The sequence below is a fragment of the Tessaracoccus sp. OS52 genome (assembly GCF_020687685.1).
Classification (GTDB): Bacteria; Actinomycetota; Actinomycetes; order Propionibacteriales; family Propionibacteriaceae; genus Arachnia.
In genome coordinates this window covers 172,054-286,729 of sequence record NZ_JAJEWM010000001.1, presented here as the reverse complement: position 1 = coordinate 286,729, position 114,676 = coordinate 172,054, and the positions used below count along the sequence as shown (strand labels likewise).

At 68.6% G+C, this 114,676-nt stretch carries 98 protein-coding genes, 2 tRNA genes, 1 pseudogene and 1 riboswitch (1 of these 102 cut by a window edge); of the genes and pseudogenes, 51 read left to right on the top strand and 50 right to left on the bottom strand.

What is annotated here, in order from left to right:
• Window positions 1–23, top strand: partial view of a 5-formyltetrahydrofolate cyclo-ligase gene (locus LKO27_RS01230; RefSeq protein ID WP_227735087.1) — the final stretch only. It extends 550 nt beyond the left edge of the window; the window shows 23 of its 573 coding nt (coding positions 551–573); the start codon falls outside the window, past its left edge; the stop codon is at window positions 21–23.
• Window positions 24–35: 12 nt separating this feature from the next.
• Here LKO27_RS01230 and LKO27_RS01225 read toward each other — a convergent pair whose 3' ends face one another.
• Entirely contained in the window at window positions 36–566 is a 531-nt protein-coding gene (locus LKO27_RS01225) for a hypothetical protein (protein WP_227735086.1), read from the bottom strand.
• 395 nt (window positions 567–961) lie between these two features.
• Complete coding sequence (locus tag LKO27_RS01220) at window positions 962–1,351, bottom strand: hypothetical protein (protein ID WP_227735085.1); 390 nt, start codon at window positions 1,349–1,351, stop codon at window positions 962–964.
• 462 nt (window positions 1,352–1,813) lie between these two features.
• Here LKO27_RS01220 and LKO27_RS01215 point away from each other — a divergent pair, with 462 nt between their 5' ends.
• The 3 genes from LKO27_RS01215 to mscL all read left to right on the top strand — a co-directional run bounded on the left by LKO27_RS01215 (window position 1,814) and on the right by mscL (window position 3,253).
• Entirely contained in the window at window positions 1,814–2,122 is a 309-nt protein-coding gene (locus tag LKO27_RS01215) for an FmdB family zinc ribbon protein (RefSeq protein ID WP_227735084.1), read from the top strand.
• Window positions 2,123–2,180: 58 nt separating this feature from the next.
• Window positions 2,181–2,792, top strand: a complete 612-nt coding sequence (locus tag LKO27_RS01210) for an SAF domain-containing protein (protein WP_227735083.1) — start codon at window positions 2,181–2,183, stop codon at window positions 2,790–2,792.
• 89 nt (window positions 2,793–2,881) lie between these two features.
• A complete protein-coding gene (gene mscL / locus LKO27_RS01205) occupies window positions 2,882–3,253 on the top strand; it encodes a large conductance mechanosensitive channel protein MscL (protein WP_227735082.1) in 372 nt (123 codons plus the stop codon).
• On the opposite strand, the gene LKO27_RS01200 is transcribed toward mscL, so the two are convergent.
• Window positions 3,250–3,594, bottom strand: coding sequence for a hypothetical protein (locus LKO27_RS01200; protein ID WP_227735081.1), 345 nt, complete (start codon window positions 3,592–3,594; stop codon window positions 3,250–3,252). The two genes, mscL and LKO27_RS01200, sit on opposite strands and share 4 nt — an antisense overlap.
• Window positions 3,587–4,966 (bottom strand): UTP--glucose-1-phosphate uridylyltransferase, encoded by a 1,380-nt coding sequence (locus LKO27_RS01195; RefSeq protein WP_227735080.1) that lies wholly within the window; start codon window positions 4,964–4,966, stop codon window positions 3,587–3,589. Before LKO27_RS01195 ends, LKO27_RS01200 begins: the two co-directional genes overlap by 8 nt.
• A gap of 163 nt (window positions 4,967–5,129) precedes the next feature.
• Between LKO27_RS01195 and LKO27_RS01190 the strand changes: the two genes are divergently transcribed.
• A complete protein-coding gene (locus LKO27_RS01190) occupies window positions 5,130–5,879 on the top strand; it encodes a CPBP family intramembrane glutamic endopeptidase (protein WP_227735079.1) in 750 nt (249 codons plus the stop codon).
• On the opposite strand, the gene LKO27_RS01185 is transcribed toward LKO27_RS01190, so the two are convergent.
• From LKO27_RS01185 to LKO27_RS01175, 3 genes are read right to left on the bottom strand one after another with little or no spacing between them, the layout of a single operon-like run.
• Window positions 5,869–8,460 (bottom strand): multicopper oxidase domain-containing protein, encoded by a 2,592-nt coding sequence (locus tag LKO27_RS01185; protein WP_227735078.1) that lies wholly within the window; start codon window positions 8,458–8,460, stop codon window positions 5,869–5,871. The two genes, LKO27_RS01190 and LKO27_RS01185, sit on opposite strands and share 11 nt — an antisense overlap.
• Window positions 8,461–8,468: 8 nt before the next feature.
• Window positions 8,469–9,599: a hypothetical protein gene (locus LKO27_RS01180; protein WP_227735077.1), complete on the bottom strand. Its 1,131-nt coding sequence runs from the start codon at window positions 9,597–9,599 to the stop codon at window positions 8,469–8,471.
• Window positions 9,572–9,856 carry a DUF2249 domain-containing protein gene (locus LKO27_RS01175; protein WP_227735076.1) on the bottom strand — a complete coding sequence of 95 codons (285 nt, stop codon included), beginning with the start codon at window positions 9,854–9,856 and terminating at the stop codon, window positions 9,572–9,574. The genes LKO27_RS01180 and LKO27_RS01175 overlap by 28 nt, the downstream gene beginning before the upstream one ends.
• 50 nt (window positions 9,857–9,906) lie before the next feature.
• Here LKO27_RS01175 and LKO27_RS01170 point away from each other — a divergent pair, with 50 nt between their 5' ends.
• The 4 genes from LKO27_RS01170 (at window position 9,907) to LKO27_RS01155 (ending at window position 12,573) form a co-directional block, all read left to right on the top strand.
• Window positions 9,907–10,593 (top strand): metalloregulator ArsR/SmtB family transcription factor, encoded by a 687-nt coding sequence (locus LKO27_RS01170; RefSeq protein WP_227735075.1) that lies wholly within the window; start codon window positions 9,907–9,909, stop codon window positions 10,591–10,593.
• A gap of 10 nt (window positions 10,594–10,603) precedes the next feature.
• Window positions 10,604–12,013 (top strand): class II fumarate hydratase, encoded by a 1,410-nt coding sequence (gene fumC, locus LKO27_RS01165; protein WP_227735074.1) that lies wholly within the window; start codon window positions 10,604–10,606, stop codon window positions 12,011–12,013.
• 36 nt (window positions 12,014–12,049) lie between these two features.
• Entirely contained in the window at window positions 12,050–12,325 is a 276-nt protein-coding gene (locus tag LKO27_RS01160; protein ID WP_227735073.1) for a Rho termination factor N-terminal domain-containing protein, read from the top strand.
• Window positions 12,326–12,497: 172 nt separating this feature from the next.
• Window positions 12,498–12,573 (top strand) — tRNA-Arg (locus LKO27_RS01155).
• Window positions 12,574–12,579: 6 nt separating this feature from the next.
• On the opposite strand, the gene LKO27_RS01150 is transcribed toward LKO27_RS01155, so the two are convergent.
• The 12 genes from LKO27_RS01150 to LKO27_RS01095 form a co-directional block, all read right to left on the bottom strand.
• Window positions 12,580–13,218, bottom strand: a complete 639-nt coding sequence (locus LKO27_RS01150; protein WP_227735072.1) for a DUF2461 domain-containing protein — start codon at window positions 13,216–13,218, stop codon at window positions 12,580–12,582.
• Window positions 13,219–13,288: 70 nt separating this feature from the next.
• Window positions 13,289–14,299, bottom strand: a complete 1,011-nt coding sequence (locus tag LKO27_RS01145; RefSeq protein ID WP_255621987.1) for a dihydroorotate dehydrogenase-like protein — start codon at window positions 14,297–14,299, stop codon at window positions 13,289–13,291.
• Window positions 14,292–17,861 (bottom strand): pyruvate:ferredoxin (flavodoxin) oxidoreductase, encoded by a 3,570-nt coding sequence (nifJ, locus tag LKO27_RS01140; RefSeq protein WP_227735070.1) that lies wholly within the window; start codon window positions 17,859–17,861, stop codon window positions 14,292–14,294. Before nifJ ends, LKO27_RS01145 begins: the two co-directional genes overlap by 8 nt.
• A complete protein-coding gene (locus LKO27_RS01135) occupies window positions 17,858–19,495 on the bottom strand; it encodes an NAD(P)-binding protein (protein ID WP_227735069.1) in 1,638 nt (545 codons plus the stop codon). The genes nifJ and LKO27_RS01135 overlap by 4 nt, the downstream gene beginning before the upstream one ends.
• 224 nt (window positions 19,496–19,719) lie before the next feature.
• Window positions 19,720–20,076 (bottom strand): thioredoxin, encoded by a 357-nt coding sequence (gene trxA / locus LKO27_RS01130; RefSeq protein WP_227735068.1) that lies wholly within the window; start codon window positions 20,074–20,076, stop codon window positions 19,720–19,722.
• Window positions 20,077–20,150: 74 nt separating this feature from the next.
• Window positions 20,151–20,903 carry a class I SAM-dependent methyltransferase gene (locus LKO27_RS01125; protein WP_227735067.1) on the bottom strand — a complete coding sequence of 251 codons (753 nt, stop codon included), beginning with the start codon at window positions 20,901–20,903 and terminating at the stop codon, window positions 20,151–20,153.
• The gene (locus tag LKO27_RS01120) at window positions 20,900–21,598 is read right to left on the bottom strand and encodes a metal-dependent transcriptional regulator (protein WP_227735066.1); all 699 of its coding nucleotides are present in this window, start codon (window positions 21,596–21,598) and stop codon (window positions 20,900–20,902) included. Before LKO27_RS01120 ends, LKO27_RS01125 begins: the two co-directional genes overlap by 4 nt.
• A gap of 103 nt (window positions 21,599–21,701) precedes the next feature.
• Entirely contained in the window at window positions 21,702–22,838 is a 1,137-nt protein-coding gene (locus LKO27_RS01115) for an N-acetylglucosamine-6-phosphate deacetylase (protein ID WP_227735065.1), read from the bottom strand.
• Between the two features lie 12 nt (window positions 22,839–22,850).
• A complete protein-coding gene (locus LKO27_RS01110) occupies window positions 22,851–23,615 on the bottom strand; it encodes an energy-coupling factor transporter transmembrane protein EcfT (protein ID WP_227735064.1) in 765 nt (254 codons plus the stop codon).
• Window positions 23,612–25,234, bottom strand: a complete 1,623-nt coding sequence (locus LKO27_RS01105) for an ABC transporter ATP-binding protein (protein ID WP_227735063.1) — start codon at window positions 25,232–25,234, stop codon at window positions 23,612–23,614. Before LKO27_RS01105 ends, LKO27_RS01110 begins: the two co-directional genes overlap by 4 nt.
• A complete protein-coding gene (locus LKO27_RS01100) occupies window positions 25,224–25,847 on the bottom strand; it encodes an ECF transporter S component (RefSeq protein ID WP_227735062.1) in 624 nt (207 codons plus the stop codon). The genes LKO27_RS01105 and LKO27_RS01100 overlap by 11 nt, the downstream gene beginning before the upstream one ends.
• Window positions 25,834–26,490, bottom strand: coding sequence for a Ykof family thiamine-binding protein (locus LKO27_RS01095; RefSeq protein ID WP_227735061.1), 657 nt, complete (start codon window positions 26,488–26,490; stop codon window positions 25,834–25,836). The genes LKO27_RS01100 and LKO27_RS01095 overlap by 14 nt, the downstream gene beginning before the upstream one ends.
• A 51-nt stretch (window positions 26,491–26,541) precedes the next feature.
• A riboswitch (TPP riboswitch) is annotated at window positions 26,542–26,650 on the bottom strand.
• Window positions 26,651–26,686: 36 nt separating this feature from the next.
• Between LKO27_RS01095 and LKO27_RS01090 the strand changes: the two genes are divergently transcribed.
• Window positions 26,687–27,670 carry an MDR family oxidoreductase gene (locus LKO27_RS01090; protein ID WP_227735060.1) on the top strand — a complete coding sequence of 328 codons (984 nt, stop codon included), beginning with the start codon at window positions 26,687–26,689 and terminating at the stop codon, window positions 27,668–27,670.
• Between the two features lie 60 nt (window positions 27,671–27,730).
• Window positions 27,731–28,834 carry a phosphoserine transaminase gene (gene serC / locus LKO27_RS01085; RefSeq protein ID WP_227735059.1) on the top strand — a complete coding sequence of 368 codons (1,104 nt, stop codon included), beginning with the start codon at window positions 27,731–27,733 and terminating at the stop codon, window positions 28,832–28,834.
• Here the strand turns inward: serC and LKO27_RS01080 are convergent.
• On the bottom strand, window positions 28,821–29,798 hold the full coding sequence (locus tag LKO27_RS01080) for a hypothetical protein (protein WP_227735058.1): 978 nt from the start codon (window positions 29,796–29,798) through the stop codon (window positions 28,821–28,823). The two genes, serC and LKO27_RS01080, sit on opposite strands and share 14 nt — an antisense overlap.
• Before the next feature lie 188 nt (window positions 29,799–29,986).
• Between LKO27_RS01080 and LKO27_RS01075 the strand changes: the two genes are divergently transcribed.
• Window positions 29,987–30,610, top strand: a complete 624-nt coding sequence (locus tag LKO27_RS01075) for a hypothetical protein (protein ID WP_227735057.1) — start codon at window positions 29,987–29,989, stop codon at window positions 30,608–30,610.
• A gap of 42 nt (window positions 30,611–30,652) precedes the next feature.
• On the opposite strand, the gene LKO27_RS01070 is transcribed toward LKO27_RS01075, so the two are convergent.
• Window positions 30,653–34,057, bottom strand: coding sequence for a pyruvate carboxylase (locus tag LKO27_RS01070; protein ID WP_227735056.1), 3,405 nt, complete (start codon window positions 34,055–34,057; stop codon window positions 30,653–30,655).
• Window positions 34,058–34,100: 43 nt separating this feature from the next.
• Entirely contained in the window at window positions 34,101–35,645 is a 1,545-nt protein-coding gene (locus tag LKO27_RS01065; RefSeq protein ID WP_227735055.1) for an NCS2 family permease, read from the bottom strand.
• A 105-nt stretch (window positions 35,646–35,750) separates the two neighbouring features.
• On the opposite strand from LKO27_RS01065, the gene LKO27_RS01060 reads away from it, so the two are divergent.
• Window positions 35,751–36,281 (top strand): lipoprotein LpqH, encoded by a 531-nt coding sequence (locus LKO27_RS01060; RefSeq protein ID WP_227735054.1) that lies wholly within the window; start codon window positions 35,751–35,753, stop codon window positions 36,279–36,281.
• A gap of 149 nt (window positions 36,282–36,430) precedes the next feature.
• Here the strand turns inward: LKO27_RS01060 and LKO27_RS01055 are convergent, their stop codons facing one another.
• The 4 genes from LKO27_RS01055 to LKO27_RS01040 are packed head-to-tail and all read right to left on the bottom strand — an operon-like array spanning window position 36,431 to window position 40,905.
• On the bottom strand, window positions 36,431–37,813 hold the full coding sequence (locus tag LKO27_RS01055) for an arylsulfatase (RefSeq protein WP_227735053.1): 1,383 nt from the start codon (window positions 37,811–37,813) through the stop codon (window positions 36,431–36,433).
• Window positions 37,810–38,661, bottom strand: a complete 852-nt coding sequence (locus tag LKO27_RS01050) for a carbohydrate ABC transporter permease (RefSeq protein WP_227735052.1) — start codon at window positions 38,659–38,661, stop codon at window positions 37,810–37,812. Before LKO27_RS01050 ends, LKO27_RS01055 begins: the two co-directional genes overlap by 4 nt.
• Entirely contained in the window at window positions 38,651–39,604 is a 954-nt protein-coding gene (locus tag LKO27_RS01045; protein ID WP_227735051.1) for a carbohydrate ABC transporter permease, read from the bottom strand. The genes LKO27_RS01050 and LKO27_RS01045 overlap by 11 nt, the downstream gene beginning before the upstream one ends.
• 2 nt (window positions 39,605–39,606) lie before the next feature.
• On the bottom strand, window positions 39,607–40,905 hold the full coding sequence (locus tag LKO27_RS01040; protein ID WP_227735050.1) for an ABC transporter substrate-binding protein: 1,299 nt from the start codon (window positions 40,903–40,905) through the stop codon (window positions 39,607–39,609).
• 137 nt (window positions 40,906–41,042) lie between these two features.
• Between LKO27_RS01040 and LKO27_RS01035 the strand changes: the two genes are divergently transcribed.
• From LKO27_RS01035 to LKO27_RS01020, 4 genes are all read left to right on the top strand, one after another.
• Window positions 41,043–42,191 (top strand): ROK family transcriptional regulator, encoded by a 1,149-nt coding sequence (locus LKO27_RS01035; RefSeq protein ID WP_227735049.1) that lies wholly within the window; start codon window positions 41,043–41,045, stop codon window positions 42,189–42,191.
• Between the two features lie 120 nt (window positions 42,192–42,311).
• On the top strand, window positions 42,312–43,235 hold the full coding sequence (locus LKO27_RS01030) for an ROK family protein (RefSeq protein ID WP_227735048.1): 924 nt from the start codon (window positions 42,312–42,314) through the stop codon (window positions 43,233–43,235).
• Window positions 43,232–44,791 carry a M81 family metallopeptidase gene (locus tag LKO27_RS01025; RefSeq protein WP_227735047.1) on the top strand — a complete coding sequence of 520 codons (1,560 nt, stop codon included), beginning with the start codon at window positions 43,232–43,234 and terminating at the stop codon, window positions 44,789–44,791. Before LKO27_RS01030 ends, LKO27_RS01025 begins: the two co-directional genes overlap by 4 nt.
• The gene (locus tag LKO27_RS01020) at window positions 44,785–46,110 is read left to right on the top strand and encodes an alpha-L-fucosidase (RefSeq protein WP_227735046.1); all 1,326 of its coding nucleotides are present in this window, start codon (window positions 44,785–44,787) and stop codon (window positions 46,108–46,110) included. The genes LKO27_RS01025 and LKO27_RS01020 overlap by 7 nt, the downstream gene beginning before the upstream one ends.
• 22 nt (window positions 46,111–46,132) lie before the next feature.
• On the opposite strand, the gene LKO27_RS01015 is transcribed toward LKO27_RS01020, so the two are convergent.
• The 3 genes from LKO27_RS01015 to nagB all read right to left on the bottom strand — a co-directional run bounded on the left by LKO27_RS01015 (window position 46,133) and on the right by nagB (window position 48,163).
• Window positions 46,133–46,903, bottom strand: coding sequence for a DUF3027 domain-containing protein (locus tag LKO27_RS01015; protein ID WP_227735045.1), 771 nt, complete (start codon window positions 46,901–46,903; stop codon window positions 46,133–46,135).
• Window positions 46,903–47,286 carry a cold-shock protein gene (locus LKO27_RS01010; protein WP_227737178.1) on the bottom strand — a complete coding sequence of 128 codons (384 nt, stop codon included), beginning with the start codon at window positions 47,284–47,286 and terminating at the stop codon, window positions 46,903–46,905. The genes LKO27_RS01015 and LKO27_RS01010 overlap by 1 nt, the downstream gene beginning before the upstream one ends.
• A 61-nt stretch (window positions 47,287–47,347) precedes the next feature.
• Window positions 47,348–48,163 (bottom strand): glucosamine-6-phosphate deaminase, encoded by an 816-nt coding sequence (gene nagB / locus LKO27_RS01005; RefSeq protein WP_227735044.1) that lies wholly within the window; start codon window positions 48,161–48,163, stop codon window positions 47,348–47,350.
• Between the two features lie 140 nt (window positions 48,164–48,303).
• On the opposite strand from nagB, the gene LKO27_RS01000 reads away from it, so the two are divergent.
• Window positions 48,304–49,068, top strand: a complete 765-nt coding sequence (locus tag LKO27_RS01000) for a hypothetical protein (protein ID WP_227735043.1) — start codon at window positions 48,304–48,306, stop codon at window positions 49,066–49,068.
• Here the strand turns inward: LKO27_RS01000 and LKO27_RS00995 are convergent.
• The gene (locus tag LKO27_RS00995; protein ID WP_227735042.1) at window positions 49,032–49,583 is read right to left on the bottom strand and encodes an NUDIX domain-containing protein; all 552 of its coding nucleotides are present in this window, start codon (window positions 49,581–49,583) and stop codon (window positions 49,032–49,034) included. The two genes, LKO27_RS01000 and LKO27_RS00995, sit on opposite strands and share 37 nt — an antisense overlap.
• The gene (locus tag LKO27_RS00990; protein WP_227735041.1) at window positions 49,580–50,290 is read right to left on the bottom strand and encodes a copper homeostasis protein CutC; all 711 of its coding nucleotides are present in this window, start codon (window positions 50,288–50,290) and stop codon (window positions 49,580–49,582) included. Before LKO27_RS00990 ends, LKO27_RS00995 begins: the two co-directional genes overlap by 4 nt.
• 334 nt (window positions 50,291–50,624) lie before the next feature.
• Between LKO27_RS00990 and LKO27_RS00985 the strand changes: the two genes are divergently transcribed.
• Window positions 50,625–55,712, top strand: coding sequence for a family 78 glycoside hydrolase catalytic domain (locus LKO27_RS00985; RefSeq protein WP_227735040.1), 5,088 nt, complete (start codon window positions 50,625–50,627; stop codon window positions 55,710–55,712).
• Between the two features lie 108 nt (window positions 55,713–55,820).
• Here the strand turns inward: LKO27_RS00985 and LKO27_RS00980 are convergent, their stop codons facing one another.
• Window positions 55,821–59,135: a DUF499 domain-containing protein gene (locus LKO27_RS00980; protein ID WP_227735039.1), complete on the bottom strand. Its 3,315-nt coding sequence runs from the start codon at window positions 59,133–59,135 to the stop codon at window positions 55,821–55,823.
• A gap of 115 nt (window positions 59,136–59,250) precedes the next feature.
• Here LKO27_RS00980 and LKO27_RS00975 point away from each other — a divergent pair, with 115 nt between their 5' ends.
• Window positions 59,251–60,459 (top strand): Fic family protein, encoded by a 1,209-nt coding sequence (locus tag LKO27_RS00975; RefSeq protein WP_227735038.1) that lies wholly within the window; start codon window positions 59,251–59,253, stop codon window positions 60,457–60,459.
• Between the two features lie 89 nt (window positions 60,460–60,548).
• On the opposite strand, the gene LKO27_RS00970 is transcribed toward LKO27_RS00975, so the two are convergent.
• Window positions 60,549–63,350, bottom strand: a complete 2,802-nt coding sequence (locus tag LKO27_RS00970) for a DUF1156 domain-containing protein (RefSeq protein WP_227735037.1) — start codon at window positions 63,348–63,350, stop codon at window positions 60,549–60,551.
• A 168-nt stretch (window positions 63,351–63,518) separates the two neighbouring features.
• Here LKO27_RS00970 and LKO27_RS00965 point away from each other — a divergent pair, with 168 nt between their 5' ends.
• Window positions 63,519–64,214 carry a hypothetical protein gene (locus LKO27_RS00965; protein ID WP_227735036.1) on the top strand — a complete coding sequence of 232 codons (696 nt, stop codon included), beginning with the start codon at window positions 63,519–63,521 and terminating at the stop codon, window positions 64,212–64,214.
• Window positions 64,168–64,647 (top strand): hypothetical protein, encoded by a 480-nt coding sequence (locus LKO27_RS15455; RefSeq protein ID WP_370629973.1) that lies wholly within the window; start codon window positions 64,168–64,170, stop codon window positions 64,645–64,647. Before LKO27_RS00965 ends, LKO27_RS15455 begins: the two co-directional genes overlap by 47 nt.
• A gap of 1 nt (window position 64,648) precedes the next feature.
• On the opposite strand, the gene LKO27_RS00955 is transcribed toward LKO27_RS15455, so the two are convergent.
• The 5 genes from LKO27_RS00955 to LKO27_RS00935 form a co-directional block, all read right to left on the bottom strand.
• A complete protein-coding gene (locus LKO27_RS00955) occupies window positions 64,649–68,056 on the bottom strand; it encodes a helicase-related protein (protein ID WP_227735034.1) in 3,408 nt (1,135 codons plus the stop codon).
• 74 nt (window positions 68,057–68,130) lie between these two features.
• Window positions 68,131–69,762 carry a chaperonin GroEL gene (groL, locus tag LKO27_RS00950; RefSeq protein ID WP_227735033.1) on the bottom strand — a complete coding sequence of 544 codons (1,632 nt, stop codon included), beginning with the start codon at window positions 69,760–69,762 and terminating at the stop codon, window positions 68,131–68,133.
• Window positions 69,763–70,006: 244 nt separating this feature from the next.
• Window positions 70,007–70,810, bottom strand: coding sequence for a hypothetical protein (locus tag LKO27_RS00945; protein ID WP_227735032.1), 804 nt, complete (start codon window positions 70,808–70,810; stop codon window positions 70,007–70,009).
• Between the two features lie 15 nt (window positions 70,811–70,825).
• Window positions 70,826–72,493: a hypothetical protein gene (locus tag LKO27_RS00940; RefSeq protein ID WP_227735031.1), complete on the bottom strand. Its 1,668-nt coding sequence runs from the start codon at window positions 72,491–72,493 to the stop codon at window positions 70,826–70,828.
• Window positions 72,490–73,197 carry a hypothetical protein gene (locus tag LKO27_RS00935; RefSeq protein ID WP_227735030.1) on the bottom strand — a complete coding sequence of 236 codons (708 nt, stop codon included), beginning with the start codon at window positions 73,195–73,197 and terminating at the stop codon, window positions 72,490–72,492. The genes LKO27_RS00940 and LKO27_RS00935 overlap by 4 nt, the downstream gene beginning before the upstream one ends.
• Before the next feature lie 86 nt (window positions 73,198–73,283).
• Here LKO27_RS00935 and LKO27_RS00930 point away from each other — a divergent pair, with 86 nt between their 5' ends.
• Window positions 73,284–73,769 (top strand): hypothetical protein, encoded by a 486-nt coding sequence (locus tag LKO27_RS00930; RefSeq protein ID WP_227735029.1) that lies wholly within the window; start codon window positions 73,284–73,286, stop codon window positions 73,767–73,769.
• Here LKO27_RS00930 and LKO27_RS00925 read toward each other — a convergent pair.
• A complete protein-coding gene (locus LKO27_RS00925; protein WP_370629919.1) occupies window positions 73,759–74,031 on the bottom strand; it encodes a DUF3263 domain-containing protein in 273 nt (90 codons plus the stop codon). The two genes, LKO27_RS00930 and LKO27_RS00925, sit on opposite strands and share 11 nt — an antisense overlap.
• Before the next feature lie 99 nt (window positions 74,032–74,130).
• Between LKO27_RS00925 and manA the strand changes: the two genes are divergently transcribed.
• The 4 genes from manA (at window position 74,131) to LKO27_RS00905 (ending at window position 77,188) form a co-directional block, all read left to right on the top strand.
• Window positions 74,131–75,306: a mannose-6-phosphate isomerase, class I gene (gene manA / locus LKO27_RS00920; protein ID WP_227735027.1), complete on the top strand. Its 1,176-nt coding sequence runs from the start codon at window positions 74,131–74,133 to the stop codon at window positions 75,304–75,306.
• Window positions 75,307–75,362: 56 nt separating this feature from the next.
• Window positions 75,363–75,438: transfer RNA gene (locus LKO27_RS00915), tRNA-Thr, on the top strand.
• A 209-nt stretch (window positions 75,439–75,647) separates the two neighbouring features.
• On the top strand, window positions 75,648–76,793 hold the full coding sequence (locus LKO27_RS00910; RefSeq protein ID WP_227735026.1) for a S1 family peptidase: 1,146 nt from the start codon (window positions 75,648–75,650) through the stop codon (window positions 76,791–76,793).
• A complete protein-coding gene (locus tag LKO27_RS00905) occupies window positions 76,793–77,188 on the top strand; it encodes a hypothetical protein (protein WP_227735025.1) in 396 nt (131 codons plus the stop codon). The genes LKO27_RS00910 and LKO27_RS00905 overlap by 1 nt, the downstream gene beginning before the upstream one ends.
• Window positions 77,189–77,417: 229 nt before the next feature.
• Here the strand turns inward: LKO27_RS00905 and LKO27_RS00900 are convergent, their stop codons facing one another.
• Complete coding sequence (locus tag LKO27_RS00900) at window positions 77,418–79,073, bottom strand: AarF/UbiB family protein (RefSeq protein WP_227735024.1); 1,656 nt, start codon at window positions 79,071–79,073, stop codon at window positions 77,418–77,420.
• Between the two features lie 51 nt (window positions 79,074–79,124).
• On the opposite strand from LKO27_RS00900, the gene LKO27_RS00895 reads away from it, so the two are divergent.
• Window positions 79,125–79,733, top strand: coding sequence for a bifunctional 2-polyprenyl-6-hydroxyphenol methylase/3-demethylubiquinol 3-O-methyltransferase UbiG (locus LKO27_RS00895; protein ID WP_227735023.1), 609 nt, complete (start codon window positions 79,125–79,127; stop codon window positions 79,731–79,733).
• A 3-nt stretch (window positions 79,734–79,736) separates the two neighbouring features.
• Here the strand turns inward: LKO27_RS00895 and LKO27_RS00890 are convergent, their stop codons facing one another.
• Window positions 79,737–80,537: a DedA family protein gene (locus LKO27_RS00890; protein WP_227735022.1), complete on the bottom strand. Its 801-nt coding sequence runs from the start codon at window positions 80,535–80,537 to the stop codon at window positions 79,737–79,739.
• 155 nt (window positions 80,538–80,692) lie between these two features.
• Between LKO27_RS00890 and LKO27_RS00885 the strand changes: the two genes are divergently transcribed.
• From LKO27_RS00885 to rlmB, 5 genes are all read left to right on the top strand, one after another.
• Window positions 80,693–81,790, top strand: a complete 1,098-nt coding sequence (locus tag LKO27_RS00885) for an ABC transporter ATP-binding protein (RefSeq protein ID WP_227735021.1) — start codon at window positions 80,693–80,695, stop codon at window positions 81,788–81,790.
• A gap of 149 nt (window positions 81,791–81,939) precedes the next feature.
• Window positions 81,940–83,097 (top strand): PLP-dependent aspartate aminotransferase family protein, encoded by a 1,158-nt coding sequence (locus tag LKO27_RS00880; protein WP_227735020.1) that lies wholly within the window; start codon window positions 81,940–81,942, stop codon window positions 83,095–83,097.
• Window positions 83,098–83,119: 22 nt separating this feature from the next.
• Window positions 83,120–84,508, top strand: a complete 1,389-nt coding sequence (locus tag LKO27_RS00875; RefSeq protein ID WP_227735019.1) for a DUF4032 domain-containing protein — start codon at window positions 83,120–83,122, stop codon at window positions 84,506–84,508.
• Window positions 84,509–84,517: 9 nt separating this feature from the next.
• The gene (gene cysS, locus LKO27_RS00870) at window positions 84,518–85,963 is read left to right on the top strand and encodes a cysteine--tRNA ligase (protein ID WP_227735018.1); all 1,446 of its coding nucleotides are present in this window, start codon (window positions 84,518–84,520) and stop codon (window positions 85,961–85,963) included.
• The gene (rlmB, locus tag LKO27_RS00865) at window positions 85,963–86,913 is read left to right on the top strand and encodes a 23S rRNA (guanosine(2251)-2'-O)-methyltransferase RlmB (protein WP_227735017.1); all 951 of its coding nucleotides are present in this window, start codon (window positions 85,963–85,965) and stop codon (window positions 86,911–86,913) included. Before cysS ends, rlmB begins: the two co-directional genes overlap by 1 nt.
• Before the next feature lie 381 nt (window positions 86,914–87,294).
• On the opposite strand, the gene LKO27_RS00860 is transcribed toward rlmB, so the two are convergent.
• Window positions 87,295–88,437 carry a hypothetical protein gene (locus LKO27_RS00860; RefSeq protein ID WP_227735016.1) on the bottom strand — a complete coding sequence of 381 codons (1,143 nt, stop codon included), beginning with the start codon at window positions 88,435–88,437 and terminating at the stop codon, window positions 87,295–87,297.
• A 128-nt stretch (window positions 88,438–88,565) separates the two neighbouring features.
• Here LKO27_RS00860 and LKO27_RS00855 point away from each other — a divergent pair, with 128 nt between their 5' ends.
• Window positions 88,566–89,990, top strand: coding sequence for a glycine hydroxymethyltransferase (locus LKO27_RS00855; RefSeq protein WP_227737177.1), 1,425 nt, complete (start codon window positions 88,566–88,568; stop codon window positions 89,988–89,990).
• Window positions 89,991–90,046: 56 nt separating this feature from the next.
• Here LKO27_RS00855 and LKO27_RS00850 read toward each other — a convergent pair whose 3' ends face one another.
• Complete coding sequence (locus tag LKO27_RS00850; protein WP_227735015.1) at window positions 90,047–91,753, bottom strand: DUF2207 domain-containing protein; 1,707 nt, start codon at window positions 91,751–91,753, stop codon at window positions 90,047–90,049.
• 117 nt (window positions 91,754–91,870) lie between these two features.
• On the opposite strand from LKO27_RS00850, the gene LKO27_RS15450 reads away from it, so the two are divergent.
• Window positions 91,871–93,052 carry a neutral zinc metallopeptidase gene (locus LKO27_RS15450; RefSeq protein WP_227735014.1) on the top strand — a complete coding sequence of 394 codons (1,182 nt, stop codon included), beginning with the start codon at window positions 91,871–91,873 and terminating at the stop codon, window positions 93,050–93,052.
• On the opposite strand, the gene ispF is transcribed toward LKO27_RS15450, so the two are convergent.
• Genes ispF through LKO27_RS00830 form a run of 3 tightly spaced genes read right to left on the bottom strand, consistent with a single transcriptional unit; the run spans window position 93,038 to window position 94,732 of the window.
• Window positions 93,038–93,535 carry a 2-C-methyl-D-erythritol 2,4-cyclodiphosphate synthase gene (ispF, locus tag LKO27_RS00840; protein ID WP_227735013.1) on the bottom strand — a complete coding sequence of 166 codons (498 nt, stop codon included), beginning with the start codon at window positions 93,533–93,535 and terminating at the stop codon, window positions 93,038–93,040. The two genes, LKO27_RS15450 and ispF, sit on opposite strands and share 15 nt — an antisense overlap.
• Window positions 93,532–94,227: a 2-C-methyl-D-erythritol 4-phosphate cytidylyltransferase gene (gene ispD, locus LKO27_RS00835; RefSeq protein WP_227735012.1), complete on the bottom strand. Its 696-nt coding sequence runs from the start codon at window positions 94,225–94,227 to the stop codon at window positions 93,532–93,534. Before ispD ends, ispF begins: the two co-directional genes overlap by 4 nt.
• Before the next feature lie 19 nt (window positions 94,228–94,246).
• Window positions 94,247–94,732, bottom strand: a complete 486-nt coding sequence (locus LKO27_RS00830; RefSeq protein ID WP_227735011.1) for a CarD family transcriptional regulator — start codon at window positions 94,730–94,732, stop codon at window positions 94,247–94,249.
• Window positions 94,733–94,846: 114 nt separating this feature from the next.
• Between LKO27_RS00830 and LKO27_RS00825 the strand changes: the two genes are divergently transcribed.
• Complete coding sequence (locus LKO27_RS00825) at window positions 94,847–95,341, top strand: hypothetical protein (RefSeq protein WP_227735010.1); 495 nt, start codon at window positions 94,847–94,849, stop codon at window positions 95,339–95,341.
• Between the two features lie 12 nt (window positions 95,342–95,353).
• Here LKO27_RS00825 and LKO27_RS00820 read toward each other — a convergent pair whose 3' ends face one another.
• Together LKO27_RS00820 and LKO27_RS00815 are read right to left on the bottom strand one after the other, a co-directional pair.
• Entirely contained in the window at window positions 95,354–96,031 is a 678-nt protein-coding gene (locus tag LKO27_RS00820; protein ID WP_227735009.1) for a response regulator transcription factor, read from the bottom strand.
• Window positions 96,032–96,033: 2 nt separating this feature from the next.
• Entirely contained in the window at window positions 96,034–97,206 is a 1,173-nt protein-coding gene (locus tag LKO27_RS00815) for a cell wall metabolism sensor histidine kinase WalK (RefSeq protein WP_227735008.1), read from the bottom strand.
• Window positions 97,207–97,414: 208 nt separating this feature from the next.
• Between LKO27_RS00815 and phoU the strand changes: the two genes are divergently transcribed.
• The 13 genes and pseudogenes from phoU to LKO27_RS00755 all read left to right on the top strand — a co-directional run bounded on the left by phoU (window position 97,415) and on the right by LKO27_RS00755 (window position 111,232).
• The gene (phoU, locus tag LKO27_RS00810) at window positions 97,415–98,080 is read left to right on the top strand and encodes a phosphate signaling complex protein PhoU (RefSeq protein ID WP_227735007.1); all 666 of its coding nucleotides are present in this window, start codon (window positions 97,415–97,417) and stop codon (window positions 98,078–98,080) included.
• Window positions 98,081–98,107: 27 nt separating this feature from the next.
• Window positions 98,108–98,857 carry a phosphoglyceromutase gene (locus LKO27_RS00805; protein WP_227735006.1) on the top strand — a complete coding sequence of 250 codons (750 nt, stop codon included), beginning with the start codon at window positions 98,108–98,110 and terminating at the stop codon, window positions 98,855–98,857.
• An 80-nt stretch (window positions 98,858–98,937) separates the two neighbouring features.
• The gene (locus LKO27_RS00800; protein ID WP_227735005.1) at window positions 98,938–99,678 is read left to right on the top strand and encodes an SDR family oxidoreductase; all 741 of its coding nucleotides are present in this window, start codon (window positions 98,938–98,940) and stop codon (window positions 99,676–99,678) included.
• Window positions 99,679–99,986: 308 nt separating this feature from the next.
• Window positions 99,987–101,126, top strand: a complete 1,140-nt coding sequence (locus LKO27_RS00795) for an iron-containing alcohol dehydrogenase (RefSeq protein ID WP_227735004.1) — start codon at window positions 99,987–99,989, stop codon at window positions 101,124–101,126.
• Window positions 101,127–101,841: 715 nt separating this feature from the next.
• The gene (locus tag LKO27_RS15445) at window positions 101,842–101,928 is read left to right on the top strand and encodes a putative leader peptide (protein ID WP_370629972.1); all 87 of its coding nucleotides are present in this window, start codon (window positions 101,842–101,844) and stop codon (window positions 101,926–101,928) included.
• A gap of 98 nt (window positions 101,929–102,026) precedes the next feature.
• Window positions 102,027–103,724, top strand: coding sequence for a nitrite/sulfite reductase (locus LKO27_RS00790; protein ID WP_227735003.1), 1,698 nt, complete (start codon window positions 102,027–102,029; stop codon window positions 103,722–103,724).
• Window positions 103,721–104,449, top strand: a pseudogene (locus LKO27_RS00785) (phosphoadenylyl-sulfate reductase); the annotation flags it as partial. The gene LKO27_RS00790 and the pseudogene LKO27_RS00785, both read left to right, overlap by 4 nt.
• Window positions 104,450–104,476: 27 nt before the next feature.
• A complete protein-coding gene (gene cysD, locus LKO27_RS00780; protein WP_227737176.1) occupies window positions 104,477–105,397 on the top strand; it encodes a sulfate adenylyltransferase subunit CysD in 921 nt (306 codons plus the stop codon).
• Entirely contained in the window at window positions 105,397–106,743 is a 1,347-nt protein-coding gene (locus LKO27_RS00775) for a sulfate adenylyltransferase subunit 1 (RefSeq protein WP_227735002.1), read from the top strand. Before cysD ends, LKO27_RS00775 begins: the two co-directional genes overlap by 1 nt.
• Window positions 106,743–107,645, top strand: coding sequence for a sulfite exporter TauE/SafE family protein (locus tag LKO27_RS00770; protein WP_227735001.1), 903 nt, complete (start codon window positions 106,743–106,745; stop codon window positions 107,643–107,645). The genes LKO27_RS00775 and LKO27_RS00770 overlap by 1 nt, the downstream gene beginning before the upstream one ends.
• Window positions 107,642–108,316, top strand: coding sequence for a CbiX/SirB N-terminal domain-containing protein (locus LKO27_RS00765; protein ID WP_227735000.1), 675 nt, complete (start codon window positions 107,642–107,644; stop codon window positions 108,314–108,316). Before LKO27_RS00770 ends, LKO27_RS00765 begins: the two co-directional genes overlap by 4 nt.
• Window positions 108,291–110,186: a 2-oxoacid:acceptor oxidoreductase subunit alpha gene (locus LKO27_RS00760; protein ID WP_255621964.1), complete on the top strand. Its 1,896-nt coding sequence runs from the start codon at window positions 108,291–108,293 to the stop codon at window positions 110,184–110,186. The genes LKO27_RS00765 and LKO27_RS00760 overlap by 26 nt, the downstream gene beginning before the upstream one ends.
• Complete coding sequence (locus tag LKO27_RS00755) at window positions 110,183–111,232, top strand: 2-oxoacid:ferredoxin oxidoreductase subunit beta (RefSeq protein ID WP_227734998.1); 1,050 nt, start codon at window positions 110,183–110,185, stop codon at window positions 111,230–111,232. The genes LKO27_RS00760 and LKO27_RS00755 overlap by 4 nt, the downstream gene beginning before the upstream one ends.
• Before the next feature lie 125 nt (window positions 111,233–111,357).
• Here LKO27_RS00755 and cobA read toward each other — a convergent pair whose 3' ends face one another.
• The gene (gene cobA / locus LKO27_RS00750) at window positions 111,358–112,101 is read right to left on the bottom strand and encodes a uroporphyrinogen-III C-methyltransferase (RefSeq protein ID WP_227734997.1); all 744 of its coding nucleotides are present in this window, start codon (window positions 112,099–112,101) and stop codon (window positions 111,358–111,360) included.
• Window positions 112,098–112,604, bottom strand: a complete 507-nt coding sequence (locus tag LKO27_RS00745; RefSeq protein ID WP_227734996.1) for a bifunctional precorrin-2 dehydrogenase/sirohydrochlorin ferrochelatase — start codon at window positions 112,602–112,604, stop codon at window positions 112,098–112,100. Before LKO27_RS00745 ends, cobA begins: the two co-directional genes overlap by 4 nt.
• 154 nt (window positions 112,605–112,758) lie before the next feature.
• On the opposite strand from LKO27_RS00745, the gene LKO27_RS00740 reads away from it, so the two are divergent.
• Window positions 112,759–113,565: a WD40 repeat domain-containing protein gene (locus LKO27_RS00740; protein WP_227734995.1), complete on the top strand. Its 807-nt coding sequence runs from the start codon at window positions 112,759–112,761 to the stop codon at window positions 113,563–113,565.
• A 54-nt stretch (window positions 113,566–113,619) separates the two neighbouring features.
• Window positions 113,620–114,588, top strand: coding sequence for an aldo/keto reductase (locus tag LKO27_RS00735; RefSeq protein ID WP_227734994.1), 969 nt, complete (start codon window positions 113,620–113,622; stop codon window positions 114,586–114,588).
• Window positions 114,589–114,676: the final 88 nt, after the last annotated feature.

Genomic DNA, 114,676 nt, shown 5'->3' with positions numbered 1-114,676 from the left:
GGTTCAGTCCGTTGGGCAGTTGACCGGTCTCAACGTCAGCCGCCGGAGGTGACGACCACCTGAACCTCTGCCACCTGGAGGTGTTCGGTCCTGCTGAGTTGCAGCGGGATGGTCCCGGACTCCCCGATCCCTTGCCAGGCGACGGTCCAGTTGGTGGTGGCGGTGACCTGGTAGTCGCCGTCCTTTGAGTAGACATAGCCGCAGTCGGGGGATGGCTCGCTGCGGATATAGGCCGGGTTCCACTTGGTGCCCAGTCCGCAGGTGACCGTGTCACCGTTGCCCATGTCCCAGACCACCTCGGCGACCTCCGCGGTCAACGTGACGGTGTGCCCGGACACGGTGTCCGACGTGGTCACCGGACCCCAAGTGGATTCGGAGGGGGCGTCGGCCCAGAGCCACATGTTCCAGCCGACCACGCTCATCGAGCCGGGCATGTGGTCCGTGGTGTGCGGGTAGACACCGAGTTCGATGGCCTCCAGGTCCAGTTCGGCCAGAAGTCGCTGCGCTATCGAGAGCGGATCAGGGGTGGCCGGTTCCGCCGTGGGTAGCCAGCGGTGGAACGCCATCTCGGGATCCGGCACACCCGACCCACCCGGACGCGTGCAGACGTGGATCACCCCATCGGTCCGACCCCGCCAGACCGCGTCGGTGAGGGGCGGCTGCGTCGCGGTCGGCCGACACCAACCCTGCGCGGAGTCGCTCCAGGTGCCGAGAGCGGTTGAACATGGGATAGCGCCCCCCACGAAACGACATGCGCGATCAACGGCGGTGGCTCCGCCAGATCCTTGTGGGACACCTACCTCAGCACCGCTGCCTTCGGTCGCAGGCAAGTTCTCTAAGCCAGCACAGCTGGCATACGATTCGCTGACGGTTCGACAGCCGGCGTCCGCTCGGGACAATGGGCTAGCGCCAACCAGCATGATCATCAACAAGGCAAAGAACTGGGCCCACCCAACTCGTCTCAGCACGATTCCACCACGTCCGTCCGCAACATCGACATCCGCCAGACGTCGTCTAGACCTTTCTCCAGCGTCGCAGATGCGTTAATGAACGGATATGGACGATGGCCTGTGTCGGCTCGGCTGACGGCGTCCAGGACACGGACCGCGGAACGGTCGTTGCAGTAAACCACCTCCGCCGTGGTGACATCCCCAACAGTCCTTGGTTCTCCTACCCTCAGGTCATGGAAAGAGCGTTCACCTTCCGTGAGGTGCCCGTTCTCACGGAGTACTTGGAGTTCATCCAGAATGAGGTTAGACATCTCGCCGGTGGTCACCAGTTGCGTCTCAGTGAAATCAGTGAGTGATGGATCCGCAGCGAACTTCTCGAATACCCGGTAGTACTCGATCAACCCTTGCCGAATCGCCAGATGCTCCTCGGTGGCCGTTGGTGGGGGCGCTGGGAACGACTGGAACGCCGTCGGCGAAGGGGTTGGGCTCGGCGAGGGGGTCGGACTCGGCGTGGGACTGGGACTTGGTGTCGGGGGCGCGCTCGCCACCGTGGGAGTCGGTGAAGGTGCTGACGTCGGTGGCTGTGGCGGGTCCTGGGTGCACCCCGCCAGCAGCAAGGCCACAGCAACGAACGCTGTCCTGAAAGCACTTCGCATGATTGCCCCTGGGATCTCGGGAACTTGGTCCGGGAGCATCCTGCCAAGCCCGGGGTGCACTCCAGCGGCGAGTCGTGGGGCTGTGGAGAAGTATCTTCATGTCCGCGGTGCAGGCGTTCGCGTACAGCGGAGGGGCTCTCTTTGGGCGATCCGGCCCGGCCGCTTATCATTGCCGTTGTCCCCAACGCTTTGTGAAAGAGACGCCCCATGCCCACCTACCAGTACCGTTGCACCTCTTGCGCCGAGGACCTCGAGGTCTTCCAGAAGTTCACCGACCCCTCGCTGACGGACTGCCCGTCGTGCGACGGTGAGCTCCGCAAGGTGTTCAACGCGGTGGGTGTGGTCTTCAAGGGCTCCGGCTTCTACGCAACCGACTCGCGCAAGTCCAAGACCGCCGCCACGCCGGCCGGGGCATCGTCGTCGGAGAAGTCCGGCAGTTCGAGCGTCGACTCGTCCGCGAGCAAGAGTTCAGCGACGAGCACCCCCGCTCCCGCCGCGGCGGCCGCCAGCGCCTGACCCGTCCGGCGCCTGTGGACAAAGGCGCGCCGAGCGAACCCGCAACCAAAGTGTGGGCATGGACATCCCACGCGTCTTCAAGCAGTTCGTCGCCTGGCACCGCCGCGCCATCGCGGCGGCGCTGGCCGGGCTGAGCGTCCTGCTGCTTGCCTCCCAACTCATGCCGACGCCGCCCGAAGGGCGGGAGACGGTGGTCACCTCCCGTGCGCTCAGCTCCGGGCATGTCGTCGAGTCGGCCGATGTGCGCATCGTGAAGCTTCCGCCGGACGCCGTCCCGGAGGGAACACCCATGGAGCTCGACGACGTCGTCGGCAGCACGGTGGGTGTGCGCATCGCAGCCAACTCCGTGGTGCAGGCAGGAATGCTGGCCACCACTACGCAACTGGAAGAGGGCCGAGCCCTGGTCCCCATCGCGATCCCCGACGAGCAGCTCACTCACCTGCTCATCCCTGGGAACCCGGTGAGCCTCGTCTATGCCGGGGAAGGGTTCGAGGTGGTGACCGGGGACGCGCGGGTGGCGGCGCTTCCCGCGGAGGCGGAGTCGCAGCCCTTGTCCCCCGGGGCGGGGCGCGCCCCGCTCATCCTCGTGGACGTGCCGAGCGCCGTGGCACCCACCGTCTCAGCCCTGGGACAGAGGGGTGAACTCACCGTCATCCTGGGAACCGGGTGACACGGCTGCAGGACCGGACCGGAGGCACTGGCTAGTATCGCTCAGGCCCGGGCACCTCAGGTCCGGGCCTTACCGAAAGAGAGCGCCACATGAAAGGCTTCAAGGAATTCCTCCTGCGAGGGAACCTCATCGAACTGGCCGTCGCCTTCATCATGGCATCGGCCTTCGCGGCCGTGGTGACGGCCTTCACCCAGGTCATCATCGACCTCATCGGCCTGCTCGGAGGGGTGCCGGATTTCAGCAACACCGCCGTCGGGGGCGTTAACGTCGGGGTGTTCCTCACCGCCCTGGTGGCCTTCCTCATCATGGCGACCATCGTCTACTTCGGGATTGTCCTGCCCTACAACCGGCTGCGTGAGCGCTTCGACAAGAAGGGCGACTCGGAGGCCGACGCCACCCCCACCTCCGAGGAACTGCTCGTGGAGATCAGGGACCTGCTTCGGGAACGCGACCTGCGCTAACCCCAGTGGGGCGGCCGATCAGCCAGCAGCCGCTGTTCGTCCCGGTCGGGGTCCCTCCTGGCCGGGGTGCCCACGTCCACCCTCCCGGTGAGGCCAAGCGCTTCGCGCAGCGCCACCAGCCTCGACTGGAACCGCGCGAAGCCCAGCTCACGGACCACCTCCACCTGCACGGGGAACGGCCAGGGCTGGTGGGTCTCCATGCGACGTCGCCTGGCGTCGGCCAACCGGGCGCGGTCCCAGCCCAAGGCGGCCAGTTGCGCCACCAACTGGGCCACGTCGTCGCCCTCCAGGGGGAGTTCCTCCCCCGTCAGCGCCCGGCCCAACTCGACGCTCTCACTCACCTAGCGTCGCGCCATCCTCGACGGTGCGAGGCTCGCCCTCATCGGTGAGTTCGGCCGAGCCAACCACCCGGACGTCGCGACCGAAGGTCCAGTCCCCGCGCACCTTCAAAGACGACGCCTCGCGCAGCGAGAGCGGGTGCGGGATGCGCTCGGAGAACTTGTCAACGAGCTTGTAGAACTTGGAATCCAGGTCGATCGCGGGTGTTGATTCGGTGGTGGCTGTCAGCCGGCCGTCGTCGCCGAGGTCGTAGACGTCGGAGCGCAGCAGCAGCAGTTCGTTCGTGGTCTTGACGGGCTGGAACCGGTCGCGACCGACGCAGATCGCCGTCGCGCCCTCGAACACCTCGATCGCAGCACCCATGGCGGACTCGATCTGGATCACCGGGGTGGAGCTTGAATCGCCCGGGTCGACGGTCTTGTCGTTGCGGATCATGGGCAGCCCGAGCACCGATTCGCGCTCGAGGAGGGTGTCGCGCAGCCGGCGGAGGTCGAACCACAGGTTGTTGGTGTGGAAGAACGGGTGCCGGTGCTCGTCGGTGAAGAAGTCCATCTCCTCCGGCGCGGTCTGCGCGGTGTCGCGCAGGATGAGTTGCCCGTCGGACTTCCGAACCGCCAGGTGCCCGCCCTTCCTGTCGTTGACGGTGCGACGGCACACCTCAGCCGCGTACGGCGCGCCGGAAGCGGCGAACCAGGCGGCGATCCTCGCGTCCGGGGCGGCGCCCAGGTTGTCCCCGTTGGAGACGCAGGCGTAGCGGAACCCTGCCTCGATGAGCTGGTCCAGGACGCCGGAGCCCTCCAGCGCCGTGTAGAGATCGCCGTGGCCGGGAGGGCACCACTCAAGGGTGGGGTCGGGCTCCCAGGTAACTGGTGTGAGGTCGTCGGCGCGGAGCTTGGGCTCCTGGTTCTGCACGAAGGTCAGGGGCAGCCCCTCGACCCCGAGGTCCTCATACTTGGCGAGGTGACCCAAGGTGTCGTCGTCGGTGCGGAACGAGGTCATGAACAGCAACGGCAGGCGGGCGTCGTAGGTTTCCCTGGCGGAGCGGACCTGCGCCACGATCAGGTCAAGGAAGTTCAGGCCGTCGCGCACCTCCAGCAGCGTCTTCGCCCGGTCGAGCCCCATCGAGGTCCCGAGGCCCCCGTTGAGCTTGACGATGACCGTCTGCCCCAGCGCCTCGCGGGCCGCATCGTCGGAGATCTCGACGTCGCCCAGCATGGGCGGGTCCAGCAACGGCTCGATGGTGTCCTCACGGATCAGGCCGGTCTCACCGGACTCCAGGAGCTTGTAGTAGTGGGAGAAGACCTCGATGGCGGGCTTGGCCACACCGGCGGCCTGCATCTTCTCCCGTGCTGCTGCGAGACCTGCTTCGGACACGTTGAATCCCTTCGTCGGCTGTCGACCTCGATCTTACGGGGCGCCAGTCACCGCGTATCCGACCCCGGCCGTCGAGGGCCAACAGCGCAGGCTTATATTCATGCTGCGACGACGTTGTCCACCGGGCCCGACGCCCCACTCGCGTCGCAGGGAGAAGAACCCCATGAAGCGGCTCCACAACGCGTCGCCCATCTGGCACGCCATGGTCTGGATCGTGATCTACATCGGCACCTCCGCAATCGGGGACGCCGGCTCCGCCCAACTCGGCAGGCCCAACCTGCTCACCGCCCCGTTCATGCTGCTCCTGACGGCGGCCTCGATCATCTACCTCACCCGCAACGGTTGGCTGCGGGACTACGGCGTCACCGGGGTCGAGAAGACCGACCTCAGACCCGCCCTCTGGTTCCTGCCGCTGCTGCTCATGTCGGTCCTGCTCTACACCTTGGGACTGGCGACCGACCGCGACGCCCTCGACGTCATCCTTGTCGTCGGCCTGATGGTCGGCGTCGGATTCCTTGAGGAACTCGTCTTCCGTGGCTTCCTGTACAAGGCCATCCGCGCCAAGGGTGGCGTTGCCCGCGCGGCGCTGATCGCGGGCACCACGTTCGGCCTCGGGCACATCGTGAACCTGCTCAACGGCTACACCGGCATCGAGCAACTCATCCAGGTGGTGCTGGGCATCGGGATCGGCGTCGCACTGTGCCTGCTGTTCGAGCTGACCGGCAGCATCATGGCCGGCGCGATCTTCCACACCCTCCTCAACATCAGCGGCAGTGTGACAGCCGACAACATGGGCCGCGAGATCCTGGCGGCGAGCGCCATCATGGCGATCGCCGTGGCCTACGCGATCCACCTGTGGCTACAAGTCCGTGCCCGCACACCTCACGCCGAAGCGGTCCCAGTCACCCGGTGACCTCGACGATCCCGTGGGCGCCGCGTTCGGCGTCGATCATGGTGTGGCTGACCACTGGGTAGTGCCCTGCCTCCGGGAAGGTGAGCTCCACAAAACCACCCTGCGCGGCCTGGAGGTCGAGCGCCTGGGCACCGCCGCCGGTGTTGCCGAAGGCGTCCACGCCGTCGCGCAGGAGGTAGGCGCCCTCCTTGTACACGGTGTCGAACTGCCCGCCGACGATGTGGAACGACGACGCCCGGTTGGGGCCGACGTCGAGGACCCAGAAGCGGACCCGCTCCCCCACCGTCGCCGTGAACGGGGCCTGGTCGTACTGGTTGGCGACGCCGTTGAAGACCACCTTGGAGATGTCCTCGGCCGCGACGGCATCCGAGTCCACCTCGGTGGCCGCGTCGGCCGACGTCGCCACGGAGTCCAGGTACACCTCGGACTGGACGACGACGTACTCGCGGTCCACCTCGGGCAGGCCCTCCTCGGGCTCGATGATCACCGCGCCGTGCATGCCCGCGGCGATGTGGGAACTCATCGGCATCGTCGAGCAGTGGTACATCCACACACCCGACCGTTCGGCCGTGAACCGGTACACCAGCGACTCGCCGGGCGCGATGGTGCGCATGGGCCCGTCCGGCGCGAGGTTGCTGGCATGGAAGTCGATGGAGTGCCCCATGGAGCCCTCGTTGACGAGGGTGATCTCGAACACGTCACCCACCCGCCCGTGCAACGTGGGGCCAACGCCCTGGCCGTTGTAGGTCCAGCGGGTCTGCCAGATGCCGGGGGCCACTTCGAGCGGCGCCTCCGTGACGGTGAACGTCAGGCGGTGGACCGTCTCGTCGGTGAGCGGGGCGAGCGTCGGGTCGACGATGTGGGCGAGCTCGGCGTCGGGATTCACCTGGGAGTAGTCGACTCCCGCCGTCGGCTCCGAGCCCGGCTTGGCGGGGGCCGCGGCGTCGCCGTCGACGATGACGCTGAAGGTCATGCCCATCTGTCGGTGGCCGACGACGGTGCACCAGCCCTCGAGGCTGCCCCCGACGACACCCAGGTCGAGTTCGGCGGTCTCGCCCTCGCGGAGGCGCTCGGTGCGCTTGTCACCGACTGCGAGGTCGTGCAGGTTCGTGGGATCGGTGTTGACCAGTTCTATGATGACGTGGTCACCGGCGTTGACCGTGACGGAGTTCGGTTCGAAGGCCATGTCCCTGGCCTCGACCCGCACCCGCACCGTCTGCCCAGTGGCGGCGACGTCGTCGGAGGAGACCGCTGCCGCCTGGCCCAGCCCCACGGCCCCGGGGTCAGCGCCGATCCCCAGCGTGATGGCCAGCACCAGCGCCGCCACCCCCGCGACGAACCCGGTGCCGGTGAAGGCGCTGGGCCGCTCGGCGTCGTCGGCGGGCTCGCCGGCCTCGGCGCGGCGCTTCTCGCGGGCCGACGCCAGGATGCCGCCGAACATCAGCGGCAGGAACGCCACGAGCGCGGCCAGCACCAGGACCGATAGCGTGACCCGGATCCAGGAGGCGAGCGGGAACAGCCACAGCACGAGCCCGACGTTGATGACCACGACGCGGGCGGCCGCGAACCGGTCGAAGGATGCGGCAGCCTTGCGGACCACCCTGGGGCCGCCGCCGATCACCGACGGAATGAGGTAGCTGAGCGCACCGGTGACGAGCTGCAACAGGAAGCCGACCACCCAGATGGACGCCACCAGGGGGTAGCCCTCGGCGAGTCCTGCGTCGTCGGTGCGCAGCACGTGAAGGGCGGTGGCGACGATGGCCACGCACGCCCACACGCACGCGAGTCCGATGGAGGCGGGCGCGAACTCACGCGGGAGCTTGCGGCGCAGCGGCCCGACCAGGCAACGTCCCCAGAAGACCAGGGCGCCGACGTAGACCAGCAGCCCCAACACCGAGACCAGCCGCAGCCCGGTCAACGAACCCAGCACGACGACGCCGATGGCGGCGAGGAAGATCGGCAGGGCCTGCTTGGCCAGCCGCTCGGCCCGATCATCCATGCGCGTTCGCAGGACCGTCGGCCAGAAGGTGACCAGGGTGCCCACGACGGTGAGGCCGAACCAGCCCAGCAGGTTGGTCATGGTGTGGGCGACGAGCAGGCGCGCGTGCCAATCGTCGTCGAGACCCAAAGCCAGCGCCGCTCCGAAGCCTGCGCCCACGGGCAGGCAGAGCGCGGCGGCGACGTAGTAGCGGATGCAGATCCGGAAGCGGCCGGGCAGGGCGCGTCGCAGGTCACGCACGAGCTCGACCCCGTGCCACACCACCGCTGCGGAAACCCCGACGGCCCCGAGGAGCACCAGCCACCACACCGTCGTGGGGACGCCAACCAGGACCAGGAGCGCCGAGACCCCCAGCAGCCCGAGCCGCACCGAGGAGCGGGTGGCGGCGCCGTCGTCGGGACGGGTCTTGAGCAGCGCCGCAGTGAAGTGGGCGCTCCAGACCATGACCGCGTGCGTCATCGCGCCCAGTGCCACGAGGTGGATCATCAGCCAGGTGGCCTCGGGCACCCACCGGTGGATCACGGCGACGACGGCAGCCGCCACCAGCCACACGACGACGGGGAGGTCGCGCATGACGCGCATGCCACGCCTCATCCCCGCACCACCGAGTACACGACCGTTGCAGCGAACAGCAGGACCGAGGTGACGGTCACTATGCCTCCAGTCTTGAACAGCAACTCGATGCCGGTGAGGTCGCCCAGCGCGCGGACCACCATCCCGGCGTGCAGCACGCTGAGCGGAACCCACATCACCGGCCGGTACGGCAGGGGGCGGCCCAGGACGGCCGGGAAGATGATCGGGGCGTGGGCGATGATCATGGACATCCCGAACCCGAGGAACACCCCGTGGATGGTGATGTCGTAGGCACCGCGGCCGGCCGGTTGGCCGACGACGACCCACACGATACCGGCCACCGCGAGCCAGAAGTTGCCGGCCAGCAGCGAAGCGGCGTTGAAGCGCCTCAGCCCCTTGCCACGGATCATCCGGCGGCCGACGTCGTCGCGGAACAGCCACAGCGCCGTTGCCAGGCAGACCGCTCCGAAGGCCCGGGCGCCCGGGTCCGGGGCGACGACGGCGACGCTCGCGGTGAGCGCCAGCAGGCAGGCCGAGAGCAGCAGCGTCGGCACCGCCCGCCGGCCCATCGTGAGTTGGGCGAGCTCAGCCCGTTCGGAGGCGATGGTGATCACCAGGAAACTGGCCAGCAGGGGGATCAGGGACGCCACGTCGACGACGAGCCAGAGCCCGGCGGCGAGCGCCGCCATCAAGGTCCCGAGCGCCTGGGCCGCGACCATTCCCAGCGGCGCCCGAACCCACAGCGCGACGGCGACGCCCACGAAGGCGAGGGTGCCGTCGAGGAGCAGGAGCTTGCCCAGGTACTGCGGGGCGCCGGCGACGAGCAGGATGGAACCGAGCCCCAGCAGGGCCGGAGCCAGGTAGGCGAGCGAGTTGCGCAACGCCTGCGCCCGCTCCAGCGAGATGAGGGTGCCCATGAAGCCGAGCACCATGACGGGGCCGTGAAGGTCGCCGACGCGCTCAGACGCCACCGGCGCCCAGACACCCAGGCGCACGAGGGCGGCATTGAGTCCAGCGAGAAGAGACAACCCGCCGAGCACCACGAGGGCCGTGCGCCAAGCGCGGGTGGCCCGGCCACGATCGGGGGAAATCGTCGTGGTGCCGGCGGGAAGAGTGGTGGTCAGGCCCGTTCCAGCTTCAGCTTCCACGCCTGGGGGCCTTGCGCGACGTAGCTCACCGCGATGCCCTCGCCATGACGCTGCGCGATCTGCGCGAGCAGGGGCTTGGGGTCGTGCGGCGCCACGAGGACGAAGGCAGCCCCGGGGGCGAGGGAGTCCACGACGCCATGGATCGCGGCGTGGCGGATGGCGTGCGGGATGACGCGGGCGTCAAGTTCGGGCAGCGCCTCGTCATGGCCGCCGCAGCCGCAGGAGGAGGACTTTTCGGTGATTCTCAGTTCGGTCACGGACAGGACATTACTACAACCAAATTGTAGAAAAGTGTAGGGTGGGCCTTATGCACAGGTCGCAGCAGCCACGGACCCTCTCCAACCCCCGGCTCCGGGTGCTCCATGCCATCCGCGACCTCGGGGGCGAGCACGTCACCATCAACCAATTGGCCGAGCACCTCGGAGGTCATCCCAACGCCTCCCGTGTGCACCTCGCCGGCCTGGAGCACGACGGTTACATCACCATCTCCGACGTCCCGGGAGCCGGTCCGGGCAGGCGTCCGCGCGGACACAGCCTGACCGAAGAGGGGCGCCGCTTCCTCGACCCTGCGGAGGCCACCAATGCCAGCCTCACGGGCGCCTTCGCTTCCTACCTCGTTCGGACGGGCCACGGAAAGGAGCAGGCGCGCGAGATCGGCCGGCTCTGGGGCGAGACCCAGACCGCAGCCCTGGCGGGGCTACCCCCCGAGGACTCCGTGGACGCCGTCGTCGAGGTCCTGGACATGCTCGGGTTCGACCCTGGCCGGCTGAGCACCGACGAGGGCGAGGCACTCGTGCTGCGCTCCTGCCCGCTGCTGACCGGGGAGCACAGTGACCCGACCTTCATGTGCGAGGTGCACCACGGCATGATCGACGGCGTCCTGCGCCGCGTCGGCGCCTCCGAGGGACTCACGCTGCTGCCCTTCGCCGAGCCGAACGGTTGCAGGGTGGAGTTCACCGAACCCGCGACCCCGCCGGAGCGACCCCTGTCCTAGGATCGGGGGCATGGTTGAGATCCGCTCCGAAACAGACAGCATGGGCGCCGTCGAGGTTGCCTCCGACAGATACTGGGGCGCTCAGACGCAGCGCAGCATCGGCAACTTCCCGATCGGCAGGGACACGTTCGTGTGGGGCCGCTCGATGGTCCGTGCGCTGGGAATCCTGAAGAAGTCCGCCGCCCGCGCAAACGCGGAGCTGGGCGAACTCGCCCTTGAGCCGGCGCAGCTCGACGCCCTGATCCAGGCTGCCGACGAGGTGATCCGCGGTGACCTCGACGACCACTTCCCGCTGGTGGTGTTCCAGACCGGCAGTGGCACGCAGTCCAACATGAACTCCAACGAAGTCATCTCGAACCGGGCCATCGAGATCCTGGGCGGCGAGATGGGCAGCAAGTCCCCCATCCACCCCAACGACCACGTCAACCGGGGCCAGTCCAGCAACGACACCTTCCCCACCGCCATGCACATCGCGATCGTGCTGGACCTGCACGAGCTGCTGTACGACCAGGTTTCGCGCCTTCAGGACACGCTGGCGCAGAAGGCGGAGGAGTTCTCCGGGATCGTCAAGGTTGGCCGCACGCACCTGCAGGACGCCACCCCGATCACCCTCGGACAGGAGATCTCCGGCTGGGTTGCGCAGATCGACTTCGCGCTTGACCAGGTCCGCCATTCCGAGCAGGGGCTCGCCGACCTCGCCATCGGCGGCACCGCCGTCGGGACCGGCCTCAACGCGCACGCGCGCTTCGGGGCCAAGACCGCGGAGTTCATCTCCGAGGAGACCGGGTTCACCTTCCGGCAGGCCGACAACACCTTCGCCGCGCTCTCCGCGCACGACGCCCTCGTGGCCGTCTCCGGATCCCTGCGCGTGCTGGCCATGGCCCTGATGAAGATTGCCAACGACGTCCGCTGGCTGGCCTCCGGGCCCCGCAACGGCATCGGCGAGATCACCATCCCCGAGAACGAGCCCGGTAGCTCGATCATGCCGGGCAAGGTGAACCCGACGCAGTGCGAGGCGCTCACCATGGTGGCCACCCGCGTCTTCGGGAACGACGCCACGGTCGGCTTCGCCGGCAGCCAGGGCAACTTCCAGCTCAACGTCTACAAGCCGGTCATGGCGCACGCGGTCCTTGAGAGCATCCGCCTGATCGGTGACTCCTGCACCGCGTTCAACGACAACTGCGCCGTCGGCATCGAGCCCAACACCGCCCGCATCGAGGAGAACCTCAGCAAGAACCTGATGCAGGTCACGGCCCTCAACCCGCACATCGGCTACGACAAGGCCGCCAAGATCGCGAAGAAGGCCCACGCCGACGGCACCTCTCTGCGCGAGGCCGCCCTTGAGCTGGGCTACCTGACCGACGAGCAGTTCGACGAGTGGGTCATCCCGATGGACATGACGCACCCCCGCGGAGAGTAGGCTCGATGGCCCCAACTGGTTCGAGAGGAGTCAGTCATGGCCAAGAAGAAGACGAATCCAGGACCCAGCGTCAAGGATCCGGAACTGTACGAGGAACTCCGCGACGACGGCGCCAGCAAGGAGAAGGCGGCCCGCATCGCCAACGCGGCCGCAAACACCTCTCGTGAAGAGGTCGGACGCAAGGGTGGCGAGTCAGGCTCCTACGAGGACTGGAAGGTGGACGACCTGCGCAAGCGGGCCGCGGAGATCGGCATCGAGGGGCGCTCCAGCATGAACAAGGGCGACCTGATTGAGGCTCTGCGGAACCACTGACGGAGTTCCTCTCAAGCGGGCGTGGAAAGCCGGACAGAGAAGCCGCTTTCTGTGCACGGCCAGTGCAAAGAAAGCGCCTTCTCTGTCCAATTTTCCCGACCCGGCCAAGTAGCCCTGCTCGCGGCCGGGTCGGTTAGTGCTGATGCCCGCGGCCCGGTAACCTAGGCGCGTTGGCCCCGTAGCTCAGGGGATAGAGCACCGCTCTCCTAAAGCGGGTGTCGTTGGTTCGAATCCAACCGGGGTCGCCACGCGGATCACTCCTCGGACGCCAGCGCCTCCCCCAGCCACATGATCAGCGGGCGGATGCTGGCCCAGTCGTCCCGCACGATCTCGGCGAAATTCGGGGTCGCCACGACGGGGTCCTCACCGTAGAAGCGACTGAGCGACAAGGTCTTGTGCCGCAGCAGCTCGATGTGCGGATGGTCTGCACTGAACCCCCTTGGCGCCGTCTTCAGGGTTTCGCCTCGAAGCTGCCAGCCCTCGGCCACCAGTTCCCCGACCAGTTCAGCGAGCTCATCACCGTGCTCGTCGATGGTCCGCCGCAACGCCGCCAGCGGGGTGGGCTCGGCGTGGTAGAAGCCGCCACCGGTCAGCGCGCCGTCGCCCGAGACCTCGATGTACCAGCCCAAGGCCTGACCGGCAGGCACATAGGCGCCCTGGTGCGTCTTGTACGGTGACTTGTCGTTGCTGAACCGCACGTCCCGGTTGGGACGGAAGATCTTGGCGGCGCCGAACTGGTCCTCGAGCTCGCCGACGAGCATTTCGACCGGTTCGCGCACAGAGCGCTGGTAGCGCTCCTTGTTGGCGCTCCAGAACTCCTTGGAATTGTCCAGAGCCAGCTGCTGGTAGAACACGACGGCATCGACGGGGATTCCGTTGAAATACCCAGGCACTCGGGGCTCCTCTCGCTGGCCACAAGGCTAGCGACGTCACATGCGTGGCCGCACGCATTCAGAAACGCCGTCAGGCGAGCGAGCCGTAGACCGCCTTCGCCTTCTCCAGCGCCTGCACGTAACCAGCCCGTTCGAAGTCCGCGGTGTCCTCGTCCGCGGGCACGGCCAGCAGCCCGCGCGCCTCGTCGAGAGTGAGCTCCTTGCGGGTGAGCCAGCCGTCGAGTCCCTCCACCAGCTTGTGGACGTTGGCCACCCCATGCCGCAGCAACGAAGAGGTCGTCATGACGACGTCGGCGCCGGCCAGGATGTACTTGACCACGTCCTCGAACGTGTCGACGCCGCTGGTCCCGGCCAGGGAGGCCCGGACCTTCCCGTGCAGCACCGCGATCCAGGTCCGCGGCAGGCGCCCGTCAATCGGCGACGAGAGGCTCACTCCGGGGATGACCTCAAGCCGGTCGATGTTGACGTCGGGCTGGAGGAACCGGTTGAACAGGACCAGACCGTCCGCGCCGGCGTCGTCCAGCTGCCGGCAGAAGTTGCCGGTGGAGGAGAAGTACGGGCTCAACTTCACGGCGACGGGGATGGAGACGGCGTGCTTCACCGCGCGCAGGATGTCCAGGTGCCGTTCCTCCACCGTCGGACCCGCGACGTTGACGTCACCGCAGACGTAGTAGATGTTCAGCTCGACGGCGGACGCCCCGGCCTCCTGCAACTGCCGGGCGGTTCGGGTCCAGCTCCCCACGGAGACGCCGTTCAGGGACGCGATGATCGGGATCTCGCTCCCGCCCACCGCGGTCTCAACCAGCTTGAGGTACTGCATGGACGCGTTGGCCTCGGTGGCCATCGACGGGAAGTAGGTCTGGGCTTCGGGGAAGGTGTTCTCGTGGAGTTGTTCCAGCTCGGCTATCCGCTCGGCCTCGCGACGCAACTGCTCCTCGAACAGGGAGTAGATCACCACCGCCCCCACCCCGGCGCCGGCCAGGGCACGGATGCCCGAGACCTTCTGGGAGATGGGGCCGGCCGAAGCGACCACGGGGTTGCGCAGCGTCATCCCCAGGTAGTTGGTGGTCAGGTCAGTCAACTTCGTCACCCTTCCTCGGATCCGCGGCGAAGTGCTCGGCTCCGCGCATGGCCAGTTCCTCGTACTCCGCCCAGCGACGGTTCACCTGCGCCTGCGCGAGCGTCAGCAGGCGGTCGGCCTCCTCGGGATGCGAGGCGTGGAGCGTCTTGTACCGCAGTTCCGCGGACTGGTACTCCTTGAGCGTGATCCTCGGGCGGGGCGAGTCGAGCAGGAACGGGTTGGCCCCGGCCTCGCGCAGCACCGGGTTGTAGCGCATCAGTGGCCAGTGGCCGGAGTTGGCCGCCTTGTACTGCTGTTCCAGTCCCTTGCGGATGTCGTAGCCGTGCGCGATGCAGTGGCTGTAGGCGATGATCAGGCTCGGCCCGTCGAAGGCCTCGGCCTCACGGAAGGCCTTCAGCGTCTGCTGCGGATCGGCACCCATCGCCACGCGGGCGACGTAGACCGACCCGTAGGCCATGGCCTGCATGGCCAGGTCCTTCTTGTTGGTCAGCTTGCCCGCTGCGGCGAACTTCGCGACGGCGCCCAGCGGCGTCGACTTGGATGCCTGGCCCCCGGTGTTGGAGTAGACCTCCGTGTCCAGGACGAGCACGTTGACGTTGCGGCCGCTGGCAAGCACGTGGTCGAGTCCGGAGGAGCCGATGTCATAGGCCCAGCCGTCGCCGCCGACGATCCAGACGGCGCGCCGCAGCAGGTGGTCGGCGACGCTGCGCAGGTCCTCGACGGCGGGACCCTCGAGTCCCTTGAGCCGCTCCATCAGGATCTCGATCCGCTCGGCCTGCTCGGCGAGTTCGCTCTCGTGCTTCTGCGAGGCGTTCAGCAGCGCGTCGACCAGCGCGGCGTCGCCGATCATCGGCGCGAGCTCCAGGAGCCGGGCCCGCGCGAGGTTCTCGTGCAGGTCAGCCGCGAGCCGCAACCCCAGCCCGAACTCGGCGTTGTCCTCGAACAGCGAGTTGGACCACGCGGGGCCGCGGCCGGCGGCGTTCTTCGCCCACGGCGTCGTCGGGAGGTTGCCGCCGTAGATCGAGGAGCAGCCGGTGGCGTTGGCCACTGTGGTGCGGTCCCCGAACAACTGCGTGAGCAGCTTCAGGTACGGGGTCTCGCCGCAGCCCGCGCAGGCGCCCGAGAACTCGAACAGCGGCTCGAGGAACTGGGCCCCTCGAACGGTGCCGAAGTCGACGCGCGAGCGCTTGTTGACCGGCAGCGTCTCGAAGAACTCGACGGCGGTCTTCTCCTTCTCCCGCTCGACCAGCGGGGTCAGGTTGATGGCCTTGCGCGCCGGCTGCCCAATGGGGCGCACCGGGCAGGCCTCCACGCACAGGCCGCAGCCGGTGCAGTCCTCCACGTAGACCTGCAGCGTGTAGTTGGAGTCCGGCAGGCCGGCAGCGTCCAGGGGTGCAGTGAGGAAGCCCTCGGGGGCACCGTCGGCCAGTTCGGTCGGGTAGTACTTGGCGCGCAGCACCGAGTGCGGGCACACGAATGCACAGTTGCCGCACTGGATGCAGGCCTCCGGGTCCCACTCCGCGACGATCTCGCTGACGTTGCGCTTCTCGTACTTCGTGGTGCCCGACGGGTAGGTCCCGTCCGCCGGCAGCGCCGAGACCGGCAGCAGGTCGCCCAGGCCGCTGAGCATCGTCGCCGTCACGGTCCGGACGAACTCGGGCGCACTGGCAGGCACGGGAGCCAGCAGGGTCGTCGACGACGTGGCCGTGAGCGGGACCTCCACCTTGTGCAGATGCGCCAGCGACGCGTCCACCGCAGCGTGGTTCTTGTCCACCACCTGCTGGGACTTGCGGGCGTAGGTCTTGGTGATGGCCTTCTTGACCTTGGCGATGGCGACGTCTGGCTCCAGCACCCCGGAGATGGCGAAGAAGCAGGTCTGCAGGATGGTGTTGGTGCGGCTCCCGAGCCCTGCGGCGCGGGCCACCGAGGAGGCGTCGATGCAGTACAGCTTGATCCCCAGCTCCACGACCCGGCGCTGGACCGGTTCCGGCAGCCGGTCCCAGATCTCGTCGGCCGGGTAGGGGGCGTTGAGCAGCAGCGTCGAGCCGCGCCTGGCGTCGGCCAGGATGTCGACGCGCTCGAGGATGGACCAGTGGTGGCAGCCGATGAAGCCCGGGGCCGTCACCAGGTAGGGAGCCTTGATCGGGTTGGGCCCGAACCGCAGGTGGCTGGTGGTGCGGGAGCCGGACTTCTTGGAGTCGTAGACGAAGTAGCCCTGCGCGAAGCGGTCGTCGTCGTCGCCGATGATCTTGATCGTGTTCTTGTTGGCGCCGACGGTGCCGTCGGAGCCCAGGCCGTAGAAGACCGCGCTCAGGGTCTCCGGGTCGTCCAGCTGGTAGCTGGGGTCGTAGTCCAGCGAGAGGTGGGTGACGTCGTCGAGGATGCCGACGGTGAACCGCGGCTTCGGCTGCGGCGCGGCCAGTTCGTCCAGGATGGCCTTGGCCATCGCGGGGGTGAACTCCTTGCTGGAGAGCCCGTAGCGGCCGCCGATCACCAGTGGCATGGTGGCCCGCCGCCCGGAGGCGAAGGCTTCGGCGAGCGCGGAGTTGACGTCCAGGAACATCGGCTCGCCACCGGCGCCCGGCTCCTTGGTGCGGTCCAGCACGGCGATCCTGCGCACGGTCTCCGGCAACGCGGCGAGCAGCGCCTCGGCCGGGAACGGCCGGTAGAGCCGCATGTAGAGCACGCCGGTGCCGGGGGTGCGGTCAACTACGGGGGTGATGGCCTCCACACCGGAGCCCATCACCACCACCACGCGCTCGGCCTCGGGGTCTCCGTGGTACTCCACCAGCGAGTAGCTGCGCCCGGAGATCTGGGCGAAGGTCGCCATGACGTCGGCCAGTTCCTCCGGCACGCGGTTGTAGTACGGGTTCGACGTCTCCCGGGACTGGAAGTAGGTGTCGGGGTTCTGGGCCGTACCGCGGATGAACGGATTGGCGGGGCTCAGGGCCCGGGAACGGTGTTCGAGCACCAGGCTGCGAGGCACGAGCTCACGGAGCTGGTCGTCGGTCAGCAGTTCCACGGTGTTGAGCTCGTGGGACGTGCGGAAGCCGTCGAAGAAGTGCACGAACGGCAGGCGCGTGCGCAGCGTCGCGAGGTGCGAAATGGCCGCCATGTCGTGGGCTTCCTGGACCGAGGCCGACGAGAGCAGGCAGACACCGGTCTGGCGCACGGCCATGACGTCCTGGTGGTCGCCGAAGATCGACAGACCCTGGGTCGCGAGCGAGCGGGCGGCCACGTGGAGCACGGTCGAGGTCAGCTCACCGGCGATCCGGAACATGTTCGGGATCATCAGCAGCAGGCCCTGGGAGGCCGTGAACGTCGTGGAGAGAGCACCGCCCTGGAGCGCGCCGTGCATTGCTCCGGCGGCACCTCCCTCGGACTGCATCTCGATGACTGTGGGTACCTGGCCGTAGACGTTGGCGCGGCCACGCGAGGCCCACTCGTCGGCCAGTTCGGCCATGGTCGAGGACGGCGTGATGGGGTAGATCGAGCACAGCTCGCTGAGCCGGTAGGCGACGTCGGCTGCTGCCTCGTTGCCGTCGATGATTGTGCGGGTCACAGCCTGCCCTCCGGGATCATCTCGATGGCGTGCACCGGGCACTGCTCGTAGCAGGTGGCGCAGCCGGTACAAAGGTCATAGTCGAATCGGTACCGGTTGCCGGGACCAAGTTTGATGACGGCGTCCTCCGGGCAAGCGCCGAGGCAGCCGTCGCACTCGAAGCAGTTGCCGCACGAAAGGCACCGCCGCGCCTCGAACTCGGCCTCCTCGACAGTGAGGCCGGAGACGATCTCCTCGAAGCTCTCGATCCGCTCCTCGGGATCGGACTCGACGTGCTCGCTGCGGTTGTGGCCACCGAAGTACCACACGTTCATCTGGTCCAGGGTGACGATCGGGTGCTTCGGAGCCGGTCCCGAGTGGTCGATGTTGAGCCACTTGTCGATCTGCCGGGCGGCCCGCTTGCCGTGCCCGACGCCGATGGTCACGGTGCGCTCGGAGGGGACGGTGTCGCCGCCGGCGAAGATGCCGGGGACGTCGGTCATGAGCGTCTCGGGGTCCACCTGCACCACGTCGCCCTCGAAGCGCATGCCGGGGATGCCGTGGAGGAAGCCGGTGTCGGCCTCCTGGCCGACGGCGAGGATGAGGGTGTCGGCTGCCAGCTTCTCGTAGCGGCCGGTGCCGCGGGCGCGGCCGTTCTCGTCGATCTCCATGATCTCGACGGTCATCTCGCCCTGTTCCACCGAAGTGATGGTGCGCAGCCAGTTCATCTGGACTCCCTCACCCTCGGCGCTCAGGCGCTCCTCCTCGTGGGCGGGCATCTGGGCGGCGGTGCGGCGGTAGACGATCACGGACTCCTCCGCACCCAGCCGCCTGGCGACGCGGGCGGCGTCCATGGCGGTGTTGCCGCCCCCGTAGACGGCGACGCGGCGGCCGATCTTCGGCCGCGCACCGGAGGCGACGTCGCGGAGGAAGTCGACGGCGTCGACCATGCGGGAGGCGTCCACCGTCGGGATGTCAACGCGCTTGGAGAGGTGGGCACCGATGGCGACGAAGACCGCGTTGAACAGGCCGTCGCGCTGGGTGGCGAGGAGGTCCTTGATCGGGCTGTTCTGGCGGAAGGTGACGCCCATGTCGTGAAGGCGGGCGATCTCGGCGTCGAGGACGTTGCGGGGCAGCCGGTACTCCGGGATGCCGTAGCGCATCATGCCGCCGGGGGCGTCGGAGGCGTCGTGGATCTCGACGGCGTGGCCCAGGCGACGCAGGTGGTAGGCCGCCGACAACCCGGAGGGTCCGGCCCCCACGACGAGGACGCGTCGGCCGGAGGACCGGCGCGGAGGCTCGAAGGTCCAGCCGTTGCTGATGGCGAGGTCACCGAGGTAGCGCTCGACGGACCGGATGGACACGGCCGAGTCGAGGTCGCCGCGGTTGCAGGCGGTCTCGCACGGGTGGTAGCAGACTCGGCCGTGGATAGCTGGGAACGGGTTGTCACGGGTGAGCTGTCGCCAGGCGGCCTCGTGCTGGCCGGCCTTGATGAGCCGCAGCCACTCCTGGATGTTCTCTCCGGCCGGGCAGCCAGCGTTGCAGGGCGGCAACATGTCGAGGTAGATCGGTTTGCGGCTCCGGACGGGGGCCACCCGACCCTGGGTGCTCGTCAGGTCCGGTGGGACCGCCATGTCCCGTGGTTCGCTCACCATTTCAGCCCTCCTTGGCATTGCCTTGAGCGCCACTTTAAGCCGCGGCCCTCCGACGCTCGCCACCGGGGTGGGGGTATGGGGTATGCGCTTTCCGATGAACGTGAAAAACCCGCCCGCTGTGGAAGCGGGCGGGAGTTGGGTGTGTGTGCGAGCTCAGGACAACGGCTGGTGCGACACCATCACCGTTGCCCTGAACACGTCACCACCGTTTGGGTGGCGCGCAGTCAGCCCTGCGCGGCCTCGGTCTTCAGCTGCTCCATGTCCAGCGCCTTGATCTGCTCAACGAGGCTGTCCAGCTGCTTGCCGTTGAGGAGTCCGGACTGGCGGAACACGAGGCTGCCGTCACGGAAGCCCATCAGCGTGGGGATGGACTGGATCTCCAGCGCGGCGGCGATGTCCTGGTTGGCCTCGGTGTCCAGCTTGGCGAACACGACGTCGTCGTGGCGGCCGGAGGCCTCGTCGTAGATGGGCGAGAAGCGCTGACAAGGACCGCACCAGTCGGCCCAGAAGTCGATGAGGACCACGTCATTGCCCTCGATGGTGGCTGCGAAGTTGTCCTTGTTCAGGTCTGTGGTCGACACTTGCGACCCCCTTCTTTCGGTTGCATTGGTTCGTCTTCACAACGCTACCCGGGCCGCGATTATTCCGCGGGAGTTCACTTGAGGGCGACGATGCGGCGCATCGGGAGCGGGATCCGGAGCGGTCCCTGCCCGGCGCGGGCCTCGAGGAAGTCGAGGGCGAGGCTGGACTTGGCGCGGTCGGGCGCCTGCCGCAGACCGGCCAGCAGCACCTCCGCGTCCTCCCGGTTGGCTACGGAGAAGTAGTAACGGGCGCGGGAGTCCTCCACCTTCTTCAACCCGACCGTACCCAGCATCGCTTTGGCCCGGAACTCTGCGAGGCCGGGCAACTGCGGCGTGACCCGAAGGTATCCCGCGAGCTGGCTGGAGATGCGGATGTCCTCCACGTTGAAGGGCCGCAGCGACGGCGTGAGCGCCGCGAACACGCCTCCCGGGCGCAGCACCCGGGCAGCCTCTGCGAGGAACCGGGCGCGGTCCGCCACCACGCCCAGCCCGAGGCTGGTGACCACGGCGTCGAAGCTGCCGTCGGCGAAGGGCAGGTAGCCGACGTCGGTCTGCACGAACGTGCCCTCGCCCAGCGAGACAGCCACGGCAAGGTTGGCCGCCGACAGGTCTGCCCCCACCACGAGCCTCCCCCGCGCTTGCAGGCGCCGGGTCAAGGAGCCGGTTCCGCAGGCCAGGTCCAGGACCTTCGAGGCCGATTCCGCAACGGCGCGGCTGAGCCAGCGGTATGGATCGTGGTCCCCGCCCCGGCTGCGCTCGATCACCTGTTCTGAAGCACCGGGCCGGCGCGATCCGTACCAGCGGATCCCCGAGGCGGCCTCGGTCATGCGGGTACCTGCGCGACGAAGAGCTGCTCGGCGGTCTGGGGCGTGATCGTGATGCTCTGTTCCCCGACCGTGATCTCCACTCCACCAGCGACCCGATTTGCGGTGAAGGTTGCTCCCGGGCGCAGCCCGAGGGCAGCCAGCCCCTCTATGGTGCGGGGATTTGCCTGCACGTTCTCACTCATCCGCTCGAGCCTGGCCTCACCTGCCCCGTTCGTGGCCAGGTGTTCCGACAACGGCACCACACCTTCCCGGAACGGGACCTGCTGGGATCCGACGCCGAGTTCCCTCAGACCCGGGATCGGGTTGCCGTACGGGGAGAAGGTGGGCGAGTCGAGGATCTCCACGAGCCGACGCTCCACGTCGACGGAGATCACGTGCTCCCAGCGGCAGGCCTCGTCGTGGACCTTGTCCCACTCCAGCCCGATGACCTCGGTGAGCAGGCACTCGGCGAGCCTGTGCTTGCGCATGACGTCGCGCGCCAGTTTCGCCCCGGTAGCGGTGAGGGTGATGTGACGGTCCTCCTCGACCACCAGCAGTCCGTCGCGCTCCATGCGCGCAACGGTCTGGGACACCGTCGGACCCGACTGGTGGAGCCGCTCGGCGATCCGCGCTCGCAGCGGCGGAACACCCTCCTCAAGCAGTTCGTAGACGGTCCGGAGGTACATCTCCGTCGTGTCGATCAGGTCACCGCTCATGTCCTGGGACCACCTCCTGCGGGCAGTCTATTGGTTGCCGGCGGCAGTGGCCGAAGATCAGGCTGAGGAGGTAACGGAGTTCCTGCCGAACAGCCGTGCTGGGTCAGGCACCGACCCGCTCGCCGCGGCGGAACACGGCCCGCAGGCCGCCCTCGTCGTCGACGAGGCACACGTCTGCGTAGCGGCCCGGCACCAACTGGCCGACCTCGGCCAGGCCGTGCCACCGGGCCGGCGTCGTGGCGCACATGGTGGCGGCCTCGACGATGCTGCATCCCACCCGCTGCACGAGGTAGTTGAAGGCGCCGGCCATGGTGAGGGTCGAGCCGGCGATGGCGCCCGGGGTGCCGTCGGCCGTGACAAGCCGGGCGGTCCCTTCGGCGACCTCGACCTCCAACTCCCCCAGGATGTAGCGCCCGTTGCCCTTGCCGGTGGCGCTCATGGCATCCGTGACCATCGCCACGCGATCCACGCCGGCGGCGTCGATCGCCATCCTCGCGATCACCGGCGCGTGGTGCACTCCGTCGCAGATCAGTTCCACCATGCAGCGCTCGTCGGTCAACAGCACGGGGACGGGGCCGGCGTCGCGGTGGTGGATGGAGCGCATGGCGTTGAACAGGTGGGTGACGATGGTCGCGCCCCAGTCCAGCGCCTCCCGTGCCCCGGCCTCGTCCGCGTCGGAGTGGCCGAACGCCACCCGCACACCCGCCTCAGTGAAACGGGCGATGGCCTCCCGCGAGTGGGCACGCTCCGTGGCCATCGTGACCATCTTCAGCGCCGGGCCACCGACGGCTATGAGGCGGGCGACCGTATCGGGGTCGGGGTCGATCAACAGGCCGGCGTCGTGGGCGCCCTTCCTGGCGGGTGAGAGGAACGGGCCCTCCAGGTGGATGCCCCCGAGTTCACCGGACTCCACCAGTGGGCGCAGGACGCGGACCTGGTCCTCCAGTTTCGCCATCGGCTCGGTCACGGTGCTCGCGAACAGGGTGGTCGTGCCCTGACCGCGGTGGAAGGCGATGGCGCGGCGGTTGGCCTCGACGTCCGGGGCTCCGAAGCTGACGCCATCGGCGCCGTGGCAGTGCGTGTCGACGAATCCGGGAACGGCCCACAGCCCGGCGAACTCACCGGCGGTGTCACCGCCCGGCTCCACGTGGGTGATCCGGCCGTCCCGGATCCCGATCACCGCGTTCTCGACTACACCCGCGGGCGTGACCGCACGCCCCACCTCGATCCGTTGCACCATGCCACCATCCAATCACCCGAACATGATCGGCAGCACGATCAGGACAACGAACGTGCACGGAACCGCGATGGCCAGGACGGCGTCCTGCCAACCCATCGGCACTGGCCGCCACAAGGTGCGCGGCCCGGCCTTCAGTCCCCGGGACTCCAGCGCCAGGGCGATTCTCTCCGAGGAGCGGATGGAGCCGACGAGCAGCGCGAATGCTGCCCGGCCGAACTCGCGCACGCCGAAGCGCGGGGAACCGTCCCGACGCCGACGCCCCCGGACCGCCTGTGCCGCCCGGATGGTGCCCCACCTGCTCGGCATCGTCTGCAGCATCCGCTGCCCGGCGAGCAGCGGGTAGGCGAAGCGCGGGCTGAGCCGGGCGTGCTGGACCAGGCTGACCATGAGGTCCCGCGCCGGTGTGGTGGCCAGGAACGCGATCGTCAGCACCCCGATCACCAAGCCCCGCAACGCCAGCGCGACGCCGATCGTCAGGCCCTCCACCGTGACCCGGATCGGGGCGTCGAAGGCGGGCTCACCCGGTCTGCTCAGCGCGTTGACCGAGACCAGCCCCACCCCGAACAGCAGGAACGGGAGCTGCCCCAGCACCAGTTCCCGCAGCGTCAGCGCCCGGCACGCCAGCACCGCCGCTACGGCGGCCACGTAGAGCACGCCGATCACCCGCAGGTCGAACAGGAACAGCGTCGCGACCGAAACCATGAACACCGCAGCGAGCTTCACCGTCGGGTTGCGACGGTGCAGCCAGCCCGGCGCCCGAGTTGCGTGGGCACTCATGCCGCCACCGCCTCCAGCGCCGTCACCCTGGCATCCGCCGCCTGGATCCGGGCGCGGAGGCCCGCGTCCCCGTCACAACCGGCGGCCAGGGCGGTGAGCCGGGCCGAGGGGCGCAGCTGCGCCCGGCGGAGGAGGTCGCCGTCCAGCAGGAGTCGCCATGGCGTGGTGTCCGCGAGCACGCGTCCCTCACCGACGACGATGACCCGGTCGGCAACTGCTGCGACGCTGCGCAGGTCGTGGCTTGAGAACAACACTCCCCGACCGACGTCGGCCACCTCACGCAGGGCCTGCAGCACCGCCGTCGTCGCGTGCCGGTCGAGGCCGAAGCAGGGCTCGTCGGCCAGCAGGAACGGGTGCTCGTGGACGAGCATCGCGGCCAGGCTGAGCCGACGCTTCTGGCCCCCCGAGAGCTGGTGCGGGTTCGCCTCGGCCAGGTCGCCGAGGTCGAAGCGGGTGAGCCACTGCTCGACCCGCCCGTGCTTGGCCTCCGACAGACCGAAGGCGACCTCGGCGCGGACGGTGCTGGCCTGGAACTGGTCCTCCGGGTTCTGGAAGACCAGGCCCGCGCGCGGCCCAACCACCGTCCCTGCGAGGGGCCGGTGGAGTCCGGCCAGGCACGTCAGCAGCGTCGACTTGCCCTGCCCGTTGGCCCCGACGAGGGCCACCACCTCACCTGGGCTGAGAGTGAGGTCCACCCCGGAGAGGACAGCCCGTCCCTCGCCGCCGCGACGCGCCCCGCCCGGCGCCACGGCCAGTCCCCGGGCCTCCAGCGCCGGGCCGGCGGCCGCCACCGGATGCGCCCCTGGGAGGACGGGTTCCGGCGGTTCACCCAACGCCCTGTCCTCCACTTCGGCAGGCAGCCAGCAGCCGGCCGCGAGCAGTTCACGGATCTCGGCGTCGGAGAGCGTCGCGGCCGCGCCGTCGAACCGGATCCTGCCCGCGCGGTCCACCACGATCCATCGCTGCGGCAGCCCGGCGAGTCCCGCGTCGCCGGCGTACTCGTCGAGCCGGTGCTCAACGAGTACGACGGCGGCCCCCGTGCTGCGCCGGACCTCGGCGACGGCGCGGCGCACGCCGTCGATCCCCGCAGCGTCCAGCATCGAGGTCGGCTCATCGAGGAGCAGCAGCCGGGGTCTGGTGACGGTCGCCGCGGCCAGCGCGATTCGCTGCAACTCCCCGCCGGAGAGTTCCTCTGTCTGCCGCCCGGCCAGGTGCGCAGCGTCCACCGTCGCCAGTGCCTCGCGGACCCGGCCGGGGATCTCGCTGGGGTCCACGCACAGGTTCTCCAGTGGGAGGGCCAGTTCGTCGTCGACCTCCGGCAGGCAGACCCCGGCGGTTGGGTCCTGGCCGACGACCCCCACGACGTCGGCCAGCCCCGCCACTTGGGCGGCGGCGACGTCGCGGCCGACCACCGTGACGGCGCCAGAGACGCGCGCATGGATGGCGTGCGGGACCGCGCCGTGCAGCAGCCTGAGGAGCGTGGACTTGCCGGACCCGGACGGGCCGAGCACCAGCACCTCCTCGCCGGGAGCGACGGTGAAGGTGGCGGGTCCGACGCCGAGTCCGGACCCGAAGATGGCCTCCAGTTCCGACGCGGCGAGGATGGGTTCAGCGGACACGACGCACCACCGGCTCGGCCTGCTCCTCCCGCGAGATGCCGTAGTTGGCCAGCACCCCGGTGGCCTTCAGGCCCTCCACCAGCACCTTCGCCAACAGCCCACCCAGCACCACGCCCGAGGCGCACTGCATGGCGAGCCGAAGCCAGAAGATGTCCTGCCCGTACCAGGCGGCACGCCAGGCGCTGTAGAAGAAGACCAGCCCGGCACCCAGCAGACCGGAAAGCGCGAAGGTGCCCCACCCGAAGCGTCGGTAGCGTCCGAGCGCGAAGGCCAGTTCGCTGCCGAAGCCCTGGATGGCGGCGGCGATGATGAGGGTGGGTCCCACCGGGGACCCCAGGAACACCACCTCAACGACGGAGGCCAGGATCTCCGCGACGATGCCCACGCCGGGCCGCCGGATGATCGCCAGCGCCAACGGCGCCACGAGCAGCCAGCCGCCGAACAGGACGTGCTGGGCGAGGTCGCCGGCCGGGCCCATCAGGACGGCGAGTCCGTTCCAGGCCTGGACCAGAGCCCAGTAGAGGAACCCGAACACCACTCCGAGGACCACCATCAGCACGATGTCGCGCAGTTGCAGGGGCGCGCGACCGCCCTCGCCCTCACGCCGCAGCATTGGAGTGGCTCGGGCTGTTGACGGAGATGCTGAGGTGCGCGACGACGTGCTGGACGCTGCGTCCCACCATCGTCCAGCCGGCGACGACGGTCTCGATGATGGCGCCGAGGTCGCCCTCCAGGCGGGTCACGAAGTGCGCGGAACCGCGGAAGGTGCCCAGCTCCCGGGACAGTTGGATGGCTGCCTCGATGTCTCGCATGTGGTCGGGTTCGACGCCACCGCGGACGTCGTCGGCAAGCGGGTAGATGGCCCATTCGGCCGAGGCGTGGCGACCGATCTGGCGCCCCTTCGGCGTGTCCACGACGCGCGGTCCCGCCCCACCCGGGAGCTCGCAGACCACCTCACCGGGGCAGCCCCGGCTGAGCTGGACGCTGAGGGCCGCATGGTGGCCGGTGGCGGCGACGGCGTCGGCGAGGTCGGTGAGCCAGCCGAGCAGGTCGGCCTCGGAGCCGCCCGCGAAGGTGCTGACGTCGCCGGTCTCGATGGTGAGACCCCTCGTGTCGAGGCCCGCGAGTGCCCCGAGGATGACGTCGACGTAGTCGTCGCACATCACGGCGACGGTGACGCGGGCGCCGACGCCGAAGCGCAGCGGATCGGCTGTGAACTCGTCGCGGCCGACGAGGGTGGTTGTGCTGGTGGTCATGGCCTGCCCTTTCCGTGAAACTGGCACGGAGGGCGGTTGCCCGAGACCCAGCAGATGAGGCTGGAAGCTCCCTGCGCTGGCATGATCCAGATCAGGTTCTACGGTCGGAGTTGGAGTACTCCCTCTCAGCCCAGCTCACTGGACTCCCGTGCGAGGACCACAATACCCTCGATCCCTCCGGACCTAGACTCGGTCCATGTCCTTCCGTGCGCTGTTGACGAGCAAGTCCGACGACGATGTCATCACAACCGAACTGGCCGGGCTGGGCGACGGGGACCTGATGCCGGGCGAGGTGACCGTGGACGTCGAGCACTCCACCGTGAACTACAAGGACGCCCTGGCGGTCACGGGCGCGGGCAGGATCATGCGGCGCTTCCCGCTCGTCCCGGGCATCGACCTCGCCGGCGTCGTCGCCGAATCCACGGATCCGCGGTTCTCCCCCGGCGACGCCGTGCTCGCGAACGGCTGGGGCCTGGGCCAGACCCACCATGGCGGCCTGGCCGAACGCGCCCGCGTCCCCGGCGACTGGCTGGTGCCGCTCCCCACTGCGTTCAGCACCCGCGACGCGATGACGATCGGCACGGCGGGGTACACCGCGATGCTGTGCGTGCTCGCGCTGGAGCACGGCGGGATCACCCCGGACAGCGGAGAGGTCCTGGTCACCGGAGCGGGAGGCGGGGTCGGCTCCATCGCCATAGCGATCCTCTCCGGCCTCGGCTACCGCGTCGTCGCCTCCACCGGCCGCCCGCTGGAGGGCGACTACCTTCGAGGGCTGGGCGCGGCAGAGATCATCGGCCGGTTGTCGGAGCCAGGCAAGCCGTTCACGACGACGAGGTGGGCGGGCGCCGTCGACACCGTGGGCAGCCACACCCTGGTCAACGTGCTGGCCGCGACGGCGTACCGCGGCGTGGTGGCCGCGTGCGGTCTGGCACAGGGCAACGACCTGCCCGGCTCGGTGCTGCCGTTCATCCTGCGCAACGTGACCCTCGCCGGGATCGACTCGGCCGAGGCTCCGGTGGAACTGCGCCGGAAGGCCTGGGACCGGCTGGCCACTGACCTGGACCCGGCCAAACTCGCGAGCACGGCCACGACGGTCGCCCTGGACGAGGTCGTCGACACCGCTCAGCGGGTGCTGGCCGGTCAGGTCCGGGGGCGGACCGTCGTCGACGTGCGCGCCTGAGGCTTCCCGATGCGTGGAGCGCCGACGTCGAGACCTCGGCCTGCTGAATAGGATGAGCGCGTGATCCACATCCCTGAAGAGCTGCTGCCCGCCGACGGCCGCTTCGGTTCCGGACCTGCGAAGGTTCGTCCCGAGGCGCTGGACTACCTCGCGATGCGGGGTGACGTGATGGGCACCTCCCACCGCCAGGCCCCGGTGCGCGACCTCGTCGCGGCCGTCCAGGACGGACTCGACGAGCTCTACTCCCTGCCCGAGGGATACGAGGTGGTGCTGGGCAACGGTGGGTCCACACTGTTCTGGGACCTTGCGGTCAGTTCCCTGATCGAGCGGCGCTCCGCGCACGGCGTCTTCGGTGAGTTCTCGCGCAAGTTCGCGAAGGCGAGCAAGGCCGCCCCGTTCTTAAAGGACCCCGCCGTGTTCGAGGCGGAGGCGGGCGCCGTCGCGCTCCCCGAGGCCACCGACGCCGACGTGTACGCCTGGGCGCAGAACGAGACCTCCACCGGCGCGGCCGCACCCGTGGCGAGGATCGGTGACGGACTCGTGCTGGTCGACGCGACGTCGGCCGCCGGGGGCATGGAGGCCGACATCGGCCAGACCGACGCCTACTACTTCGCGCCCCAGAAGAACTTCAGCTCCGACGGCGGCCTCTGGTTCGCCTTCGTGTCCCCCGCCCTCATCGAGCAGGCCGAGCGGATCAAAGCCAGTGGCCGCTGGATCCCGGAGATCCTTGACTTCACCACCGCCCTCAAGAACTCCCGCCAGCACCAGACCCTGAACACCCCTGCCATCGCGACGCTGCTGCTGATGGAGGACCAGGTCAACTGGATGCTGGAGCAGGGCGGGATCTCCGCCGTCGCGCAGCGTTGCCGCACCGCCACCGACACTCTTTACTCATGGGCCGCGGAGCGGGACTACGCCACCCCGTTCGTGGCGGACCCGGCCCACCGCTCCCCGGTGGTGGCCACCATCGACTTCGACGAGACGGTCGACGCGGCCCAGGTCTCGAAGGTGCTGCGGGCCCATGGCGTCGTCGACATCGACCCCTACCGGGCCCTCAACCGCAACCAGCTCAGGGTCGCCTGCTACGCCTCCGTGGATCCCGACGACGTGGTGGCGCTCACCGGTTGCATCGACTTCGTGGTGGAGGAGATCAGTCGCGGCTGACGAAGACGACCGTCCCGGCCACCACCGCGACGAGCACCGCCACCGCCAGGGCGATCAGGGTGCCGCCGCGGGAGACTTCGTCGGGGGCCTCCGCGGGCACGTCTGGCGCGGGCGAGGCCGGGTCAGCGGCCTCCGACGGTGTCGGCGCCTGTGACGGTTCGGCCGACGGATCGGCGCTCGGCGACGCAGGCGCTGGCGTGACCGTGGTCTCGCCGTCGGGCAGCGGCTCGTCGCGCAGCGTGCCTGCACCGCCAACGAGCATGCGGCCGTTCCCGAACTGGGTGATCGACTCCCCACCCGGAGCGTCCACGTAGGTGGTGGTGGCCTGGGTCTCCCACGAGAAGGCGTTGATCAGCACGACGCCGTCGGCCGTGCGAACCAGCATGGTCGCACCGTCGTCGAGGAAGGTGGCGTCGGTCACGCCGTCGGGGGCGTCTGCGGCGCGGACCAGTGCGTTGACGCCGTCGCGGGAGGGTTCCAGCTCCGCGCGATAGATGCCCGGGTTCTCGCCGGAGGTGATGAAGTAGAAGCGCCCCTTGCCGGAGACCAGGAACGCGGTGGCGTTCTGCGGGCCGTCGGGGAACTCGAAGTCCCAGGCGCGGTACCGCTGCTGCCCGTCGGCGGGCGTCACGCCGAAGACGCTGACGAAGTCTCGCTGCCCGGCCTCGTCGCCGATGTCGGCGATGTAGAGCTGCCCGGCGTGCACCGCCAGACCCTGGACCGACTCCGGCTGCGCGGAGTAGCTGACCTGCCCGATGCTCTCGCCCGACTCGTCGAGCATCTGGACCTCACCGGGCGCGTCGGCAGCGCTCACGTACAGGGTGCCGGAGTCCTCGTCCCAGTAGATCCCCGATACCGACGAAATCCCGTCGAGTGCGATGTCGTCTGCTGAGGCCACCGTCGGGAGGCTGGTCACCGCCAGGCCGAATACGAGGGCAGTGAGGAGTCGGCGGAGCGCATTCATGGTGAGCGCCAGAATACTGTGCCCGCCCTGCCTCACCTATCGGCCACCCCGGCGGCGGCTACATCGGCTGGCCGAGGAGCCCCCAGATGACCACGACGAGCACCAACGCCGCCAGCACGCCGGAGACGATCAGCCGTCGGGTTCTCGGATCCACGTCCGCGAGCCTACCCCCGGTCTAATGTTGGTCCATGCACACGCTGCGCCTGTTCGCGATCAGCATCGACGCCGTGCGTGACATCTTCGGCGCAGATCCGGTACTCGCCGAGCGGCTCCGAGCAGCGGCCAGGGCGCGGTTCGCACCGCCCGCCCGGCCGAGACCCAAGGGGCTCCTGGCGCTCTTCCGCCGGGACCCGGACAGCGAGGTGGACGCCTCCAGGCCCATCTCCGGCGACGTCGAAGCGCTCCTGGCGGGCGGGTACATCCCACCGGATCGGACGCACCAGTGCTGGCAGGTGCTGATCGCGTGGCTGGAGGAGCTCAGCGCGGCGCACTCCGACCTGGTCGTCGACGACCTGGACCCGTTGGAGTTCGACCTGGCGAGGGCCGGCCTGCACAGCGACCATTCCCTGCGGCACCTGGCTGCCCGGCAACTCGGGACCATGCTGCGCCCGCTGCCGGGGCAGACCGTCGGCTACGCCAAGCATGCCCACGCCGTCGAGACGCTCGAAGCCCTGGCGGCGCTCGCCCAGTCGGCGGAACCCGAGTTCGAGCCCGTGATCGCGCGCACCGGGCCCGTGGTCGAGGTCCTCAGGGCCGTGGCGGCGGACCCGGCGCTGGACGTGGTCGTCGTCGAGGTCCCAGCCGCCGCGTGACGTCGGCCGGGCCTTCGAAAGACTCAGGACACCTGACAGCGGTCAGCTGGCCGGGTCGATGACCACCACGAGGTCGCCACCGTCGAGCTGCGTCGTCGCGGGGAGGACGACCCGCTTCACGGTGCCCGCCAGCGGCGCGTTGATGGAGGCTTCCATCTTCATGGCCTCGATGGTTGCCACCGGGTCTCCCGCGTTGACCTGCGCACCCTCCTCGACGATGACCGTCACGGCCCCGGCGAACGGCGCGGCGACGTGGCCGCGGTTGCCCGGGTCCGCCTTCTCCGCCGTCGCCACCTGCGACTCCAACGAGTAGTCACGGACGCGAACCGGCCGGAGCTGGCCGTTCATCAGAGTCATGACTGTGCGCTTGGCGCGCTTGTCCGGCTCACCGATCGCCTCGAGGCCGAACAGGATCTGCACGCCCTTCTCCAGCTCGACGACGTACTCGTCGCCGTTGCTCATCCCGTACAGGTAGGGAATGGTCGAGATCACGGAGATGTCGCCGAAGTCGTCGCGCATCTGCTGGAACTCCTTGGTTGGGCCGGGGAACAGGAGTCGGTTCAGCGTCTCCTGCCTTTCCCTGCCGGAGTTCTCGAGCAGGCTCATGTCCGACGGTGCGACCTCGGTCTCGCGCTGCACCCGCCGACGGCCACCCGTGGCCTTGGTACGGAACGGCTCGGGCCAGCCGCCCGCGGGCTCACCGAGCTCGCCCTCGAGGAAGCCGATCACGGAGTCCGGGATGTCGAACTTCTGGGGGTCAGCCGCGAACTCGGCCGGGTCGGCACCCACGGCGACGAGGTGCAGGGCAAGGTCGCCCACCACCTTCGACGAAGGGGTCACCTTGATGGGACGCCCCAGGATCTTGTCGGCGGCGCCGTACATGGCCTCGATCTGCTCGAACTTGTCACCCAGGCCCAGTGCGATGGCCTGCTGGCGAAGGTTGGAAAGCTGCCCACCGGGGATCTCGTGCTCGTAGACGCGGCCGGTGGGAGCCGGGAGCCCGGACTCGAACGGCTTGTACAGCTTGCGGACCGCCTCCCAGTACGGCTCCAGCGCCAGCACGCACTGCGGGTCCACGTCGGGCTGCCGGTCGGTGCCCTCGAGCGCCATGATCAGCGCGGACATCGGCGGCTGCGACGTCGTCGAGGACATGGCCGAGTTGGCGACGTCGACAGCGTCCACGCCCGCCTCGACGGCGGCTATCAGCGTCGCGATCTGGCCACCCGTGGTGTCGTGGGTGTGCAGGTGGACGGGGAGGTCGAAGCGCTCGCGCAGTGCTCTGACAAGCTTCTCTGCGGCGCGGGGCCGCAGCAGCCCGGCCATGTCCTTGATGGCGAGGATGTGCGCGCCGGACTCGACGATCTCCTCGGCGAGGCGGAGGTAGTAGTCCAGGGTGTAGATGTCCTCCCCTGCGTCCAGGAGGTTCGAGGTGTAGCAGAGCGCCACCTCAGCCACCGCGGAGGTCTCTCGCACGGCCTCGATGGCGGGCCGCATCTGGTCCACGTCGTTCAGGGCGTCGAAGATGCGGAAGATGTCGATGCCCACCTCCGCCGCCTCGTGGACGAACGCGCGCGTCACCGCCGTCGGATACGGGGTGTAGCCGACGGTGTTGCGGCCACGCAGCAGCATCTGCAGGTTCTGGTTCGGCATGGCGGCGCGCAGCTTGGCGAGCCTCTCCCACGGGTCCTCCCCGAGGAAGCGCAGCGCGACGTCGTAGGTGGCACCACCCCAGCACTCGACGGAAGTCAGGCCGGGCAGCATGCGGGCCTGGTGCGGTGCCACGGCCACCAGGTCACGGGTGCGCACCCGGGTGGCCAGGAGGGACTGGTGGGCGTCGCGGAAGGTCGTGTCAGTGATGCCGACGGCGGTGGCCTCACGCAGTTCCCGCGCGAACCCCTCGGGGCCGAGGGCGAGCAGGCGCTGGCGGGCGCCGTCGGGAACGGGCTTGCTGAGGTCGATGTCGGGCAGCTTCACCGAGGGCTCGAGCTTGGTGGGCGCCTCGCCGTGCGGCTTGTTGACCGTCACCTCGGCGATGTAGCGCAGCAGCTTGGTGCCGCGGTCCGCAGGCGTGCGCGCGGACAGCAGGTAGGGCCGCTCGTCGATGAACGACGTGGTGACGTCACCCGCGACGAAGTCTGGATCCTCCAGCACGGCGCGCAGGAACGGGATGTTGGTGGCCACGCCACGCACCCGGAACTCGGCCAGGGCGCGCTTGGCGCGGGCGACGGCCATGTTGAGGTCCCGGCCGCGGGTGGTCAGCTTCACCAGCAGGGAGTCGAAGTGCGGGCTGATCTCCACGCCCGTGCCGGTGGTGCCGCCGTCGAGGCGCACGCCCGCGCCGGAAGCGGAGCGGTAGGCCTGGATGAAGCCGGTGTCCGGGCGGAACGAGTTGAGCGGGTCCTCGGTGGTGATGCGGCACTGCAGCGCCGCACCGCGGATCTCGAGTTCCTCCTGGACGACGCCGATCTCGGCGAGCGTCTCTCCCCCGGCAAGCCGCATCTGGGCCTGGACCAGGTCGACGTCGGTGATCTCTTCGGTCACCGTGTGCTCCACCTGGATGCGCGGGTTCATCTCGATGAACACGTGCCGGCCGGCGCGCTCGCCCTTGGTCTCCACCAGGAACTCGACCGTGCCGGCGCAGAAGTAGTTGATGGACCTGGCGAACTTGACGGCGTCGGAGGTGAGGGCGTCGCGCAGTTCCTGGCTGATGTTGGGCGCCGGGGCGATCTCGATCACCTTCTGGTGCCGGCGCTGGATGGAACAGTCCCGCTCGAAGAGGTGGACGACGTTGCCCTCGCGGTCCGCCAGGATCTGGACCTCGATGTGGCGTGGGCCCGAGACCGCCTGCTCGATGAAGACCGTCGGGTCTCCGAACGCGGCCTCGGCCTCGCGCATGGCGGCGCCGAGCTCGTCGGAGAACTTCGCCGGGTCGTCAACGCGGCGCATGCCGCGGCCCCCACCGCCGGCCACCGCCTTGATGAAGACCGGGAACCCGATCTCCTGGGCCCCCTTGGCCAGCTCCTCGGCGTCCGTCGAGGGCGGGGTGGAGGCCAGCGTCGGCACGCCAGCCTTGCGGGCGGCTTCCAGGGCACGGACCTTGTTGCCCGCCATCTCCAGCACCTCGGCCGACGGGCCGACGAAGGTGATGCCGTTGGCCGCGCAGGCGGCCGCCAGGTCCGGGTTCTCCGAGAGGAAGCCGTAGCCCGGGTAGACCGCGTCCGAGCCGGACTCCTTGGCGACGCGGATGATCTCGTCGATGTCCAGGTAGGCGCGCACCGGGTGGCCCGGCTCGCCGATCATGTAGGACTCCTGGGCCTTCACCCGGTGGTCGGCGTTCCTGTCCTCGTAGGGAAAAACGGCGACCGTCTTCAGGCCGAGTTCATAGGCGGCACGGAAACCACGGACAGCGATTTCGCCACGATTGGCGACAAGAACCTTGGAGAACATGCGCGTCAGCCTACCGGCCAGCCGGTGGGCGCCCGTCAAGCGCTCAGTTGATGAGAGCCAGGATCGGGCCTTGGAGGAAGTAGATGACGAACATCACCGCCACCACAAACATCAGCGGGTGCACGGCCTTGGCCTTGCCACGGATCAGCTTGATGAACACGTAGCCGAGGAACCCGGCACCGATCCCGACGGTGATCGAGTACGCGAACGGCATCAGGATGATCGTGAGGAAGGCCGGGATGGCGAGATCGAGGTCCTTCCAGTCGACGTCGACCACCTGGGCGATCATGAGGAAGCCCACGAACACCAGCACCGGCGAGGCCGCCTCCGACGGGACCATGTTGATCACGGGCGACAGGAAGATGGCCAGCAGGAAGGCCGCGCCCGTCACCACGGAGGCCAGGCCGGTTCGCGCGCCTTCGCCGACGCCCGCCGTCGACTCCACGAAGCAGGTGTTGGACGAGACCGACCCGAGGCCACCGGCCACCGCGCCGAGGGAGTCGACGAGCAGGATCTCCGTCGTGTGCGGAGGCATGCCGTCGGCGTCCAGGATGCCGCCCTCGGTACCGACGGCGACGACGGTGCCCATGGTGTCGAAGAAGTCGGCCAGCAGCAGCGAGAACACGAGCACCAAGAGTGCAAGGAACGTGGTGACGGAGAACTGGCCGTCGACGAAGAACGCGCCCACCATGTCCACGCGGCCGATGAGGCTGAGGTCCGGGGCCGCGAAGTTGCCGAGCTGCGGCACGTTGAGCGCCCAGCCCGTCGGGTTCTCACCTGCGGCCTGCGGGCCGATCTTCGCGATCGCCTCGATGATGATGGCCACGACGGTGGCCACGACGATGGAGATCAGCATGGCGCCCTTGACGCGCAGCACGTACAGCGCAATCAGTACGCAGATGCCGACGAAGAACACCAGGATCGGCCAGCCCATCAGGGATCCGCTGATGCCGAGCTCGACGGGCGGAGCGCCGGCGGGCTTGCGGACCACACCCGCGTTGATGAGGCCGACGAAGGCGATGAACAGGCCGATGCCGACGCTGATGGCCGTTCGCAGCGCCTTGGGAACGGCGCGGAAGACGGCGGTTCGGAAGCCTGTCAACACCAGGATGGCGATCAGGATGCCCTCCCACACCACCAGGCCCATGGCCTGTGGCCAGGTCATCTGGGGGGCCAGCACGTAGGCGACCAGCGCGTTCAGACCAAGTCCGGTGGCCAGGCCGATCGGGAAGCGGCCCACGACGCCCATGAGGATGGTCATCACGCCGGCGATCAGTGCAGTGGCGGCGGCCACCATGCCGATGGAGGCGCCGACGGCGGCCGCGTCAACCTGGGTCATGGCGGCGTCGGTGAACTTCGGCGCGCCCGAGATGAGCAGGCCGTCGCGGTCCGTGGCGGTGCCGATGATCAGGGGGTTGAGCGCGACGATGTAGGCCATCGCGAAGAAGGTGACCAGGCCACCCCGGACCTCCTGCCCGACGGAAGATCCCCTGCGGGAGATGTGGAAGTGGCGCTCGAGCCAGGACGCGTTGTGGGCTGCCTCGGCAGCCACCGGCCGTCTCGCGGCCTTGGGGGACTTGTTGATCACGGCCGTCATGTTAGCGGTTCGCTTCCCGTGCCCGGCCGCTGGTCAGCCGTAACGCCCCCACTGCGGCGACGGGGTAGATTCAAGCCCGAGGAAAGGCTGGAACCCATGAACAGAGTCAAGTCCATCGCTTTCTCCGGATTCGGCATCGTGACAGTGCTGGCCATGTCAGCCTGCACAGCCCCCGGAATGGATGTGCCTGAGCCCGGTCAGGGGACCGGATCGGCCAATGCCAGCCAGCCCCAGGCACAACCCGAGACCCAGCCGGAGGAGAACGCCGGCATCGAGACCCCAGCTCCCGAGGGTGGGGCCGCGGCCAGGGTCGGAGACACCGAGATCACCATCGACACCGTCGCCTGCACGGTGATCAACGGCATGTGGTCCATGAGCGGCAGCGACGCGGACGCCGACGACAAGGTGGCGGTGACCGGGCCGGAGGACCGCTCCTCCGTCGAGGCCGCCAGCGTCGTCCTGGCCGACGGCACCGTGGTCCAGGTCATGCCGGGCACCGGCAGCGCTTCCATCGTGTGGGACGGTGAGAGCTTCACGGTGACCGGACGCGGCGCGCTGCTGAACCTGAACGAGCCCGACGACACGGGTGAGGAAGCAGACTTCGTGATCACGGCCTCCTGCGCCTGAGGGGCACCGCTGGTCCACCGCTGGTCGAGCAGCCCACCGCTGGTCGAGTAGCCGCGGCGGAGCCCGGCGTGTCGAGACCACCCCCTGGTCGAGCGAACCCACCGCTGGTCGAGTAGCCGCGGCGGAGCCCGGCGTGTCGAGACCCGACTTCAGCCCGGGTAGCCGGTGCGGTCCCGGTACTCCTCGTGCAGTTCCCGCGCCAATGACCCCGCACTCCACAGGTTGAGCGACTCCTGCGGGTCGTTCGCCAGGTCGTAGAGCTGCCCGTCGTCGGAGTCGGGACCGCATGGCTCCCCCACCGGTTCGCTGAACCCGCCCGAACCTGACCCGTAGATGGCCTTGTCCTGGTCTCGCCGCAGCACGAGTCGCCCGTCGTAGGCCTGGACGCCGATGATCCGGCTGCCCCCGACGTCGGCGAGCCTTCGCCCGTCGACGTCTGGCACCGGAGGCATCCCGACCAGCTCGGCCAGAGTGGGCATCAGGTCGAGCAGGCTGATCGGCTGGTCACGGACGGCGGTGGCAGCCACCCCCGGGCCGGCGCAGACCAGCGGGACCCTGTGCCCGCCCTCGTAGGCGTCCGCCTTCTGCCCCCGCCAGTGGCCGTTGGGCGGGAAGGTGGTGACGTCACCGTCCTCGGGGAAGATCATCGGGGCGCCGTTGTCGCTGGTGACCAGGAAGATCGTGTTCGCACGGGTCTCGGGGTCGAGCGCGTCGACTATCCGCCCGACCATCCAGTCCACCAGGTGGATCGAGTCCCCCCGGGCTCCCGCCTTCGACGTGCCCCGGACGAAGTCGGGTGGGACGCACGGGCGGTGGGGCGCGGCGGAGGCCACGTAGGCGAGGAACGGCCTGTCGTCGGGGCGCTGGAGCCACGAGACCGTCTCCTCGGTGATGCGAACGTCGACCTGGTCGTCCTGCCAGCCCTCGACGGTGAGGCCGGGACGCTGCGAAGTGTGCAGCGGGGCCTTCTCGATGGTGGGCAGACCCACGGTCCGGTCCTGGTCGAGGAAGCAGTAGGGCGGCATGTCCAGGGAGCCCGAGATCCCGAAGAAGCGCTCGAACCCGTGTGCGGTCGGCCCGTTCGTGAACGGCTCGGAGTAGTCGAGGTCGCGACCGTCGCCCTGCATGTCCGGGGCAAACCCCCCGTCGAACGCGTCGGCCCGGGTGCCGTCGAGACGTTTCCACCCCAGGCCGAGGTGCCACTTGCCGAAGGCGCCGGTGCGGTAGCCGGCCTGCTTCGCCAGGGAGGCCAGCGTGGGCATGCCTACCGGGATGATGCAGGGGTCCGCTCCCCCGAGGACACCCCGCTTCAGCGGACTGCGCCACGGGTACCTGCCGGTCAGGATGGCGTAGCGCGACGGCGTGCAGACAGAGGACGCAGCATGACAGTCGACGAACCGGGTGCCGACGGCGGCCAGTTCGTCGATCCGCGGGGTGTGGACGCCCTGGGCGCCGTAGCAGCTCAGGTCCGCCCACCCGAGGTCGTCGGCCACGAACACCACGACGTTGGGGCGGTTGCCCGTGGCGCTCACCGTCCCGCCAGCCCGACGGTGGCGATCCCCTTCACCAGGTGCTTCTGGAGCGCGATCACGACCAGCATCGTCGGGGCGATCGCGATGACGGAGGCGGCCAGGATGAGGTTCCAGGCGGCCCCCTTCTCACCGAAGAACGTCTGCAGGCCAAGGCTCACGTTCCCCAGCCCTTCGACGTCGTTGACCACGATCAGTGGCCACAGGAAGCTGTTCCAGTAGGTGATGAACGTCCACACGCCCAGCACGGCCATGGACGGCTTCGCGAGCGGCAGGATGATCTTGCGGAACGTCTGCCAGTGGCTGCAGCCGTCGACGCGTGAGGCCTCGACGAGTTCGTAGGGCAGGCTCATGAAGAACTGCCGGAGCAGGAACGTGCCGAAGGCTCCGAAGGCCCATGGCAGGATCAGCGCCTGCCACGTGTTGATCCACCCGAGGCGCTGCATCAGCAGGAACATCGGGATGACCAGGACCTCCTGCGGGATCATGAGGGTCGCGAGGTAGCCCAGCAGCGTCATGTCGCGTCCCCGCCAGCGCAGGATGCCGAAGGCGTATGCGGCGAGGGCACTCACCACCAGCACGACGAGCGTCCCCCCGAGAGACTGCAGGAAGCCGTTGAGGATGTAGCGCAGGAACGGCGCGTACTCGAACACCTCGACGTAGTTCTGCCACCTCAGCTCGGAGCCGAACAGGCTCGGCGGCTGGCTGAAGATCTCGCCCGGAGCCTTGAAGGATGAGGTGATCGTGTAGATCACGGGGAAGATGAACGCCAGCGCGACGAGGAACAGCAGTACCTCGCTGATGGAGGCGGTCAGGATCGGCCGCCTCTTGGGGGTCGCCTTACTGGTCATAATTCACCCACTTCTTCTGACCGATCCACTGGAGTGCGGTGACGATCAGGATGAGTCCGAACAGGATCATGGCCGGCGCCGCAGCGGCGCCGAGCTCTCCCCCCTGGAATGCCTTCTGGTAGACGTCCATCACCACGGTGACGGTGGAGTTGCCCGGGCCCCCCGCAGTCATGACGTAGGGCTGGTTGAAGATCTGGAAGGCCTGGATGATCGTGATGGTCGTCGCGAAGAAGATCGACGGTGTCATCAGGGGCAGCTTGATCCGGAACAGGGTGGCCCAGAACCCCGCGCCGTCGATCTTGGCGGCGTCGAGCACCGGATCAGGCAGCTGGTCGATGGCGGCGGAGAAGATCAGCACGTTGTAGCCCAGGCCGTTCCACAGCACCACGACGACGACAGCCAGGAGCGCGGTGCGGCTGTCGGCCAGGATGTTGGGCAGGTCGATGCCGACCGAGGCCGCCAGGTAGTCGAAGATCCCACCCGGCTGGTAGAGCATCTTCCAGATGATGGCCGTGGCGACGCTGGGGGTCACCACCGGCAGGAAGAACAGCACCCGGTAGAAGTGGCTGAACCTGCTCGACGAGATCCAGAAGGCCATCGCCAGGCAGAGCACCAGGTTCAGCGGCACCACCAGCACCGTGAACACGATCGTGTTGACCAGCGCCGCGGTGAAGGGGTTGCCCGGTTGGAACAGCGAGGTGTAGTTGTCCCAGCCGGCGAAGGAGACCTCGCCGAAGGTGGGCCAGTTGAAGAAGCTCGTCACGATGGCGAGCAGCGTCGGGAACAGGACGAACAGCGTGAGCCCTATCGCACTTGGCGTCAGGAACCCGAACGCCGCCCTCTTCTCATGCCGAACGGAGGCACTCTTCCGGGGACGATCCGCCCCCGGAAGAGTAGCGATCGAGCCCTCACGGGTACTGCTGGTCCGCGAGGTGATGGTCATCGTCAGTTGCCCGCCGCTGCCTGGACGTTCTCAAGCGCCTGGTCCGGGGTGCCGCTGCCGGTGTAGGCGAGGATGAACTCACGGGCGATCGACTTGGTCACCGCGTCCCAGTTCTGGGTCGGGATGAAGGGGATGGCCGTCTCGCTGCTGTGCTCGACGACGGCGCGGGCCTGCTCCGAGTAACCCGGGTTCTCGGTGTCGATCTCGGTGGCCAGCGCCTCGTAGAAGGTGTCGTCCGAGGCGGTGCGGGCCGGCATGGTGCCAGCCTCGGCCGCAGCCTCCTGGCCTTCGGCGCCGGTGATGACCGCGATGGCCTTGGCCGCAGCCTCCTTGTCCTCACAGGACTTCGCGATCCCGAAGCCGGAGTTCGCGGAGAACGATGAGATGCCGCCGTCGCCGACGGGCAGGGTGGTGACGCCCACGGGGAAACCGGCGTCGATCGCGTCGGTGGCGAGGTTCCAGGTGCCGTCCACGGCCATCGCGACGTTGCCTGCGACGAACTGCTGCTCGCCCCAGGGGATGTCGGAGGAACTGGCGGGGACCAGCGACACCTTCTCGTCGGTGGCAAGGCCGGAATACCAGTTGAACGCCTCGGACATCGAGTCCTCGGTCAGGGCCAGCGAGCCGTCCTCGGCCACCGGGGTGGTGCCGTTGTAGGCGAGCAGCTGGGAGAACATGTGGAGGTCGGAGAAGCTCTGGCCGAAGGCGGGCTTCCCGGTGGCTTCGGTGATCTTGCGTGCCGCGTCCTCGAAGTCCTCGATGCTCCAGCCCGGCTCCGGCTCGTCGACGCCCGCCTGCGCGAAGGCGTCCTTGTTGTAGAACAGCGCCATGGTGGACAGACCGTAGGGGATGGCGTACTGGGTGCCGTCGTGCTGCAGCGCCTTGAGGGCAGCGGGGTTCCAGTCGTCGGCGGTGAACCCCTGGGCCGCCATCAGCTCGTCGAGGGGCTCCATGGCCTCCGCGAAGGCAGGCAGCCGGAGGCTCTGCATGCTCACGATGCAGGGGGCCGAATTGCTCGCCAGCTGCGACTGCAGCTTGGTGAAGTAGTCTGCGAACGGCGGCTGGGTCAGCTTGACGGTGATCTCAGGGTGCGCCTCGGTGACGTCAGCTGCGATTCCCTCCCACATCGCGTTGCCGGCGTCGCCCTGGTTCCAGAAGCCCCAGTCGAGCGTGACGCTGGCCTTGCCTTCGCCTTCAGAGGGCGCATCCGTGGTGGCGGGGGCCGGTGCACTGCAAGCTGTGGCTGCGAGCGCGATAGTCGCTGCGATGGCTCCGATGCCGACGCGTTTGGTGACCTTCATTGGTTTCCTCCCAGTAGGGGTGCTCTGCGGTGGTATAAATTTGCCTCCGAATTAACTCGCTGTCAAGCAGGCCCCGAATTCTGGTCCAGACTATGAATCGTTCATTACGGCCAGCGGCGGCCGGACTAGGAGGAAGCGTGGCTCATCCCCAGGCCGAGTGGAGGCACACCCAGGCAACACGCGGCCAGATAGTGGCAAGCCTGTTGTCGGAGCCGAACCTGAGCCGCAGCGACCTCGTTGAAAGGCTGGGACTCGGACCGGCCACGGTCAGCACGCAGGTCCGACGACTACTGGAGCTGGGCATCCTGACAGAGGGGCCCTCACAGGTCGTGGGCGCCGGTCGCCCGCGGGTTCCGTTGTCAGTGCGTGGTGACACTGGACGCGCGATCGGGGTGGGAATGGGCGTCAGCTCCGCAGCCTTCACCGTGATCAACCTTGACGGCACGATCCTCGACGAACGGCGCCTCGACCTGGACACCTCGGACCCCGAGGCGCTCAGCCGCAGCATCGGCTCGGTCACGCACCGCATCGTCGAGACCGACCCAGGGGCTCCATGGTGGGGACTCGGCGTGGCCGTCTCCGGGGTGGTGGCGGAGTCGACGGGAATGGTCTCGTTCTCGGTCGTGCACAACTGGGAGGCTGTCCCGCTCGGAAACCTCGTGGAGCGGCAGGCTGGACTCCCGGTGCGACTCGCGAATGACATCGCCGCGCTGGCCTACCGCGAGCTCTACCGCCCACGCGTCGAAACGCCGTCCGACTTCCTGCTCGTCTCGGTCGGCTCCGGCGTCGGCATGGCGCTGGTGCGCGACCATCAGGTCATCACTGGGGACCAGGGGGCGTCCACGGAGATGGGGCACGTCTCCGTCGACCCTCTAGGACCCGCCTGCCGCTGCGGCAACCACGGCTGCCTGCAGGCCCTTCTCGGCCTCGATGAGTTGCTCCGCGAGGCCGCGCGGGTCTCACCCGACGTCGGCGACTCCGTGGAGGACCTCGTCGCGGCTGCGGTCTCCAATCACCGCGTGGCCCGAGTCGTGGACCGAGGGGGTTACTGGCTGGGACGCGCCGTGGGCGGCGCCTGCACGATGGTCGGGCTCAGCAACGTCCTGCTCACCGGCGAGTCCCTCCCCCTCTGGCCCCACATGGCGGCCGGTTTCGAGACAGGCCTGCATGAGACCGTGCCCACCCTCACTAACCCACCCAACATCGAGCGGCGCGCCTGGGATCCCGCCGCGACGGCGGTGGGCGCCGCGACCATCGTCCTGAATCGGGTCCTGGGATCCGGCTAGGCGGATTTCGAGGCGTAGCCAACCGCCCTGCCCGCTCCTTTCTGGACGTCCGAGTAGGAATTAATTCGGGGACGAGGTAATCTCCGGGCCAGAACTTGGTCAAGGAAGGAACCGGAGCGGATGACAGGGCTCGTTGCAGGAGTTGACATCGGCGGCACGAAGGTGGGGGCTGTCGCAGTGACCTCCGACGGTGTCGTCCTCGCCTCCCGCACCGCCGTCGCAGCCCGGGGCGGTTCGGCGGTCCTGGCCCAGGTCAGCACCCTGGTGGCACAACTCGAGTCCGACACCGCTGCACCCGTCGTGGCCGTAGGCGTCGGCGCCGCGGGTGTCATCGACAGCGCCAACGGGCTGGTACTCGCCGCGTCCGAGACGTTCCAGGACTGGACCGGCCGCGCCATCGGTGAGGAACTTCAGCAATCCCTGGCCAGGCCGGTCAAGGTGGCCAACGACGTCAACGCCTTCCTCCTCGGAGAACTGCGCTGGGGTGCCCTGGTGGGGGTCCGGAGCGCGCTCGGCATCATGCTGGGCACCGGCGTGGGCGGCGCAATCGTGCTGGACGGCATCGTCCTCGAGGGTTCCCACGGCGGGGCCGGGGAGATCGGACACACCCCCAGCTACTCCTCCCACCGGTGCACCTGCGGCGGCACGGGCCACCTCGAGACGATGGCCTCGGGGCGCTCGCTCGGCCTGCGGTACTCCGAGCGGGCAGGCGGCGCTCCCCCCACGGGACGGGAGGTGGCGCAACTGGCACGCACCGGGGACCCGACTGCGCTCCTCGTCTTCGAGGAGGCCGGACTCGCACTCGCGAACGCGATCCTGTCCGCGTCGACACTCCTTGACGTCGGTCACGTCGTGGTGGGAGGCGGAGTCGGAGGCGCCTGGGACGTGCTCGGCCCGACTGTTGAGCGAGCCATCCGCGCGAACCCGCCCGTCACTGGTCGGCCGCTGGTCATCCGCCCCGCGACGCTGGCCTATTCTGCGATGGGCGCCGCGTCCCTGGTCCTCGGGTCCGGCACCCGCAAACCCTCGGAGGTACCGCTGTGAGAACGGCTGCAGACATCTGGATGCCCGCCCTGCCACCCGTGTCCCCCGGCGGGATCGCGCAGCCGAGAATCGGAGTCGGCGGCATCGCCATCGAGTCCAGCACCTTCAGTCTCCACGTCAGCGACGACGACTCCTTCGTCGTGCGGGAGGCCGAGACGCTGTTGTCGTACCACCCCTTCCTGCGCCCTGGCCAGCCGCTGCGGTCCCAGGCGGACTGGGTACCGCTGCTGCACGCGCGAGCCCTGCCCGGCGGCGCCGTCGCGCAGGAAACCTACCTGCGGCTCCGCGACGAGCTCGTCGGCCGCATCGAGGCAGCCGGGCCGTTCGACGGATTCCTGCTGGACATCCACGGTGCGATGAGCGTGGATGGGCTCCTGGACGCTGAAGCGGATCTGGCAGCCGCAGTTCGCAGCGCTCTTGGGCCCAACACTCTGGTGTCGGCGAGCATGGACCTGCACGGCAACGTTTCGGAGAGGTTTCTCGGGCTGGTGGACCTGCTCACGTGCTACCGGATGGCGCCACACGAGGACGAGGTGAACACCCGGGAACGCGCGGCCCACAACCTGCTGCTGCGCCTGCGATCCGACGTGGGCAGCGATCCGGTGGCCCGTCGGCCCCTGAAGGCCTGGGTTCCGGTACCCGTCCTGCTGCCGGGCGAGAAGACCAGCACGCGGGTCGAGCCGGCGAAGTCCCTGTACAAGGCGGTGGCGGAGGTCGAGGCTCGCCCAGGTGTCCTGGATGCCGCCGTCTGGGTCGGGTACGCCTGGGCCGACGAGCCGCGCTGCCGCGGGGCCGTCGTCGTGACCGGTGACGATGCCCGAGAGATCACCAGGGCCGCAACGGAACTTGCCTCGGACTTCTGGCGCGTCCGGGAGGAGTTCGAGTTCGTCGGTCCCACTGGGACGCTGGGAGAGGCTTTCGACGCAGCACTGGGCGCCGGTGCGGCACGTCCCTACGTGATCTCCGACTCCGGAGACAACCCGACGGCCGGGGGCGCCGGCGACTCGTCGTGGTCCCTCACCGAGTTGCTTCGCGACGACCGGCTCACAGACCCCCGCCTGACGGTCATCCACGCATCGGTCTTCGACCCGGCAGCGGTGGCCGCGGCGCGCGCAGCCGGCGTGGGTGCGACCGTCCGCCTCCCCGTCGGAGGGCGCGTGGACACCAAGTCCGCGCCACCGGCGGCGGTCGAGGGGCAGGTGGAGGCGGTCGTCGACGGCGACCCTACGGCCGGCACCCAGGTGGTCATCCGCTCCGGAGCTGTCAGGGCCATCGTCACCGAGCGCCGCAAGCCCTTCCACCACGTCTCGGACTTCACGGTGCTGGGACTGGATCCGCTCTCCGCCGACGTAGTGGTGGTGAAGATCGGTTACCTGGAACCGGAACTGTTCGAGCTGGCCGCCGACTGGACCCTCGCACTGACCCCGGGGGGAGTGGACCAGGACCTGCACCGTCTGGGGCACCGCAACCTGACGCCGGGGACCTGGCCCTTCGACCCCCCGGCAGGCGAACCCGACTTCGACCCGCTCCTGATGAGAGGACCCGACAGATGCTGAACTTCGACACCCGCACCGGCCCTGACTTCGGCGACGACGCCCCCACCTATCCGGCACTCGAGGTGCCTGCCTGGTACCGGGACGCCAAGCTCGGGATCTTCATCCACTGGGGCATCTATTCGGTCCCGGCGTGGGCGCAGTTGCACGGGGACCGCATCGTGAGCACCGAGGACGAGTACGCCCAACACCAGTACGCGGAGTGGTACGCCAACACGGTACGGATCGACGGCAGCCCCACCAGGCGCCACCACGTACAGACGTACGGCCCGGGGACCACGTACGAGGACCTCGCGGACCTCTGGCAGGCAGAGCGCTTCGACGCCACGGTCCTCGTCGACCAGGTGCTGCGCTCCGGCGCCAAGTACGTCATCCCCACCACCAAGCACCACGACGGCTTCTGTCTGTGGGACACCGCCACCACGCCGTTCAACACCGTCCGCAGGGGACCCCGGCGCGACGTCATCGCGGAACTCCACGACGCCGTGCGTGCGGCCGGGGCCCGGTTCGGGGTGTACTTCTCCGGGGCGCTCGACTGGCACGTGAGCGACCTGCCTGCCATCCAGTCGGATCGGGACCTGTTCATGCTCCGCCGCAACGACGTCGAGTTCGCCCGGTACTCGGCGGACCAGTTGCTGGAACTGGTCCGGCGCTTCGCGCCCGAGGTCCTCTGGAACGACATCGAGTGGCCCGACGGCGGCAAGGGCCACGGCTCGCACGGCCTTGCCTCGCTGTTCTCCGAGTACCTGGGTGAGGTTCCCGACGGGGTCGTCAATGACCGCTGGGGCGTCCCCGCCCACGGTTTCCTGACGCGGGAGTACAGCCACGTCGCCGACATCCAGCCTGAACCGTGGGAGGCCTGCCGGGGGCTCGGGTTCTCCTTCGGCTACAACAGCGTCGAAGACGAGCACGCCTCGATGAGCGGTTCCGAGGTCATCCGATTCCTCGTCGACGTGGTGTCAAAGAACGGGAACCTGCTGCTCAACGTCGGCCCCCGCGCCGACGGGTCCATCCCCGACCTGCAGCTGGCGGCGCTGGAAGAACTCGGGGAGTGGCTTGAGGTCAATGGCCGCGCGATCTTCGGATCCCGCCCGTGGCTGCGCGCGCTCGACGGGGACGTGCACTACACCAGCAGCGACGGGAGCGTCTTCTGCTTCGCCGACGACCCGGCTCTCGGTCGCCTGACGCTGCCGACGGAGCTGGCCCACTGCGACACCGTCGCGTGGCTTGGCGCCGGGGAGGGCCGGGTCACGGACGGGTCCGTCGAAGTACCTGAGTCACTGCGTGGAGCCCCGGTTGCCGTCGCGGAGGTCAAAGCCTGACCCGCGACGGCGGCTGCGGCCGTCAGTCGAAGATCGTCTGGTCCACGCTGATGGTGTCGAACACCGGCGCGGGCAACTCGCGGGCGCGCTCTGCGGCGACCACGTCGGAGTGCCCACCGCAGCCGTGGTCCAGGCTCACCACCTGGGCGTCGGAGGGCGAGTACTCGTTCGTGCAGGCGCCGAAGAGGGTCCCCAGCGAGCCACGCAGCGGCACGAAGTAGGCGCAGGTCTTGCAGGGCGCCGGCGCCTGGCGGGAGATCTCGTTGTCCGGCCCGGGAGGTCCTGCCAGCCAGCGCTCGGCGGCCAGGTCCCTGCCGTAGCGGGAGAGCAGCCGCTCGCGCCCCAGCCCCAGTTCGGAAACAGTTGAGCGCAACTGCACCCACTCGGTGGGGTCGGCGTCGACCGGGAGGTCCGTGGCCGCGAAGCCAGGTTCGAGCCGCGGGTCGTTGTCCGGGGTGGCCATGAGCATCCCCGGCCCGATGTCACCCGGCCCGATGCGTTCCTCCCAGGGAACCCATTTCGGGGCCAGGAGGGCGGAGGCCCTGGGCAGGAGGACCACCTCGTTGACCGTCGGGGACTTCGCGCGTGCCGCCCGCACCACCGTCACCGCCCAGTGCCAGTCCCGGTACCCGGGCAGGTTCGCCTCGAAGTAGTGCGTGACCAGTCGTTCACCCTCTTCAGCCACCACCCCCTGGTGCTCGCCGACGGCGTCCTCGCCCGCGAGTTCGACCGCGGCCTCTCGGGCCAGGTCGACGGCGGCGGCCGCGACTGCATCCAGTTTGGGTGCTGGCATCACAACTCCAGTTCGTCGGCGACGCGGCGCAGGAGTTGCGCCGTGTTCGCGGAATGCTTCTCGTCAGGGTGGCGTCCATGGCGGTAGCCGTTGCCAAGGTCGTCGAGCAGCCGGATGAGGTCCTCGATTATGACGGCCATCTGCTCGGGCTTCTTGCGGGCGGCCTTGGACAACGAGGGGGGCGCGTCGATCAGTTCAAGGGACAACGCCTGCTCACCACGGCGACCGTCCATCACGCCGAACTCGACCCGTTGGCCGGACTTCAAGGAGGTGACTCCCGCGGGCAGGACGTTGGCGCGCACGTAGACGTCACCGCCGCCGTCCTTGGTGATGAAACCAAAGCCCTTCTCGGCGTCGTAGAACCGCACCTTTCCAGTGGGCACAGCCATCCCTCGCTTCTCTGGTTGCTCGACCGCCCACTCTATCGCGCCGCTGAGACTCCCCTCAACCAGCAGAAACGTTCGACAGCGGCCCGTCCGACTCGCCCTTGCCGTTCGACGGCACCGCGGCGGCGCCCCGGAAGTACTCGGCGTAGCGCAGCCTGGCGCCCGCGGCCTCGTCCACCACCACGAGGACCTTGGGATGGAACTGCAGGATCGACGCGGGGCAGACGGCCGCGACGGGGCCCTCCACCATCGCGGCGACGGCGTCTGCCTTGTGCGCGCCCGATGCCACCATCACTATCGTCCTGGCCTCCATGATGGTCCCCAGCCCCTGCGTGACACAGTGCGTCGGCACCGTCTCACCCTCGGCGAAGAAGCGCGCGTTGTCCTCACGGGTCTGGCGCGTCAGGGTCTTCACACGGGTACGGGAAGAGAACGAAGACGTGGGCTCGTTGAAACCGATGTGGCCGTTCGTGCCGATCCCGAGGATCTGGACGTCGACTCCCCCGGCCCCGGCGATCGCGTCGTCGTACTCGCGGGCAGCAGCGGCCAGGTCGACGGCGAAGCCGTTGGGCACGCGCACCCTGGCCGGGTCCATACCCAGGGGCACCTGCACGGTGCGTCGGATGGTCTCCTTGTAACTGAGCTCGTGCTCCGGCGGGATACCGACGTACTCGTCCAGCGCGAACGCCAGCCCATGGGAGAAGTCCACCTCCCCTGCCTGCGCCCTGCGGGCCAGTTCCTCGTACAGCCGGATCGGGGAACTGCCGGTCGCGACGCCCAGCACGGGGGTCTGGTTGCCCTCAAGCGCGGAAATGACCCGATCCGCCGCGACGGCACCGACCTCGGCGTCGTCCGAACAAATGACCACTTCCATGCCTGCTCCTGATTCCCGGGCCCGAGTGGGCTGAACTTCCTGTCGAATCTATCCCTCCGGGCTCCGGCGGGGACAGCCGAGCGGCCCCGGGAGGCCCAACTGAGCAGGTGCGTTGCGCGTCGGGCCCGTAGGATGGGCCCATGGCCAGTTGGACCGACGGTGCAGCCTATGCACCCACCGAGCGACCCGACGGGTTCGCCTCCCCGGAGGTGGACCCGCTGAGCGTCGCCGAGCCCCAGCTCGCCCGCACGGCCGGTCCTGTCCCGCCACCGCAGGGATTCGCCCCGTCCGCCCCGCAGCCTCCGCTGGACCAGATCCGGACCGACCCGCCTGCGAGCCGTAATCCTTCCGAACCCTTCCGCACCGTCGCGGCGACGATGACGGCCACCCCGGAGTCCCATGCCGGGGAGCGCGATCCGCGCCTGCCCTTCCACACCTACACCGCCGGCGCCGGTTCCCAGGAGTTGCCGCCCCCCACCGGGGACCCGTTGCCGCCGCCGGTGGGGGCTCCCGTGGCCCTCCCCGTCGACTTCCCGCCCCCGGTCCCTGGCGCGCAGGCGCTGCCACCGGGAATGCCCGGTCCCATGTTCCAGACCACCCGGCCTCCGTTCGACCCGAAGCCGCTGCGCACACTCCTGATCCTCGCGATGGTCGCGCTTGCCCTGGGTGTCATCGTGCCCGGCACCGCGCCCTGGTTCATCCTGGTCTCGGGGCTCCTGGGGCTGCGCACCAAGGCGCTCACCGGTTCGTTCGGCGTCACCGCGTGCTGGACTGGCGGCGCCCTGCTGCTCCTCACCGCGGTCCTGCCACCCGAGTCCCTCAATGGCCTCAGCGGTCTGCTGGCGTTCGGCTTCGTCTTCTGGGCGGCCTACGGGTTGCGGAAGAACCCGACGCCGCGCAGGTAGTCCGACACCCGTTCGCGCTCCTGCGCGGTCAGGGGCACCGTCGACTCGTCCATCGTGCCGAGGTCAAGCGCGCCTGCCCCGTCCCAGTCAATGAGCGTGCGAAGGGTGGCAGGCCACAGCGGCTCGGGGAGTTCCGCCGTCGGCCACCACCGGAAGCCCTGCAGCCGTTCCCGCTCCCTGTCCGACCAGGCGACCGGCTCCGGGTCGAAGCGCTCGACCCGAGCCTTGAAGAACGTCTCGTGCTGGCACAGGATCCGATCGGAGTAGCCGTGGACGACCACCCGCACCGCGACCGGCCCCTCGACGTCGTCGGTCCGCACCGGCAGACCGGTCTCCTCATGCGCCTCCCTGGCTGCGGCCTCGCGCGCGTCCTCGCCGTCGTCGATGCCGCCGCCGGGTGTCACCCACCAGCCAGAACCAGGCACTCCCGGGTCTGAATCAGCCAGCAACAGGATCGAGTCGTCGGAGAGCACCAGCAACCTGGCTCCCCTGCGATGCTGGATGCGACGCGTCACTGGACCCGCTGTCGCTCGTGGCGCACGGTGTCATCGATCAGGTGCCGCCAGGCCCGGACCAGGTCGGAGTCGACGTAGGCCTTGAAGGAGCCACCGGGGCGGGCGGAGCTCCCGATGTGGAATGCCCGCACGCCCGCGCGCACCAGCCATGGGACATGCTCGGGGCGCAGACCGCCGCCGGCCATGATGAGCCCGGCGACGCGTTCGTCGCCCCGGGCGCGCCTGATCAACTCGTCGAGACCCTGCTCCACGCCGCGAGCGGACCCGGCGGTCAGGACCTGGTCGAGCCGCGGCAACTGCAGAAGTCGTTCCCAGGCGTCGTCGAGGTTGAGGCAGTTGTCGACGGCGCGGTGGAAGGTCCAGGGCCAGTCGCCCTCGCCTGCGAGTTCCGTCACCACCTCGACGTCGACGTTGTTGTGACCGTCCAGGAACCCGAACACCACGCCGTCGGCCCCGGCGTCGAGGTAGCTCTCGACGAGTCCCTTGAGGCGGACGACCTCCCCGCCGTCGGTGCGGAAGCCCTCTCGGAGCCGAACCATGGGACGGATGTGGATACTGGTCGCGCGACGGACCTTGTCGACCATCAGCGGCTCGGGCGAGAGGCCGTCGTGGTCCATCGTGCCCAGCAACTCGATGCGGTCGGCTCCCCCGGCCTCAGCGCGCTCCGCGTCCGAAGCGTGCAGTGCGATGACCTCCAGCGTGCTCATGGCCTGATTGTGCCGCACAACCTTCGTTGGACCCCGAAGGCACGTGGGTTCTCGGGGTTCTGTGCTGGGGGGATGCGGTCCTCGGCACCGGTCGTTCTTTGGCCGGTGGGATTCCAGGACGCAAACCCGGCGTGTCATGGACAGCTCCCGTCCATGACACGCCGAGTTCGTGCTCTGGAATCCCATGGCCTCGGGGGGCCAAGCCCCGGAGGCCAAAATTGCACCGATCAGCGGTGAAGGTCAGTTGCTCGCAACGGCTCGAAATGACCTTCTGCGTACGTAGGATGTTGACGTTCCGGGATGAATCGTTTCAGTGTCGAAAGTGGGTCTCCCAATGCGTCGTGCTCGTCGTCTCCTCGTACTCCTCATGGCCTTCGTGGTCTCCTTGGCCGGCCTCTCCGGACTCGCACCAGCAGCCCACGCCGACGAGGTCGCGGTCGCGGGTCTGCGCACCAATTCCTTCGCCGAGCCCCTCGGAGTGCCGGTCGGGGACGTGCGCTTCGGCTGGCAACTGGAATCCCCCGCGAGAGCGGTCACCCAGCAGGCCTACCAACTGGAGGTGAGCACCGTCGGAGCCGTCGTCTGGGACACGGGACGGGTCGAATCGGGCGAGTCCACCGAGGTTCGCTACACCGGCCCGGCACTGTCACCCTCGACGTCGTACTCGTGGCGGGTCCGGATCTGGGACGACTCGGGCACGCCGTCGGCCTGGAGCGAGCCCGCCTCGTTCGAGACCGCGCTGGCCACCGACGACGACTGGGCGGGGGCCGAGTGGATCGGCGCGGACACCCAGCTGTCGGAGTGGACCGACTACACGGTCACCTTCACCGGCTCCGAAATCGTGGGCGCCCTCGGCGTATTCCTGCGCGGCAGGGACGGGTCCAACACCTACATGTGGCAGATCAGCGAAGCGTCCCGGGCACTGCGTCCCCACGTGCGGGTGAACGGCGCCTGGACCGTACTGACCCCCACCGCCTTCCCCGCCGGCTTCGACTTCTCGGCCGCCCATGAGTACTCCTTCACCGTCGACGGCGCCACCATCACCACGAGCGTCGACGGCACCGTCGTCGACACGCGCACGGACTCCACCTTCCCCGGCCCCGGGCTGGCCGGCTTCCGCACCAGTGGCACGGAGCGGGGCACCGTCGACGACGTCACCGTCACCACGGCCGACGGCGACGTCCTCGCGCAGACCAGTTTCCCCGACAACGACCGCACCTTCACCGCCGGGACCGTGTCCGACGGCGCGCTTGAGGTCAGCGGCAACACTGAGGCCTGGGTTGCGGTCGGCAACGACGTACCGGTCCTCCGCAAGGAGTTCACCCTCGGCAAGAGCGTCGAGTCGGCTCGCATCTACGCCACCGCACGCGGCATCTACGAGTTGCGCCTCAACGGCCAGCGCGTGGGCGACCACCAGCTGGCGCCCGGCTGGACGGACTACCGCACCCGCATCCAGTACCAGACCTACGACGTCACCGAGTTGCTCAGCACGGGGGACAACGCCTTCGGGGCCGAACTCGGCCGCGGCTGGTACTCAGGCAACGTCGGCATGTTCGGTGGCAACAACTACGGCACCCAGACCTCGCTGATCGCGCGCCTGCACGTGACGTTCACCGACGGCACGAGCCAGGTGGTGGCAACCGACGGCAGCTGGCGCACCACTGATGGCCCGATCACCGCCGCGGACCTCCTGGACGGTGAGTCCTACGACGCCCGCCGCGCCAACGCCCTCGGCGCCTGGGACGAACCCGGTTACGACCAGAGCGCCTGGCGTGGCGTCGCGGTTCGCCCGCGCTCCGCGGCCGCGCTCCAGGCCCAGGTGGACCCGCCAGTGCGGGTGACCCAGGAGCTCGAGGCCGAGTCCCTCCCCTCCCCCACGCCCGGCGCCTTCGTCTACGACCTCGGGCAGAACATGGTGGGCCACGTCCGCATCGCGGTCTCCGGGAGGCCGGGCCAGACCGTCCGCATCCGCGTCGCGGAGGTCCTGAACCCCGACGGCTCCCTCTACACGGCCAACTACCGCAGCGCGAAGGCGACCGACTACTACACCCTCGCCACGTCCGAGGAGGAGACGTGGGAGCCCAAGTTCACGTTCCACGGCTTCCGGTACGTGGAGATCACCGGCCTCGACGAAGCACCCCCGGCATCGGCGATCACCGGCGTGGTCGTGGGCACGGACAACGAGCTCACGGGTCGCCTCACCACGTCTTCGGCTCTGGTCAACCAGCTACAGAGCAACATCCTGTGGGGCCAGCGCGGCAACTTCCTGTCCATTCCCACCGACACCCCGGCCCGCGACGAGCGCCTGGGCTGGACCGGCGACATCAACGTCTTCTCCAACACGGCGAACTACAACATGGACTCGCAGATGTTCCTGACCAAGTGGCTGACGGACCTGCGCGACACCCAGCACGCCAACGGCGCCTTCCCCGGTATCGCCCCCGTCGTCCCGGGCCGCTTCGACGGCGGCTACGGCAGCGCGGGCTGGGCCGACGCGGGCATGCACGTGCCGTTCTCGGTCTGGCAGGCCTATGGGGACCAGAGCGTCCTGGAGGCGAACTACGACGCGATGAAGCGGTTCGCCGACTACCTGCTGGCCTCCTCGAACAACTACATCCGCAACGTCGGCGGCTACAACGACTGGCTCAACCTCGACGACGACACCCCGGCCACGGTCATCGACACCGCGTTCGTCGCCAAGAGCCTGGGCGAGTTCGTCCGGGTGGCCGAGCAGCTGGGTCACGACGGCGACGTCGCCACGTACGCGGCCCACCACGCGGCGGTCAAGACGGCTTTCGCGGAGGCCTTCATCTCCGCAGATGGCACCGTCCGGGGAGATTCCCAGACCGCCTACATCCTGACGATCATGAACGACCTCATCCCGGCAGGAATGGAGGAGCAGGTCGCCGCACAGTTCGTCGAGACGCTGGAGCGGCGCGACTTCCACCTGTCCACCGGTTTCCTGGGGGTGGACGGTCTGCTGCCGGCTCTCACGAAGATCGGCCGCAGCGACATCTCCTACATCCTGCTGCAGAACACCGACTACCCGTCCTGGGGCTACGAGATCGGCAAGGGCGCCACCACCATCTGGGAGCGCTGGAACTCGATCATGCCCGACGGCTCGTTCGGCCCGGTGAGCATGAACTCGTTCAACCACTACGCCTATGGCGCCGTGGGCGAGTGGATGTACCGCACCATGGCCGGCGTGTCCGCGTTGGAGCCGGGGTACCGGAAGGTGCTGGTCGCGCCGCAGCCCGGGGACGGCATCACCTGGGTCGACTACGAGCTCGACACCCCCTACGGCACCGTCGGGTCCTCGTGGCGGTTCGATGACGCCGGCGCCATCGTGATGGACGTCACCATCCCGGCCAACGCCACCGCCGAGGTCCGCGTGCCGACCACCAGCCGCTGGGCGGTCACGGAGGGCGGGCTTCCCGCCGCATCGGTGTCCGGGATCGAGTTCCTGGGCATTGCCGACGGCGCGGCGCGGTTCGCACTCGGGTCCGGTTCCTACTCCTTCGGCATCGACGAGGTCCTCGGACAATTGGGAGACACCCGGGAACTGGGGCAGCTCTTCCAGCAGGTGTCCGAGGCGCTGGCCGCGGGAACCATCAGCCAGCCCGAGGCCGACCTCCTCACCGGGTATGCCCTGCAGATCATCGACAAGGCGGACAAGGCCTGGGACTCCTACCTGGCAGGTGGCGACGCCAAGGCCGCCATGTTCGCGCAACAGGCCCTGAAGGCGATCCAGCAGGCCGCCGAGTCCACGGACGAGGCCGCCCTCCTGGAGACCCTCGAAACCGCCCGCGCGCGGATCTCGGCTGGTTCGGCGACCCTGGCCGGTGCCAGTGTCTCGCTCACCGCGGAACCCGACGAGTTGTTCCCGGGAGACACCAGCACCGTGACGGTGCGGCTCGCGAACGCAGGTGAGCGAGACCTGCAGGACTCGGCCGCCCGCATTTCTGCTCCGGCGGGCTGGCAGGTCACGCAGGTGACCGCGCTGCCAGGCACGGTCAAGCCCGGCACGCAGAGCGTCGGGACCTACCGTCTGGTGGCCCCGGCCGATGCGGAACCAGGTCTCCACGACCTCTCCGCGACGGTGGCCTACCGGCTCGGCGCAACGACGGTGAGCCTGCCCGTGTACGCGCCGGTGCGGGTCCCGGCGCCGGTGACGGTCGGGGACGTGACGGTGTCGCCGGATACCGCGAATCCCGGAGACGAGGTGACCGTTACCGCCGAACTCGTGAACCGCTCCGGCACCGGGCGCAGCGGCAGCCTCGCCGTCGGCTCCCCCGGCTGGGAGGGGGCGACCGCCAGCTACGACGTCGGCCCCGGCGCCACGCAGGTGGTCACCGCCACGCTGACGGTGCCCTGGACGGTCACCGCCGGAGGGGCCGTGGTCACGGCGTCGGTCGGCGACGCAGACGGCGAGTCCGGCACCGGCTCCGTGACGGTCGACATCGGCACGAGTCCGGCCCTCTACACCGACCACATGGACCTCGGCCTGGCCAACTCGGAGGCCGCGCACGCGCTGACGGCGTCGCAGCACTCCGGCACCAACGTCGAGGCCGGCCTCACCCGGCGCTACACCCACTCGTCGTTCCCGGGCGGCTGGTTCGAGTTCGACGTGGTGGTCCCGGAAGGTCAGCCGTTCGTCCTGCGGGCCGTCGAGACCTACGACCAGGCGCAGAGGAAGACCTACGACGTCTCGATCGACGGCGTGGTCGTCCACCAGCGGCGCTACCAGCGCACCGCGGGCGGCGTCGGGACCGTGATCTACCAGTTCGAGGTCGACGGTGCCACGCCCGGCCCCGACGGGACGGTGAGGGTCCGGTTCCAGGACGTCGAGGCCGACTACGACCCCTCCATCGCCGACGTCTGGGTGCTCCCACTGCGCACCGGTCTGGACAGCGCCACCAACGCCTTGACGGGCTCTGTGGTCACGGCCGGTTCCTCCTTGGAGGCCCCGCCGGCGTGGTCACGCAATAACGCGGTGGACGGCAAGCGCGAGAGCCTCGCCGGTGGCGCCAAGGGCTACACGTCGCAGGCGACGTCGACGGCGGCGAGCGTGCAGTGGCTGGCCTTCGACCTCGGTTCCGAGCAGCGGCTGGACACGGTGACCCTGTTCCCGCGGACGGAGACGGCCGACGACCGCGCGGGCGACGGGACCTCGGGGGCGCACTTCCCGAAGGACTTCACGATCGACGTGAGCCCCGACGGCGCTGCCTGGACCACCGTCCTCACCGTGACCGACCAGCCCCATCCCGGGATCCGGCCCCAGTCGTTCAGCTTCGACGCAGTGGCGGCCAGACACGTGCGAGTGCACGCGACGGAGCTGGGGCAGCCAACCCTTGAGGAGGGGCAGCTCGGCTTCCACCGGATGCAGCTGGCCGAGGTGGAGGCCTTCCTGCTGGGCGGGTGAGATTCCGCCCTGGTTCACACATCCGGTGAACGGGCTTCCTTGGCCGGCGCGGCGCGGAACGGGTCTACGGTCTCCTCGCGGGCGACGGAGGCGAGCGTCGAATGCGGGCTAAGCCTCTTCAAATCCGGACTGGTCGAACCGCAAGGTCGTGGCGTTCTCCTTTACCACGCGCACGGTGGACTCGTCGAAACCAGCAGGGCGCTCGGCCTCGATCTCGACACGCACTCTCACGTGTGTGCCGGTGTCCCCGACCAGGTGCGCCAGCACCTCGCGGCTGAGTTGCACGAAGTCCGTGGCCGCCCCGCTGGCGTTGAGGGTCTTGGCCGCGAAGTAACGCGTGACCTTCCTGGCAGGCTCACCTCCGTCGCCTTGCTGACCGGACCCGCCCTGCGTAGCGGGGACTTCGGGGCCGTCATTGCTGCGGGTACCCGCCCCGGAGTCGGCGCTCGACTCCCGCTGCCGCTGGGCCAGTGCGATGTCAGGCTTGACCAAGAGCGTGGCGGCCGACACCACTGGTGAACGCTTGTCGGAAGGCAGGAAGAGTCCGACGTAGCGCCCCGACTCGTCCACCCCGTCGGCGAGCGCGAAAGCATCCCGCTCCCAGTCGAGGCTGACGAAGTCGGTCAGACCCTCGAGCAGCACGTTCTGGTCGCGCAGGCGATGCATGTAGGGATAGCGCGAGTACAGCTGCCACAACTCGCCCGCTGACACATGGCCGACGGACCACAGCTGCGGGAGCCGGTCAAGTACCATCCTGACCGCACTGGCCGCTTGCCGCGTGCGCAGGAGGTCCTCGGTGCCCAGCTTCTTCGACAGGCGCTCTGTCAAAGTCGGGGCGGAGCCACCGTCGGCCTTCAAAGTCATGATCGTGAACGGCTGCCCGCCGTCGGCCTGCTCCGGTACGAGACCCCACACGTAGGTGAGCCGCAGCCTGTCGGTTGCCGTCGTGTCGGCGGTCTTCTTCTTGTCCTCGGCCTGTTGGCGCTGGTTGTGGGTGAGGTCGAGGTCTGCCGCGTGCTCCAGCACGTAGCGCCAGCCGAGGTAGTCCCGCACGCTCGCGTCCAGCCCTTCGAGCGCTCCCTCGTCGGCTGCCAGGTAGACCAGCATGTTGCGGAACGTGCGCATGCCCGAGCCGTGGCTGGTGGTGACCTTGTGCGCCTGCTCGAGCGCTGCCGAATCCTTGCTCCCCCTGGTGTGCGGGAACTTAGGGTGCAGGATCACCAGGCGGACCTCGTCGGTGTCGAGCACGTCGGAGGAGTCCTCCGGGCAGACGTGGACGCGGGCGAACGCGCCGGAAGCTCGCTCTGAAGTGGTGAGTCGGCGTACGATCTCGGCCCAGACTTCCTCTGGGTGCAGCCGCTCGGCCTGGTCCTTGGCACGACGGGTGATGTTGGCCTGCAGGTCGTACCAGTGCCGCCCCTGTGCCGAGTAGAAATGGGTGGCGCGGTCGGCGAGGTTGGACAGCGCTGAGTGGAAGTTGTTGAGCGTGTCCCCGGGTGTGGCGACGCCGAGAAAGAGGCGTTGGGTGTCCAGGCCCTTCTGCGCGGAGCCGATGGTCGGCGCAGCACCGAAGAACACCGCGCGGGCGAGGCGCTTGGTCACCTGTCGCTCGCCGAACAGCGGTTTCTCCTTGTCCACCTTCCAGGGCTCAGACCCCTCACCGTCCACGTCGGCGTCGATGACCGCTTTCCAGGAGTCGGAGAGGTACTGCGTCAGCTCGGAGTTGACGACGTTGTCGTAGAGCGGGACGGAGCCTGGCAGGATCATGGGCGCTTGGTCCCCAGAGGTCCAGAGTGCGTGGATGACCGCGTTCATGAGGCGCAACACACCGCGCGTGCGCTGGAACCGCTCCAGCGTGGACCAGTCCTCGTAGAGCCGGTCAAAGACCTCGGGGTGGATGGGGTAGGTCTGACGGATCCGGGTCTCGTACTTGAGGTCCCTGGCTTCCTTGGGAAAGTGCCCGGAGTTGGCGGTGTAGAAGTCGACGAAGGCGCGGGCCGTGGCGTTGATGGCCGCCTGGGCGTCGGCGTCGGGCTGTTCGAAGAGCCGTTGCCGCACGATGTGGTAGGACTCCTCGGCCGACGCGGGGCGCCACTGGTCCGCGACGCGTCGCACCACGTTCTGGAGCCGCTTGAGCGCCTCCTGGCCGTGCTGGCCCCCAACCTCCTCGTTGTGCCCGGCGGCGCGGTCGTCCCCGTCGTGGGAAGCGGGGATCGAGATAGCAAGGACGATTCCGGGGGTGGCCTTGGCCACCTCTGTCAGCGATTGGGCGAAGGTGAACTGGGTGTCGAACGTGCCGCCTGCCAGGTCCTCGCGGTTGAACAATTGCCGGGCGTAGGCCACCCACTCGTCGACCAGGATGACGGCTGGCGCATAGGTGGACAGCAGCGTGTGGAGGGCATGCCCGGGGTTGGTGCCGGAGCGGTCTGCGTCTGCCACGAGGTCGTAGGCCGCCCGCTCACCCAGCTGCCAGGCCAGTTCCCCCCACAGCGTGTGGACCTTGGTGCCGTCGGCCTTGATACCGGACCCCTGTGGTGCGATGTGGTTGCCGACCAGCGCCGCCCGGCGGGCCGCCAGCGGAACGCCCTCCCGCAGGTAGCCGGATTCGGTGAGGAGCACCTGCAGTTCCTGCGGGAAGGTGTCCAGCGGTTCACCGGCAGCGATGTGCCACAGCGAAAGCATGGAGTGGGTCTTGCCGCCGCCGAAGTTGGTCTGGAGGTTGATGACCGGTGCGGAATTGCTGTCACCCGAGAGGCGACGGACCGTGAGCCCGATCAGGTCTCGCAGCCCTTCGGTGAGGTAGGTGCGCGCGAAAAAACCTTTGGGATCCGAGTAGTCCGGGGCCAGCGACGGGTCGAAGGCCACCTTGTACAGGTCGGCAGCGAACTCCGAGGAGCGGAAGTTGCCCGTGGCGACGTCCTCGTGCGGCCGCAGTACCTCCCGCCACGGCTTGAGCCCCTGTGAAGCGGGTGCGTTGGCGGCCTGGCTCAGCACCTTCTGATCCGCCACCTGGACCGCCCTGCGGTTGAGGTCGTCGTGGTGGCGGCGGACGCGGACTGCGGCATCCTTGGCGCCGATGGCGGTCAGCAGTCGGGAGCCGGTGTCCAGCGCGCGGAGGGCATCGGGAGTGGAGAACGCCTCCATGTGCGCCCACCGGTTCCGCACGGCGCGCAGCTCGCTGGCATGGGCGACGGCGTCGTGCCCGGCCAGCTTGGCCACGGAGCCGGCGCGCATGCCGATCACCTTCAGCTGTTCGGCCAAGTCCTTGGGGTTGTAGTTGATGCCGGTCTTGCCGTCCTTGAGGTCCTTCTGCCGGACGATCTCGATCCAGTTTGGTCCAAGAGCCACGTCAAGGAACTCGTACAGCGGCTCGGGGAACTCCTCGACCATCCGCCCCACCAGTTCACGGTTACTCAGCGCCATCGCCTCTTCTGACCTCCTACGGACACGCTACTGCACTGCACTGACATGGCGGTGGGCTCTTGGTGTGGATCAATCACCGGTCCGTAATTCTCCAGAACTCGCGTACGGTATAAGTATGGACATCGAATTGTTCCAGAACTCCCCTACAGGAGACTTGGTCTCGATCTCGGGAAGTCATCGGGACGGCACGTCGTGGACGCATCAGGCGTTCCTCCCCAACCCGCTCCCAGCCAGCGATCCGCCGCTGTCCGGACGAACGTACCGACGTGTCGCTGAGGCACGGGCCTCGCTCGCGGGGTTGGACGCCACTGCACGGCACCTTCCCAATCCAAGGCTCTTCCGCCATTCCACCCTCAGGCTGGAGGCGCAGTCCACTGCCGCCCTCGAAGGAACCTACGAACCATTGGTGAGAGTGCTGACCGCAGACGAACACTCGCTCGAGAGTTCCACTCTGCGAGAGGTCATGAATTTCCTCACTGTGGCTGAACAAGCCTTCAGCTGGGCAGAGAGCGGGAGATCCATCTCGGTTGCCATGCTGTGCCAACTGCAGGGCGAACTCATGAGGGGAACCGCTGGCGAGCAGCAGCACTCGGGCTTGATTCGACCCATCCAAGTTGTGATCGGCCGCCGCGAGGGCGCAGATCTCTCCGATGCGCCGATCAGAGCCGCGCGCTTCGTCCCTCCACCACCCGGAGCAGATCTGGAGGCAATGGTTCGGGAACTACTGGATTGGATGGCAGCCGACCACGGACCGGACCTCGACCCAGTGGTGGCCACCGCTCTTGCGCATTACCAGTTCGAGACCCTCCACCCGTTCCACGACGGCAACGGGAGGTTGGGGCGCCTCCTGGTGGTCACCCAGCTGCACACGACCGGGCTGCTGAGCGAGCCCAGCATCTCAGTGTCACCATGGTTCGAGGCGCGTCGGGGCCAGTACTACGACGCGTTGCTTGGGGTGTCGACGCGCGGCGACTGGGACACCTGGATCGACTTCTTCTCCCAAGGTCTGACGGCCTCGGCTGACGCCGCCAAGGCCAGGATGCTCCGTCTGACCGAAGTCCAGACAGCGTTGTACCAGCGAATCCACGATTCACCCATCAGAACAGCAAACGCGCTTAGGGTGGTGGATCTCGCTCTGGCACGACCCACCTTCACCGTGGCCGAAGCGGCCGCCGAACTTGGGATCAAAGCCGCCGGCACCCACAAGCTGATTGACTCGCTCGTGGCGCTCGACATCTTGAGACCTTTCGGCGATCGAACCTACAACCGACGGTTTCACGCGCCCGCGGTCGTCGACGTACTGATCGCCGAGAGCACTGACTGATTCACTTCTCCACCGACTGAGATGTGGAGAAGTTCGGTCTCCTGACATCTCCAGATGGACACGTCTCGTGAATCGAGTACTGCGACACTTCAGAAGAGGGTGACGTTCTCGCTCATCCGAGGGGACGCGTCGCGGATGTCCGCCCAGCTCGTCGCCAGCTGGTTGAAGCCGACGGCGTCCCTCGTCCAGCCGTTCTTCTCCGCGATCGAGAACAGCAGGAACGCCAACTCCTTCACCGCATCCGGGTCGACTGGCTGGCGCAGGCGGGCTGCAGCGCCGGTGAGCAGCGCATGGGTGGTCGAGGCGCCGTCGGTGGTGAGCAGGCGAATGGCGTGGTGGCAGACCTCCCACACAGAGAGGTTCTCGTCCGCGGTCACGTCGTAGCCCTCGCCGAGATCCGCGGGTGCCAGCAGCTGCACCTTCCCCGCGCGGCTCGTCAGGATTCCGGCCCGGACAAGTACCTCGACGGCGGTGTTGCGTGCCCGCGCCAGGTTGTCGGCGTCACCGAACTTTCCGGGGGCGTAGCCGTGCTGCCGGTACCAGGCGATGGCGAACCTCGTCGCGGCGTCGAAGTCGCCCTCCTGCTCGGCCAAGACCTCGTCGAGGATCTCGTTGATCCTGGCAAGAGCGGCGCGCACGCTCATGCGCGTCCCGTCCGGTTCCAGAACCGACGAGTACCGCGAGTAGACCGCCATGCCCGGTCCGATCGCTGCCTGTGGGAGGTCAACGGGGGCGATGAGTCCCTGCTGGAGCTTGCGGAGGGCATCAGGCAGTTCGGCGCGGAGCGCTGCCAAGAAGCCCCGACGGTCCGTTGACGGTGCGTCCTCCGCCCGTGGCCGAAGGGCGAGGACGATTGAGGAAGCGAGCGCGTTTGTGCCTATAGCCGTCTTGCGACCGCCGCGCTCGCTCCTCATGGGCCACGTCCCGGTGATGCGCCATCCCGTTCCGATCATGCCCTCCAGTAGGGTCTCCCAACCAGAGGAGGCCGATCCGTCGATTGATGACTCCGCCTGCTTGAAGGCGTAATAGACGGTGATCGGGAAGTCAGCTCGCGCGGATCCGCGGGCTCTGGCAAACACCTGACGGAAACCTTGTTCAAAGAACCGCTTGGCCTCCTGCTGTCCTCCGTGACGATACGGGTTGGCGACAAGCTCCTCAGCCTTCGGCACGAGAACCGTACTGAGCAGTGAGGGATGGACACCGCGGAGGGTACGCCTCAACCAAACGTAAAAGAAGTCGGAAAGGTCCGAGTAGCCCACATTGTCGTAGTAGGGGGGATCAGTGGATATTACTGCGCGGTCAAGGGCGCGACCCGTGGCACTGCTCTGCGCCACCGTTGACCTAGTATCCCCTAAAGCATGAATCGACTTGGCGAGGCTGCCAAGGCTCACCGTGTAGCTGCCGCCCGCTCGCCCGAATGGACTCGTCTCTGCGAAGTCCCACACCATCGGGATAGCTTGCCTACCGAACAAGTGCGTCGCTTGATCAGCGCCAGGGCTCCACGTGACCAGCGCATTCGACATGTCAGTCATGCGGCTGACTCCTAGGCCCAGATAGGTGGCGACGGCATCGGCGTAGGCCTCGGCTCCGGCGTCGCCATCGGGCGGCATCCCGTCGAGGCGCGGACCAGTTGAGTAGCCCGCCGCCAAGGCGTCGGCGAGCACCTGTTCGCGCGCTTCGGCGACGAGGTCACTGAACGTCGTGAGAGCTACCAACTGCCTGCTGGTGAACAGGTCAGCGTAGGCGGTGAGCCCGTATGGAGGAGTCCAAAGGTTCCTGGGGTCGTAAGCCAGGGCGCCCTCCGGGACATCAAGGGGACGGGTAACGTCCGCCGCTGAGACGTGCTCGCTTGTAGGGCCGATGTAGTGCCTCCGGCGCGAGCCCTCTCCGACGACCGACATAAGGGTCGCGCCCATACGATGCGCCAACCCCTCGCCCTTGATGTGATCCATGGACACAGGTGACTGACAGGCAACGCAGTGGGCGCCCGTACGTCCGCTCATCGTCCCGTCTGTGTCTTTCGTCGGAGCAGCCGCAAGGTCATGCCCGATCTCGAACGCCACTCGCTTGCCGCTGGGATGGTCGGGATCGGCGACGACCTTCGGGACGATGTAGGCCTCCTTGCCCTTCTTCTTCCCCAACCACCAGCTCCGCACCAGCGGCATCTCGATCCCGCAGGCGGGGTTCGGGCACGTGACGGTGCGCGCCCAGATCCAGGCGATCACGGTCGCCGAGGTGCCGTCAGGAAGTTTGGCCTTCGGGTAGAGGTGGCCGATCCGCTTCTGGGCCTCGTCCCTCATCCAGGCGCCGTAGCTGCGGACGTCGTCGGCCAGGCCTTCGGCGCCGCGCCAGTCGGACTTCGTGTCGGCCCGACCGGGGAACACAGGTGACCAGTCGCGGAACCTGGGCGGGATCTCGATCAGGGCCTTGTTGATGAGCACGGCCACGGGGTTGAGATCTGAGGCGTGCGCCTCAAGACCCAGCCGCTGCGCCTCGAGTGGGATGGTGCCGCCGCCGGCGAAAGGGTCGAGGATCGGGGGCGGGTTGCCGTTGGTGGAGGCGAGGATCTCCCGTCGGGCGGCGCCCATGATCCGCTCGTCTCGGATGTTCTCCCAGACCACCATGTCCTCGATGATCTTGTGCAGTCGGGCGCGCTCGACGGCTTGCGCTTCCTCCGTCGGAAACCTGTCCGGGTGGGACGACGGGTCGTCCACGAGCTGCGCGAAGAGAACTGCCCGCGCGGTGGCGAGTGGTCGCCTGGCCCACCAGAGGTGAAGGGTCGACGGGTGGCCGTGCCGGATGGACTTCTCCCTTGCGGACTCCCGGTTGATCGCCTCCAAGGGCAACGACACTTCGATGAGCTTGCGCTTGACCACACCTGTTGAGACCACGCGGTCACTCTAGCGACCTCACTGCGGGTGGACCCGGTGGGTCGGCCACCGCAACTCCGTGCAGCGTCGGCACAACGCGGGATGTCAGCCGTATGAGCCACCATTGGCAGGCACTCGTTTGGGTGCGCCGTCGGCAGTCCCTCCTCGTTTATGGTTGGCTGGGGCGCGATGAGGGAGGTGCCTACGATGATGGTCAGGATGCTGGAGCGCGAGGTCTACTCGATAGCCGAAGCCGCGCGTCTTCTCGTCATGCCGCATGGCACGCTGACCTACTGGCTTGAGGGAACCAAGCGTTCTGGAAAGCACTACCTTCCGGTACTCAGGGAGACACCAACGGGCAACCGGAATTTGACCTGGGGAGAGTTCGTGGAGGCGGGGCTCCTTCGCCAGTACCGCAGCAACCAGATCCCCATGGCGGAACTGCGCGCTTTCATCACGAACCTTCGTGATGACCTCGGCGTCCCCTACCCGCTCGCCCACGCCAAACCGTTCATCGGTGGCAAGGAGTTGCTGTGGCGAGCACAGGAGCGCGCCGGCTTGCCGCCCAGCGAGGCGCTAGTTTCAGAGGCCCGCGGCCAGTACCTACTTCTGCCAGCAGCCGATGCCTACCTGAGGCGCGTCGACTTCGCCGAGCAGGAGACAGCCCAGCGTTGGCGGCTGCTGCCGGAGGATTCCGACGTGGTCCTTGATCCCCAGCATCGATTCGGCGCACCCACCATCGGGGGCATCCGCACCCTCACGCTGTGGGAGGCAGTTCAGGACACCGGCGATGTCGAGGGGACCGCGCAGTTATTCGGCTTGAAGAGTGCGCAGGTACATGCGGCACTGGCCTACGAGGAACTGCAGAGGTCGAAGGCTGCATGACCGGCAAACCCACCCACGTTCGGTTCTACCTCGACGAGGATCTGCTCGGGCTGGCGCTGGTGGTGGCCGCTCTGCGAGCGGATGTCACCTATCCGGGCGACCCCGCCATACCGTCAACAAGCGAGTCCGACCACCCTGTATGGTCACTCGGCGCGGGGCCCCAGACGACCAATGGATACCAACCGTCACCCGGCAGCAAGGGCTCATCATCACCCGGGACAAACGAATCCAGGATCGCCCGATGGAGATCGCGGCGGTCCGCGATTACGGCGCCCGGATGGTCAATCTCAGCAGCCCTGACGCAACTACCAAGTGGGGGCAATTGGAGGTCCTCATGTCCCGCTGGCGTGACATCGAAAGGCTGAGCGACCGCGCCGGCCCCTTCATCGTCTCAATGACCCGAACGGCACTCAGGGACATCCCACTCAGCTGACTCACCAAGGCTTCCGCCCCTTCTCCCACGTCTGCTTCCACGGCAGCGCGAGCTTCGCCGTCGAGTAGTCGCCGAAGCTGACGCCATCGAACGGATTCGCGACGTATGTGACCTCGTCGCCGGCAGGATCTTCGGGGTCGACGGCCACCAGCGCCAGCCGGTAACGCGGCGCCGTGTTCTTCGCCTCCAGCACCTCGTTGCGGGTGATCACGAAGTCGTCGGCGCCCTTGATGCGCCCCTTGACCTCGATGCGGATCGGCAGCCCGCCGTCGACCTCGCTGAGGATGTCGAAGCCAGGGTTCCAGTGCACCTGCTCCACGGGGCGACGCCCCAGCCGGCGTTCCACCGCCATGACCGCGTCCACCGCGCGGCGCTCGACAAGCTTGGTTTCCCGGGCATGCGAGGCGCCGCCCGCCTCGGCCGGCAGGACGACCGCGACACTCACCAGACGCGGCGTCTTCGGCACAAGCATGCGCTGGGACTCGATTTCGCTCCGACGCTGCTCCAGACGCGACTCCAGCTCCCGGCTCTTGCGGGCCAGCGAATCCGACGACTCCTTCACCAGCAATCCGAGAGCCTCCTTCTCGGAGGTTGCCAAGGCCTCCTCGCCCAGCCGCCTGATCTCATGCGAAAGTCGGTGATAAACCGCCTCCCACAACCTGGTCATCTGCCTGTCGCGCGCGGGTTCGAGGGCAGCCAGCTGCGCTGGCACCTCCGTCTCAACGGCGTGCTGGATGGCCCGGTTCTCGGCAGCCGCAAGCCACTCGAACCGGTCAGGGTGGGCGCCCCCTAGCCAAGCGTGGCTCACCCCCTGGTCAGCGGTCAGGTCCAGGTGCGGGGCCGTGCCAGCATCCCGCGGCGCCCCCTCGCTGCCGATGAGTGCGTAGCCAAATCGCCTGTCGATCACTTGGCCCGACCCGTCGGCGACCTCCTGAGAGACACCCACCAGCAGGCAAGGTTCGGCAACCGCTTCACTCGTGAAAACCGTCCCGCGCTCCAGCGCACCGCCCCACCGCTCAAGCGCCTGCCGGAGAACCTCGTCGTGCAGGGGATGTCCGGGTGCCAAGAGGTCGGCGCGGGCTCGATCTGGCCCCGGCTGCACATGGGCGGGGTCGAAGGTGACCCGCTCGTACCTGGTGGCTATGGGCAGACCACGTGAACGGAAGGTCTGCGGCACGTGTGTGATCTCGTACCGCCCTGCCTCCCGCTTGGACCACCGCCCACCCTGCCGCGCGAAGGCGTCCGCGAAGGCCGCCTCCAGGAAGTGCGGGGCCAGGCGCCTGGCGTAGGCCTCGTCCATCTCGCGACGCAGCTCCTCGACGTCGCGGGTGGTCAGGTTGTCGTTGTCAAGGTCGTTCTGCTCGATGAGTTCACGGAGCCCGTCGCCGGCCTGGGCGTCAACGGTCTCCCGCATCCGTGCACGGACCTCGGGGTCCGCGCCGTAGCGGATTGCCTCGACCAGCAGGTCCTTGAGGGAGCGTCCGTCGCTGAACGCCTCCCCCAGGACGTCGAACACCTTCCCGCCGTAGGCGGCGCGCATCTCTTCGAGCTTCTTCAGCAGAGTCGAGTAGACGTCTCCCTCACGAGTATTGGTGGCCACCAGGTTCCACAGCCGACAGACCTCCTCCTGGCCGATCCGGTGGATCCTGCCGAAACGCTGTTCAATCCGGTTCGGGTTCCAGGGCAGGTCATAGTTGACCATGAGGTGTGCGGCTTGGAGGTTGAGGCCCTCACCCGCGGCATCCGTCGCGATCAGGAACTGGACGCGCTCGTTGTGGGTGAACTCCGCGGTTACGCGACGACGTTCCCCGCGGTTGACGCCGCCATGGATGGCGACGACTGCCTCCGGATCCGCAAGAAGCACGCCGATGCGATGACGCAGGTACTCCAGCGTGTCACGATGCTCCGTGAAGACGATGAGCTTGCTGGGACGCTCCGCGCCGGCGAGGACCTGGTCCTGGATGACTCTGCTGAGTTGTTGCCACTTCACGTCCCGGCCGGAGGCGCGCAGCCGTCGGGCCAGATGGGTGAGTTCCTCCAGTGAGGCCAGTTCGGTATCCAGTTCGGCGATGGTCCGGGCGCCGGTCGCAGAGTCGACGAACAACTCCAGCTGTGCCTCGAACTCCCCCGACGGGAACTCCTCCTCTTCGTCGAGTCCCGACGGGTCGAACGCCGGCTCCTCGACCGCCACACCGTTGGCGAGGTCATCCCGGCGCTTCCGCAGGCGGGCGCTGCGGCGGACGAGGGACTGCAGGATGGCCTCCGGGCTGGACGCAAGCCGACGCTGCAGCACCGTCAATGCGAACCCGACGGTGTTGCGGCGCTTGCCGTCCAACATGTCCGCGCGGTTCATCTCGGTGCGTACGTAGTCAGAGACCCTCTCGTAGAGTTCCTGCTCGTCGTCGGAAAGCTCGTACTCGACGGTGGTGGCGATGCGCTCGGGGAACAGGGGCTTGCCCTCGAACGTGAGTAGGTCCTCCTTCACCATGCGCCGCATGAAGGCCCGCGGGTTGGCCCGGACGACGCCGTCGCGCGGTTTGCCTGCGAAGGTGTCTCGGTCCAGGAGGGAGAGGAACAGTTGGAAATCCTCCTCCTTGCCTGCGTGCGGGGTGGCCGTCATCAGCAGGAGGTGTCGCGCCCGGTCCCGCAGCTGCTCCCCCAGCTGGAAGCGCTTTGTCTTCTTGGTTTCCCTGCCGAAGTAGTGCGCCCCCATCCGGTGTGCCTCATCGACGATGACCAGGTCCCAGTGGCTTTGCCGGAGAGCGTCCAGCAGGTCATCGTTGCGGGACAAGTGATCCATCCGCGCGATCAGCCGCGGCTCCTTCTCGAAGACCGACCCGCCGAGAGTCGCGTTGATGAGTTCGCTTGTGAGGATCGTGAAGTCGAGCCCGAACTTGAAGTGGAGCTCATCCTGCCACTGTTCGGCCAGACCGCCCGGTGCGACGATGAGGCACCGGCGGACGTCGTCGCGGAGCATCAACTGCTTGATGTACAGGCCGGCCATGATTGTCTTCCCCGCGCCCGGGTCGTCGGCCAGGAGGAAGCGCAGTGGGATCCGTGGGAGCAGCTCCTCGTAGACGGCCTTCAGTTGGTGCGGCAACGGCCGAATGTCGCTGGTGGAGACAGACAGGAAAGGGTCGTACTTCGCGGCCTCCAGAATGCGCAGCGCCTCGGCGGCGAGCCGAAACTCTGCGGGGTCGGCGTCAAAGGGCCTGTGATCGACGTCCACGACGCTGAAACCGGCGGCCTGGGAGGCGAAGACGAGCTGACCGCCGTAGTTGCCGTCCTGCATGCGGTAGGCGACCTCAACGGCGGTGTCACCACGCGGGGAAGCCCCGACGACCTGTACCAACTGGCCGGGGGCAATGCCCTGGATCCGTTGCCCGACAGCAATGTCACGAAGGTCCATGGTTCGATGATGGCAGACGGACACACGAGAAAGGCCCCGGCGCGAGCCGGGGCCTTTCTCGCGGGAGTGGTGGGTCAGAAGCCCATGCCACCCATTCCGTCCATGTCACCGCCACCGCCGGGCATCGGGGCAGCCTTCTCGGGCTTGTCCGCGATGACGGCTTCGGTGGTGAGGAACAGGGCCGCGATGGACGCGGCGTTCTGCAGCGCGGAGCGCGTGACCTTGGCCGGGTCGATGATGCCGGCCTGGACCATGTTCACGTACTCGCCGGTGGCGGCGTTGAGGCCCTCACCGTCGGGCAGTCCCGCAACCTTCTCCGCGACGACGCCACCCTCGTGGCCGGCGTTGATCGCGATCTGGCGCAGCGGAGCCTTGGCGGCGTGCAGCACGATCTGTGCGCCGATCGCCTCGTCGCCCTCGAGTCCCTCGATGTTGGCCTTGGCAGCGGCCTGGAGCAGCGCGACGCCACCACCGGGGACGATGCCCTCCTCGACGGCAGCCTTCGCATTGCGGACGGCGTCCTCGATGCGGTGCTTGCGCTCCTTCAGCTCCACCTCGGTGGCAGCGCCGACCTTGATGACGGCGACGCCGCCGGCCAGCTTCGCGAGGCGCTCCTGGAGCTTCTCACGGTCGTAGTCGGAGTCGGAGTTCTCGATCTCGCGACGGATCTGGGAGACCCGGCCCGCGATTGCGTCCTGTTCTCCGGCACCCTCGATGATGGTGCACTCGTCCTTGGTGACGATGACCGAGCGGGCCTGGCCGAGCAGGTCGAGGGTGACGGCGTCGAGCGACAGGCCGACCTCCTCGGACACGACCTGGCCACCGGTGAGGATGGCGATGTCGGCCAGCATGGCCTTGCGACGGTCGCCGAAGCCGGGGGCCTTGACCGCAATGGACTTGAAGGTGCCACGGATCTTGTTGACGATCAGGCCAGCGAGGGCCTCACCCTCGACGTCCTCGGCGATGACCAGCAGCGGCTTGCTGGACTGCATGACCTTCTCCAGCACGGGCAGGAGGTCCTTGAGCGAGGAGATCTTGGAGTTCACGATCAGGACGTAGGGATCATCCAGCGTGGCTTCCATGCGCTCGGCGTCGGTGACGAAGTAGGGCGAGATGTAGCCCTTGTCGAAGCGCATGCCCTCGGTGAGTTCGAGTTCCAGCCCGAAGGTGTTGGACTCCTCGACCGTGATGACGCCTTCCTTGCCGACCTTGTCCATCGCCTCGGCGATGATCTCGCCCACGACGGGGTCAGCCGCGGAGATGGATGCGGTGGCCGCGATCTGCTCCTTGGTCTCGACGTCGATCGCGAGCTTGGTGAGCTCGGCGGAGATGGCCTCGACGGCCTTCTCGATGCCGCGCTTCAGGCCCATGGGGTTCGCACCGGATGCGACGTTGCGCAGGCCCTCACGAACCATCGCCTGGGCCACGACGGTGGCGGTGGTGGTGCCGTCGCCAGCGACGTCGTCGGTCTTCTTGGCGACCTCCTTGACGAGCTCCGCGCCGATCTTCTCGAAGGGTTCCTCGAGCTCGATCTCCTTGGCGATGGAAACGCCGTCGTTGGTGATCGTAGGAGCGCCCCACGACTTCTGGAGCACTACGTTGCGGCCCTTGGGGCCGAGCGTGACCTTGACCGCGTCTGCAAGGGTGTTCATGCCCTTTTCGAGTCCGCGGCGGGCCTCTTCGTTGAAATGAATCAGTTTTGCCATGGTGTTTCGGGAGTCCTCCCGTCAAGCGGGGCGCAGGCCCCGGGGTGTTCGTTCTGTTGTGTTCGCACGGTGCCCGCGACGGACGGCCCGGAGGCCTCACCCTGCGAATCGGTAGCACTCGGACCGGCCGAGTGCTAACTCCATTCTTAGCACTCCACCCAAGCGAGTGCAAAGATTTTCGACGCCCGGGACGGGAAGTCCCCGGGACCGCGCCTCAGCGGGTCCCGGGGACGGGTCGAATGCCTCAGAATCGGGCCTTGGGCCATTGGCCTCCGGAGATCCGGCCACCGGCGCCGCTCAGGTCGCCGACCTGGCCGTTGATGTCCATCATCACGGTGACGAACACCATGATGAAGCTGATGATGGCACTCACGAGACCGACGGCGGCCGCGGCCCCGGCGACGGTACCGATCGGCACCCCGATCATGCCGATGATCGCTGTGGCCAGGCCGGCGAGCGCCACCAGCAGCGACGAGATGAACGTGACGGTCGTCGACACCCCTTCGGCGCCGATGGACTCCACGGCATCCCCGAAGTCGCGGGCGTCGGCAGCCGCATCCGCAGCGGCGTCCGTCTGTCGGTCCATCGTGGAGCCGAACGCGTCGGCCGCCGAACCGGTCCAACTGTTGACCGACGCGAGGTTGTGCTGGTCGACCATGCCGGCGAACTCCTCGCACTTCGGGGCGAGGACGTCACGAATCTGGCGGCCGGCGGAGCGGACCTCCCAAGGCGCGAGGACGTGCTTCATGGCCTCGTAGACCCGGTCGTAGATGGTGGCGATGGTGTTGATCGCGCCGCGAAGGACGCGGCAGGCGTTGTCGACGACGGTTTTCGCGAACTTGCCTGCCGGCATCCAGCAGAACCAGCTGAGGATTCCGGACAGCTTCTGCAGGACCCGCTCGGCGTAGTCCAGAGCGGTGTTGCAGAAGTCCTTGACCTTCCCGATGAGGTCCTGCACGCGCTGGACGGCGTCGAGGATCCACTGGACGTCGAGGGTGAAGGCGCAGGGCGCGATCGTGCCGCTGGGGCTGGTAGCGATGGGAGCCATTGGATCTAGCCTTCCTTAGACGTTTACGGTTGCGGCTGTTGCGGTGTTCTCGGCCTCCTGGGCCTCGTAGTCCGCGGCGGTCCTGGACAGTCCTTCGGAGATGGCCGTCATCTCCCTCGACGCACCGGCGTAGAGCTCGGCGAACTTCTGGCAGGCGGTGACGTACGACGGCGAGCCGCCACTCCACAGGCCCCAGTGCTGCACGAGCGTTGACACGGCCGTCCAGCACTCCGAAATGGTCTGGGCCTGCGGTGCGAGGTCAGCGAAGTACGCGGCGTCGTCGCGGAGGTCCGAGAGGTCGTAGGTGAAGTCCTCAGGACCGCCACCGGGGACTCCGCCGGGACCACCACTCGGACCGCCACCGGGGCCGCCACTCGGACCGCCAGCAGGACCACCACCGGGGCCGCCACTCGGACCCCCACCGGGACCACCACCGGGGCCGCCACTCGGACCCCCACCGGGACCACCACCGGGGCCGCCACTCGGACCGCCACCAGGACCGCCGCCGGGCGACCCTGGCCCGGGTAGGCCACCGCCGCCACCGCCGGGTCCGGAGGGGGCGGACGGGCCGGTCGGCTCACCGGGGTTGGAGGGCAGACCCGGAGAGACCCGCCCACCCGGGTCGCCGGGGCGAGGCTCGTCAGGACGCGCCTCCACGTAGTCAGGAATGCCGTCATTGTCGGAATCGACGTCGCGGTAGTCGGGGATCCCGTCGCCGTCGGTGTCCACCGGGTCGTGAACGAGGCCGTCGGGCCCCACACCGCTGTCGACGCCGGGATCCGTGAGTTCGCCGCCATCGCCGGTCTGGCCATCGCCGTTGGGGTTCGAGCCGGACGCGCTCACACCCGTCCCGGCGCCGCCGGGCAATGAGGCACCGCCACCACCAGCGGGCAGGCCGCCACCGCCCGGCACACCCCCGCCGCCGCCCGAGGGCAGACCACCACCAACTCCGCCACCCGAAGGCAAACCACCCTCAGCTGCACCCGATGGGACGCCGCCTCCGCTACCGACGGCGGGGTCGCCGCCTCCGCTACCGACGGCGGGGTCGCCGCCTCCCGAGCCACCCCCGGATGCACCCGCGCCGTTCTCTTCGGGGTCGGCCGTTTCCGCGTCGCCCTCCCCGGCCGGCGCGCCGCTGCCGCTGCCGTCGCCGACGCCGCCGTTGGCCAGGGCGCCGTACTCGTCGGGGAGGTCCACGTCGACGCTGCCGTCGGCGTTGATCGTGGTCGTCTGTCCGTTGGCCTGCTCGATGGTGACCGAGCCGTCCTCGTTGCGGGTGACTACGGTCCCCGAGGCGGTCTCGAAGGAACCACCCAAGGCCAGCGACGACAGATCCTTGACCTCGGTCGCGTTCATGAAGTCCGAATCAACGGTGACGGAGCCATCCGCCTCGACCGTCACCTCGACCCCGTCGGCGGTGGACACCACGGTGGCCTCTCCGCGGGTGTCGACGACGGTGCCGTCGGGTGCGACCGCGACCGCGTCGGCGGCGACGGTGGTGTCGGCGGAGATGCTGACGGCGTCGTCGGGCACCGCGGTCACAGCCTCACCGGTGACGTAGTCCTCCACCGGCGCTTCCGCGAGACCGACGCCCGCACTGCTCGGACCCCCGCGCATCGTGCCGAAGTCGGTCGCGGAGTCGGGCCACTCGAAACGGCTGCCCGGAACCAGGTTCTCGCTCACTGATCTTCTCCTCGCTGTGCAGCGACCACCCCGGGCAGTCGCTCGATGATCTGGTTGAAACACTCGGTGATGGCGATCCCGGACCGGACCTCGAGCCAGCTCTCCTTGATCCGCACCTCCGCCACCAGGCCCGCGACGACCCGAACGGCAACCATGCGATTGTCGGACTCGACCAGGTCTCCGTAGTCAGCACCCGGGGTGAACTCGGCAGGGTCCTGCGGCAGGGCGCCGTCCCCGGCGGTCTGCAACTTCACGAGCTCGCGGTCCAGCCGGGCCATCGCGTCGTCCACGATCCCGGGCAGCTCATCCATGCGCCGCTGCAGTTCCTCCTCCGTGCTGGGACGCCGCAGCGTCTGCTCGGCGTCCTTCAGCAGCCGACCGCGGGCAGCCTCCACCTGGGCCTCATCCACTTCATCGGCCTGGGCCTCCTCCAGGGCGTCGATGTCGAAACCCATGGCCTTGGCCTGGGCTCGACCCAGGACGTCACTGATCACGTCGGCCAGGGCAGCGGGCTCGACCTTCTCCTGCCACGCGGGGACCACAGAGACGCCGGCCAGCGACGAGTCCGGCCGGACGGTCACCCTGACGGCGCCGGATGCGTCGCTGACCGTGACGTCCTCGGTGACGGGAGTGAGGTTCTGCAGGGCACCGAGGACGGAGCGCAGTTCCTTGTCGAGATCGGCCAACAGCTCTTCTGGTTCCATGAATCCTCCGTTTGGGTCGGCAGCGACTATTCCAGCAGCTAGGGTCACCCACGACTAGGTATCTTCACTCAAAACGGGGGTGCGCAATGGGCTCAGGGCTTCTGCTCCGCAACGTCGCAAACGTCGTCAACCTGTCCACCCCACTGGGACTGGTCATCGCCCTGTCCGCGCGCGCCAAGCTGCGGTTCATCGGCGGCCTCGTGGTCGCGGAGAATGCCCGGCTCCCGCTGCTGCGGGCCACCGCCATGACCGTCGGGAGCGTGGTGCTGGTCCCCGGGCAGACCCTTGAGGACGCCGTCGAGAGGATCCCGGGGCTCATCGAGCACGAGTCGGACCACGCGTTCCAGTACTCCTACTGCCTGGGGCTGCCTTTCATTCCGCTGTACTTCATCGCGACGGCGTGGTCATGGCTGCGAAGCGGGGACCGGGCGAGTGCCAACCATTTCGAGGTGCAGGCGGGGCTGGACCGCGGCGGCTATCGACGACGGGAGACCCGGTCCCTCGCAGCCGGGCTGGCGGACCTGCGTCGACGGATCCGCCCCGGCATCGACCCCAGGCGTGTCAGACCTTGAGGCGACGTGCGGAGCGCGCGGCCTGACGGCTGGAGCGCTGGCGCCGCAGCCGCTTGACGAGCAGCGGCTTGTGGGCGAGTGCCGCCGGCGTGTCGATCAGCGAGTTGAGGTGCTGGTAGTAGCGCGTTGCGGAGAGGCCGAAGTGCTCCATGATCGCCTGTTCCTTGGGAACCGGCGAGGTGAACCAGCTGTCCTCGAATTCGAGCATGGCCGCCTCGAGTTCGGTGAGTTCGGCGCCCTCGTAGGCTGCTGCATGCGACATGGCCGTCATCATACGCCCCGAATCACAGCCGTGTCATTTGAACCGCCCGAGTGCGTGTGAGCTTGCCCACCTGTCATGCGACAGGGTTGACTGGGCAGCATGTTCAGACTCGGAGGGATCGAGCAGCGCTATGCCTGGGGGACGGTCGACGTCATCCCGGCCCTGCTGGGGCGTGAACCCGACGGCGAGCCCATCGCCGAGTACTGGTACGGCGCCCACCCCCTCGGCGACTCCCCCATCGACGGCGACGGCACGCTCTCCACGAAGGTCGCCCAACACACCGAACTCCTCGGCGAGGCGACGGCGAGCGCCTTCGGTGGCCGCCTCCCGTACCTGGTCAAGTTCCTCTCGGCCGCATCGCCCTTGAGCCTCCAGGCACATCCCTCCCGGCCCCAGGCCGTGCAGGGCTACGCGCGAGAGTCCCTGCTCGGGATCCCCACGAACGCTCCGGAGCGGTCCTTCCGGGACGACTGGCCCAAGCCGGAGACCATCATCGCCCTGACCCCTTTCGAGGGCCTGCTCGGGTTCCGGCCACCGAAGGTCTCAGCGCAGTTGTTCGAGGCGCTGGGCGTCGGCGACAAACTGGCATCGGTGATCGGCCCCCTGCGAGACCGGGCCACCACCCCTGCCCTCCAGGAGGTGTTCCTCGACGTCCTCTCCCTCGGGGAACGGCGGCACCTGGTCGACGAGGTGCTCGCCGCCGCCGTCCGCCTCCTTGACGCCCCCGGCGAACTGGGCGTGTTCGCCCAGACCGCCGTCGAGCTGGACGAGCACTTCCCGGGAGACCCCGGCATCCTCGCCGCCCTCCTGCTCAACAGGTTCAGGCTCGAACCGGGCCAGGCGGTCAGCCTCGAGGCGGGCATCATGCACGCCTACCTCAAGGGCACCGGCGTGGAGGTGATGGCCAACTCCGACAACGTCCTGCGCGGCGGACTGACCCGCAAGCACATCGACGTGGACGCGCTTCTGCACGTCGTCAAGTTCGAGCCGACGCCGGTGAAGATCCTCACCGCGGAGGGCTCCGACGGCCTGTACCTGTTCCCCTCCGCGGTCGAGGAGTTCGAGGTGTGGATGGTGCAGCCCGTTGGCCCATCGGTCGAGATCCCGCGAGCCGATTCGGGGCGCATCCTGTTGGTGTCCGAGGGTTCCTTCACCCTCCACGGCGACGGCGAGCCCCTGCACCTGAGGCGCGGTCAGGCGGTCTTCGCCCCCGCCGGGGAACAGGTCATGGCGAGCGGGCAGGGCCAGCTGTTCGCCGTCGCGTCCGGGGTCTGAGCGCGGGCTTTGTCGAAGCGGGCCTGAGTTCGGCACAATGGACGACGCTGCACCGCGCCTCCGTAGCTCAGCGGCCAGAGCGCTCGCCTTGTAAGCGAGTGGTCGAGGGTTCGACTCCCTCCGGAGGCTCCACCGTTCTCAGGACTTCTTCCCGTGTTGCTGCTTCGCGGCCCAGCGGTCGGTGATGAAGATCCAGGCCACCATGGCCAGCGCGCTCACCGCCGCGACGAGGAAGAACACCACGGCAAGTGCCGGATAGCCGAACGGGGACTGTCCGCTCAGGCTAGGCGCGTTCTACGGATAACCATACTGCCATAGGCTGGCTGTGCCAGACTGGCTGCATGATCTCTCGTCGCCTATGCGCGTGCGTAGCGCTCATATGCAGCTCCTTGCTCACAACGCTACTGCTCGTCAACCCCGCTAACGCTGACGACGAGGAGGGCGAGCCGGTTGGTCTTGACGCGTTGGCCTATGCACAGTTCCGCGATTTGTCTGTGACAGAAGCTAAAGAGCACCTTCGACTTCAGGGATCAGCCGAATCCACTGCCTTGGCCCTCGAACAGAACGCTTCTTTTACTGCCTTCTGGATCGACACCTCCGGCAGCTGGCAGTTCATCGTCGGGGTTCGTGACGCTGATGCCTGGCCCGCCATCCAGTCGTCGTTGCCCGCTGAGCTCCAGGAGCACTCATCCATGGTTTTACAGGAGCACTCAGACGAGGAACTGGCTACCTACGCCGCCGAACTCCAGGAAGCCGCAACTGAGGCTGGGCTGGAGGCAAGTGCCTCCGTCGATGCGACTAGAGAGACAGTTCGGCTGACCATCGCCACTGCGGCGAATGATGCCGAGCTCCGAACTCTTCAAGCATCTCAAGAGGCGCTGGGGGAGGCGATCGAGGTGGAGGTAGTCGTGAATCCAGACGGCATTCCGAAACCAGCGCTGCTCTACGGAGGAATCGACGCGGCGACCTGCACTATGGGTTTCAGCGTGACCAACGGAGCGGTCCGTGGATTGACAACCGCGGCTCATTGCCCAGAACCCGCTGCCGTTTGGGGGCTGAGTCTTCCCATGATGAAGGCTTGGTTCGACGCATCACATGACATCCAGTGGCACGCAGGAATTCAGAATTACACGAACCTGATGTATGACGGCGAGGGAACCGACCCCACTCGCCGGATTACCGCCCAAATCAGTCGGTATAACTTGGTAATCAACGGCACTTACTGCAAGCGCGGAAAAACCACCGGATATAGTTGCGGCTCCTTGACTTCAAAGACAGAGCCTCGCCCGCCGTATGTGCCTGCCGGCACCTCCAATACATGGCTGGCAATCGATGGCGGCTCCTGCAGTCCTGGAGACAGTGGCGGGCCGATTTTCATCGGAAGTTCTGCCGCTGGCTTTCTCTCGGGATGTGCGGGCACCCGCGTCATCGGCATGTCCTTGGATGGCCTCAGTGGAACTGGGCTGACGATCCTCAAGGTCCCGTAATGAAGCGTCTACACCAACCAGCGTTGGCTGTTGTGATTCTCGTTAGCAGCGGCTGCTCCGCGCAAACCGAGGTCAGCGACGACGGGTTCGTGGTAATTGCCGAACCACAGCCGACGATCATGGCGGCCGAGGTCAAAGGAACCCTCAGCATGGATGAGAAGGGATGCCTTTTCGTCGGGGAATACTTCACCATCTGGCCCGCGGGCACAGTGCGAACCGATAATGGTGTCAGTTTGGACAACACCATGATAGCCATGGGCGACCAGGTAACAGGCGGCGGCGGTTTCTTGTCCCGTGCCGACGCGGCAGCCTTGGTAAGTGGCGACTCGGTACAAGACCTCGAGAATTGCGCCGCAGACGGTGACACCGTTGCTGTGCTGGAAGTAATCAACTGACCCCACGCTCGTCGCAACGGTCGGGCTGGCTCGAACGCACTGTTCACAGAGGGACGCCAACCCATCCTGGGTAGGTCTGGACTGGGTCGGCCTTCTTTGCCGGGACCAAGTTGGGGATGGCGACGGACTGGACACGTTTCATGGCTCATCCCAACGCAGGGACTGAATTCGGCTGTCGTTGACCAGATAGGGGTCGAGGGTTCGACTCCCTCCGGAGGCTCCACCGTTCTCAGGACTTCTTCCCGTGTTGCTGCTTCGCGGCCCTGCGGTCGGTGATGAAGATCCAGGCCACCATTGCCAGCGCGCTCACCGCCGCGACGAGGAAGAACACCACGGCAAGTGCCGGATAGCCGAACAGCGTGGGGCCGACCTCGATCCCCATCATGAGCGCGGCCGAGATGGTCACGGCCGCCAGCAGGATGCCCATGGTGAGCCGGCTCACCAGCCGATGCCCCACCGCGAGCAGCCGGTCCTCGTCGATGGCGTCGATCCGCAACCGCAGCGCCCCGGCCGCCAGGTCGTCGAGGATGCGGTTGGCTCGGCGAGGCAGTTCCGCGATGAACTCCTTGGATTCCAGCGCGGTCTGGGCGACCCCTCCGGGCGATACCGAGAACTCCGATCCCATCACGGCCACGAGGTTGTCCCGGATGGCCGAGGACGGGTCGAACTTCGGGTCCAGGTGCGCGACGGCCCGGTCCAGGTTCAGCAGCGCCTTCGCCACCAGGGTCATCTCAGCCGGCGGGCGCAGGCCGTGCATGCCCGAGATCCGTGCGAGGTCGACGAGGATCGTGCCCGCCTGGAGGTTGGGGCCCAGCGTGAGGGTGCCGCTGACCAGGTGCGCCACCTCGGTGGTGAAGCCCTCCTCGTCGAAGTCGTCGCGAGGATGGCCCATGTCGGCGAGGATCTCGGCGACGTGGGCGCCGTCACCCTCGCTGATGCTGATCAGCACTCGCACGAGTTGGCTTCGGATCCGGCGCGGCACGTGCGCCACCATCCCGAGGTCGATGATCCCGAGGCGACCGTCGGGCGTGACCAGGAGGTTGCCGGGGTGCGGGTCGGCGTGCAGCAGGCCCTCGTGGAGGAGGGTGTGCAGCATGAAACGGAACAGCGCCTCCGCCAGTGCCGGTCCGTCGATGTCGAGGAGTCCCAGCGGCCCGAGGTCGGTGATCTTGCGACCCTCGATGGCTGTCATGGTGAGTACCCGCGACGTCGAGAGCTGCGGCAGCGGCTCCGGCACCAGCAGCAGCTCCTCGTCGGCGGCCAGTTCACCGAACCGCTGCAACTGGGCCGATTCCTTGCGGTAGTCCAGTTCGTCGGCGATGGCGCGCGAGAACTGCGCCAGGAGGCGCCGGACGCCAATGCGGTCCCCCATCGAGGTCTTGTCGTCCAGCAGCCCGGCGACCTTCTCCAGGACCGCGATGTCGTCGCGGACCAGTTCGCGGACGCCCGGCCGCTGGACCTTGACCACGACGTCGCGGCCCGTGACGGTCCGGGCGCGGTGGGTCTGGGCCAGCGACGCGGCAGCCATGGGGACGTCGTCGAACTCGGCGAACACGTCGCGGATCCGGACCCCGAGTTCGGCCTCGACCACGCCGCGGATCTCCTCGACGTCGACGGGTTCCACATCGTCCTGCAGCCGCTCGAGCGCCGCGGTGTAGGCGGCCGGAAGCATGTCGTGCCGGGTGGAGAGCAGCTGCCCCAGCTTGACGTAGGTGGCGCCCATCGACTCCAGGTCGGCCGCCAGCTTGACCGGCCCGTCACCGGCAAAGGGCTCGTCCAGGCCTTCCTCCACCCCGAACCGGTCGGTGTCGATGCTGAGCGCACCCGCCCCTGCCAGTCGAGCCAACAGCTTGACGATGTCGGTAACCCGCGTGGTCACATCCACAAGTTCCTCCTGGTCGGTTGGCCGCGAGTCTAGTGGGCAAGAATGGGGGTCATGAGTCCAGAACAAGGCAAGTGGTCCCGCATGATCGCCGTCGACCCCGACCATTCGCACCGATACATCCAACGGTTCAAGCAGATGGCCCAGGCCGGCCACGACCTGGTGGGCGAGGCCCGCACGGTGCACGCGATGGTCGCGCCGAACTCGCGGATCCTCGACGCCGGGTGCGGCCCCGGACGTCACGGTGGGCACCTGCATGCACTCGGGCACCGCGTGGTGGGGGTCGACGTCGACCCGGTGCTGATCGCGGCGGCGGAGCAGGACTACCCCGGCCCCGCCTGGGTGGTCCAGGACCTCACAGAGCTGGATCTGCCGTCGCTCGGGATCGAGGCCGGATTCGACGCCATCCTGTGCGCCGGCAACGTCGTCGGTTTCCTGGCGGAGAGCACCCGCGTGGACGTGCTGGGCCGGCTGGGCGAACACCTGGCCCCCGACGGCCGCGCGATCATCGGCTTCGGGGCGGGGCGCGGATACGAGTTCGCGGACTTCTTCGACGACGTCGCCGCGGCCGGCATGGAGGTGCAACTCAGGCTGTCCACCTGGGACCTGCGACCGTTCACGCCGGAGAGCAACTTCCTGGTGGCCATCTGCGGCCGCGCCTGAGCCTCAGGCCTTGGCCGCGGGTTCGGCGGCCTTGTCCTTGCGACTCTTGAGCATCGCCCCCACGACGATGACCACGACCAGGCCGATCGCCACGTAGCCGGCGATCCGGGCGTACCAGTCGAGGATGGCGACGACGGGTTCCCCCAGCCGCCAGCCCAGCCAGAAGAAGAGGCCGAGCCACACCGTCGACGCGATGTAGTCGTAGACCAGGAACCGCTTCAGGCTCATGCCTGCCGCGCCGGAGAGGACGAACACCACCTGCATCAGCGGTAGCGGGATCGGGATGTAGGCGATGAAGAAGCCCAGCGGCCCGAGCTTCTCCGCCCAGCGCTCGGCCCGGGCGTAGTTCCTGCTCGCGCGCTTGCTGCGCCCCGCCCAGACCTCGATCATCCCGCGGCCCCAGAGTTTGCCGGCCCACCAGTAGATCCAGTCGAACTTGAGACTGAGGACGGAGGCCACGACCAGCACGATCGGCCAGTGGTCCATCTCGCCGATCGAGGCGATCGCACCGCTGGCCGCGACGGCGGTCCTGCCCCCGGTGATCATCGCCAGGATGTCCGGCGCCGCGGCCATGAGCCAGGCGCGCGTGGGGATGAGGATCAGGCTGAACACCCCGACGACACCGAACCAGGCGAGGCAGGCGATGTCGGCACGCCCGGGCTTGGAGTTCCAGGGCATCCCCGGGTCCTCCCACCATTCCTTCTCGGCCGCTTCGCCGCCGTCGGCCCGCCCCGGCAGAGCGTCGTCGCCCGTGGCCGGATCGACGGTTGAACTGACCTCTGGGTGCTCCGACTCGTGCGTCACGCGTCGATGGTACGCGTGAAATGTCTCAAAACGATCACGTTCCGTGACCTGCGCTTACTTCGCCACTAGGGGACATGTACAGTTCCGAGCGGAAGAACCGCTTCCTCCACTACGGATCGTCGGGCACGTACCTGCCCGTGGAAAGGAATTGTGGCATGGCCACTGTCAGCTATCGCGAGGCTTCTCGCATCTACCCCGGCACCGACCGCCCCGCGGTCAACAAGCTCGACCTCGAGATCGAGGACGGCGAGTTCATGGTGCTGGTCGGCCCTTCGGGCTGCGGCAAGTCGACCTCCCTGCGCATGCTCGCAGGTCTCGAAGAGGTCAACTCCGGCAACATCTTCATCGGTGATCGCGACGTCACCGACCTTCCTCCGAAGGACCGGGACATCGCAATGGTGTTCCAGAACTACGCGTTGTACCCGCACATGACCGTCGCGGACAACATGGGCTTCGCGCTCAAGATGCAGAACGTGCCCAAGGCCGAGCGCCAGAAGCGCGTCCAGGAGGCAGCCCACCTGCTGGGCCTCGAGGACTTCCTCAACCGCAAGCCGAAGGCACTCTCCGGTGGTCAGCGCCAGCGCGTCGCCATGGGCCGCGCCATCGTCCGCCAGCCGCAGGTGTTCCTCATGGACGAGCCGCTGTCGAACCTCGACGCCAAGCTCCGCGTCTCCACCCGCACGCAGATCGCCGCCCTCCAGCGTCGTCTTGGCGTCACCACCGTCTACGTCACCCACGACCAGGTCGAGGCCATGACGATGGGTGACCGCGTCGCGGTCCTCAAGGACGGCATCCTGCAGCAGGTCGATACCCCGCTGGCCCTGTACGACACCCCGCGCAACCTGTTCGTGGCAGGCTTCATCGGCTCGCCCGCCATGAACCTGATGTCCGCCCAGGTCGTCGAGGGTGGCGCCCGCATCGGCGACTACACCCTCCCGATCCCCCGCGAGACCCTCGCGAAGGCCGCCGGCGAGGACACGCTGACGCTCGGTATCCGTCCCGAGGCGTTCGACATCTCCACCACCGGTGAGGGCATCGCCCTCGACATCGCCGTGGTCGAGGAACTGGGTGCTGACTCCTACCTCTACGGCACCATCGCCGGCCTGTCCGAGGACGAGCTCGTCAACGCCCAGCAGATCGTCGCCCGCGTCGGCGCCCGCACCGCTCCGCAGAAGGGCGAGGTCGTCCGCCTCGTCGCCAACCCGGACCAGGTGCACGTCTTCAGCAACGTGTCCGAGGATCGCATCAGCTGATCATCGGTCTCAGGAGGGGCCCCGGCTTGCGCCGGGGCCCTTTCTGTTCCCTGCAGCTCACTGGCGGGGCCGCCGCCCGGGCGATGGAACGACTTGCCCAGTGCGCGGCCGCCGGGGCTAGAGTGTCGGCTCGGAACCTAGGAGGATGCATGGCGGAGCTCGGACGCTGGACCAGGGCAGCCAGGGCCGGGATGGCCCGTGACACCGGCCACGGCGCCGTCGTGCCACCGATCCACCTGTCCAGCAACTACGTCTTCAGTTCCCCGGACGCCCCCGGGGACTACGACTACTCCCGCTCGGGCAACCCCACGCGGGACCTGCTCAACGACGCGCTCGCCGACCTGGAGGGCGGCGCCGGAGCCACCACCGTCGCGACGGGGATGGCCGCGGTGACACTGGTCGTTGAGGCCCTGGTGCCCGTCGGCGGCAGGGTGGTCCTCGCCCACGACGCCTACGGGGGCACCTGGCGGCTGTTCACGATGCTGGCCGCCGCGGGCCGCCTGGAGGCGGACTTCGTCAACCTGACCGACGGCGCCGTCGCGGCCGAGGCCCTCTCCCGCCCCTGCCACCTGGTGTGGGTCGAGACGCCGTCCAACCCGCTGCTGCGCATCACCGACATCGCGGCCACCGCCGCCCTGGCGCAGGCCGCGGGCGCGCTGGTCGCCGTCGACAACACCTTCTGCTCACCCCTGCTGCAACAGCCCCTGGAACTGGGCGCTGACTTCGTCATCCACTCAACCACCAAGTTCATCAACGGCCACTCCGACGTCGTGGGCGGGGTCGCCGTCGCCCGCACGGCCGAGCACCACGAACTGCTGCGGCTGTGGGCCAACGCGCTCGGGCTCACCGGGAGCCCTTTCGACGCGTACCTCACCCTGCGCGGCCTGCGGACCCTCGACGCCCGCCTGCGCGTGCACCGGGAGAACGCGGAGGCGCTGGTGGCGGTCTTCGACGCCCACGCTGGGGTCTCCGCGGTCCACTACCCCGGCCTGACGTCGCACCCGGACCACGACCTGGCCACCCGCCAGATGAGCGGACCGGGCTCCATCGTGACCGTCGAACTCGCCGGTGGGCGCCCCGCCGTCGACCGTTTCCTCGACGGCCTGCAGATCTTCCATCTCGCCGAATCGCTGGGCGGCGTGGAGTCGCTGGTCTGCCATCCCATGACCATGACGCACGCCTCGATGACGCCCGAGGCGCACGCCGCCGCCGGCATCACCGAGGGCCTGCTGCGGCTCAGTGTCGGGGTCGAGGGGCGCGAGGACCTCGTCGCGGTGACCACCGAGGCGCTGGCACGGCTGGACTGACGAACGCCACTAGACTGGCCGGGTGCCACGATTCCTAGCCGCGAAACCGGACGCCGATCTCATTCGGCTGCCGTGGAACGTGCCGCTCGAAGCCTGGCCGGCGGCGCACCTGGTGGCGCTCCCCCGCGGCATCTCGAGGCATGTGGTGCGGTTCATCGAGGTGGGCGACGAGATCCTCGCCGCCAAGGAGATCCTCGAGGAAGTGGCGGTGCATGAATACCGCCAGCTCACCGAACTGCGCAGGCTGGACGTGCCCGCCGTCGAGCCAGTCGGCGTGGTGCTGGGACGAGCCGACGCCGAAGGCACCCCGCTCGACCCCATCCTGCTGACCCGCCATCTCCCGTTCTCCCTGCCGTACCGGGCCCTGTTCTACTCGGGCGTGAAGCTGGACACCGTCAACCGGCTGCTGGACGCCATGGTAGTGTTGTTCGCCCGCCTCCACCTGACCGGGTTCTACTGGGGCGACGTCTCGCTGTCCAACATCCTGTTCCGCCGCGACGCGGGCGAGTTCGCGGCCTACCTGGTGGACGCGGAGACCGGCGAACTCCACCAGCAACTGACCAACGGCCAGCGCGCGCACGACCTGCAGATCGCCACCACCAACCTGTTCGGCGAGTTCAGTGACCTCGAGGCCGGCGGCATGCTGGATCCGTCCCTGGATCCCCAGTGGCTCGTGGAGACCATCGTCGACCGGTACCACTCCCTGTGGGCAGAGCTCACCGGCGCCGAGGAGTTCTCCGGCTCCGAGCTCTACCGCCTCGAGGGACGCGTGCGGCGCCTGAACGCGCTCGGTTTCGACGTGGCCGAGATCGACGTCAGCACCTCCGCCGACGGCAGCACCATCCGCATGCAACCCAAGGTGGTGGAGGCCGGTCACCATTCCCGGCGCCTGATGCGGCTCACCGGCCTCGACGCCGAGGAACACCAGGCCCGGCGGCTACTCAACGACGTGGACACCTTCCGCGCCAAGCTGCCCGGCAACAAGAGTGAGAGTGTGGCCGCGCACCAGTGGCTCATGGAGGTCTTCGAGCCGGCCATCGCACGGATCCCGCCCGACCTCGAGGGCAAGCGGGACCCGGCCCAGTTCTTCCACGAACTCCTGGACTACCGCTGGTACCAGTCGCAGCGCGAGAACCGCGAGGTCAGCATCGTCGATGCCGCCTCCGGCTACGTCGCCGACGTGCTGCGGACGCTCCCCGACGAGCACATGAGCGACGTGATGCCGGTCGGCCAGGAACTGCACAACAAGTACGACCCGTCGCAGGGCTTCATCGACGACGACGAGACGCCCCCCTACGACCCATGGGAGGACGGCGCAGCAGACCCGTCGCTGACCGTCTCCGCGGGCTTCGACATCGAGGCGCTGCGCGAGCGGGAGCGCGAGAAGGCCCGTCGGCGGCAGTCCGGATAGACTCACCACGTGAGTCTCCGGTTGTATGACACCGCGCAGCGTCAGGTGCGCCCCTTCGTTCCCCTCGTCGACGGCGAGGTGTCGATCTACCACTGCGGTCTCACAGTGCAGTCCTCCCCACACCTTGGACACATCCGCAAGGAGGTCGTCTTCGACGTCCTGCGCCGGTGGCTGGAGCGCAAGGGCCTTGAGGTCACCGTCGTCGCCAACGTCACCGACATCGACGACAAGATCCTCAACAAGTCCGCGGAGCAGGGCGTCGAGTGGTGGGCCCACGCCTACCGGTTCGAGCGTGAACTCCACGACGCCTACGCCGCTCTGGGCTGCAAGCCGCCCACCTACGAACCCCGCGCCACCGGCCACATCACGGAGATGGTGGAACTGGTCGAGACGCTGCTCGCGGCCGGCCACGCCTACGTCGCCGACGACGGTTCGGGGGACGTCTACTTCGACGTGCGCTCCTGGTCCCGCTACGGAGAACTGTCCGGGCAGAAGCTCGACGAGATGGCCCCGGCCGAGGACGCGGATCCTCGCGGCAAACGCGACCCCCGCGACTTCGCCCTCTGGAAGGGTCACAAGGTCTCCGAGCCCCTGACCGCGTCCTGGCCGGCGCCCTGGGGGCGTGGTCGCCCGGGATGGCATCTGGAGTGCTCCGCGATGGCCGGCAAGTACCTGGGCGACAGCTTCGACATCCACGGTGGCGGCATCGACCTCAGGTTCCCCCACCACGAGAACGAGCTGGCGCAGTCGGCTGCGGCTGGCCGTGGTTTCGCCCGCTACTGGATGCACAACGCCTGGGTGACCATGGCCGGGGAGAAGATGAGCAAGTCGCTGGGCAACACCGCCCAGGTCTCCGAGGTCACCGGCACCCACAACCCCCGCGCCGTCCGGTACTACCTCGCCGCACCCCACTACCGTTCGACCATCGAGTTCTCCCCCCACGACGCCGAGACCGCCGGGTCCCTGGCGGAGGCGGAGAAGGCCATCGAACGGATCGATTCCTTCCTGTTGCGGGCGGCCGAACTGGTCGGCGAGGCCCAGGTGTCGCCCGAGCCGTCGACGCCGCACTGGACCAGCTTCACCGAGGCCATGGACGACGACCTCGGCACCCCCGGCGCCGTCGCAGCACTGTTCGACGCGATCCGCGCCGGCAACCAGGCCATCACGGCCGGCGACGCCGACGCGGTCGTGACCCACCTCGTCGCGATCACCGCGATGCTCGACGTCCTGGGCCTCAACCCCGCCGCCCCCGAGTGGGCCACCCAACAGACCGCCACCAGCGATCTGGTGCCCGTGGTCGACGGGCTCGTCGCGCACGTCCTGGAGCAGCGCAACGCCGCCCGGGCTGCCAAGGACTGGGCCACGGCCGACGCCATCCGAGACACCCTCACCGCGGTGGGACTCTCAATCACCGACACCCCCAGCGGTCCGCGCTGGAGTCTGGAGAAGCACTGATGCCCGGAAACTCGTCGCGTCGCGGAGCCACCTCGAAGGGCAAGGGCAGGACTGCCGGTTCGGGTGGGCGCATCCGTCGCTCCCTCGCCGGCAGGGGCCCCACCCCCAAGGCGGAGGACCGCGTCTACCACAAGGCACACAAGGCCAAGCAGGCCGCCGCCAAGCGGGAACCCGCGAAGCAGCGCACCACCCGCAGCGCCGTCGGTGCCGACTGGGTGGTGGGCCGCAACCCCGTCCTCGAGGCGCTCCAGGCCGGCATGCCGGTGAAGCAGGCCCTGGTCGCCGAGGGCGCCGAACGCGACGACCGCCTGCGCGACATCCTGAAGTTCACCGCCGAGCACTCCATGCCCCTGCTGCAGGTGACCCGCGCCGAGCTCGATCGGGTGACCGGCAACCTGGTGCACCAGGGCGTGGCGCTGCAGTTGCCCGCCTTCGAGTACGCAGACCCCGAGGACGTGTTCGCCGACGCGCTGGCCGCCGACGCCGCCGGCCTCGTCGTCGCGCTCGACGGCGTCACCGACCCCCGCAACCTCGGTGCCATCATCCGCTCGGCAGCCGCCTTCGGAGCACAGGGCGTCGTGATTCCGTCGCGTCGGTCCGCCTCCATGACGGCCGCTGCCTGGAAGACCTCAGCGGGAGCGGCGGCCCGCATACCCGTCGCCATGGCCACCAACCTCAACCGCGCTCTCGAGCAGGCCTCGAAGATGGGCATGACCATCGTGGGACTCGCCGGTGAGAGCGAAGTGCCGATGTCGGGGATCCCCGGCGTCGACGGTCCGGTGCTGGTGGTGGTCGGCTCCGAGGGCGAGGGCCTCTCCCGCCTGGTCCGCGAGCACTGCGACGTCCTCGTCTCCATCCCCATCGCGAGCGCCGTGGAGTCGCTGAATGCCTCGGTGGCGGCGTCGGTGGCACTGTACGAGATCAGCCAGCAGCGGTCACAGCTCTCCTGACTCTGTTTGCGGCCGCTTTTGGTGGGTGTTCGGGTCGGGTGTTCGGGTCGGGTCGGGTGGTCGGGTCGGGTCGGGTGGTCGGGTCGGGTCGGGTGTTCGGGTCGGGTCGGGGACGAGTCCGGGCGCCGTTGTTGGCAGCCGCTGGTTAGCATCCGTTGGGTGGTTCTCGGGTTTCAAGCCTTTTACGCGCCCGGCCTCGTCCCCGACCCGACCCCTGCAGATCCCCCCAGCCTTTTTGCGCGCCCGGCCTCGTCCCGACCCGACCCCTGCAGTCCAACCGGTTAGCCGACCCGGCGCAAGCGTGGCGCAACCGGGTCGGCAGTCGGACCCGCATGTTCCACGCTTCCCAACCGGCGGGCGAGCCGGAACAGCCTGTCGAAGTCAGGCGCGGGGGGTGTAAGCCAGGGAGAACTCCAGCGGCACCGCTTCCGTGGTGAACTGCGCCGGCATGTTCTGGTAGTCGGTGTAGTCCACCTCGATAGGGCCGACGGCGTTGAAGCTGAACTGTGCGGTCGCGTCGCGCCCGGTGACCGCCCAGGTCACGATCAGGTCCACCTGCTGCCGGGCGAGGGCGTCGGTGGTCACCGTTGCCGGATGCACAGCCGGGTGGAACTCCCCGGCTTCGTCCTGGTAGAGGAACGACGCCGGCACGTCCAGGTTGACCTGCGGAAACACCTTCCCGGTCGGCACCTGGACGCGCACGTTCATCGGTACCGCCAGCCATTGGTGACCCTCCGGAGCCCAGCCCAGGTTCGGGGTCCAGGGCAGCAGCCCACTGAGCGTGTCCGGCTGCAGTCCGACGGCGAGTTCGCCTGTCTCCGCGTCAAAGCCCGCGGTCGGCATCGTCGTGAAGCCCCGCTTGAACACCCCGTTCTCCGGGGCGCAGGAGATGTCCCATCGATCCCGGAAGCCGGTGTTGGCGCGCCAGGCGTCGTCGACGGTGGGCAGACCGGTGCGCAGGTCGACGCTGACCGTCTTGCCCTCGTCGGTGACCTGAAGGGTGATCGGCTCCCCCTCGACCACGCTGAAGACGAACATCTCCCACTCCCGCAGGTAGGACCCCGATGGAGGATTGAACTTGTCGAACAGATTCGGCAACTCGATCACGCTGTCACCCAGCAGCAGGCGGCTGGTCACCACATGCTCTGTGGTCTCGATGTAGCCGGGGACACCGCCCCTGAGGGTGAACGCCGCCAGCTCGTGGCCGTCGGATGCCTTGAGGGGCGCGGTCTCACCCACCTGCGCGGCCGTCTCGAGGGACAGGCGCTCGCCGGTGAACCACGCCTGCAACGTCGCATCCAGGTGGGGCGTGGCGATCCGCTGAACGCCCCGGCTGCCCTCGGGCAGGTTCTTGGGGGCGCCGTCGCGGGAACGGAGGAAGTACTGGGAGTCGACGACCTTGGCCGGGTCTACGCTCGCGGTGGGCGAGGGGCTCGGGCTGGGGGGTTGGAAACTGACCGGCTCGAACGCGCAGCCCGACACCGTCGCCGCAGCCACTCCCAGCAGGGCGGCCCGTCTGCTCACAATCTGACCCACGAGTGGCAAGGGTAGACGATGACGGAGCCAGTCGCCGTGGTCGCCGGTCCGTGCCCGGGTGGACATCGTCCTAGACTGATGCCAGACCACCCCGAAGGAGCAACGTGACAGACACCATGGGCCTCAGCGCGGCCTACCAGACCCTGCTCAGCACGATCGAAGCCGTGGAACCGCGTATCGCGGCCGCCACCCGCGCCGAACTCGCCGACCAGCGAGGTTCGCTGAAGCTCATCGCCTCGGAGAACTACGCCAGCCTCCCTGTGCTGGCCACCATGGGCACCTGGCTCAGTGACAAGTACGCCGAGGGCACCGTCGGTCACCGCTTCTACGCCGGATGCCAGAACGTCGACACCGTCGAGTCCGTCGCCGCCGAGCACGCCCGGGAACTGTTCGGGGCGGAGTACGCCTACGTCCAGCCGCACTCCGGCATCGACGCGAACCTGACCGCCTACTGGGCCATCCTGGCCCACCATGTGGAACTTCCCGCACTGGAGGAGTTCGGCGTCAAGAACGTCTCACAGCTCTCGGAGACGGACTGGGAGACGCTGCGCCACCGCTTTGGTGAGCAGCGCCTGCTGGGCATGAGCCTCGACGCCGGTGGCCACCTCACCCACGGCTTCCGCCCGAACGTCTCCGGCAAGATGTTCCACCAGGCCTCCTACGGCACGGACCCCGAGACCCAGCTGCTGGACTACGACGCCCTGCGCGAGCAAGCCCGGGAGTTCAAGCCGCTGATCCTCGTGGCCGGCTACTCCGCCTACCCCCGCCGCGTGAACTTCGCCAGGATGCGCGAGATCGCCGACGAGGTGGGCGCGGTCCTGATGGTGGACATGGCCCACTTCGCCGGGCTGGTGGCAGGCAAGGTCTTCACCGGCGAGGAGGACCCGATCCCCTACGCACACGTCGTGACGACCACCACCCACAAGTCGCTGCGCGGCCCGCGCGGCGGCATGGTGCTGGCCACACAGGAGTACGCTGCCGACGTCGACCGCGGCTGCCCCCTGGTCCTCGGCGGCCCGCTCAGCCACGTCATGGCCGCCAAGGCCGTCGCGCTGGCGGAGGCCCGCACCGCTGAGTTCCAGACCTACGCCCACAACGTCGCCGACAACGCCAAGGCACTGGCCGAGGGCCTGCTCACGCGGGGCGGCAAGCTCGTCACCGGAGGCACCGACAACCACATCGTGCTCCTGGACGTGACCGGTTACGACCTGACCGGACGCCAGGCGGAGTCCGCGCTGCTGGACGCCGGCATCGTGACCAACCGCAACGCCATCCCGAACGACCCGAACGGAGCCTGGTACACCAGCGGCGTCCGCCTGGGTACGCCCGCCCTCACTTCGCGGGGGTTCACCACCTCCGACATGGACGCCGTGGCGCAGCTGATCCACGAGGTACTGTCCTCGGCGACGCCCACCCCCACCAAGGAGGGCAAGCCGGGCAAGGCCAAGTACGTGCTCGCCACCGACGTCGCGGCCAACAGCCGCAACGTGGCCGACGGCCTCCTCCAGGCCCACCCCCTGTACCCCGGCTTCGAGATCTGAGGCCCGGAACACAAGAGGCGCCGACCGGGGATTCCCGGTCGGCGCCTCTTGTCTGCTCAGCGGGCGAAGAGCTCGCCCTGCACCGTGTGGATGAACTGCGTCAGAGAGGCCGGCAGGTCCTTGAGGTGCCAGGTGGCGGGAGCGTGGTACCAGGAGATCGCTGCCGGGTCGGGCGTCGCATCGTTGTCGGCCCGGACTATGGCGTCCAGCCAGCGCTCCTTGCCGCCCAGCACGACGGCGTAGGGAAGCAGCCGGGAGATCTCGGGCAGTTCCCGGCCAGCGGGCATGTTGTCGGTGGGGTGAGTGGCCAGCAGCGAGGAGAGCGCACCGAGGCCGCTGACCAGCTTCGCGCCCTTCTTCGTGCGGCGCGGCATGCGGTCGCCCACCCACACCAGCCCCAGCGCCAGCACCACCAGGACGAGGCCCAGTAGCCCGAAGTTGGTGAAGGCCACAAGGAGGCCCGCCACGACGGCTGCAACAATGACCCCGATGATCCCGATCCGACGCCAGTTGCTGCGGGTGGAGTCCGGGCGCGACTCGAACCAGCCGCGCGCGACCACCTCGTCGTACAGGGAGTCCTGCACGTCCCCGATCACCGGGGTCAGAGTCGCGGGCAGCTTCGAGACCAGCGTCTCCCCGCCCACGGGAGCGATGGCGTCTAGGATCTGGGTCTCGTACCTGGCCAGCTCGTCGCCGCCGGTCTCCGTGCGCGTGAGCTTCCAGTCGAGCAATCCGTGCTGGTCATGCGGAAGTTCGGTGATCAGCAGGTGCCCGCGCACGGCGAGGTCCAGCAGTGTGGCGGTGACGTCGACCGGGTCGACACGCTCGTCGGCCACCGTGCCGACGTGGCCGGGACGGACACCTTCGTGGATCTCGAAGACGGACTCACCCTCCCCCACTGGCCGGAAGGAGGCCACCGGGATGAACTGGTCGTCGTGGTGCAGGTCGGTCCCGCTTCGACGATGCAGTAGATAGAGAGCCAGGGCGCCGAGCGCCAGCGCCCCGAGAGCCGTGAGGACGGTGAGCGGCGTGATGGCGAACGCGCGGTCCATGCTCCAGTCCTCGCGCACCACGTCGGTGGCGGCGACGGCGCCGCTCGAGACGCCGACGGTGATGGTCACCTGTTCCCCGACTCCCCGATCGAAGCTCTGGAAGATGGGCATGGGGGCGTCGTGGGTACCCGCGGCGTAGAGCTCACACTTGACGACGGCACCGGGCGGGCCAGCCAGGCAGTCGATGAGCTCGGGGATGGCACCCACCCTGATGGTCCCGCTGACCTCCGCCACCCCGACGTTGAGGCCCTGGAGCGCGCGCCAGGTGAAGAGGGTCAGCTCGCCCGTGGCTCCCTGCTCGGTGCGGGTGGCGCCGGAGACCTCGTAGGAGATGGTCACGGGCTGGTCAGCGGCTTCCGAGGTGTCCAGCGCGATGACGAGGTAGTCGCCGTCCCGGGTCACTTCCGCGTTGGCCTCGGCACCGCCGACGCTGGCGGTGACGTCGGAGACCTCATAGGCGAAGCTGCTGCTGTCATCGATCGGGGATTCGAGCGCGATGCGCTGGACCAGCTCGTCGGGCGCTTCGGAGAAGGTGATGGTCTCTGTCGCCTTCAGGATGCCGTCGGCACCCAGTTCGCCCTCGAAGACGTAGGTGTCGGCCGTCGGACCGTCGGCGTGTGCGGTGGCCGCCCCGAGCAGGCCCACCATGACGGTCAGCCACACGATGGAGAGCAGGCGCTGGCCGCGCCGCACCGATGAGGTATTCAACAAGGTCCGGCTCCTATTGGCTTGAGAGTCTCGGGGAGGACGCTATCGCAAACCCCGGATCAACACGAAGGCAATCCAGCGGGGCAGCCCCTGCCCGCGGTTGCCGTTACCCTGATGCTCGTGACGCTACCCCGCAACCCCTATTCGCAGCCTTCCGGCCCGCAGTTCGGCAACCCGTACGGCCCGGGGTCGACGCGCTCGAGCTTCGGCGGCTGGGGCGGGCAGGGGCACCCCTTCGGATCCCAAGGGTTCGGCCAGTCGTACCCGCCCTCCGTCCAGCTCGGACCTCAGGCGGGCGGCCCCTACGGCCCAGGCGGATTCGGCCCGTCCGGCCAGTTCCCCCCGCCGCGGCCGCCGCGGAAGTCAGGACCGCCGGCTGCGCTCGTCGCCACCGTCGTCATCGCGGGCGTGGTGCTCGCCGGAATGCTGGTTTACGCCTTCCTTCCCCGCGGTGGACCGGATCAGGTTGGCCCGCGCTACCTCAACGAGGACTACGAGGTCCCCGCCGTGACATCCTCACCACCAGACCTCGAGATCCCGACCACGGAAGAGGAACTGGTGGCGCTGCTCGAGGACAACCCGGTCTACCAGGAGACCATGGCCGTGCCGGTGCGCTGCGACCTTGCCCTCGAGGATGAACCCCTGGGATTGTCCGACGACGAGCTCGAAGCTCGCATGGGTGAGTTCGTCGGCTGCCTCACGAGGGCCTGGGGACCGCTGCTGGAGGAGGCCGGCTTCGTCGCGTACCAGCCCCGGCTGACCGTCTACCCCGCCGGCGGCACGGTACAGACCCAGTGCGGCACAGCCGAATCCATGAACGCCTTCTTCTGTGGCGGTGACCAGAACCTTTACCTGGCCCCGGACATCGCTCGGGTGCTGCCCCCCGAGACGGCGTCGGCGCGCGTGCTCTACGAACTGATCATTGCCCACGAGTACGGCCATGCGATGCAGGGCCGGATCGGGGTCTTCGCGTCTTCGAAGATCGTGGAGGTGCAGGCCCCAGAGGACATCGCCCTGGAGTTCAGCCGACGGGTGGAACTGCAGGCGGACTGCTTCGCGGGCACGGGCATGCTGAGCCTCGCCGAATCGCTACAGCTCACGGACGCGGACGTGGAGGACCTGTCCGCGATCTCCTTCGACATCGGCGACGACGTCCTGAGGGAGCGCTTCGGGGGCGATCCGACAGAAGTGGGCAACCACGGCACCGGTGACAACCGCGTGCTGTGGGTGGAGCGGGGACTCAGTGACCCGGCGATGGCGACGTGCAACACCTGGACCGTTCCGTCGTCAGAGGTTGAGTAGCGGCACTTCCTGGCTGGTACGCAGGGAGGCGACGGCGATCGCGGCCAGTCCCTCTCCGCGGCCGGTGAGGCCGAGGCCGTCGGTGGTGGTGGCGGAGACGCTCACGGGTGCGCCCAGCGCCCGGCTGAGTTCGGACACCGCCTCGTCCCGGCGCGGGCCCAAGCGCGGACGGTTGCCGATCACCTGCACCGCCACGTTGTCTATCTCGTAGCCCGCCGCGCGCACGCGTCGCGCCGTCTCCGCCAGGAAGGCCACACCACTCGCGCCCGCCCATTCGGGCTCCGCGGTGCCGTAGTTGCTGCCCAGGTCACCCAGCCCCGCTGCCCCCAGAAGCGCATCGCAGGCGGCGTGGGCCGCGACGTCGCCGTCGGAATGGCCGCTCAGGCCGGCCGGCTCGTCCGGGAAGTGGAGCCCTGCGAGCCACATGGGCACGCCCTCGGCGAACTGGTGGACATCGGTCCCGATCCCGACGCGGTTGCTCATTGTGACCTTCCCGCCAGGATCGCCCTGGCAAGCACCATGTCCACCGGCTCAGTGATCTTCATGGCATCCCGGTGACCGGGGACGATGGTGACGCTCGCCCCGATGGCCTCGGCCGCGGCGGCGTCGTCGGTGACCTCGAGGTCTGCGCGCACGAGATGCCGGTGGGCTGCCAGGAGCGTGGCCAGCGGGAATCCCTGCGGCGTCTGCACCGCGCGCAGCGTGGCCCGGTCCACCACCCGCGACCCTTCGCTGGTCAACTCGCGGATGGAGTCCACGACGGCGACGGCCGGGATCACCGCGTCAGCTCCTCCCGCGACGGCGCGGGCGACGTCGGCGACCACGGCTGCGGGGACCAGCGGACGGGCGGCATCGTGCACGAGGACCACGGCGTCGGCGAACTCCTCCGAGAGGGCCTCGGCCCCGAGCCGGACTGAGTCCTGCCGGCGGAGACCGCCGACCACCAGACGCACCGGCAGTGGCGGGGCTGAGAGAATCTCGGCGAACTCTTGGCTGTGGGTGACGGGTACGGTGACGACGGCGCGACTGACCCCTCCGTCGGCGAGTGCTCGGAGACAGCGTTCGATGAGCGTCACGCCGTCGAGTTCCACGAGGGCCTTGGGAACTTCGGCACCCAACCGCGAACCAGAACCGGCCGCCACCACGATGGCGACGACCGGTTGAGTGTTGTTCAACTGAGTTTGCTCTGCGAGTTCAGGAAGCCAGGACCTCGTCGAGCAGGTGCTCCGCCCGGTCCTCCGCGACGTCCTCGGCCAGCGCCAGCTCGGCGACGAGGATGGTGCGCGCCTTGGCGAGCATCCGCTTCTCACCGGCGGAAAGGCCCTTGTCACGGTCACGTCGCCAAAGGTCGCGGACGACCTCGGAGACCTTGATGACGTTGCCGGAGTGCAGCTTCTCGAGATTGGCCTTGAAGCGGCGGGACCAGTTGGTGGGCTCCTCGGTGTGCTCAGCGCGCAGCACACTGAAAACCCGCTCCAGCCCAGCGGCGTCGACCACGTCCCTCACGCCGACCAGATCCAGGTTGTGCGCCGGAACCCTCACCACCAGGTCGTTCTGACCGATGATTCGCAGTACCAGGTAAAGTCTGTCCTCGCCCTTGATCTGGCGGGTCTCCAGGTCTTCGATGACTGCCGCCCCATGATTGGGGTAGACCACCGTTTCGCCGACTGAAAAAGTCATAGGTTATGGCCCCTTTCCTCAGGTTCATTCTACCATGTCGGGGGGTTGAACCCTTTTCATCCCGGATCGTCGGTATAGGATGACCGCGACCTCGCCCCTACCCGGAGGAGCTCCATGTCAGCGTCAACCCCGAATCGTCGTGTCCGGACGTGGCTGGCCGCCGCCGCGCTGGCAGCAGTCCTCACCACCGGTTGCACCGCGGGAGACTGGCGCTATGACGCACCTCCAGCGGCAGGCGTGCAGGCAGACGCCGGCCCTGTGAAGGCTCGCAACTTCCTGGTGGTGGCCGACGAGTCCGGCCAGGCCGCCGTGCTGGGCACCATCGTCGCGAGCGAGGACGTCACGCTCACCGGCGTCGCGGTGGCCGCGGAGGACGAGAACGGTGAACGGGGCGAGCCGGTGATGCTCGACCTGGGCGGGGAAGAGATCCGCCGCAACGGCGTCCTCAAGCTGGATGCCGGCAACGCCACCGTCGAGGGCGCCGAACTCCTCCCGGGACGGCTCGCGCACGTCGCGCTGCAGTTCGAGGACGGAACCCAGCTCGTGCTGCAGACGCCCGTGATGTCGGCCGAGCACGCGGACTACGACGAGGTCCTCGAGGGCGCCTGAGGGCCGGGCCCGTCAGCCCTGGTACTTGTAGCCGAGTCCCCGCACGGTGATCAGCCGCTCGGGGTTCGAGGGGTCCTTCTCGATCTTGGAGCGCAGCCGCTTGATGTGCACGTCGAGGGTCTTGGTGTCGCCGACGTAGTCGCTGCCCCAGATCCTGTCGATGAGCTGACCGCGGGTCATCACCCGGCCCGCGTTCCTCAGCAGCAGTTCGAGCAGTTCGAACTCCCGCAACGCGAACCGCACGTCCACGCCGTCGACGTTGACCTGGTGGCGCTCGACGTCGATGCGCACCCCGTCGACCTCCACGACCTCGGGCAGCAACACCTGGTCCTGGCCGCGGCGCAGCACCGCCCGGATCCTGGCCACCAGTTCCCGGTGGCTGAAGGGCTTGGTGACGTAGTCGTCGGCACCCAGTTCAAGTCCGACCACCTTGTCGACCTCGGAGTCCCGGGCGGTGACCATGACGATGGCGACGTTCCCGCGCTGGCGCAGTTGGCGGCACACCTCCATGCCCGTCATTCCGGGCATCATGAGGTCCAGCAGCACCAGGTCCGCGCCGGAGCTGTCGAACTCGGCCAGCCCCGTGGCGCCGTCGGGTGCGGAAGAGACGTCGAAACCCTCCTTGCGGAGCATGAAGGTGAGGGCCTCGCGGTAGGAGTCCTCGTCCTCGATGATCAAGATGCGCGTCACGATCAGTCCTCGTCCTCTTCGATTTCGTCGGGCTCATCCTCGCCCAGGTACACGGGGAGGCGGAGCGTGAAGGTGGAGCCCTGGTGCGGGCGGGACCACACGCGGATGGTTCCCCCGTGCGCCAGTGCGATGTGCCGCACGATGGACAGTCCGAGACCGGTGCCGCCGTTGCCCCGGCTCCGACCGTAGTCCACGCGGTAGAACCGCTCAAAAATGCGGGCCTGGTCCTCAATGGAGATGCCGATCCCGTTGTCGGCGACCTTGATCTCGACGAACTCGTCGCCGTCCTCGACGACACCCACGACCGACACTGCCACCCTTGCGTTGACGTCGGAGTAGACGATGGCGTTCTGCACCAGGTTGGTGACCGCGTCGGCGAGCTGCCAGCGGTTGCCGTGCACCCGGAAGGGCGTCGGCGACTTGGCCCGGATGAGGTTGACGCCACGGTTGGCGGCCAGGACGCGCGCCCTGCCGAGCGCCTCGTCGATGACCTCGTCGACCTCCACGATGTCCTCGAGCACCGCGGGGTCCGACGACTGCAGGCGTGACAGGTCGATGATCTGGCTCACCAGCTCACTGAGCCGGCTGCTCTCCATCTGGAGTCGTCCGACGAACTTGGATACCGCCTCCGGGTCATCGCTCGCGGCCTCGATCGCCTCCGCGAGGATGGCGATGGCGCCGATTGGGGTCTTGAGCTCGTGGGAGACGTTGGCGACGAAGTCCCGGCGCACCGCCTCCACGCGCCGGTGGGCCGACTCGTCCTCCGCGATGACCAGGACCATGTCGTCTTCCAGGGGGATCACCCGTCCGGTGAGCTCCAGCACCTCGGTGCCCGGTTCGCGTTCACGCTCGATGGTGCCGGTGAAGGTCTTCCCGGACTCCCTGGCCTGCCGGACCAGGGCGAGGAGTTCCTTGAACCCGATCCGGGTCCCCCGGACCAGACCCATGCCGGCGCCGGCGTCGTTGGAGGCCAGGACCTCGTCGTGGGAACCGACGAGGACGGCACCGTGACCGAGCGCGTCGACGATCCGCGCCAGGTCAGGGGTGGCCTGGCTCCCGGGTGCCGGGCGGAGCATCCGCTGCCGGCTTTCGATGCCTCGGCGGATTCCGATCACGAGGAGCACGACGGCCAGGGTCGTGAGCGCGCCGATCAGACCGGCCAGGGCAGGGGGCATGCCCGCATCCTATTCCCCGTTCCTGGGGTGCCGGGCGCACCGGCAGGGCTGGGCGCAACCAAGGATTCACCCATCGTTCACGAGCCGGACACCTGCTGCTGGGGCAATGACGGATGCGTTGGCTAGCCTCGACATGACCCCGCCCTGAGGCGGCGAAACCACGTCAGCCACTAGACTGACCCAAGACCTCTGAGAAAGGGCGACAACGATGCGCGCTAGCTACCACGAAGAACTCGAAGGCATCCTGGACAGGCTCCATGAGATGTCGCGCCTGGTCGAGGTCGCGATGACGGAGGCAACCGCAGCGCTCCTGACGGCAGACCTGGGACGCGCCGAGTCCGTGATCTCCGACGACGCGAAGCTGGACGCCATGCACGAGGAACTTGAGTACAAGTGCCTCTCGCTGCTGGCCTTGCAGGCCCCCGTCGCCGGCGAGCTGCGCACCATTGTCTCGGCCATTCGCGTGGTCTTCGAACTGGCCCGCATGGGGGACCTGTCGGCCCACATCGCCAAGATCGCACGCCTGCGCTTCCCCAGCCACGCCGTCGTGGAGGAACTCGAACCCAACTTCCAGCGCATGAGCGAGGTCTGCGTGAAGATGGTGCAGATCGCCTCCGCCAGCCTCCGTGACCACGACGCGTCGGAGGCCATGTCGCTGGCGTCGATCGACGTCGAGGTGGACGAACTGCGCAGGGACCACTTCGCCACGGTCCTCGACGACAACTGGCAGGGCACCACCGCCCAGGCAGTCGACGTCGCGTTGCTGGGACGCTACTACGAGCGGTTCGCCGACCACGCCGTCGCCGTTGCTCGCCGCGTCATCTACCTCGTCACCGGCCACGCCCCCGAAGGGGAGCACTGGCCGAACGCCTGAGGTGGGCCACCTGTAGTGTTTGGTCCCATGACCGGAAAGCTGATCCTGCTCCGCCACGGTGAGAGCGAATGGAATGCCAAGAACCTGTTCACCGGCTGGGTGGACGTCGACATCAACGAGAAGGGCGTCGGGGAGGCTGAGAAGGCCGCCGAGCTCATGAAGAGCGAGGACCTGCTGCCCGACGTGCTGCACACCTCGCTGCTGCGTCGCGCCATCCACACGGCCAACATCGCCCTCGACGGCTGTGATCGCCACTGGATCCCCGTGAAGCGCAGCTGGCGCCTCAACGAGCGCCACTACGGCAAGCTCCAGGGGCTGAACAAGACCGAGATCCGGGACCAGTTCGGCGAGGAGCAGTTCATGCAGTGGCGTCGCAGCTACGACGTCCCGCCGCCGCCGATCGAGCCGGACTCCGAGTTCAGCCAGCACAACGACCCCCGCTACGCCGACATCCCCGAGGCCGAGCGTCCCCTGACCGAATGCCTCAAGGACGTCGTCGCCCGGATGCTGCCGTACTGGCACTCCGACATCGTCCCGGACCTCGAGGCGGGCAAGACCGTGCTGATCGCCGCCCACGGCAACTCGCTGCGCGCGCTGGTCAAGCACCTCGATGACATCTCTGACGACGAGATCTCCGGCCTCAACATCCCCACCGGGATCCCGCTGTACTACGAACTCGACGAGGACCTGAAGCCGGTCACCCGCGGGGGACGTTACCTTGATCCCGATGCTGCGGCCGCGTCCATCGAGGCCGTCAAGAACCAGGGCAAGAAGTAGCGCCGCTGCCCAGAGTTTTGTCGCGACGCCCGTCCCCAGCCCGGCGGCCGGGCGTCGCCGCGTCTGGGTAGGTTGTCCCCATGAGCAACCGCACCGCCGTCGTCACCGGCGCATCCTCCGGGATCGGAGCCGCCACCGCCCGTCGCCTCGCCGCCGACGGCTTCCACGTCTTCTGCGCCGCCCGGCGGGTAGAGCGCATCGAAGCCCTCGCCGCGGAGATCGGCGGCACGGCCGTCGCCTGCGACATCACCTCGGCCGACGACGTCGCCCAGCTCGCGGAGCACGTGGGGCCGAGGCTCGAGGTACTGGTGAACAACGCCGGTGGTGCCATCGGGCTGGAACCCGTCATGGACGCGGACCTCGACGGCTGGGCGCGAATGCTGGATGTCAACGTCGTCGGCACCGGCCGGGTCACGAAGGCGCTGCTCCCGGCGCTGGTGGCCGGCGAGGGCGTCGTGGTGTTCGTCACGTCCACCGCGGCCGAGGTCACCTACGAGGGGGCCGCCGGGTACTGCGCCGCGAAGGCCGGCGAACGGGCCATCGTCGAGGCGCTGCGGCTGGAGATCTACGATCTGCCGGTGCGCGTATGCGAGATCAGCCCCGGGATGGTCAGGACCGAGGAGTTCTCGTTGACCCGGTTCGACGGCGACGAGGAGCGCGCGGCCGCGGTGTACGCCGGCGTCGCGGAGCCGCTGGTGGCCGAGGACATCGCCGACGTGGTCTCGTGGGTGGTCACGAGGCCCTCCCACGTCAACATCGACCGCATGGTGGTGCGCCCGCGGGCACAGGCCGCGCAGCACAAGGTCCACCGGGTGCCCTGACCCCCCCGCCGAGCGGTGGCTCACCAGCGCTCCCAGCCATTCACCAGCGCTCCCGCCCGTTCACCAGCGTTGTTCGTCCCGACCAGCGCTTCCAGCCATTCACTAGCGCTCCCCCACCGTTCACCAGCGCTTCCAGCCGTTCACCAGCGTTGTTCGTCGCGACCAGCGCTACGAGGCTGGTGTCGCGCAACAACGCTGGTCAATCGTCGGCGGTGAGCCGCGTCCGCTGACCTGCCGTGGAGAATCCGAGAGTGCGGGAATCCGTGCACCGCGACGCCCACCCGCGCACCGTCTGGCACGCTGGTCCCATGACCGCATTCTCGTTCGCCACTGCCGCCACGATCAGGTTCGGGGCGGGCACCGTCGAAGGGCTCGCCGACGAGGCAGGGCGGTTGGGCCGCCGCCCCTTCCTGGTGACCGGATCGAACAGGCGGCGCACGGACCCGGTGACCGCCGAACTCGCCGAGGTGGGCCACTTCGCCCTCGACGGCGAACCCACCTTCGACGACGCCCGCACCGCCGTTGGCGCGGCCCGGGAGGCGGAGGCCGACGTCATCGTCGGCATCGGTGGCGGTGCGGTGCTCGACCTCGCCAAAGCCGTCGCCAGCCTCGTCGTCGCCGACGGTGACCCGCTCGACTACGCCGAGGTGATCGGTGCCGGCCACAGGCTGCCGGCGACGTCGCTGCCGTTCGTGGCGGTCCCGACGACTGCGGGCACCGGCTCCGAGGTCACGTCGAACGCGGTCCTGTCCTCACCGGTGCACCAGGTGAAGGTGTCACTGCGGTCCCCGTCTATGCTCGCGAAAGTGGCGATCATCGACCCGGAGTTGACGGTCTCCTGCCCCCGGGACGTGACCTCACAGTCCGGGATGGATGCGCTGACCCAGTGTCTGGAGCCCCTCACGTCCCGGATGACCAATCCTCTCGTCGAGGCGCTGGCGCTCGCCGGCCTCCGGTCCGCCGCACGAGGGCTCGTCCGCGCGGTGGAGAACGGGCATGACCTGGCGGCGCGCACCGACGTCGCGTTCTGCTCCCTCATGGGCGGGCTGTCGCTGGCCAACGCGAAGCTCGGCGCCGTTCACGGGCTGGCCGGAGTCCTCGGTGGCACGACGGGCGCCCCGCACGGCGCCATCTGTGCCGCGCTGCTGGCGCCGACGACGTCGGCCAACATCCGGGCGCTCTCCCAGCGCGAGCCCGACTCTCCGGCCCTGGCCGGGTACCTGCTCGCCGCGGAAACACTGACGGGCGAGCTCTCGCTCCAGGCGCTGGAGGACTGGCTGGTCGAGCTCGCCGTCCGGCTCGGCACCCCCGGACTGGCCGCTCTCGGCCTGCGCGCCGAGGACCACGACGACGTCGTCGCCAAGGCGGTGAGGTCGAGTTCCATGAAGGGCAACCCGATCGACCTCACCGGCGACGAACTGCACGCCATCTTGGCATCAGCAGACTGACGGGACCGGTCGCACCCTTACCAAGGTCCTCGAGTCCCGCTGCGCCCCTTACCAAGTTCTCGGGCCCCGCTGCGCCCCCCTCATCAGGCCCCGCCCGTCGCGCGGAGGCGACGTCGCGGGTCGCCCGCGCGATTCACCAGCGTTGTTGCGCGCCACCAGCCGTAGAGGGCTGGTCACGACGAACAACGCTGGTCAACGCGCGGGAGCGCTGGTCGACACGCAGGAGCGCTGGTCACCGCACGGGAGCGCTGGTCGACACGCAGGAGCGCTGGTGGACGCTCGGGAGCGCAGGTGGACGCTCGGGGGCGCTGGTGGATCGCGCGATTCACCAGCGTTGTTGCGCGCCACCAGCCGTAGAAGGCTGGTCACGACGAACAACGCTGGTCGACGCGCGGGAGCGCTGGTCGACGCGCGGGAGCGCTGGTCGACGCGCGGGAGCGCTGGTGGACGCGCGATAGACGCGGTGGACGACCCGCAGCCCCGGCACCGGCGGCGCCATCGGCTTGTGTGAGCGCGGGCCAGCAACGAGGCGGCGACGCACCAGCGGGGCCGGACACGCCAGGCGTCGACACCCATGAAGTCCGCCGAAATATCACATGGATCGGGGAATAGCTGTTCGCCCTCAGCAGATTCCGCGCTCCCGAGGCCGGCCCGGTCCGCTGGGTGAGATGCCGGGAAAAAGTGACCCCGCCGCCCACCTACTGTTTCGCCCACGATGATTACCTTTCGCAACCCGCACCTCGTGAGTCGACCTCACGTTGATCTGGCGCGCGTTGCGTCGGCCATGTGTCTGGGCAACTGAAGCCCGACGACCTCCTCCAGAGACTCCCGGGCCCAGCCTGAGCCCGGTGAAGTCCAGGTTCCAGCGGGCCCGCCCTCGTCCCGAACCAAGAAGGAACCATGACCACCACCACCCCATCCCGCGTGCGCCAGTCGGCGTCGGGCAAGTCCAACGGCCAGTGGCTCGTCGACGGCACGGAGCCGCTCAACCCCAATGAGGTGTTCAAGGCCGCCGAGAACCCGTTGAACGTTCGCCAGCGGATCATCGACGTCTACTCCAAGCAGGGCTTCGACTCGATCCCCACCGAGGACCTGTTCGGCAGGTTCCGCTGGCTGGGCATCTACACCCAGCGCAAGCAGGGCGTCGGCGGCGAGCACACCGGCAAGTGGAGCGACGAAGAGCTCTCCGACCGCTACTTCATGATGCGCATCCGCATCGACGGCGGCGCGCTCACCACCGAACAGCTGCGCGTGGTGGCCGGCATCTCCACCGACTTCGCCCGGGACACCGCCGACATCTCCGACCGCCAGAACATCCAGCTCCACTGGGTCGCCATCGAGGACGTCCCCGAGATCTGGCACCGGCTCGAGTCGGTCGGGCTGGAGACGACGATGGCCTGCGGCGACACCCCGCGAGGATTCCTCGGTTCCCCCGTCGCCGGCATCGCAGCCGACGAGATCATCGACCCGACGCCCGTCATCCGGGAGATCGTGGACCGCTACATCGGCGACGAGACCGTCGCCAACCTGCCGCGCAAGTTCAAGACCGCGATCACCGGGCACCCCAGCCTCGACGTCGTGCACGAGATCAACGACATCTCGCTGGTGGGCGTCGTGCACCCCGAACTCGGCCCCGGCTACGACCTCTGGGTGGGCGGCGCGCTGTCCACGACGCCGCGCCTGGCCGAGCGCCTGGGGGCGTTCGTCCGCCAGGAGGAGGCCGCCGAGGTCTGGTACGGCGTCATCGGCATCTTCCGCGACTACGGCTACCGCCGCCTGCGCAACAAGGCACGCCTGAAGTTCCTGCTGGCCGAGTGGGGCCCGGAGAAGTTCCGCGAGGTCCTCGAGACCGAGTACCTGGGCCGCCGCCTCGCCGACGGGCCCGCCCCGGCCCCCGCCAGGACGCCCGGCGACCACGTCGGCGTGCACGAGCAGAAGGACGGCCTTCGCTACGTCGGGCTCGCCCCCACCGTCGGCCGCGCCTCAGGCACCCGCCTCGCCGCCCTCGCGGACCTGGCCGAGCAGGCCGGCTCCCGGCGCATCCGGTTCACCCCGCACCAGAAGGTGGTGGTCCTCGACGTCGAACCCGACGCCGTCGACGCGCTGCTGGAGGGCACCGAGAACATCGGTTTCACCGGGCGCCCCTCGCCGTTCCGCCGCAACACCATGGCCTGCACCGGCATCGAGTTCTGCAAGCTCAGCTTCGTCAACACCAAGGACACCGCGAGGGAGACCATCGCCGAGCTCGAGCAGCGGCTGGCCGGCGTCGAGATCGACACCCCCATCACGCTCAACGTGAACGGCTGCCCCAACTCCTGCGCCCGGATCCAGGTGGCCGACATCGGCCTGAAGGGCCAGCTCGCCAAGGGCGCCGACGGCGGCAACGAATTCGCCTACCAGGTGCACCTGGGCGGGGGCCTCGCCTCCAGCGACCGCGACGAGCCCGGCCTGGGCCGCACCCTGCGCGGCCTGAAGGTGACCGCCGTGGAGCTGCCCGACTTCGTCGAGCGCCTGGTGCGCAACTTCCTCGCCGAGCGCGCCGACGGTGAGAGCTTCTCCACCTGGGCGCACCGAGCCGAAGAGGAGTCGCTGCGATGACGACGATCGCCCCGCCCGCCCACGGACCCGGACGCGTCCGCACGACGGCCGAGCTCCGGGCCATCGCCGAGGAGGCCTCCGAGCGCTTCGCCGACGCCACCGCCGACGAGGTGCTCGCCTGGGCCGCCGAGACCTTCGGGCGCAACCTCGTCGTCGCCTGCTCGATGGCGGCCGACACCGTGGTGCCGCACCTGGCCGCGCAGCACTCCCCCGGCGTCGACGTGCTGTTCCTGCAGACCGGCTACCACTTCGTCGAAACCATCGGCACCCGGGACGCCCTGGCGCACGCCGTGGACGTCCGGATCGTGGAGGCGCTGCCCAGGCTCACCGTCGCGGAACAGGACGCCGAGCACGGCCCACGGCTCTACGAGCGTGACCCGCAGGCCTGCTGCGCCATGCGCAAGGTCGAGCCCATCAACCGGGAACTGGCCAGCTACGAGGCCTGGGTCACCGGCGTGCGGCGTGAGGACAACGCCCTGCGCGCAAACACCCGTCTGGTCGAGTGGGACGCCGCGCACGAGATGGTCAAGATCAACCCCGTCGCCGCGTGGACCACCGAACAGGTGATGGAGTACGCGGGCCGCCACGGCGTCCCCGTGAACTTCCTGCTCGACGAGGGCTACCCGTCGATCGGGTGCGAACCCTGCACCCGCCCCGTCGCGCCCGGCGAGGACCCCAGGTCCGGCCGCTGGGCCGGATTCGCCAAGACCGAATGCGGCCTCCACGTCACCCCGGAACAGGAAGGAGCCCCCATGCGCGAGACCTCGGTCCTGCCCGGCAGGTCCCTCAGCCACCTGAAGGCACTCGAGTCCGAGGCCATCCACATCTTCCGCGAGATCGTCTCGGAGCTGGAACGCCCCGTGCTCCTGTTCTCCGGCGGCAAGGACTCCATCGTCATGCTGCACCTGGCCGCCAAGGCGTTCTGGCCGGCGCCCGTGCCCTTCCCGGTCCTGCACGTCGACACGGGCCACAACTTCCCGGAGGTGCTCGCACACCGCGACGCCACCGTCGAGCGCCTGAAGCTGCGCCTGGTGGTGGCGAGCGTGCAGGACTACATCGACGACGGCCGCCTCCTGGAGCGGGCCGACGGCACCCGCAACCCGCTGCAGACCCAGCCGCTGCTCGACGCCATCGCCGAAGGCCGCTTCGACGCCGTCTTCGGCGGTGGGCGGCGCGACGAGGAGAAGGCCCGCGCCAAGGAGCGGGTGGTGAGCCTGCGCGACGAGTTCGGCCAGTGGGACCCGCGCAACCAGCGCCCCGAGCTGTGGAATCTGTACAACCCCAGGCACCGCCCCGGGGAGCACGTGCGCGTGTTCCCGCTCTCCAACTGGACCGAACTCGACGTCTGGCGCTACATCGCCGCGGAGAACATCGACCTGCCCAGCCTCTACTACGCCCATGAACGCGACGTGTTCAGCCGCGACGGCATGTGGCTCGCCGTCGGGGACGTCTCCCAGCCCCGCGACGGCGAACGGGTCGAGCGCCGCCTGGTGCGGTACCGCACCGTCGGCGACATGTCCTGCACCGGCGCCGTCGAGTCCGACGCCCGCACCGTCGCGGACGTGATCGCGGAAGTCGCGCTCACGCGCATCACCGAACGAGGCGCAACCCGCGCCGACGACAGGGTCACCGAGGCCGCCATGGAAGACCGCAAGAAGGAGGGGTACTTCTGATGCACGACCTCAACACCCAGCTGCAGCACCCGGAACCGACGCTGCTCAGGATCGCCACCGCCGGCAGCGTCGACGACGGCAAGTCCACGCTCGTGGGGCGGCTGCTCTACGACTCGAAGGCGGTGCTGGCCGACCAACTCGAGGCTGTCGAGCGCGTCAGCCTGGCGAAAGGCCTGGGGCACGTCGACCTGGCGCTGCTCACCGACGGCCTGCGCGCCGAGCGGGAGCAGGGCATCACCATCGACGTCGCCTACCGCTACTTCGCAACCGCGAAGCGCACGTTCATCCTGGCCGACTGCCCCGGGCACGTGCAGTACACCCGCAACACCGTCACCGGATCCTCGACGGCCGATGTGCTGGTCCTGCTCGTGGACGCGCGCAAGGGTGCGCTTGAGCAGACCCGCCGCCACCTCGCCGTCGGGCAGTTGCTGCGGGTGCCGCACATCATCGTCGCGGTCAACAAGATCGACCTGGTGGACTACTCACAGGACCGTTTCGACGAGATCGCCGCCGACATCTTCCGGCTGGCCGACGAGCTGGGCGTGCCCGACCTCCGGGTGCTGCCGGTCTCCGCGCTGGTGGGCGACAACATCGTCGACCGCTCCGAGAAGCTCTCCTGGTACGCGGGACCCTCGCTGCTGGAGCTGCTGGAGGAACTGCCGTCGGCCGACGCCACCGAGCGGCCGTTCCGCTTCCCCGTGCAGCTGACCATCCGGCCGCAGGACGCGGCGCTGGATCCGCGCCACGTCGAGTACCGCGGCTACGCCGGGCAGGTGGCCTCCGGCGTCGTGCGGGTGGGTGACCCCGTGGTGGTGCTCCCCTCGGGGCGTCGCACCACCGTGGTCGGCATCGACACCCCCGACGGCGAGCTCGGGGAGGCCTTCGCGCCGCAGTCGGTGACCCTGCGCCTGGCCGACGACATCGACATCACCCGCGGTGAGCTGATCGCCGGGGCCGAGGCGCCGCCGGAGCCGACGCAGGACCTCGACGGCATGGTCGCGTGGCTGGCGGAGCGTCCGCTGCGCGTCGGGCAGAAGGTCCTGGTCAAGCACACCACCCGCACGACGCAGGCCGTGGTCCGCGACATCGACGGGCGCCTGGACCTGGACACGCTGCGGCCTCAGACCACCGAGTCCCTGGAGCTCAACGACCTCGGCCGGGTGCGGCTGCGGCTCGCCGCCCCGATCATGGCCGAGGCCTACGCCGCCTCCAGGCAGACGGGCTCGTTCCTGCTCATCGATCCCCAGTCCGGCGCCAATCTGGCAGCGGGCATGATCCGCGGCGACGAGGCCTTCTCCGACGAGGCCGCCGTCCCCGTCGACGCCACCCCGAACTGGTCGATCTGATGCGCAAGCTCGTCCTGATCGGACTCGTGGGCCTGGCGGCCCAGCTGGTCGACGGCGCCCTCGGCATGGGCTACGGCGTCACCTCCAGCTCGCTGCTGCTGCTGGTTGGGCTCAGCCCGGCGCTGGCCAGCGCCTCGGTGCACCTGGCGGAGGTGGGCACCAACGTCGCCTCCGGCCTGTCGCACTGGCGGCTGGGCAACGTCGACTGGCGCCTCGTGCTGCGGCTGGGCGTGCCGGGCGCCGTCGGCGCGTTCGCCGGGGCGACGTTCCTGTCGAACCTGTCCACGCAGTGGGCCGCGCCCGTGATGGCGGTCATCCTGGCGCTGCTCGGCTCCTACATCCTGGCCAGGTTCGCGTTCCGCCCACCGGCGGTCTCCGACGCGCGCCGCACGCCCCACACCTCCCGGTTCCTGGTCCCACTCGGGCTGTTCGGCGGTTTCGTCGACGCCACCGGCGGCGGCGGGTGGGGTCCGGTGTCGACGACGTCGCTGCTCAGCGCCGGCAGGACCGCCCCGAGAACCGTCATCGGATCGGTGGACACCTCGGAGTTCCTGGTGTCGTTCTTCGCCTCCGTCGGGTTCCTCGCGGCACTCGGCACCTCCGGGCTCGACTTCCGGATCGTCGGGGTCCTGCTGCTCGGCGGCCTGATCGCAGCACCCGTCGCGGCGTGGCTGGTCACCAAGCTGCCCGCCCGGGTGCTGGGCACCGCGGTGGGAGGGATCATCGTCCTGACCAACCTGCGCACCCTGCTGGGTGCTTTCGGCGTCCGGGTCGACGTGCAATGGCTCGCCCTCGGGGTGGTCGCGGTGGTCTGGGTCGGGCTCGTGTCCCACGCCGTGGCGCAGCACCGCCGGCAGCGTCCCGCCGAACCCGCCCCTGCCCTGGAATCGGAGCTGGTGTGAGCGCGACCCTCATCATCGCCCTGCATGGCACGCGGCACCGCCGTGGGGTCGAGTTCGCCGACGAGTTGCGCGCCGCCGTCTCGGCCGCGGCCCCCGGGGTCCCCGTGGAGATCGGCTGGGTGGACATCCACGACGAACTGCTCGCGGAGACCGTGCAGCGCTTCGAACGCTCCGTGATCGTGCCGGCATTCCTCGCGGCGGGCTACCACGTGGACCACGACGTCGAGGAGGCGGTGGCCCAGTCCGGCGGGCGCGCCGTCGCCACCGGCCATGTCGGGCCGGAACTGGTGCGGGCCATCGCGGACCGGTTGCTGGCCGCGGGTCCGCTGGGCGACGCCGTCGTGCTGGCGGCCATCGGGTCAAGCCGCCCGGGAGCGAACGCCGAGGTGCTCGCCACGGCCGAGCGCCTCTCGGAACTGGTTGAGAGGCCCGTAGGGACCGGGTTCATCTACGCCTCCCAGCCGACCCTCGCCCAGGCGGTCGAACAACTGAACGCCGACGGCCACCACGACCTGACCGTCGCCACCCACGCGCTTGCCCCCGGCCTCTACCTGGACCACATCGCGGCTCTGGGGCTGCGCGCCGTCGCCGAGCCCATCGGCATCCACCCCCATCTCGTCTCCGCGATCGTCAGCCGCTACCGCGCTGCCACGCCCGCCGAGGCCTCCTGAGAAGAGAGTTGAACCAGAAGTGACCACCACCCCACTGGACCGCGTCGTAATCCGCTTCGCCGGTGACTCCGGCGACGGCATGCAGCTCACCGGTGACCGCTTCACCGCCGACGCTGCCGCCATCGGCAACGACTTCGCCACCCTCCCCAACTTCCCGGCCGAGATCCGGGCGCCCCAGGGCACCATCGCCGGCGTCTCCAGCTTCCAGCTCCACTTCGCCGGCGACGACATCCGCACCCCCGGTGACCGTCCCGACGTGCTCGTGGCGATGAACCCGGCCTCCCTGAAGGCCAACGTGGCCGACCTCCGCCGGGACGGCATCCTGATCGTCGACACCCACGACTTCACCAAGCGCAACCTGGCGAAGGTCGGCTACGAGGCCGATCCGCTGACCGACGGTTCGCTGGAGGACCATGAGGTCCACGCCGTCGACCTGACCGGCCTGGCGACCGCCGCCGTCGAGTCGTTCGGGCTCGGCCGCAAGGACGCCGCCCGGTCCAAGAACATGGTGGCGCTGGGCCTGCTGACCTGGCTGTACTCCCGGCCCACCGAACCCACGATCGAGTTCCTCGAGCGCAAGTTCGCCAAGAACCCGCTCATCCGCGACGCCAACCGCGCCGCCTACCTCGCCGGCTACCACTACGGCGAGACCACCGAGGACTTCACCGTCCGCTACGAGGTCAAGCCGGCGTCGCTGCCGTCGGGCACCTACCGCCAGATCACGGGCAACAAGGCGCTCGCGCTCGGCCTCATGGCCGGGGCCGCCAAGTCCGGCCTGCCGCTGTTCCTGGGCGCCTACCCCATCACCCCCGCCTCCGACGTCCTGCACGAACTGTCCCGCCACAAGGACCACGGCGTGATGACGTTCCAGGCCGAGGACGAGATCGCCGCCATCGGGTCCGCGCTGGGCGCCTCCTACGGCGGGCACCTCGGGGTGACCGTGACGTCGGGCCCGGGCATGGCACTGAAGAGCGAGTTCATCTCGCTGGCGCTGATGCTCGAGCAGCCGCTGGTGGTGGTCGACGTGCAGCGTGCCGGACCCTCGACGGGCATGCCCACCAAGACCGAGCAGGCCGACCTGCTCCAGTCGGTGTTCGGCCGACACGGTGAGGCACCGGTCCCGGTGATCGCGGCCCAGTCGGCCGGCGACTGCTTCGACGTCGCAGTCGAGGCCACCCGGATCGCCCTGGCCTACCGCACGCCCGTGATCGTGCTCTCCGACGGCTATCTGGCCAACGGTGCCGAGCCCTGGCTGGTGCCAGACCTCGAAGCCATGCCCGCCATCGATCCGGGCTTCGCCACCGAACCCAACGCCGAGGGGGGCAAGTTCCTGCCCTACCTGCGCGACGACAAGCTCGCCCGCGCGCTGGCCCTGCCGGGTACGCCGGGGCTGGAGAACCGGATCGGCGGCATCGAGAAGGCCGACGGCACCGGCTCCATCTCCTACGACCCGGCCAACCACGACGCCATGGTGCGGCTGCGCCAGGCGAAGGTGGACGGCATCGCGGAGTCCATCCCGGACCTCGTGGTGGACGACCCGAGTGGGGAGGCCGACGTCCTGGTCATCGGCTGGGGCTCGACGTGGGGACCCATCGGAGCGACCGCGCGGCGCGTGCGCCGTCGGGGCCGGAAGGTGGCCACCGTCCACCTGCGGCACCTGAACCCGTTCCCGAAGAACCTCGGTGCGATCCTGCGCTCCTACGAGCGCGTGATCGCCCCCGAGATGAACCTCGGCCAGCTGGCCCTGCTGCTGCGCGCGAAGTACCTCGTCGACGTGGAGACCTACTCGCGGGTGCGCGGGTTGCCGATCTCGCCGTCGGAGTTCGAGGCAGACCTGCTTGACATCATCGACTCGAAGGACGCCCGATGAGCATCTACCACCCCGACAGCGGCCTCGCCCGGGTGCCGCTCTCACTGACCCCGACCAATCGGAAGGACTTCGTGTCCGACCAGGAGGTGCGCTGGTGCCCGGGCTGCGGCGACTACGCCGTGCTGGCCGCGTTCCAGTCCCTGATGCCGCAGCTCGGCGTGCGCCGGGAGAACACCGTCATCATCTCCGGGATCGGTTGCAGCTCGCGGTTCCCGTACTACCTCGACACCTACGGCATGCACTCCATCCACGGGCGCGCGCCGTCGATCGCAACAGGGTTGGCGATGGCCCGCCCGGACCTGGCGGTGTGGGTGGTGACCGGCGACGGTGACGCCCTCTCCATCGGCGGCAACCACCTGATCCATGCCCTGCGGCGCAACACCAACATCACGATCCTGCTGTTCAACAACCGGATCTACGGCCTCACCAAGGGGCAGTACTCACCGACGTCGGAGTCCGGCAAGGTGACGAAGTCGACGCCCGCGGGATCGGTTGACCACCCGTTCAACCCGGTGAAGCTGGCGCTGGGCGCGGAGGCGACGTTCGTGGCCCGCACCGTCGACTCCGACCGCGCCCACCTCACCGAGGTCATGACCCGCGCCGTCCAGCACCGCGGTGCCTCGCTGGTGGAGATCTACCAGAACTGCCCGATCTTCAACGACGGCGTGTTCGACGGGCTGAAGGCGCCCGACTCCCCCGCGATCATCCCGCTGCGCCACGGCGAGCCGCTGGTCTTCGCCGGCGGCACGCGCAGCGTGGTCCGCGACGCGGTGACCGGCCGGCTCAGCGTCGTGCCCACCGACGAGGTGGGCGGGCGGACCGTCGTCGTGCACGACGAGACCTCCGACGACGTCGCGGAGGCGATGGCGATCGCCGCCCTGACCGACAGCCACGGCCTGAGCCAGTCACCGATCGGCATCTTCCGCGACGTCCAGCGTCCCGTCCACGACGACGCCGCCCGCGCCCAGGTCTCGATGCCGACGCCCGAGGAGCGCATCGGGCACCTGCAGTCGCTGGTAACCGGGCACGACACCTGGACCGCCTGACGACGGCCCTGGTCCCGGCGCCGGTGTGATCGCTTAGGTGTGGTGGGAAGGACGGTCAATCGTCACTACCGCCACACCTAAGGGGGGCCGAATCGAGGACGCGGTCGTCTTCACGGGGCCAGGCGCTACTCCAGCGCGAGAGCGGCCACTGCACCCACCACCACGATCGCCGGCGGGTTGACCCCCGCAGCCGCGGTGTCCTCGCCCACGCGGTCCAACTGGCTGCGCAGCGTCCGCTGCGACGGGGTGGTGCCGTCGGCGACGACGGCGACGGGCGTCGCTGTGGCAAGTCCACCAGCGATGAGGGCGGCCGCTATGGCCGCAAGGTTGTGGACCCCCATCAGGACCACGATGGTCAGGCCGGAGCGGGCCAGCGCCTCCCACTCGACCTCGCTGCGGTCGTCGCCGGGTGGCACGTGGCCGCTGACCACGCAGAACCCCTGCGACAGACCCCGGTGTGTCAAGGGAATCCCCGCCAGGGCCGGGACGGCGACGGCGGACGTCACGCCCGGGATCACCCGGACCGGGACGCCGGCCTCTGCGCAGGCGAGCCACTCCTCACCGCCACGGCCGAACACGTAGTTGTCACCGCCCTTCAGGCGCACCACCCGCAGCCCTCGCTTGGCCCGATCCACGAGCAGTCGGTTGATCTCCTCCTGCGGCGTGAACTCCCCGCGCGGGATCTTCCCCACGTTTATGATCTCGGCACCCTCGGGGCACTGTTCCAGGAGCTCGAGAGGACCGAGCCTGTCGTGGAACACGACCTCGGCCTGCTTGATCGCCTCCAGCCCGGCGACGGTGATGAGCCCGGGGTCTCCGGGACCACCACCCACGAGGGTGACGGTGCCGGGCATGAGATCGGCGCTCATGCGGTCTCGCCGATCGCTCGTCTGATGGCCTCCCGGACGGCCTTGGACCGCTGCGGATTCCGGTTGCCGATGACCGCCACCGTGAGGTCGTCCAGGTTGTAGGTGGCCGGGGTCCAGGCGGAGCCGCCCAACGCGTCGTCGCACCGCACGCAGAACGTGTGACGCGCCTCAGCTCCGGCGGCGACGGCGGCGTTCACATCGGGCGAGTCCGTGGCGGCCAGCACGTACCAGGCACCGTCGAGGTCCCCGTCCACGAAGGATCGGCGACGCCACGCCACCAGGCCCTCGCTGTCCAGCTCGGCGATCCCGTCCGTGGCCTCGGGTGCCACGACCCGCACCCTTGCGCCAACCTCGAGCAACCGCTCCAGCCGCCGCTCCGCGACTGCGCCGGCACCCACCACCAGCACATCGCGTCCCTGCAACAGCAGACCGGCCAGGTAGGCCGGGGATCCGTGGCCGGACTCACCGTCGGGATCGAGGGCGTACTCATCGGCTGCGGGCATGGCCGGAAGTCTAGTCGGGGCGGTCGTTGACCCCGCACGGCGCAGCACTCTGTTACACGCCTGCAACTTCGCGCGACGGCGAGTCCGGCCCATGCGGGCGATGGCACCCCGCGCGGGCTAGTCTTTCCCGGGAGATGGGAAGGGGTCGAGGCCGATGTCGCTGCGGGACACCGTGGATCCGACGATCCGCTACGTCTCGGGTCTGGCGCTGGCCCCCGACGGTAGCGAACTGGCGTCGGTCTACCTGAATCGCATCGTGGTGTGGAAGACCGCGACCGGGAGGGTGGCGCGGGTCGTCGGGACGGTTGACGTGCCGCGGCCGCTCCTGCACTGGAGCCCCGTCGGAAACCTCTTGCTCACCGTCAGCCGCGACGGTCGGCTCCTGCTCCGCAGCCCCTCGCGCGACGCCGTCGTCGCCCAGCTCGTGGGCCATCAGGTGACCGGCGGCGTCGGTGTCATGGACGCCCTGTTCAGCCCCGGCGGCGAGTGGGTCATCAGCGTCGGCGCCGACCACACGGTCCGTCGCTGGGACGTGGCCAGAGGCGAGGAGGTGGCGCGCGCTGACCTGGAGCCGCGGATCGCACCGCGGCGCCTCGCCTTCTCCCCTGCGGGTGAGGAGATCGTCATGACCCGGGCGGGCGGGCCGGCGCGGCTGCTGGATGCCATGTCCTTGGCGGACCTGGGCGAACTGGGGACGGTCGAGGCCGCCGTCGCCTCACCCCGGGGCGTGGTGTTCGGACCAGACGGCGCCTTCCTCGCCGCCCTGTCCGCCTTGGGGATCTGGATGGGCCGCATCAACGACTCCGACCTGCGCCAGATCGTCGCGCTCCCGGAACCGGACATCACCCACGCCCGCTTCTCCCGCGACGGCGTCCTCTACACCAGCACCGGCAGGGGCGGGATCAGGGCCTGGCGTCCCGCCACGGGCAGGATGCTGCGCACCTTCGACGACCCGGCCTGAGCGGCACGACACAATCGGGTAGGTTAAATACAAAACCGAAGATTGGAGTCAACAATGCAGTACACCCAACTCGGACGGACGGGACTCAAGGTTTCGAGGCTCGTGCTGGGCACGATGAACTTCGGGCCGCAGACGGAGGAGTCCGACTCCCACGCAATCATGGATGCCGCACTGGACAAGGGCATCAACTTCTTCGACACCGCCAACGTCTACGGCGGCACCGAGCACCGGGGCTGGACCGAGGAGATCATCGGCCGCTGGCTGGCGAAGTCGGGCCGTCGCGACGAAGTGGTCCTCGCAACCAAGGTCTACGGCGACATGACCAAGCGGCCGAACGACTCGAAGCTGTCGGCGGTCAACATCCGACGCGCCGTCGACGCGTCCCTGCGCCGTCTCCAGACCGACCACATCGACCTTTACCAGATGCATCACGTGGACCGGAACACGCCGTGGGAGGAGATCTGGCAGGCGATGGACACCCTCGTCACGCAGGGCAAGATCGTCTACGTCGGATCCTCGAACTTCGCGGGCTGGCACATCGCAGCCGCAAACGAGTCGGCGCGGGCGCGCCACAGCCTGGGGCTGGTGAGCGAGCAGTCGCTGTACAACCTCACGGCGCGCCAGGTGGAACTTGAGGTGATTCCCGCGGCACAGGGCTACGGGCTTGGGGTCATCCCCTGGTCCCCGCTCGGCGGTGGTCTGCTGGGCGGCGTGCTCAAGAAGATCGAGGGCGGTCGCCGTGCCGCAGACCACATGGCCAAGGAGATCGAGTCGCGTCGGGAGCAGCTGACCAAGTGGGAGGACTTCTGCGACGAGCGCGGCGAGCAGCCCGGCGACGTCGCGCTGGCCTGGCTCCTGCACCGCGAGGGCGTGACCGGACCGATCATTGGCCCCCGCAACATGGATCAACTCGACGGCGCCCTGCGCGCCCTCGACATCGAACTCGACGACAACGCCATGGACACCCTCGACGAGATCTTCCCCGGCCCCGGTGGGCCGGCGCCGGAGGCCTACGCCTGGTGATCCGGGCTCGTCCTGCCCCCGCTACGCACCAGTGCGTATTCCTATCCTCCGGGCTGGACGCGGAGACTACTGGTGGCCCGGCGAATGG

Excerpts from the sequence above, each read along its gene's own strand:
- LKO27_RS00830 (WP_227735011.1), bottom strand. The coding sequence starts at position 94,732 with ATGACTTTTTCAGTCGGCGAAACGGTGGTCTACCCCAATCATGGGGCG.
- LKO27_RS00795 (WP_227735004.1), top strand. The coding sequence starts at position 99,987 with ATGACCGCATTCTCGTTCGCCACTGCCGCCACGATCAGGTTCGGGGCG.
- phoU (WP_227735007.1), top strand. The coding sequence starts at position 97,415 with ATGCGCGCTAGCTACCACGAAGAACTCGAAGGCATCCTGGACAGGCTC.
- LKO27_RS01185 (WP_227735078.1), bottom strand. The coding sequence starts at position 8,460 with ATGCGCGTCATGCGCGACCTCCCCGTCGTCGTGTGGCTGGTGGCGGCT.
- LKO27_RS00935 (WP_227735030.1), bottom strand. The coding sequence starts at position 73,197 with ATGGAACCAGAAGAGCTGTTGGCCGATCTCGACAAGGAACTGCGCTCC.
- LKO27_RS00740 (WP_227734995.1), top strand. The coding sequence starts at position 112,759 with ATGTCGCTGCGGGACACCGTGGATCCGACGATCCGCTACGTCTCGGGT.
- LKO27_RS01080 (WP_227735058.1), bottom strand. The coding sequence starts at position 29,798 with ATGAATGCGCTCCGCCGACTCCTCACTGCCCTCGTATTCGGCCTGGCG.
- LKO27_RS00855 (WP_227737177.1), top strand. The coding sequence starts at position 88,566 with ATGGGCCTCAGCGCGGCCTACCAGACCCTGCTCAGCACGATCGAAGCC.
- LKO27_RS00805 (WP_227735006.1), top strand. The coding sequence starts at position 98,108 with ATGACCGGAAAGCTGATCCTGCTCCGCCACGGTGAGAGCGAATGGAAT.
- LKO27_RS00965 (WP_227735036.1), top strand. The coding sequence starts at position 63,519 with ATGAGGGAGGTGCCTACGATGATGGTCAGGATGCTGGAGCGCGAGGTC.
- LKO27_RS01090 (WP_227735060.1), top strand. The coding sequence starts at position 26,687 with ATGTCCTTCCGTGCGCTGTTGACGAGCAAGTCCGACGACGATGTCATC.
- LKO27_RS01110 (WP_227735064.1), bottom strand. The coding sequence starts at position 23,615 with ATGAGTGCCCACGCAACTCGGGCGCCGGGCTGGCTGCACCGTCGCAAC.
- LKO27_RS00775 (WP_227735002.1), top strand. The coding sequence starts at position 105,397 with ATGCACGACCTCAACACCCAGCTGCAGCACCCGGAACCGACGCTGCTC.
- LKO27_RS01120 (WP_227735066.1), bottom strand. The coding sequence starts at position 21,598 with ATGAGCGGTGACCTGATCGACACGACGGAGATGTACCTCCGGACCGTC.
- LKO27_RS00885 (WP_227735021.1), top strand. The coding sequence starts at position 80,693 with ATGGCCACTGTCAGCTATCGCGAGGCTTCTCGCATCTACCCCGGCACC.
- LKO27_RS01100 (WP_227735062.1), bottom strand. The coding sequence starts at position 25,847 with ATGCTGCGGCGTGAGGGCGAGGGCGGTCGCGCGCCCCTGCAACTGCGC.
- mscL (WP_227735082.1), top strand. The coding sequence starts at position 2,882 with ATGAAAGGCTTCAAGGAATTCCTCCTGCGAGGGAACCTCATCGAACTG.
- LKO27_RS01070 (WP_227735056.1), bottom strand. The coding sequence starts at position 34,057 with ATGTTCTCCAAGGTTCTTGTCGCCAATCGTGGCGAAATCGCTGTCCGT.
- cobA (WP_227734997.1), bottom strand. The coding sequence starts at position 112,101 with ATGAGCGCCGATCTCATGCCCGGCACCGTCACCCTCGTGGGTGGTGGT.
- LKO27_RS01095 (WP_227735061.1), bottom strand. The coding sequence starts at position 26,490 with ATGACCACCAGCACAACCACCCTCGTCGGCCGCGACGAGTTCACAGCC.
- LKO27_RS00975 (WP_227735038.1), top strand. The coding sequence starts at position 59,251 with ATGGACATCGAATTGTTCCAGAACTCCCCTACAGGAGACTTGGTCTCG.
- LKO27_RS15445 (WP_370629972.1), top strand. The coding sequence starts at position 101,842 with ATGATTACCTTTCGCAACCCGCACCTCGTGAGTCGACCTCACGTTGAT.
- rlmB (WP_227735017.1), top strand. The coding sequence starts at position 85,963 with ATGCCCGGAAACTCGTCGCGTCGCGGAGCCACCTCGAAGGGCAAGGGC.
- LKO27_RS01045 (WP_227735051.1), bottom strand. The coding sequence starts at position 39,604 with ATGACCATCACCTCGCGGACCAGCAGTACCCGTGAGGGCTCGATCGCT.
- LKO27_RS01030 (WP_227735048.1), top strand. The coding sequence starts at position 42,312 with ATGACAGGGCTCGTTGCAGGAGTTGACATCGGCGGCACGAAGGTGGGG.
- LKO27_RS00800 (WP_227735005.1), top strand. The coding sequence starts at position 98,938 with ATGAGCAACCGCACCGCCGTCGTCACCGGCGCATCCTCCGGGATCGGA.
- LKO27_RS00905 (WP_227735025.1), top strand. The coding sequence starts at position 76,793 with ATGAAGCGTCTACACCAACCAGCGTTGGCTGTTGTGATTCTCGTTAGC.
- LKO27_RS00925 (WP_370629919.1), bottom strand. The coding sequence starts at position 74,031 with ATGTCGCATGCAGCAGCCTACGAGGGCGCCGAACTCACCGAACTCGAG.
- ispF (WP_227735013.1), bottom strand. The coding sequence starts at position 93,535 with ATGAGCAACCGCGTCGGGATCGGGACCGATGTCCACCAGTTCGCCGAG.
- LKO27_RS01000 (WP_227735043.1), top strand. The coding sequence starts at position 48,304 with ATGGCCAGTTGGACCGACGGTGCAGCCTATGCACCCACCGAGCGACCC.
- LKO27_RS01210 (WP_227735083.1), top strand. The coding sequence starts at position 2,181 with ATGGACATCCCACGCGTCTTCAAGCAGTTCGTCGCCTGGCACCGCCGC.
- LKO27_RS00745 (WP_227734996.1), bottom strand. The coding sequence starts at position 112,604 with ATGCCCGCAGCCGATGAGTACGCCCTCGATCCCGACGGTGAGTCCGGC.
- LKO27_RS00790 (WP_227735003.1), top strand. The coding sequence starts at position 102,027 with ATGACCACCACCACCCCATCCCGCGTGCGCCAGTCGGCGTCGGGCAAG.
- LKO27_RS01015 (WP_227735045.1), bottom strand. The coding sequence starts at position 46,903 with ATGCCAGCACCCAAACTGGATGCAGTCGCGGCCGCCGCCGTCGACCTG.
- LKO27_RS00755 (WP_227734998.1), top strand. The coding sequence starts at position 110,183 with ATGAGCATCTACCACCCCGACAGCGGCCTCGCCCGGGTGCCGCTCTCA.
- LKO27_RS00815 (WP_227735008.1), bottom strand. The coding sequence starts at position 97,206 with ATGCCCCCTGCCCTGGCCGGTCTGATCGGCGCGCTCACGACCCTGGCC.
- LKO27_RS01170 (WP_227735075.1), top strand. The coding sequence starts at position 9,907 with ATGCACAGGTCGCAGCAGCCACGGACCCTCTCCAACCCCCGGCTCCGG.
- LKO27_RS00985 (WP_227735040.1), top strand. The coding sequence starts at position 50,625 with ATGCGTCGTGCTCGTCGTCTCCTCGTACTCCTCATGGCCTTCGTGGTC.
- nagB (WP_227735044.1), bottom strand. The coding sequence starts at position 48,163 with ATGGAAGTGGTCATTTGTTCGGACGACGCCGAGGTCGGTGCCGTCGCG.
- LKO27_RS01125 (WP_227735067.1), bottom strand. The coding sequence starts at position 20,903 with ATGACCGAGGCCGCCTCGGGGATCCGCTGGTACGGATCGCGCCGGCCC.
- groL (WP_227735033.1), bottom strand. The coding sequence starts at position 69,762 with ATGGCAAAACTGATTCATTTCAACGAAGAGGCCCGCCGCGGACTCGAA.
- LKO27_RS15455 (WP_370629973.1), top strand. The coding sequence starts at position 64,168 with ATGCGGCACTGGCCTACGAGGAACTGCAGAGGTCGAAGGCTGCATGAC.
- LKO27_RS01020 (WP_227735046.1), top strand. The coding sequence starts at position 44,785 with ATGCTGAACTTCGACACCCGCACCGGCCCTGACTTCGGCGACGACGCC.
- LKO27_RS01190 (WP_227735079.1), top strand. The coding sequence starts at position 5,130 with ATGAAGCGGCTCCACAACGCGTCGCCCATCTGGCACGCCATGGTCTGG.
- LKO27_RS00770 (WP_227735001.1), top strand. The coding sequence starts at position 106,743 with ATGCGCAAGCTCGTCCTGATCGGACTCGTGGGCCTGGCGGCCCAGCTG.
- LKO27_RS01060 (WP_227735054.1), top strand. The coding sequence starts at position 35,751 with ATGAACAGAGTCAAGTCCATCGCTTTCTCCGGATTCGGCATCGTGACA.
- LKO27_RS01215 (WP_227735084.1), top strand. The coding sequence starts at position 1,814 with ATGCCCACCTACCAGTACCGTTGCACCTCTTGCGCCGAGGACCTCGAG.
- LKO27_RS01075 (WP_227735057.1), top strand. The coding sequence starts at position 29,987 with ATGCACACGCTGCGCCTGTTCGCGATCAGCATCGACGCCGTGCGTGAC.
- LKO27_RS00990 (WP_227735041.1), bottom strand. The coding sequence starts at position 50,290 with ATGAGCACGCTGGAGGTCATCGCACTGCACGCTTCGGACGCGGAGCGC.
- LKO27_RS00895 (WP_227735023.1), top strand. The coding sequence starts at position 79,125 with ATGAGTCCAGAACAAGGCAAGTGGTCCCGCATGATCGCCGTCGACCCC.
- LKO27_RS00735 (WP_227734994.1), top strand. The coding sequence starts at position 113,620 with ATGCAGTACACCCAACTCGGACGGACGGGACTCAAGGTTTCGAGGCTC.
- LKO27_RS01160 (WP_227735073.1), top strand. The coding sequence starts at position 12,050 with ATGGCCAAGAAGAAGACGAATCCAGGACCCAGCGTCAAGGATCCGGAA.
- fumC (WP_227735074.1), top strand. The coding sequence starts at position 10,604 with ATGGTTGAGATCCGCTCCGAAACAGACAGCATGGGCGCCGTCGAGGTT.
- LKO27_RS01040 (WP_227735050.1), bottom strand. The coding sequence starts at position 40,905 with ATGAAGGTCACCAAACGCGTCGGCATCGGAGCCATCGCAGCGACTATC.
- LKO27_RS01135 (WP_227735069.1), bottom strand. The coding sequence starts at position 19,495 with ATGGTGAGCGAACCACGGGACATGGCGGTCCCACCGGACCTGACGAGC.
- manA (WP_227735027.1), top strand. The coding sequence starts at position 74,131 with ATGTTCAGACTCGGAGGGATCGAGCAGCGCTATGCCTGGGGGACGGTC.
- LKO27_RS00910 (WP_227735026.1), top strand. The coding sequence starts at position 75,648 with ATGATCTCTCGTCGCCTATGCGCGTGCGTAGCGCTCATATGCAGCTCC.
- LKO27_RS01115 (WP_227735065.1), bottom strand. The coding sequence starts at position 22,838 with ATGGTGCAACGGATCGAGGTGGGGCGTGCGGTCACGCCCGCGGGTGTA.
- LKO27_RS00955 (WP_227735034.1), bottom strand. The coding sequence starts at position 68,056 with ATGGACCTTCGTGACATTGCTGTCGGGCAACGGATCCAGGGCATTGCC.
- LKO27_RS00930 (WP_227735029.1), top strand. The coding sequence starts at position 73,284 with ATGGGCTCAGGGCTTCTGCTCCGCAACGTCGCAAACGTCGTCAACCTG.
- LKO27_RS00880 (WP_227735020.1), top strand. The coding sequence starts at position 81,940 with ATGGCGGAGCTCGGACGCTGGACCAGGGCAGCCAGGGCCGGGATGGCC.
- cysD (WP_227737176.1), top strand. The coding sequence starts at position 104,477 with ATGCGCGAGACCTCGGTCCTGCCCGGCAGGTCCCTCAGCCACCTGAAG.
- LKO27_RS00980 (WP_227735039.1), bottom strand. The coding sequence starts at position 59,135 with ATGGCGCTGAGTAACCGTGAACTGGTGGGGCGGATGGTCGAGGAGTTC.
- LKO27_RS01225 (WP_227735086.1), bottom strand. The coding sequence starts at position 566 with ATGGCGTTCCACCGCTGGCTACCCACGGCGGAACCGGCCACCCCTGAT.
- LKO27_RS01050 (WP_227735052.1), bottom strand. The coding sequence starts at position 38,661 with ATGACCAGTAAGGCGACCCCCAAGAGGCGGCCGATCCTGACCGCCTCC.
- LKO27_RS00945 (WP_227735032.1), bottom strand. The coding sequence starts at position 70,810 with ATGGCTCCCATCGCTACCAGCCCCAGCGGCACGATCGCGCCCTGCGCC.
- LKO27_RS00825 (WP_227735010.1), top strand. The coding sequence starts at position 94,847 with ATGTCAGCGTCAACCCCGAATCGTCGTGTCCGGACGTGGCTGGCCGCC.